Source organism: Natronomonas salinimetallica (genome assembly GCF_013839515.1).
Classification (GTDB): domain Archaea; phylum Halobacteriota; class Halobacteria; order Halobacteriales; family Haloarculaceae; genus Natronomonas.
This window is the reverse complement of sequence record NZ_JACDNQ010000004.1, coordinates 1-112,182: the sequence shown is the minus strand read 5'-3', so window position 1 is coordinate 112,182 and position 112,182 is coordinate 1. Positions and strand designations below refer to the sequence as shown.

At 65.2% G+C, this 112,182-nt stretch carries 116 protein-coding genes, 2 tRNA genes and 2 other RNA genes (1 of these 120 only partly in view); 87 read left to right on the top strand and 33 right to left on the bottom strand.

Annotated features, from left to right (window positions below; all coding sequences use genetic code 11):
- Nucleotides 1–1,159, top strand: partial view of an MFS transporter gene (locus tag HZR14_RS04400; RefSeq protein ID WP_181691656.1) — the 3' portion only. The gene continues 47 nt to the left of window position 1, outside the view; the window shows 1,159 of its 1,206 coding nt (coding positions 48–1,206); its start codon lies off the left edge, out of view; its stop codon occupies nt 1,157–1,159.
- A gap of 227 nt (nt 1,160–1,386) precedes the next feature.
- Here the strand turns inward: HZR14_RS04400 and HZR14_RS04395 are convergent, their stop codons facing one another.
- Together HZR14_RS04395 and HZR14_RS04390 are read right to left on the bottom strand one after the other, a co-directional pair.
- Nucleotides 1,387–2,220 (bottom strand): DUF7093 family protein, encoded by an 834-nt coding sequence (locus tag HZR14_RS04395; protein WP_181691655.1) that lies wholly within the window; start codon nt 2,218–2,220, stop codon nt 1,387–1,389.
- Nucleotides 2,221–2,513: 293 nt separating this feature from the next.
- Nucleotides 2,514–3,131 carry a class I SAM-dependent methyltransferase gene (locus HZR14_RS04390; RefSeq protein WP_181691654.1) on the bottom strand — a complete coding sequence of 206 codons (618 nt, stop codon included), beginning with the start codon at nt 3,129–3,131 and terminating at the stop codon, nt 2,514–2,516.
- Between the two features lie 209 nt (nt 3,132–3,340).
- Between HZR14_RS04390 and HZR14_RS04385 the strand changes: the two genes are divergently transcribed.
- The 8 genes from HZR14_RS04385 (at nt 3,341) to HZR14_RS04350 (ending at nt 11,187) form a co-directional block, all read left to right on the top strand.
- A complete protein-coding gene (locus HZR14_RS04385; RefSeq protein WP_181691653.1) occupies nt 3,341–4,909 on the top strand; it encodes a spermidine synthase in 1,569 nt (522 codons plus the stop codon).
- Between the two features lie 97 nt (nt 4,910–5,006).
- The gene (locus HZR14_RS04380; RefSeq protein WP_181691652.1) at nt 5,007–6,596 is read left to right on the top strand and encodes a hemolysin family protein; all 1,590 of its coding nucleotides are present in this window, start codon (nt 5,007–5,009) and stop codon (nt 6,594–6,596) included.
- A gap of 60 nt (nt 6,597–6,656) precedes the next feature.
- The gene (locus HZR14_RS04375; RefSeq protein ID WP_181691651.1) at nt 6,657–7,340 is read left to right on the top strand and encodes an SCO family protein; all 684 of its coding nucleotides are present in this window, start codon (nt 6,657–6,659) and stop codon (nt 7,338–7,340) included.
- 1 nt (nt 7,341) lies between these two features.
- Nucleotides 7,342–7,926 (top strand): TlpA family protein disulfide reductase, encoded by a 585-nt coding sequence (locus tag HZR14_RS04370; RefSeq protein WP_181691650.1) that lies wholly within the window; start codon nt 7,342–7,344, stop codon nt 7,924–7,926.
- A 1-nt stretch (nt 7,927) separates the two neighbouring features.
- Complete coding sequence (locus HZR14_RS04365; protein ID WP_181691649.1) at nt 7,928–8,593, top strand: cytochrome c biogenesis CcdA family protein; 666 nt, start codon at nt 7,928–7,930, stop codon at nt 8,591–8,593.
- A gap of 49 nt (nt 8,594–8,642) precedes the next feature.
- Nucleotides 8,643–10,172: an APC family permease gene (locus HZR14_RS04360; protein WP_181691648.1), complete on the top strand. Its 1,530-nt coding sequence runs from the start codon at nt 8,643–8,645 to the stop codon at nt 10,170–10,172.
- A 2-nt stretch (nt 10,173–10,174) separates the two neighbouring features.
- Nucleotides 10,175–10,909: a universal stress protein gene (locus HZR14_RS04355; RefSeq protein WP_181691647.1), complete on the top strand. Its 735-nt coding sequence runs from the start codon at nt 10,175–10,177 to the stop codon at nt 10,907–10,909.
- An 83-nt stretch (nt 10,910–10,992) separates the two neighbouring features.
- Nucleotides 10,993–11,187: a cold-shock protein gene (locus HZR14_RS04350; protein WP_181691646.1), complete on the top strand. Its 195-nt coding sequence runs from the start codon at nt 10,993–10,995 to the stop codon at nt 11,185–11,187.
- Between the two features lie 119 nt (nt 11,188–11,306).
- Here HZR14_RS04350 and HZR14_RS04345 read toward each other — a convergent pair whose 3' ends face one another.
- Nucleotides 11,307–13,217, bottom strand: coding sequence for a hybrid sensor histidine kinase/response regulator (locus tag HZR14_RS04345; protein WP_181691645.1), 1,911 nt, complete (start codon nt 13,215–13,217; stop codon nt 11,307–11,309).
- Nucleotides 13,218–13,534: 317 nt separating this feature from the next.
- Nucleotides 13,535–14,428, bottom strand: a complete 894-nt coding sequence (gene map, locus HZR14_RS04340) for a type II methionyl aminopeptidase (protein ID WP_181691644.1) — start codon at nt 14,426–14,428, stop codon at nt 13,535–13,537.
- Between the two features lie 132 nt (nt 14,429–14,560).
- On the opposite strand from map, the gene HZR14_RS04335 reads away from it, so the two are divergent.
- Both HZR14_RS04335 and HZR14_RS04330 read left to right on the top strand, forming a co-directional pair.
- On the top strand, nt 14,561–15,385 hold the full coding sequence (locus tag HZR14_RS04335; protein ID WP_181691762.1) for a DUF63 family protein: 825 nt from the start codon (nt 14,561–14,563) through the stop codon (nt 15,383–15,385).
- 60 nt (nt 15,386–15,445) lie between these two features.
- Nucleotides 15,446–16,171, top strand: a complete 726-nt coding sequence (locus HZR14_RS04330; protein WP_181691643.1) for a nucleoside phosphorylase — start codon at nt 15,446–15,448, stop codon at nt 16,169–16,171.
- Between the two features lie 9 nt (nt 16,172–16,180).
- On the opposite strand, the gene HZR14_RS04325 is transcribed toward HZR14_RS04330, so the two are convergent.
- Nucleotides 16,181–17,377 carry an NAD-binding protein gene (locus tag HZR14_RS04325; protein WP_181691642.1) on the bottom strand — a complete coding sequence of 399 codons (1,197 nt, stop codon included), beginning with the start codon at nt 17,375–17,377 and terminating at the stop codon, nt 16,181–16,183.
- Between the two features lie 91 nt (nt 17,378–17,468).
- On the opposite strand from HZR14_RS04325, the gene HZR14_RS04320 reads away from it, so the two are divergent.
- From HZR14_RS04320 to HZR14_RS04300, 5 genes are all read left to right on the top strand, one after another.
- A complete protein-coding gene (locus HZR14_RS04320; RefSeq protein ID WP_181691641.1) occupies nt 17,469–18,680 on the top strand; it encodes a potassium channel family protein in 1,212 nt (403 codons plus the stop codon).
- On the top strand, nt 18,677–19,933 hold the full coding sequence (locus HZR14_RS04315) for a DUF8167 domain-containing protein (RefSeq protein ID WP_181691640.1): 1,257 nt from the start codon (nt 18,677–18,679) through the stop codon (nt 19,931–19,933). Before HZR14_RS04320 ends, HZR14_RS04315 begins: the two co-directional genes overlap by 4 nt.
- Before the next feature lie 62 nt (nt 19,934–19,995).
- Nucleotides 19,996–20,331, top strand: a complete 336-nt coding sequence (locus HZR14_RS04310; RefSeq protein ID WP_181691639.1) for a ferredoxin — start codon at nt 19,996–19,998, stop codon at nt 20,329–20,331.
- An 83-nt stretch (nt 20,332–20,414) separates the two neighbouring features.
- Nucleotides 20,415–20,499 (top strand) — tRNA-Leu (locus HZR14_RS04305).
- A 185-nt stretch (nt 20,500–20,684) separates the two neighbouring features.
- Nucleotides 20,685–21,131 (top strand): Hsp20/alpha crystallin family protein, encoded by a 447-nt coding sequence (locus tag HZR14_RS04300; RefSeq protein ID WP_181691638.1) that lies wholly within the window; start codon nt 20,685–20,687, stop codon nt 21,129–21,131.
- 54 nt (nt 21,132–21,185) lie between these two features.
- Here HZR14_RS04300 and HZR14_RS04295 read toward each other — a convergent pair whose 3' ends face one another.
- Together HZR14_RS04295 and HZR14_RS04290 are read right to left on the bottom strand one after the other, a co-directional pair.
- A complete protein-coding gene (locus HZR14_RS04295; RefSeq protein ID WP_181691637.1) occupies nt 21,186–21,392 on the bottom strand; it encodes an HVO_2922 family protein in 207 nt (68 codons plus the stop codon).
- A 169-nt stretch (nt 21,393–21,561) separates the two neighbouring features.
- Nucleotides 21,562–21,990, bottom strand: a complete 429-nt coding sequence (locus HZR14_RS04290) for a DUF2267 domain-containing protein (RefSeq protein ID WP_181691636.1) — start codon at nt 21,988–21,990, stop codon at nt 21,562–21,564.
- A gap of 102 nt (nt 21,991–22,092) precedes the next feature.
- On the opposite strand from HZR14_RS04290, the gene HZR14_RS04285 reads away from it, so the two are divergent.
- Together HZR14_RS04285 and HZR14_RS04280 are read left to right on the top strand one after the other, a co-directional pair.
- Nucleotides 22,093–22,737, top strand: coding sequence for an HAD family hydrolase (locus HZR14_RS04285; protein ID WP_181691635.1), 645 nt, complete (start codon nt 22,093–22,095; stop codon nt 22,735–22,737).
- A 30-nt stretch (nt 22,738–22,767) separates the two neighbouring features.
- Complete coding sequence (locus tag HZR14_RS04280; RefSeq protein ID WP_181691634.1) at nt 22,768–23,439, top strand: metallophosphoesterase family protein; 672 nt, start codon at nt 22,768–22,770, stop codon at nt 23,437–23,439.
- Nucleotides 23,440–23,731: 292 nt separating this feature from the next.
- On the opposite strand, the gene sod is transcribed toward HZR14_RS04280, so the two are convergent.
- The 4 genes from sod to HZR14_RS04260 all read right to left on the bottom strand — a co-directional run bounded on the left by sod (nt 23,732) and on the right by HZR14_RS04260 (nt 28,903).
- The gene (gene sod, locus HZR14_RS04275; protein ID WP_181691633.1) at nt 23,732–24,337 is read right to left on the bottom strand and encodes a superoxide dismutase [Mn]; all 606 of its coding nucleotides are present in this window, start codon (nt 24,335–24,337) and stop codon (nt 23,732–23,734) included.
- Nucleotides 24,338–24,491: 154 nt separating this feature from the next.
- The gene (locus HZR14_RS04270; RefSeq protein WP_181691632.1) at nt 24,492–25,898 is read right to left on the bottom strand and encodes a cryptochrome/photolyase family protein; all 1,407 of its coding nucleotides are present in this window, start codon (nt 25,896–25,898) and stop codon (nt 24,492–24,494) included.
- 180 nt (nt 25,899–26,078) lie between these two features.
- Nucleotides 26,079–27,014 (bottom strand): thiamine pyrophosphate-dependent enzyme, encoded by a 936-nt coding sequence (locus HZR14_RS04265; RefSeq protein ID WP_181691631.1) that lies wholly within the window; start codon nt 27,012–27,014, stop codon nt 26,079–26,081.
- Nucleotides 27,015–27,016: 2 nt separating this feature from the next.
- Nucleotides 27,017–28,903 carry a 2-oxoacid:acceptor oxidoreductase subunit alpha gene (locus HZR14_RS04260; protein WP_181691630.1) on the bottom strand — a complete coding sequence of 629 codons (1,887 nt, stop codon included), beginning with the start codon at nt 28,901–28,903 and terminating at the stop codon, nt 27,017–27,019.
- Between the two features lie 213 nt (nt 28,904–29,116).
- Between HZR14_RS04260 and HZR14_RS04255 the strand changes: the two genes are divergently transcribed.
- The 10 genes from HZR14_RS04255 to HZR14_RS04210 all read left to right on the top strand — a co-directional run bounded on the left by HZR14_RS04255 (nt 29,117) and on the right by HZR14_RS04210 (nt 38,701).
- The gene (locus HZR14_RS04255) at nt 29,117–29,839 is read left to right on the top strand and encodes a DICT sensory domain-containing protein (RefSeq protein WP_181691629.1); all 723 of its coding nucleotides are present in this window, start codon (nt 29,117–29,119) and stop codon (nt 29,837–29,839) included.
- A 350-nt stretch (nt 29,840–30,189) separates the two neighbouring features.
- Nucleotides 30,190–30,588, top strand: a complete 399-nt coding sequence (locus HZR14_RS04250) for an ArsR/SmtB family transcription factor (protein WP_181691628.1) — start codon at nt 30,190–30,192, stop codon at nt 30,586–30,588.
- Complete coding sequence (locus HZR14_RS04245) at nt 30,585–31,568, top strand: permease (RefSeq protein WP_181691627.1); 984 nt, start codon at nt 30,585–30,587, stop codon at nt 31,566–31,568. Before HZR14_RS04250 ends, HZR14_RS04245 begins: the two co-directional genes overlap by 4 nt.
- A gap of 103 nt (nt 31,569–31,671) precedes the next feature.
- A complete protein-coding gene (gene ahbB, locus HZR14_RS04240) occupies nt 31,672–32,730 on the top strand; it encodes a siroheme decarboxylase subunit beta (RefSeq protein WP_181691626.1) in 1,059 nt (352 codons plus the stop codon).
- A 1-nt stretch (nt 32,731) separates the two neighbouring features.
- A complete protein-coding gene (locus HZR14_RS04235; RefSeq protein WP_181691625.1) occupies nt 32,732–33,379 on the top strand; it encodes a precorrin-2 dehydrogenase/sirohydrochlorin ferrochelatase family protein in 648 nt (215 codons plus the stop codon).
- Entirely contained in the window at nt 33,376–34,728 is a 1,353-nt protein-coding gene (gene hemA / locus HZR14_RS04230) for a glutamyl-tRNA reductase (protein WP_181691624.1), read from the top strand. Before HZR14_RS04235 ends, hemA begins: the two co-directional genes overlap by 4 nt.
- 190 nt (nt 34,729–34,918) lie before the next feature.
- A complete protein-coding gene (gene hemC / locus HZR14_RS04225) occupies nt 34,919–35,989 on the top strand; it encodes a hydroxymethylbilane synthase (RefSeq protein WP_181691623.1) in 1,071 nt (356 codons plus the stop codon).
- On the top strand, nt 35,986–36,759 hold the full coding sequence (gene cobA, locus HZR14_RS04220; protein WP_181691622.1) for a uroporphyrinogen-III C-methyltransferase: 774 nt from the start codon (nt 35,986–35,988) through the stop codon (nt 36,757–36,759). The genes hemC and cobA overlap by 4 nt, the downstream gene beginning before the upstream one ends.
- A gap of 145 nt (nt 36,760–36,904) precedes the next feature.
- On the top strand, nt 36,905–37,621 hold the full coding sequence (locus tag HZR14_RS04215; protein ID WP_181691621.1) for a uroporphyrinogen-III synthase: 717 nt from the start codon (nt 36,905–36,907) through the stop codon (nt 37,619–37,621).
- A gap of 81 nt (nt 37,622–37,702) precedes the next feature.
- The gene (locus HZR14_RS04210) at nt 37,703–38,701 is read left to right on the top strand and encodes an AAA family ATPase (RefSeq protein WP_181691620.1); all 999 of its coding nucleotides are present in this window, start codon (nt 37,703–37,705) and stop codon (nt 38,699–38,701) included.
- A gap of 38 nt (nt 38,702–38,739) precedes the next feature.
- Here the strand turns inward: HZR14_RS04210 and HZR14_RS04205 are convergent, their stop codons facing one another.
- Nucleotides 38,740–39,687 carry a methyltransferase domain-containing protein gene (locus HZR14_RS04205; RefSeq protein ID WP_181691761.1) on the bottom strand — a complete coding sequence of 316 codons (948 nt, stop codon included), beginning with the start codon at nt 39,685–39,687 and terminating at the stop codon, nt 38,740–38,742.
- Nucleotides 39,688–39,912: 225 nt separating this feature from the next.
- The gene (locus tag HZR14_RS04200) at nt 39,913–40,305 is read right to left on the bottom strand and encodes a DUF2237 family protein (protein ID WP_181691760.1); all 393 of its coding nucleotides are present in this window, start codon (nt 40,303–40,305) and stop codon (nt 39,913–39,915) included.
- A gap of 150 nt (nt 40,306–40,455) precedes the next feature.
- On the opposite strand from HZR14_RS04200, the gene HZR14_RS04195 reads away from it, so the two are divergent.
- The 4 genes from HZR14_RS04195 to HZR14_RS04180 all read left to right on the top strand — a co-directional run bounded on the left by HZR14_RS04195 (nt 40,456) and on the right by HZR14_RS04180 (nt 43,229).
- Complete coding sequence (locus tag HZR14_RS04195) at nt 40,456–40,704, top strand: sulfurtransferase TusA family protein (protein ID WP_181691619.1); 249 nt, start codon at nt 40,456–40,458, stop codon at nt 40,702–40,704.
- Nucleotides 40,701–41,846 carry an NAD(P)/FAD-dependent oxidoreductase gene (locus HZR14_RS04190; RefSeq protein WP_181691618.1) on the top strand — a complete coding sequence of 382 codons (1,146 nt, stop codon included), beginning with the start codon at nt 40,701–40,703 and terminating at the stop codon, nt 41,844–41,846. The genes HZR14_RS04195 and HZR14_RS04190 overlap by 4 nt, the downstream gene beginning before the upstream one ends.
- A gap of 2 nt (nt 41,847–41,848) precedes the next feature.
- Nucleotides 41,849–42,487 (top strand): helical membrane plugin domain-containing protein, encoded by a 639-nt coding sequence (locus tag HZR14_RS04185; RefSeq protein WP_181691617.1) that lies wholly within the window; start codon nt 41,849–41,851, stop codon nt 42,485–42,487.
- A gap of 220 nt (nt 42,488–42,707) precedes the next feature.
- The gene (locus HZR14_RS04180; RefSeq protein ID WP_181691616.1) at nt 42,708–43,229 is read left to right on the top strand and encodes a GNAT family N-acetyltransferase; all 522 of its coding nucleotides are present in this window, start codon (nt 42,708–42,710) and stop codon (nt 43,227–43,229) included.
- 4 nt (nt 43,230–43,233) lie between these two features.
- On the opposite strand, the gene HZR14_RS04175 is transcribed toward HZR14_RS04180, so the two are convergent.
- The 4 genes from HZR14_RS04175 to HZR14_RS04160 all read right to left on the bottom strand — a co-directional run bounded on the left by HZR14_RS04175 (nt 43,234) and on the right by HZR14_RS04160 (nt 46,583).
- Entirely contained in the window at nt 43,234–43,704 is a 471-nt protein-coding gene (locus tag HZR14_RS04175; RefSeq protein ID WP_181691615.1) for a redoxin domain-containing protein, read from the bottom strand.
- 59 nt (nt 43,705–43,763) lie between these two features.
- Nucleotides 43,764–44,981, bottom strand: a complete 1,218-nt coding sequence (locus HZR14_RS04170; RefSeq protein WP_181691614.1) for a hypothetical protein — start codon at nt 44,979–44,981, stop codon at nt 43,764–43,766.
- A gap of 269 nt (nt 44,982–45,250) precedes the next feature.
- Nucleotides 45,251–45,757: a molybdopterin-dependent oxidoreductase gene (locus HZR14_RS04165; protein WP_181691613.1), complete on the bottom strand. Its 507-nt coding sequence runs from the start codon at nt 45,755–45,757 to the stop codon at nt 45,251–45,253.
- A gap of 190 nt (nt 45,758–45,947) precedes the next feature.
- The gene (locus HZR14_RS04160) at nt 45,948–46,583 is read right to left on the bottom strand and encodes a class I SAM-dependent methyltransferase (protein WP_181691612.1); all 636 of its coding nucleotides are present in this window, start codon (nt 46,581–46,583) and stop codon (nt 45,948–45,950) included.
- Between the two features lie 197 nt (nt 46,584–46,780).
- Between HZR14_RS04160 and HZR14_RS04155 the strand changes: the two genes are divergently transcribed.
- From HZR14_RS04155 to gdhB, 4 genes are all read left to right on the top strand, one after another.
- Entirely contained in the window at nt 46,781–47,404 is a 624-nt protein-coding gene (locus HZR14_RS04155; protein WP_181691611.1) for a DUF7998 family protein, read from the top strand.
- 54 nt (nt 47,405–47,458) lie between these two features.
- Entirely contained in the window at nt 47,459–47,833 is a 375-nt protein-coding gene (locus tag HZR14_RS04150) for a putative zinc-binding protein (protein WP_181691610.1), read from the top strand.
- A gap of 103 nt (nt 47,834–47,936) precedes the next feature.
- Nucleotides 47,937–48,092 carry a rubrerythrin-like domain-containing protein gene (locus HZR14_RS04145; RefSeq protein ID WP_181691609.1) on the top strand — a complete coding sequence of 52 codons (156 nt, stop codon included), beginning with the start codon at nt 47,937–47,939 and terminating at the stop codon, nt 48,090–48,092.
- Nucleotides 48,093–48,110: 18 nt separating this feature from the next.
- On the top strand, nt 48,111–49,394 hold the full coding sequence (gene gdhB, locus HZR14_RS04140) for a glutamate dehydrogenase GdhB (RefSeq protein WP_181691608.1): 1,284 nt from the start codon (nt 48,111–48,113) through the stop codon (nt 49,392–49,394).
- 203 nt (nt 49,395–49,597) lie between these two features.
- On the opposite strand, the gene HZR14_RS04135 is transcribed toward gdhB, so the two are convergent.
- Nucleotides 49,598–49,972, bottom strand: coding sequence for a cupin domain-containing protein (locus HZR14_RS04135; RefSeq protein WP_181691607.1), 375 nt, complete (start codon nt 49,970–49,972; stop codon nt 49,598–49,600).
- 149 nt (nt 49,973–50,121) lie between these two features.
- Here HZR14_RS04135 and HZR14_RS04130 point away from each other — a divergent pair, with 149 nt between their 5' ends.
- The 4 genes from HZR14_RS04130 to HZR14_RS04115 all read left to right on the top strand — a co-directional run bounded on the left by HZR14_RS04130 (nt 50,122) and on the right by HZR14_RS04115 (nt 52,086).
- Nucleotides 50,122–50,439, top strand: a complete 318-nt coding sequence (locus HZR14_RS04130; RefSeq protein WP_181691606.1) for a CGCGG family putative rSAM-modified RiPP protein — start codon at nt 50,122–50,124, stop codon at nt 50,437–50,439.
- A gap of 108 nt (nt 50,440–50,547) precedes the next feature.
- Nucleotides 50,548–51,210, top strand: coding sequence for a helix-turn-helix domain-containing protein (locus HZR14_RS04125; RefSeq protein WP_181691605.1), 663 nt, complete (start codon nt 50,548–50,550; stop codon nt 51,208–51,210).
- A 65-nt stretch (nt 51,211–51,275) separates the two neighbouring features.
- On the top strand, nt 51,276–51,689 hold the full coding sequence (locus HZR14_RS04120; protein ID WP_181691604.1) for an SRPBCC family protein: 414 nt from the start codon (nt 51,276–51,278) through the stop codon (nt 51,687–51,689).
- Nucleotides 51,690–51,780: 91 nt separating this feature from the next.
- Nucleotides 51,781–52,086 carry a hypothetical protein gene (locus HZR14_RS04115; protein WP_181691603.1) on the top strand — a complete coding sequence of 102 codons (306 nt, stop codon included), beginning with the start codon at nt 51,781–51,783 and terminating at the stop codon, nt 52,084–52,086.
- A 96-nt stretch (nt 52,087–52,182) separates the two neighbouring features.
- On the opposite strand, the gene cysK is transcribed toward HZR14_RS04115, so the two are convergent.
- From cysK to HZR14_RS04090, 5 genes are all read right to left on the bottom strand, one after another.
- Complete coding sequence (cysK, locus tag HZR14_RS04110) at nt 52,183–53,130, bottom strand: cysteine synthase A (RefSeq protein WP_181691602.1); 948 nt, start codon at nt 53,128–53,130, stop codon at nt 52,183–52,185.
- Between the two features lie 159 nt (nt 53,131–53,289).
- A complete protein-coding gene (locus tag HZR14_RS04105) occupies nt 53,290–53,571 on the bottom strand; it encodes a DUF7521 family protein (RefSeq protein WP_181691601.1) in 282 nt (93 codons plus the stop codon).
- Nucleotides 53,572–53,742: 171 nt separating this feature from the next.
- On the bottom strand, nt 53,743–55,323 hold the full coding sequence (locus HZR14_RS04100; RefSeq protein WP_181691600.1) for an acetolactate synthase large subunit: 1,581 nt from the start codon (nt 55,321–55,323) through the stop codon (nt 53,743–53,745).
- The gene (locus tag HZR14_RS04095) at nt 55,323–56,684 is read right to left on the bottom strand and encodes an NAD-dependent succinate-semialdehyde dehydrogenase (protein WP_181691599.1); all 1,362 of its coding nucleotides are present in this window, start codon (nt 56,682–56,684) and stop codon (nt 55,323–55,325) included. Before HZR14_RS04095 ends, HZR14_RS04100 begins: the two co-directional genes overlap by 1 nt.
- A 134-nt stretch (nt 56,685–56,818) precedes the next feature.
- The gene (locus tag HZR14_RS04090; protein ID WP_181691598.1) at nt 56,819–57,997 is read right to left on the bottom strand and encodes a hypothetical protein; all 1,179 of its coding nucleotides are present in this window, start codon (nt 57,995–57,997) and stop codon (nt 56,819–56,821) included.
- 336 nt (nt 57,998–58,333) lie between these two features.
- Between HZR14_RS04090 and HZR14_RS04085 the strand changes: the two genes are divergently transcribed.
- The 7 genes from HZR14_RS04085 (at nt 58,334) to hypE (ending at nt 65,173) form a co-directional block, all read left to right on the top strand.
- Nucleotides 58,334–59,542 (top strand): hydrogenase small subunit, encoded by a 1,209-nt coding sequence (locus tag HZR14_RS04085; protein ID WP_181691597.1) that lies wholly within the window; start codon nt 58,334–58,336, stop codon nt 59,540–59,542.
- A complete protein-coding gene (locus HZR14_RS04080) occupies nt 59,542–61,104 on the top strand; it encodes a nickel-dependent hydrogenase large subunit (protein ID WP_181691596.1) in 1,563 nt (520 codons plus the stop codon). The genes HZR14_RS04085 and HZR14_RS04080 overlap by 1 nt, the downstream gene beginning before the upstream one ends.
- On the top strand, nt 61,101–61,940 hold the full coding sequence (locus HZR14_RS04075; protein WP_181691595.1) for a cytochrome b/b6 domain-containing protein: 840 nt from the start codon (nt 61,101–61,103) through the stop codon (nt 61,938–61,940). Before HZR14_RS04080 ends, HZR14_RS04075 begins: the two co-directional genes overlap by 4 nt.
- Nucleotides 61,924–62,445 (top strand): hydrogenase maturation protease, encoded by a 522-nt coding sequence (locus HZR14_RS04070; protein WP_181691594.1) that lies wholly within the window; start codon nt 61,924–61,926, stop codon nt 62,443–62,445. The genes HZR14_RS04075 and HZR14_RS04070 overlap by 17 nt, the downstream gene beginning before the upstream one ends.
- A gap of 172 nt (nt 62,446–62,617) precedes the next feature.
- The gene (locus HZR14_RS04065; protein WP_181691593.1) at nt 62,618–62,968 is read left to right on the top strand and encodes a HypC/HybG/HupF family hydrogenase formation chaperone; all 351 of its coding nucleotides are present in this window, start codon (nt 62,618–62,620) and stop codon (nt 62,966–62,968) included.
- Nucleotides 62,961–64,127: a hydrogenase formation protein HypD gene (gene hypD, locus HZR14_RS04060; protein ID WP_181691592.1), complete on the top strand. Its 1,167-nt coding sequence runs from the start codon at nt 62,961–62,963 to the stop codon at nt 64,125–64,127. Before HZR14_RS04065 ends, hypD begins: the two co-directional genes overlap by 8 nt.
- On the top strand, nt 64,124–65,173 hold the full coding sequence (gene hypE, locus HZR14_RS04055) for a hydrogenase expression/formation protein HypE (protein ID WP_181691591.1): 1,050 nt from the start codon (nt 64,124–64,126) through the stop codon (nt 65,171–65,173). Before hypD ends, hypE begins: the two co-directional genes overlap by 4 nt.
- 38 nt (nt 65,174–65,211) lie before the next feature.
- On the opposite strand, the gene HZR14_RS04050 is transcribed toward hypE, so the two are convergent.
- Nucleotides 65,212–66,045, bottom strand: a complete 834-nt coding sequence (locus HZR14_RS04050) for an enoyl-CoA hydratase/isomerase family protein (protein WP_181691590.1) — start codon at nt 66,043–66,045, stop codon at nt 65,212–65,214.
- 68 nt (nt 66,046–66,113) lie between these two features.
- On the opposite strand from HZR14_RS04050, the gene HZR14_RS04045 reads away from it, so the two are divergent.
- The 4 genes from HZR14_RS04045 to hypF are packed head-to-tail and all read left to right on the top strand — an operon-like array spanning nt 66,114 to nt 70,405.
- Entirely contained in the window at nt 66,114–66,908 is a 795-nt protein-coding gene (locus HZR14_RS04045) for a formyltransferase family protein (protein WP_181691589.1), read from the top strand.
- 2 nt (nt 66,909–66,910) lie between these two features.
- Nucleotides 66,911–67,285, top strand: coding sequence for a hydrogenase maturation nickel metallochaperone HypA/HybF (locus HZR14_RS04040; RefSeq protein WP_181691588.1), 375 nt, complete (start codon nt 66,911–66,913; stop codon nt 67,283–67,285).
- A gap of 58 nt (nt 67,286–67,343) precedes the next feature.
- Nucleotides 67,344–68,096 carry a hydrogenase nickel incorporation protein HypB gene (gene hypB / locus HZR14_RS04035; protein WP_255479166.1) on the top strand — a complete coding sequence of 251 codons (753 nt, stop codon included), beginning with the start codon at nt 67,344–67,346 and terminating at the stop codon, nt 68,094–68,096.
- Between the two features lie 2 nt (nt 68,097–68,098).
- Entirely contained in the window at nt 68,099–70,405 is a 2,307-nt protein-coding gene (gene hypF / locus HZR14_RS04030; RefSeq protein WP_181691586.1) for a carbamoyltransferase HypF, read from the top strand.
- Nucleotides 70,406–70,555: 150 nt separating this feature from the next.
- Here hypF and gatB read toward each other — a convergent pair whose 3' ends face one another.
- Together gatB and HZR14_RS04020 are read right to left on the bottom strand one after the other, a co-directional pair.
- Entirely contained in the window at nt 70,556–72,046 is a 1,491-nt protein-coding gene (gatB, locus tag HZR14_RS04025; protein WP_181691585.1) for an Asp-tRNA(Asn)/Glu-tRNA(Gln) amidotransferase subunit GatB, read from the bottom strand.
- Between the two features lie 105 nt (nt 72,047–72,151).
- Nucleotides 72,152–72,922 (bottom strand): MBL fold metallo-hydrolase, encoded by a 771-nt coding sequence (locus HZR14_RS04020; protein ID WP_181691584.1) that lies wholly within the window; start codon nt 72,920–72,922, stop codon nt 72,152–72,154.
- Nucleotides 72,923–73,055: 133 nt separating this feature from the next.
- On the opposite strand from HZR14_RS04020, the gene rnpB reads away from it, so the two are divergent.
- Nucleotides 73,056–73,496, top strand: an RNA gene (gene rnpB, locus HZR14_RS04015) — RNase P RNA component.
- A 45-nt stretch (nt 73,497–73,541) separates the two neighbouring features.
- Here the strand turns inward: rnpB and HZR14_RS04010 are convergent.
- Nucleotides 73,542–74,651, bottom strand: coding sequence for an aminopeptidase (locus HZR14_RS04010; RefSeq protein WP_181691583.1), 1,110 nt, complete (start codon nt 74,649–74,651; stop codon nt 73,542–73,544).
- Nucleotides 74,652–74,774: 123 nt separating this feature from the next.
- Here HZR14_RS04010 and eif1A point away from each other — a divergent pair, with 123 nt between their 5' ends.
- The 4 genes from eif1A (at nt 74,775) to HZR14_RS03990 (ending at nt 78,218) form a co-directional block, all read left to right on the top strand.
- Nucleotides 74,775–75,068 carry a translation initiation factor eIF-1A gene (eif1A, locus tag HZR14_RS04005; RefSeq protein ID WP_181691582.1) on the top strand — a complete coding sequence of 98 codons (294 nt, stop codon included), beginning with the start codon at nt 74,775–74,777 and terminating at the stop codon, nt 75,066–75,068.
- A 178-nt stretch (nt 75,069–75,246) separates the two neighbouring features.
- A complete protein-coding gene (gene pyrE, locus HZR14_RS04000; protein ID WP_181691581.1) occupies nt 75,247–75,780 on the top strand; it encodes an orotate phosphoribosyltransferase in 534 nt (177 codons plus the stop codon).
- Nucleotides 75,781–75,870: 90 nt separating this feature from the next.
- Complete coding sequence (locus tag HZR14_RS03995; RefSeq protein WP_181691580.1) at nt 75,871–76,587, top strand: phosphoribosyltransferase family protein; 717 nt, start codon at nt 75,871–75,873, stop codon at nt 76,585–76,587.
- A 182-nt stretch (nt 76,588–76,769) separates the two neighbouring features.
- Entirely contained in the window at nt 76,770–78,218 is a 1,449-nt protein-coding gene (locus HZR14_RS03990; protein WP_181691579.1) for an NCS2 family permease, read from the top strand.
- A 97-nt stretch (nt 78,219–78,315) separates the two neighbouring features.
- Here the strand turns inward: HZR14_RS03990 and HZR14_RS03985 are convergent, their stop codons facing one another.
- A complete protein-coding gene (locus HZR14_RS03985; protein ID WP_181691578.1) occupies nt 78,316–79,221 on the bottom strand; it encodes an acyltransferase in 906 nt (301 codons plus the stop codon).
- Nucleotides 79,222–79,414: 193 nt separating this feature from the next.
- Between HZR14_RS03985 and HZR14_RS03980 the strand changes: the two genes are divergently transcribed.
- From HZR14_RS03980 to HZR14_RS03930, 11 genes are all read left to right on the top strand, one after another.
- On the top strand, nt 79,415–80,473 hold the full coding sequence (locus tag HZR14_RS03980; protein ID WP_181691577.1) for an aldo/keto reductase: 1,059 nt from the start codon (nt 79,415–79,417) through the stop codon (nt 80,471–80,473).
- Between the two features lie 61 nt (nt 80,474–80,534).
- On the top strand, nt 80,535–81,014 hold the full coding sequence (locus tag HZR14_RS03975) for a pyruvoyl-dependent arginine decarboxylase (protein ID WP_181691576.1): 480 nt from the start codon (nt 80,535–80,537) through the stop codon (nt 81,012–81,014).
- A gap of 71 nt (nt 81,015–81,085) precedes the next feature.
- On the top strand, nt 81,086–81,424 hold the full coding sequence (locus tag HZR14_RS03970) for a DUF5811 family protein (RefSeq protein ID WP_181691575.1): 339 nt from the start codon (nt 81,086–81,088) through the stop codon (nt 81,422–81,424).
- A gap of 139 nt (nt 81,425–81,563) precedes the next feature.
- Nucleotides 81,564–81,836, top strand: a complete 273-nt coding sequence (locus HZR14_RS03965; protein WP_181691574.1) for a ribonuclease P protein component 4 — start codon at nt 81,564–81,566, stop codon at nt 81,834–81,836.
- A gap of 288 nt (nt 81,837–82,124) precedes the next feature.
- Complete coding sequence (locus tag HZR14_RS03960) at nt 82,125–82,370, top strand: YhbY family RNA-binding protein (RefSeq protein WP_181691573.1); 246 nt, start codon at nt 82,125–82,127, stop codon at nt 82,368–82,370.
- The gene (locus HZR14_RS03955; RefSeq protein WP_181691572.1) at nt 82,370–83,272 is read left to right on the top strand and encodes a mechanosensitive ion channel family protein; all 903 of its coding nucleotides are present in this window, start codon (nt 82,370–82,372) and stop codon (nt 83,270–83,272) included. The genes HZR14_RS03960 and HZR14_RS03955 overlap by 1 nt, the downstream gene beginning before the upstream one ends.
- 97 nt (nt 83,273–83,369) lie before the next feature.
- Nucleotides 83,370–83,685, top strand: an RNA gene (gene ffs, locus HZR14_RS03950) — signal recognition particle sRNA.
- 95 nt (nt 83,686–83,780) lie between these two features.
- Entirely contained in the window at nt 83,781–84,503 is a 723-nt protein-coding gene (locus HZR14_RS03945; protein ID WP_181691571.1) for an SDR family oxidoreductase, read from the top strand.
- 86 nt (nt 84,504–84,589) lie between these two features.
- Nucleotides 84,590–85,063 carry an Lrp/AsnC family transcriptional regulator gene (locus HZR14_RS03940; RefSeq protein ID WP_181691570.1) on the top strand — a complete coding sequence of 158 codons (474 nt, stop codon included), beginning with the start codon at nt 84,590–84,592 and terminating at the stop codon, nt 85,061–85,063.
- 279 nt (nt 85,064–85,342) lie between these two features.
- Nucleotides 85,343–86,839, top strand: coding sequence for a proton-conducting transporter transmembrane domain-containing protein (locus HZR14_RS03935; RefSeq protein ID WP_181691569.1), 1,497 nt, complete (start codon nt 85,343–85,345; stop codon nt 86,837–86,839).
- A complete protein-coding gene (locus HZR14_RS03930; protein ID WP_181691568.1) occupies nt 86,829–89,477 on the top strand; it encodes a DUF2309 domain-containing protein in 2,649 nt (882 codons plus the stop codon). The genes HZR14_RS03935 and HZR14_RS03930 overlap by 11 nt, the downstream gene beginning before the upstream one ends.
- A gap of 47 nt (nt 89,478–89,524) precedes the next feature.
- Here HZR14_RS03930 and HZR14_RS03925 read toward each other — a convergent pair whose 3' ends face one another.
- Nucleotides 89,525–90,547, bottom strand: a complete 1,023-nt coding sequence (locus HZR14_RS03925; RefSeq protein WP_181691567.1) for a sensor histidine kinase — start codon at nt 90,545–90,547, stop codon at nt 89,525–89,527.
- A gap of 109 nt (nt 90,548–90,656) precedes the next feature.
- On the opposite strand from HZR14_RS03925, the gene HZR14_RS03920 reads away from it, so the two are divergent.
- The gene (locus HZR14_RS03920) at nt 90,657–91,013 is read left to right on the top strand and encodes a DUF5798 family protein (protein ID WP_181691566.1); all 357 of its coding nucleotides are present in this window, start codon (nt 90,657–90,659) and stop codon (nt 91,011–91,013) included.
- A gap of 102 nt (nt 91,014–91,115) precedes the next feature.
- Here HZR14_RS03920 and HZR14_RS03915 read toward each other — a convergent pair whose 3' ends face one another.
- A complete protein-coding gene (locus HZR14_RS03915) occupies nt 91,116–91,526 on the bottom strand; it encodes a CoA-binding protein (RefSeq protein ID WP_181691565.1) in 411 nt (136 codons plus the stop codon).
- Between the two features lie 58 nt (nt 91,527–91,584).
- The gene (locus tag HZR14_RS03910; RefSeq protein WP_181691564.1) at nt 91,585–92,415 is read right to left on the bottom strand and encodes a geranylgeranylglycerol-phosphate geranylgeranyltransferase; all 831 of its coding nucleotides are present in this window, start codon (nt 92,413–92,415) and stop codon (nt 91,585–91,587) included.
- Between the two features lie 98 nt (nt 92,416–92,513).
- Between HZR14_RS03910 and HZR14_RS03905 the strand changes: the two genes are divergently transcribed.
- From HZR14_RS03905 to HZR14_RS03895, 3 genes are all read left to right on the top strand, one after another.
- Nucleotides 92,514–92,588, top strand: a tRNA-Arg gene (locus HZR14_RS03905).
- Nucleotides 92,589–92,759: 171 nt separating this feature from the next.
- Nucleotides 92,760–93,146 carry a hypothetical protein gene (locus HZR14_RS03900; protein ID WP_181691563.1) on the top strand — a complete coding sequence of 129 codons (387 nt, stop codon included), beginning with the start codon at nt 92,760–92,762 and terminating at the stop codon, nt 93,144–93,146.
- Nucleotides 93,139–95,037 (top strand): DUF7845 domain-containing protein, encoded by a 1,899-nt coding sequence (locus tag HZR14_RS03895; RefSeq protein WP_255479165.1) that lies wholly within the window; start codon nt 93,139–93,141, stop codon nt 95,035–95,037. The genes HZR14_RS03900 and HZR14_RS03895 overlap by 8 nt, the downstream gene beginning before the upstream one ends.
- 262 nt (nt 95,038–95,299) lie before the next feature.
- Here the strand turns inward: HZR14_RS03895 and HZR14_RS03890 are convergent, their stop codons facing one another.
- Together HZR14_RS03890 and HZR14_RS03885 are read right to left on the bottom strand one after the other, a co-directional pair.
- The gene (locus tag HZR14_RS03890) at nt 95,300–95,500 is read right to left on the bottom strand and encodes a hypothetical protein (RefSeq protein ID WP_181691562.1); all 201 of its coding nucleotides are present in this window, start codon (nt 95,498–95,500) and stop codon (nt 95,300–95,302) included.
- 67 nt (nt 95,501–95,567) lie between these two features.
- Nucleotides 95,568–95,744 carry a DUF8053 family protein gene (locus HZR14_RS03885; protein ID WP_181691561.1) on the bottom strand — a complete coding sequence of 59 codons (177 nt, stop codon included), beginning with the start codon at nt 95,742–95,744 and terminating at the stop codon, nt 95,568–95,570.
- A 151-nt stretch (nt 95,745–95,895) separates the two neighbouring features.
- Between HZR14_RS03885 and HZR14_RS03880 the strand changes: the two genes are divergently transcribed.
- From HZR14_RS03880 to HZR14_RS03800, 16 genes are all read left to right on the top strand, one after another.
- A complete protein-coding gene (locus tag HZR14_RS03880) occupies nt 95,896–97,722 on the top strand; it encodes a hypothetical protein (RefSeq protein ID WP_181691560.1) in 1,827 nt (608 codons plus the stop codon).
- Nucleotide 97,723: 1 nt separating this feature from the next.
- Entirely contained in the window at nt 97,724–98,137 is a 414-nt protein-coding gene (locus HZR14_RS03875; RefSeq protein WP_181691559.1) for a hypothetical protein, read from the top strand.
- A gap of 3 nt (nt 98,138–98,140) precedes the next feature.
- Nucleotides 98,141–98,470: a hypothetical protein gene (locus tag HZR14_RS03870; protein WP_181691558.1), complete on the top strand. Its 330-nt coding sequence runs from the start codon at nt 98,141–98,143 to the stop codon at nt 98,468–98,470.
- Nucleotides 98,460–98,909 (top strand): hypothetical protein, encoded by a 450-nt coding sequence (locus HZR14_RS03865; RefSeq protein WP_181691557.1) that lies wholly within the window; start codon nt 98,460–98,462, stop codon nt 98,907–98,909. Before HZR14_RS03870 ends, HZR14_RS03865 begins: the two co-directional genes overlap by 11 nt.
- On the top strand, nt 98,906–99,184 hold the full coding sequence (locus tag HZR14_RS03860) for a hypothetical protein (RefSeq protein WP_181691556.1): 279 nt from the start codon (nt 98,906–98,908) through the stop codon (nt 99,182–99,184). Before HZR14_RS03865 ends, HZR14_RS03860 begins: the two co-directional genes overlap by 4 nt.
- Nucleotides 99,185–99,247: 63 nt before the next feature.
- Nucleotides 99,248–99,589: a hypothetical protein gene (locus HZR14_RS03855; protein WP_181691555.1), complete on the top strand. Its 342-nt coding sequence runs from the start codon at nt 99,248–99,250 to the stop codon at nt 99,587–99,589.
- A 2-nt stretch (nt 99,590–99,591) separates the two neighbouring features.
- On the top strand, nt 99,592–101,307 hold the full coding sequence (locus HZR14_RS03850; protein WP_181691554.1) for a hypothetical protein: 1,716 nt from the start codon (nt 99,592–99,594) through the stop codon (nt 101,305–101,307).
- Entirely contained in the window at nt 101,304–102,113 is an 810-nt protein-coding gene (locus HZR14_RS03845) for a hypothetical protein (RefSeq protein WP_181691553.1), read from the top strand. The genes HZR14_RS03850 and HZR14_RS03845 overlap by 4 nt, the downstream gene beginning before the upstream one ends.
- 2 nt (nt 102,114–102,115) lie before the next feature.
- A complete protein-coding gene (locus tag HZR14_RS03840; protein WP_181691552.1) occupies nt 102,116–103,276 on the top strand; it encodes an ATP-binding protein in 1,161 nt (386 codons plus the stop codon).
- A gap of 1,240 nt (nt 103,277–104,516) precedes the next feature.
- Entirely contained in the window at nt 104,517–106,436 is a 1,920-nt protein-coding gene (locus HZR14_RS03835; protein ID WP_181691551.1) for a hypothetical protein, read from the top strand.
- Nucleotides 106,421–106,726 carry a hypothetical protein gene (locus HZR14_RS03830; protein ID WP_181691550.1) on the top strand — a complete coding sequence of 102 codons (306 nt, stop codon included), beginning with the start codon at nt 106,421–106,423 and terminating at the stop codon, nt 106,724–106,726. Before HZR14_RS03835 ends, HZR14_RS03830 begins: the two co-directional genes overlap by 16 nt.
- Nucleotides 106,727–106,982: 256 nt before the next feature.
- Nucleotides 106,983–107,264 (top strand): DUF7692 domain-containing protein, encoded by a 282-nt coding sequence (locus tag HZR14_RS03825; protein ID WP_181691549.1) that lies wholly within the window; start codon nt 106,983–106,985, stop codon nt 107,262–107,264.
- A gap of 195 nt (nt 107,265–107,459) precedes the next feature.
- On the top strand, nt 107,460–108,461 hold the full coding sequence (locus HZR14_RS14150; protein ID WP_220132433.1) for a DNA adenine methylase: 1,002 nt from the start codon (nt 107,460–107,462) through the stop codon (nt 108,459–108,461).
- A 56-nt stretch (nt 108,462–108,517) separates the two neighbouring features.
- The gene (locus tag HZR14_RS03810; RefSeq protein WP_181691548.1) at nt 108,518–110,698 is read left to right on the top strand and encodes an ATP-binding protein; all 2,181 of its coding nucleotides are present in this window, start codon (nt 108,518–108,520) and stop codon (nt 110,696–110,698) included.
- 2 nt (nt 110,699–110,700) lie between these two features.
- A complete protein-coding gene (locus HZR14_RS03805; RefSeq protein WP_181691547.1) occupies nt 110,701–111,489 on the top strand; it encodes a nucleotidyl cyclase domain-containing protein in 789 nt (262 codons plus the stop codon).
- The gene (locus HZR14_RS03800; protein WP_181691546.1) at nt 111,486–112,040 is read left to right on the top strand and encodes a Pycsar system effector family protein; all 555 of its coding nucleotides are present in this window, start codon (nt 111,486–111,488) and stop codon (nt 112,038–112,040) included. Before HZR14_RS03805 ends, HZR14_RS03800 begins: the two co-directional genes overlap by 4 nt.
- The last annotated feature ends 142 nt before the right edge of the window (nt 112,041–112,182 follow it).

Genomic DNA, 112,182 nt, shown 5'->3' with positions numbered 1-112,182 from the left:
CTTCTTCGTGACGTATTTCGCCCGGTTGGCGATCAGTCCCGCCGTCCCGTTCATCGTTGCGGACTTCGAGATATCGAACACGGCAATCGGGGTCGCACTCTCGGGGATGTGGCTCGCATACGGCGTCTCGCAGTTCCCAAGCGGTATCTTGGCCGATCGCTACGGCGAACGCCGGGTGATCCTCGTCGCGGTCGGGGGGACGACAGCAATGAGCGTTCTCCTCGCGGCCACCCCCGCGTTTCCGGCGTTCGTGGTGGCGGCTGTCGTCCTCGGGCTCGTCGCCGGCCTCCACTACGCCGTGGCGACGACCCTGCTCTCGCGGACGTTCGACGACCTTGGAACGGCCGTCGGGCTGCACTCGGTCGGCGGCCCCCTTGCCGGTCTGATCGCCCCCGTCGCCGCCGCCTGGGTCAGTGTCAGATACGGGTGGCGTCCGGCGGTCGCGCTGTCGACACTCGTCGGGATCCCGATCTTCGTGTTGTTCGTCCGGTACGTCGAGCCGACGGAGCCGCGACGCCCCGACCAGCCCATGCGCGAGCGTCTGCATCTCGGGGCGCTGGCCGAACTGCTCTCGCGACCCGCGATTCTCTTTTCGCTCGCCATCGCGACGGTCGGAACGTACGCCGTACAGGGGCTCATGTCGTTTTTGCCCACGTTCCTCGTCGATTTTCACGCGTACTCACCGGGCGCGGCCGGCGTCGTGTTTTCGGCGTTTTTCGTCGTTCGAACCGGCGGACAGGTCGCTGTCGGCCGGCTCTCGGATCGCTTCGGCCGTGACCCGGCGATCGGTATTGCCATGCTCGCCGGAGCGCTCGGCATGATCGGATTCGTCACCGTCTCCGGGGCGGGCCGCCTCGCCGTCTCCGTCCTGCTGGTCGGGTTCGGCTCCAGTTTCTTTTCGGCCGTCGATCCGCGGTTCATGGACGCCCTTGGCGAGGCTGAACGGGGTGCCGGATTCGGGCTCGTCAGAACGGTCTACACCGTCATCGGATCCGCCGGATCCGTCGGCGTCGGGGTCGCCGCGGACCTGTTCGGATGGGGGGCCGCCTTCGGAACGCTCGCGGTCCTGTTCGGGGGCGGATTCGTGTTGATCGCGGGCAACACACTGCTCGGGGGCTACCTTTCTGCGAGGAGAGAATCCCGCCGTTCACGGCGTTGAGGAGAGTGACGCTCTCGTTCGCACACCAGAACGCGGAGCGCTCTGGGGACGGGCGTGAATCCGGCAAATCACCCACAACCCACCGACGACACTCTGGCCGGGGATTCCACGCGACGGTGTCGAAATAGGGTCGAAGGATGAGGCGGTCAAACAATCCCTTCCTGGGAAGTACCACCCCCGAAAGAGGGGGAGACGCCGAAAGCGGCGCAACCGACAGTGTGGGTGCCTCAAGCCGTTTCTACGTAGCCGCGTCGACACTCGGGGCAGAGGTCGCCATCGCGGAGCGACGTCGCCTCCCCGGACCACGTCCGCCCGCAGGCCCGACAGCCGATCGTCTCCCCGTCGTCGGAGGCGGTGTCGCGCCCGTAATCGCTCGACGCCGCGTTCGAGTCCGCGGTGTCGGAGATGATGACGGCGTCGTCGATCGGGTCGTCATCGTCCCCCTCGGTGCTCGTTTGCTCCCGATCGTTCGTGTCAGCGTCCGGTCGTGCCCGGCTGTTTTCGCTGTCCCTGCTGTTTTCGCTGTCCCTGCTGTTTTCGCTGTCCTCGCCGTCCCCGGAATCGGCCCATCCCTCCCCGCTCGCCCCCTCCGGACCGGCGTTCACGTCCGGGGATACCGAGTCGACGTCCCCGCGGGAGTCAACCAGGTCGACGTCTTGGTTGGCGTTCACCAAGTCGGCGTCCCAGGTGGAGTCCGACGGATCGACCGCCCGAGCAGCGTCGGTCGGGGCGGACGGCTCGCGCTCGTCCCCGGGGTCGGGGCGGGCCGTCTCCCCGGCGGTCCGCCCCCGCGTCACGTCCTCGCTCGTCCCCGAGGTGTCCGCGTCGGACGGGGCGGAATCGGCCGTCTGATCGCGTTGCTCGCCCGATCCGTCCCCGTCCCCGGAATCGCGGGGCGTCAACAGCCGTTCGTTGCGGTACAGTTCCTCGCGGCTGCCACAGCGACTACAGACCTGGTACTCCCGGCAGATCAACACCACCCCCTCGGGGCGCTCCTTGCGGTGTTCTTCGAACTCCGTCGTCTCGTAGACGTGCCCCAACGCCGTACATCGGACTCCCATCGAGTACGGCTTCGTGCCTGGGGTAAAATAAACATACACATACCGTCGTGCGTGTGTCTGACACAATCCGGGCTCCGCGAAAGGGGATCCCCGCGGACGGTTTCGAACTGGTCGATCGGCGTCCCGAACCGGTCGATCGGCGTCTCGAACCGGTCGATCGGCGTCCCGAACCGGTCACCGAGTGTCCGTCGCTACAGGCGGGTCAAGCCGAGTGCCTCGGGGTCGTTCGGAAGACGGAGTCTTCCATGATGACGAGAGACGAGGTCTCTCGAACCACTTGCGTCGGGGTGGGTTCACGTCGAACGGAACGTTCGGACGGTATCGCGCGCGCCGACCGTGGTCTCGATCCCGACGAACCCTAACTCGCCGAAGACGTGCTCCCAGTTGCGATAGTACAGGGGGACGTCCTCGGTAACGTAGTTCACCTCCGGAGGCTCCGACCGGGAGACGTCACCGTCGCCCTCGTTTTCGACCGTAACGATAATATCGTCGGCGATCCGGGCGGTCTCCTCGAAGACCCACTCGGCGTCCGGGTGGACGTGCTGAAGCGTCTCGACGGAGTAGACGGCGTCGAACCGGTCGTCGGCGAACTCCCCGACGACGTCCTCGATCGCGTCGTGATAGAACGTCCCGTCGGCGGCCAATTCGGGGTACGTCTCCGCCATGACGTCGAAGGCGTCGCCGTTGAGTTCGATCCCCGCGAGGGTGTCGAACCCGCTCTCTTTGAGGTGTGCGAGATGCCGCCCCGAACTGCAGCCGAGTTCGAGGATCCGTGCGTCCCGCCCGAGGAACCGATCGAATATCTCCCGGAGCGTCTCGCTCGTCTCGTCCGGGCCGTAGTGTGCGTAATACGCCGGCGAATATTCCCCGGAGCGGGTTTCCCACTGGTGTCGGACCTCGTTTGAATCCACGTTGAAGATCCGTGGCCGCGACCTAAAGTCCCTTGGACTCGGCCGCCGGCGGTGTTCGGTCGGGGGATGCTGTGTCGGGTGGTACCGTGTCGGATGTACGGGACCCTCCCGACACCGGACGGGAGCGAGCGGGGACGTGGCCGATCGCTCCGCGCGCTCCCCGACCGTACGTCCGTGGGGCTTATCTTCGGACCGACGTACTGTCGGATATGTCCCCCGTCTCGGAGTGGTCCTACGACAGGGTGAGCGCCCCCGAACTCGCGGTGTTCGTCTCCGGGGTCGCGAGCATGGGCCTCGAGATCCTCGCCGGCCGGATCGTCGCCCCCGAGTTCGGCAGCAGCATCTACACCTGGGGGAGCATCATCGGCGTCTTTCTCGCGGCGTTGAGCCTCGGGTACCACTACGGCGGCAAGCGGGCAGCTCGGCGAGCGAGCGTCAGCCGCCTGTCGTGGATCCTCCTCGGGACGGCCGCCTACGTTGCGTTGGTGGTCTTCGCGAACGACCTGCTGTTGGCCGCGGGATCGGGGTTCGCGCTGCCGAGTCGGTTCGCGTCGTTGCCCGCGGTCACGCTGCTTTTCGGCCCGCCGACCTACCTGCTCGGGTTTATCAGCCCGTACGCGGCCGAACTCTCCGCCACGGAGGGTATCGGGGAGGCCTCCGGTCGGGTCTACGCTCTCGGTACGATCGGCAGCATCGTCGGTGTCTTCGGCACCACGTTCGGGCTCATTCCGGTCTTCGAAATCGAGACGATCGGTTTCGTGTTCGGCGTGTTGCTCGTCGTGACGGCGGTCTCGATCACGCTGCCGTCGATGGACCGCCAGTCGCTCCTCGCGACGGCCGGCGTCACGGTGTTGCTCGTCGCGGCCGTCACCAGCGGGGCCATCGGCGTCTCGACCGGCGGGCAGATCGTCCACCAGACCCAGACGCCGTATCAAGAACTCGAGGTGGCCGACCTCGGCGATACGCGGACGCTGTATCTCGACGGCCAACGACACAGCGCGATGGATCTACGCGATCCCGACCGCCACGTCTTCGGCTATACCCGATATTTCCACATGCCCTATCTGTTCGCCGAGGACCCGGCGGAGATCGACCGGGTGCTGTTCGTCGGCGGCGGGGGGTTCACCGGCCCGAAGCGGTTCGTCTCGGAGTACGACGCCACCGTCGACGTTGTGGAGATCGATCCCGAAGTGATACGGACCGCAAAGGAGTACTTCGGTGTCGAGGCGTCCGATCGGCTCAACGTCTACAACGCCGATGGCCGACGGTTCCTCCGGGAGACCGACGAGACGTACGACCTCATCGTACTCGATGCGTATAAAAAGGACAAGGTACCGTTCCAGTTGACGACGCTCGATTTCATGCGGCTGACGAACGATCGGCTCTCGGAGGACGGCATGCTGTTCGCGAACGTCATCTCCGCGCCGACCGGCCCGGCTTCGGAGTTCTACCGCGCCGAATACCGGACGATGGAGCAGGTCTATCCCCAGGTGTATGGCTTCTCGACCGCCGGGCCGGGCGTCGTCCAGAACATCGAGATCGTCGCGACGAAGAACCCCGACCAGGTGACGCAGTCACAACTCGAAACCAGAAACCGCGAGCGCGACATCGGTATCGACCTCGAAGCCGAGATCGAGAACTACCGACACGAGGAGCCGACCGACGACGTGCCGATCCTTCGGGACGACTACGCGCCGGTCGACAGCCTGCTTGATCCGATGGTCGGCCAGCGGTACGTCATCGAGCAGGCCCCGCCCGAAAACGGGACGTCCGGATAGCAGGTCGGTCGGCTTCGGCCAACGTTTTATAACGGGCGGCGGAAACGGTCCGCATGGACAGGGTTCGAACGCTGACCGCCCCGGCGGAGGCATACCGATGGTAGACGTCGCGCTCTCGGCGACGCGGCTGGTCGGAGCGTTGGTCCTCGTCGTGTTGAACGGCTTCTTCGTCGCCTCGGAGTTCGCCTTCGTCCGGATCCGATCGACGTCGGTCGAACAGCTTGTCGCGGAGGGCCGCGCCGGCGCAGACGTCCTGGAGGGTGTGATGACGAGCCTCGACGACTACCTCGCGGTCACCCAACTCGGCATCACCATCGCCTCGCTCGGACTGGGATGGGTCGGCGAGCCGGCGGTGGCGGCGCTCATCGAGCCGGTGCTCTCGCCGATCCTCCCGGGGAGTCTCGTCCACCTCGTCGCCTTCGCGGTCGGGTTCGGCTTCATCACGTTCCTCCACGTCGTCTTCGGCGAACTCGCACCGAAGACGCTCGCCATCGCGGAGGCCGAGCGGATCTCGCTGCTCGTCGCCCCGCCGATGAAGCTGTTTTATTACGTCTTCTATCCCGGACTCGTCGTCTTCAACGGGACGGCGAACGCCTTCACCAGGCTGCTCGGCGTCCCGCCGGCCTCCGAGACCGACGAGACGCTCGGCGAACGGGAGATCCGACGGGTGCTCGTACGCTCCGGCGAGGCGGGCCACGTCGACCCGGCGGAGATCGACATGATCGAGGGGATCTTCGAGCTCGACGACACCGACGTCAGGGCGGTCATGGTGCCACGGCCCGACGTGGTGAGCGTCCCGGCGGACGCGTCGCTGTCGGAACTCCGGCACACCGTCCTCGAGGCCGGGCACACGCGCTACCCCGTCGTCGCGGCCGACGACGCGGACCAGGTCGTCGGCTTCGTCGACGTCAAGGACGTCCTCAGAGCGATCGAGACCGGAGCGGGGAGCGACACGACGGCCGAGGGGCGGAACGGAGGCGATACGACGGCCGGGGACCTCGCACGCGAGATCGCAATCGTCCCGGAGACGACCGCCATCAGCGACCTCCTGTTGCAGTTCCGCGACGAGCGAAGCCAGATGGCTGCCGTGATCGACGAGTGGGGAACGCTGGAGGGGATCGCGACCGTCGAGGACGTCGTCGAGGCGGTCGTTGGCGACCTCCGAGACGAGTTCGACGCCGACGCCCGGGAGCCCTCGATTCACAGACGCCCCGACGGCTCCTACGAGATCGATGGGGGGGTCCCGCTGTCGGTCGTCAACGAGACGCTCGAGGCGACCTTCGAGAGCCCGGGCTTCGAGACGATCGGCGGGCTGGTGTTGGATCGCCTCGGCCGGGCACCCGAGACGGACGATCGGATCGGGGTCGACGGCTACGTCATCGACGTGACGGGCGTGGAGGGCACGCGCATTGAAACGCTCGAGATCTCCGACGCCGGAGGCGGTGGCGGGGACAGAGACGAGGGCGGAGGCGGTGGCGGTGACGGGGACGGAGGCGGTGGCGGTGACGGGGACGGAGGCGGTGGCGGTGACGGAGGCGACGAAGCCGACACCCACGGCGACGAAGCCGACACCCACGGCGACGAAGCCGACACCCACGGCGACGAAGCCGACACCCACGGCGACGAAGCCGACACCCACGGCGACGAGAGCGACGACGGGGGCGACGAGGACCCGGCGAAGTGCTGACCTGATACCCGCCTGCCTGATCACCAGGCTTCATTTATACGAGGACGCGTAATCTACGACATGGACCGCCGTCGGTACGTACAATCGATCGGGACGGTAGGGGTGGCCGCCACGGCCGGATGTCTGGGTGCGATTCCCGGAGTGGGCGACAGCCGGACGGTGCTCGATCCACCCGAGATAGATTTGAGCGCCGCGGACCACCCAAGCTACGGCGACGACCTCCCATCCGTTAGCCTCCCGGACCCGCTGCTCGGCGAGGAGATATCGACCGAACAGTTCGAGGGCGAGCGCGCCATCCTCATGACGTTCATATACACGAACTGCCCGAACGGGATGTGCCCGGCGCTCACGCTCCGATTGCGGCGGGCGCAGGCGGTCGCGGCCGAGAAGGGCTACGGCGACGAGTCGGCGTTTTTGGCGACGACGTTCGACCCCGAACGTGACACGGCGGACGTCCTGGAGGACTACGCGGACCGACAGGGCGTGGACGTCGACGCCGGCAACTGGCACTTCCTGCGGCCGGAGAGCTACGAGGCCGGCACGGAACTCATCGAAGAGAACTTCGGGCTGGTGATCGAGAAGGTCGACAGCGACGACTACGAAACCCTCGAGTACGCCTTCCCGCACTACAATCTCATCCTCCTCGCCAACAGGGACGGCGTCGTCGAGCGCGCGTATCCCAACGGGGCGACCGTCGACGTCGATCGCGTCGTCGAGGACTTCGAAACCGTGGTGACCGCCTGAGATGCGCAGACGAGAGGCACTCGCCGGGGTCGGGAGCGTGGTGGCGCTCGGTGCCGCGGGCGCGATCGCGGTCGGTGGATTCCCGTCCGTCGGCGACGACCCGACGGCGGTGGGAGACGCCCCGGTCGGAACCGAAAGCGGGGGGGACGACCCCGGAGGGAAAGAGCCGATACCGGTCGAGACGATCGACGCTCCCGGAAGCGAGGCCGGCGAGGTCTCGATTCCCGCCGCGGAACAACCGGCGTTCGTCGACTTCTTCGGGACGTGGTGTCCACCCTGCATCGAGCAGATGCCCGCGCTCGCGGAGGCGAACGAACGGATCGGTGAGGAGGTCCTGTTCGTCTCCGTGACGACGGAGAACGTCGGGGGGTCGGTCACCGAAGCGGAGGTCGCCGAGTGGTGGGAAACCCACGGCGGCGAGTGGACGCTCGGGATCGACCCGACCGCGGAGTTGGCGGCCAGGTACAACCCGCCCGGCTACCCTTCCGCCTTCGCGATCGGTACCTCCGGGGCGGTACAGTGGTCCGACTCGGGCGTCAAGACCGCCGACGAGCTCGTCGCCGGGATCGAGCAGGCGATCGAGTGAGATGACCGACGTCACGCTCGCGACGAACCTGCCGTTCGCGATCACCGCCGGCGTCGCGACGTTCTTTTCGCCGTGTGCGTACCCGCTGTTGCCGGGATACGTCGGCTTCTATCTGAACCAGACGAACGCGAACGAAGCCTCCCTCGGCGGGGCGGGCGCGAGAGGGATCGTCGCGGGGATCGGCGTGCTCGCCACCTTCGGCGCGCTCACGTGGGCGACGCTTCTGGTCGGGCAGTCGACGCTCTCGGATATCACGCTCTTCGAGTCGCTCGTCGGTGCGCTGTTGGTGCTCTTCGGGGCGCTCGTCGTCACGGGGCGTGCACCGTCGATTTCGGTACCGTTGCCGAAACGGCGGGCGAGCGTGCTCGGATTCGGGGTCTTCGGGGCGGGATACGCGCTGGCGGGTGCCGGCTGTGTCGCGCCGATCTTCCTCGCGGTCGTCGCTCGCTCGGCCTCGCTGCCGACCGAGATGGCGACGGTCGTACTCGCGGCGTACGCGGGGACCGTCGCCGTGTTGATGGTCTCGGTGACCGTCGCGACCGGCATGGGGCTGGTGTCGAACGCGAGCCGTCTCACGGCGTACGCCGGGCTGATCGAACGGATCGCGGGCGTCGTGATGATCCTGGCCGGTCTCGGACAGCTGTATCTCGCGCTCGTCGTCTACTGATGGCCCGGACCGCCGGCAGCTTTATATAGCCGTTCTCGCAGGTTCCGGTATGGCCGACGAGACGGTCGGGGGAAACGACGAGGGGGCAAGCGACGGGAAAGCCCCTCCGGGGAGCGAGTCCCCACCCGCCGTGGATGCGGGAGAGAACGTCGGCGGGGAGTCCCCACCCGCCGTGGATGTGGGGGAGAACGTCGGTGGGGAGTCCCCCGAGGACGCTCCCAAATCGATCAGTGAGGGGGCGACGGTCCACGACGACGACACCGAACTCGAGCGGACGATCGGCCTCACCGGTGGGTTGGCCATCGGTATCGGGACGATGATCGGCGCGGGAATCTTCGTCTTCCCGGGGCTCGCGGCCGGCAACGCCGGGCCCGCGGCCGCCCTCTCGTTTGCCATCGGCGGCGTGATCGCCCTCCTCGTCGCGCTGCCGGCCTCGGAACTCGCAACGGCCATGCCGCGGAGCGGCGGCGGCTACTTTTTCGTCTCCCGGAGCATGGGAACCGCCCCCGGTGCGGTCGTCGGCCTCGGGCTGTGGCTCGGACTCGTCTTCGCCTCGGCGTTCTACCTCGTCGGGCTGGGCCACTACGCGGCGGCCGTCCTCGCCGAGATCGGGCTCGTGGTTTCGATCAGCCCGGTGATCCCGCTCGGTCTGTTCTTCGGCGTCGTGTTGACCGCCTCGAGTATCGGCGGTACGGAAAACACCGCGAGGATTCAAAACGCGGTCGTCGGGGTCTTGCTCGTCATTCTGACGCTGTTTTTGTCCTACGGCTCGCTGGATGCCCTCGGCGTCTTCGGCCGCGAGGCGGTCCCCGAGGCGTTCTTTTCGCAGGGCGTCTTTCCCGTGTTTAGCACCGCCGCGCTCGTCTTTACCTCGTATCTCGGCTTCGCACAGGTCGCGACGGTCGCCGGCGACATCGAGCGCCCGAGCCGAAACCTCCCGCTCGCGATGGTCGGCTCCGTCCTCGTCGTCACCGTCTTTTATATCGTGACCGTCTTCGTCGCCACGAGCGCGTTCGGCGCTGCCCGGCTCTCGACGCTCGGAGAGACGGCGATGGTCGAGGTCGCCCGGGCGTTCCTCGGCCGTCCCGGTGCGGTGGCGATCCTCCTCGCCGGCCTCCTGGCGACGTTCTCGAGCGCGAACGCATCGATACTCAGCGCCTCCCGGACCGTCTACGCGTTGAGCCGCGACGCGCTCTTGCCGAGGCGGGCCAGCGAGATCAACCGCAGATACGGGACGCCACACGTCGCGTTGCTCGCCGCGGGTGGCCCGATACTGGTCCTCGTCGCCACGGGGGACGTCGAGGTTCTCGCCGAGGTCGCCTCCTTTCTGCACCTGATCATGTACGGGCTGATCTGCGTCGCCGTGATCGTACTTCGACGGCGCGATCCACCGTGGTACAGCCCGAGTTACCGGATGCCCGGCATGCCGGCCCTGCCGGCGCTCGGCGCGGCCGCGAGCTTCGGGTTGGTCGCGTTCATGCGGCCCGCCTCGATCGTCATCGGGATCGGAGTCATGTCGGTCTCGTATCTGTGGTATCGCTACTACGCGGGAACGGTCGAACTCAAAGGAGTGTTCTAAGTATGTACACGAAACCCAACGTGCTCGTACCGATCCGAGTCCTCGATGGCGAGTCGATCCCGGAGGGGATCGCCGGACTGGTAAAAAACGCACACGTCGTCCTGCTCGGGTACCACATAGTCCCCGAACAGACCGCAACGGGACAGATGCGCATGCAGTTCGAGACGGAAGCGAACAACCGCCTCGACGAACTCGAAGACCTGCTCGAATCGGAGGGAGCGACCGTCGAGACGCGGCTCGTGTTCACCCGCGACGGCCAGAAGACCATCGATCGGATGATCTACGAACACGACTGTCTGGCGGTGTTGGATCCGGACGCCGTCGGAACGGTCGAGAGCGTGCTGGTCCCGATCCGCGGCACCGTCGGTCTCGACCGTATCGCCCGCGTCGTGGCCGGGCTGTTCGCCGACACCGACGCCGACGTGACGCTGTATCACGTCGCCGAGTCCGGCGAAACGAACGAGGACGCGCGGACGTTGCTCGACGGCCTCGTTACCCGGCTCACCGAGGGGGGGATCGATCGAACGCGGATAACCCTCATGATCCGACACGGCGACGAGGCTGTCGACGCGATCACCGACGAGGCCGGCTCGTTCGACGTCGTCGTGATAGGCGAATCCGATCCCTCGATCGCAACGTTCGTCTTCGGAATGCCGGCGGAGACGGTCGCGGATCAGTTCCTCGGTCCGGTCTTCGTCGTTCAGCGCGAGCGCCCCGATGACGACGCGTCCGGGTGAGAGGGAGCGATGGGATCGCTCCGAGGGGTCGAGCCCGGACATTCGAAGGTCTTATACGCGTCTCCGACGTCCGTCTACGTGAAATGGCAGACGGAAAGGTTGATTTCTTCAACGACACTGGCGGCTACGGCTTTATCGAGACCGAGGATTCCGACGAGGACGTGTTCTTCCACATGGAGGACGTTGGCGGTGAGGACCTTACGGAAGGAACGGAGATCGAATTCGAGATCGAGGACGCCCCCAAGGGCCCGCGCGCGACGAACGTCGTCCGCACGTAATCGATCCGCAACACCGCCTTCGGCGGCACAGCTGAACATCGTTATTTTATATACCGGCGAGCGAAGCGACCCGCAGTCCACGGTCCGTACGGACCGATCACGCGAGTGAACGGCTCCGGTCAGTCGGCGATACGCTCGACGCCGACGATCTCGAACCGCGCGCCGCCGTCGTTGCTCTCCCCCAGGCGGACGTCCCACCCGTGGGCGTCGGCCACCTGCTCGACGATACGTAATCCGAATCCCGTCCCGTCCTCGTCGGTGGAGTAGCCGGCCTCGAAGACGCTGTCGCGCTCGGTAGCCACGATTCCCGGCCCGTCGTCCTCGATGTAAAAACCGTCGTCCAGGACGCCGGCGGTAACGGTCACGTCCTTTCCGGCGTGTTCGAGCGCGTTGCGGAACAGGTTCTCGAGGAGCTGGCGCAGCCGGTCGACGTCGGCCTCGACCGTCGGGAGGCCCTCCGACCTCGACGGTGAGAGACGCAGTTCGGCATCGTCGCGGCCGTCGGCGGCGATCGTCCAGGCCGACTCGATCGCCTCCTCGAGGTCGACGGGGCCGGTCTCGCCGATGTTTCGGCCCTCGCGGGCGAGCCAGAGGACGTCCTGGATGATCCGTTTCATCCGGTCGAGCGCGTTCTCGATCGGCTCTATCTCCTCGCTGTTGCACTCCTCACGGAGAAGCGTCAGCCGTCCGCTAGCCACGTTGAGGGGGTTTCTGAGGTCGTGGCTGACGACACCCGCGAACTCCTCGAGGCGCTCGTTTTGCCGTTCGAGCTCTCGTTCACGGTCGCGGAGCAGCCCCTCGCGCGTTACGCGATCGAGCGCGACGGCGGCGTTCTCACACAGCACGGTCAACAGCCGGCGGTCGTACTCCTCGAAGGCGTCACGTTCCGTCGAGTCGGCGATCACGACGCCGTAGGTATCGAGCGGTGCGATGAGTTCGCTCCCGGCCGGCGTCGGCTCGTTTCGGACGTCGGGCTGTTCATCGAGATCGCTGTAGGCCCTCTGTGTACCGTCCTCGAAGCACTTCCAGGCGAGGCTGTCTCTGTCTAATACCGGTGGCTCGCCGATCGCCTCGTCGATCGTGTCGGTCCAAGCCACGGGCACCAACGCGTCCTGGTCGTCGTCGTAAAAATGAACGGTCGTGTTCGAAAGCCCGAGGAGGTCGGTCGCCGCGTCGGCGATGATGTCGGCGATGTCCTCGGCCGAATCGGCCGCGATCAGTTCCCGGGTCGTACGGTGGAGTGCGTTGATGGCGCGTTTGCGTCGTTTTCGCTCCGAGACGTCGCGAAGGACGCCGAGGGACCCTCGGAACTCGTCCCCGTCGTAGGGAAGCAGGCCCATGTGGTCCTCACAGACGATCGTCTCCCCGTCCTTCCGTCGGATCTGGATTTCGAACGTGACGCTGTCGGGACCGTCCGCGGAGAGCAGCCGGCGGAGTTGCTCCTCGCCGGTCTCGACGCCGGTCCCGTCCTTTATGATCTGGGGCCGTTCGCCGAGGATCTCCTCGCGTTCGTAGCCGACGAGATCGACCAACGCGTCGTTGACGTACGTAAACTGGCCCTCCTCGTCGAGGACGTAGACGGGGTCGTTGATCGCGCCGACGAAGGCGTCGAACCGCTTTCTGTCCCGTCGGTTCCGGGCCGCCCGCAGGTCGTGATCGATGCGCTTTGCGACGTACTCGTATACCTCCGAGTTGCCCTTTCGGACGTAACTCGACGCCCCGGCGTTGAGCGCGTCCGCCGCGATCTCCTCGCTGCCCGTCCCGGTCAGCAGGACGAACGGCGTCGGGGAATCGGGGAACCGATCCTGTATCGTCCGGAGGAGTTCGATCCCGTTCAGTCCGGGCAGTTCGTAGTCGCTCACGACGCAGTCGATGGCGCCGGGATCGCCCTGGAGGCGCTCGAGCGCGTCGTGGGCGTTCCGTTCGGTCAGGACCCGAAATCGGGGGTTCTCCCGTTCGAGGGACGCCGCCGTCGTTTGCAAAAACGACGGATCGTTGTCGACGCAGAGAACGCTGATGGAGTCGCTCATGATCCGCCAGTGCGGGTGTGGCGTCTACGACGCCGGTTACAGTCCATGTCGGTCACAGTCCGGATAGGCCCCCGTCACGATCGGTGATGAACGTACGGCCATATACGTCGTCCTATCGCTGGATCCAGTTGATTCTGTCGGTTCACGCCGATACCGGACGTGCTGTCCGATCGGGGTCACGCCGATACCGGACGTGCTGTCCGATCGGACGGGGACGCCCGCGGGGAGACGTGCCGGACGTGGAGACGTGTCGAACGGGGAGACGTGCCGGACGTGGAGACCTGTCGCGAGACCGGGTGATCAACGCGAGGACGGATTCACGGCGATCGTGTCGTCACTTCACAGCCGTCCTCGGTGACGATGATCGTGTGTTCTTTTTGGCTGACGAGACACCCGTCGTCCTCCTTTAGGACGGGGTAGCCGTGAACGACGTTCTGTCTGGTGAGCCGACGAAGCGCCATCTCCGCTCTGCGGGTGTCGATCCACCGCCGTGCGAAGGGCAGCGTCTTGAACTCCTCGACGATCTGCTCGAGTGCCTGTCTCGCATCACGGTTTCGGACGCTCGCCTCCTGTTCGAGCGCGAAGATCTCCTCGTCGGCCCCCTCGGTCACCTTGCCGCCGCCGTCGGTGGCGAAGGGTTCGATAGCGACCACGTCGCCGGCTTCGAGTTCGACGCCGGTCTCGACGGCCCGGTTCGGGATGTTCGGGTCGGTGTGTTGTTTCCAGTGGCCCAGACCGTGTCCCGAGAGATTGACGACGGGGTTGTAGCCGTACCCGTCGATGACGGCCTCGATCTCCGCACCGATCTCGCCGGTGTGAACGCCGGGTTCGACCACGTCGAGGGCGGCATCCAGCGCCTCGGCGGGCGCTTCGGCCAGTTCGGTGTGTCCGGAGAGATCGACGGTCACGGCCGTGTCGGCGAGCCAGCCGTCGACGTGGACGCCGATATCGAGGTTGATCATCTCCTCGCCGAACGTCGAGTCGTCGTCGGGGGCGGGGGTCGCGTGGGCGGCCTCCTCGTCGATGCTGATGTTGACGGGAAAGGCGGGTTCGCCGCCGAGTTCGCGGATCCGGTCTTCGGCGTACTCGGCGATTTCGAGGTGGCTTACGCCGACGTCGACGCGGTCGGCCGTCTCCTCGCGGACCTGCGCCAGGATGTCGCCGGCCTCGCGGTGTTTCTCGAACGCCTCGTCGGTGAGATCGACGCTCATGGGCCGACGTTCGGGGGGTCGAACAAAAGGAGTTGTGTTCGGCGGCGTCCGTTGGAGCCCCCTCGTGGGCGAGACGGCCACCCGACCTCGGGCGGACCGCAACGCTTTCGACCGCGCGGCTACCGGGTCGATATAGTGATACTCCCCGCCGACTTCGCGTTGCCCCCCGCCCCCTACCTCGTGGCGCTGGTGGTCGGGATGGCCACCGTTCTCGCGGCGCTGTATCGCCGCCGACCGCCGGTGACCGCGGCGACGGTGACCGCGCTCGCCCCGTGGATCGCCGGCGGCGGGGCGCTGTACGCCCTCTATCAGGCGCGGATCACCCCCGTTCGGTTCGCCCCTCTGTTCGGTTCGCCCGCGGTGTACGTCACCGTCGGGATCCTCGCCGGCGGGGTCTGGGCCGCCGTCAGCGGCCGTCCGGGCGACTCCTGGGAGCCGTCGGGAGCCCCGGCGATCCTCGCGGGATGTGGGAGCGCGCTCTTGCTCGCCGCCGTCTCGGCCGCGGCGCTCGGGGAAGCCTCCACGGCGGGCGGGGGATCGCCGTCCGTTTCGGCCGCTATCGCCGTCGTCTCCGTCGTCGTCACGGCGGGGGCGTGGGGCGCGTTACGATCGGTCCGGGACGTCCACGCGACCGGTACCGTGGGACTCCTCGCCGTCTTCGGACACACCCTCGACGGCGTCTCGACCGCGGTCGGCTACGACCTGCTCGGGTTCGGCGAACAGACCCCGCTCTCTCGGCTCATCATCGATGCCGGCGCGGCGTTGCCGACGGCCGACCTGATCGGTGCCGCGTGGCTCTTCGCCGCGGTGAAAGTCGCCCTCGGCGTCGCGGTCGTCGCCCTCTTCGAGGAGTACGTCCGCGCCGATCCGACGGAGGGATACGCGCTGCTCGGCCTGATCGTCGCCGTCGGACTCGGCCCCGGCTTTCACAACCTCGTGCTCTTTGCGATCGTCTAGGGCCGGGGGTTCCGAGCACCGACCCGACCGACTTTTTGTGTCCCCGGACGAGCGTCCAGCATGGTAAAACAGCCGCACCTGCTGGTCGAACCGGGCGATCTGGCGGACGTTGCGCTCGTGCCCGGTGATCCGGGGCGCGTCGATCGGATCGCAGACCGCTGTGAGGACGCCACGACCGTCGCCCAGAACCGCGAGTACAAGGTGGTCGCCGCGACCTACGGGGGCCGCGAGTTGACGATCTGTTCGACGGGGATCGGCTCGCCGTCGGCCGCCATCGCCGCCGAGGAACTGGCCGCCGTCGGCGTGGAGACGTTCGTTCGAGTCGGGACGACCGGGGCGCTCCAGCCCGACATCGAGATCGGCGACACCGTCGTCGCGACGGGCGCGGCGAAAGACGAGGGAACGACGAAGCGCTACGAGTCGACGGCCGTTCCGGCCGTCCCCGACTACGGGACCCTCTCGGCGCTCGTCGAATCGGCACAAACGCGTGACGCGCCGGTCCACGTCGGCCCGATCGCTACCGACGATGCCTTTTACGCCGAGAGTCCCGACTACGTCGAGGCGTGGTCCGAGGCCGGATTGCTCTGCGTGGAGATGGAGGCCGCCGCGCTGTTCACGCTGGCCCGCCGGAAGGGCCTCGCCGCGGGCGCGATCTGCACCGTCGACGGGAACCTCGTCGAGGGGACACAGAAAGGCGAAACCGACGGCGAGGAGCTCCCCGGGAAGGCGAAAAACAACGTCGAACGGGCGATCGACATCGCGCTCGACGCCACGACGAAGCTGTGACCGGCCGCGTCAGCCCCCGGCGTCACCCTCCCCGAGCAACTCGTTGAGAACGCGTTCGGGGTCGTCGTCGCCGAAGACGGACTCGACGAGGAGGTGCCCGCCCAGGACGGCCGGGCTCAACACGGCGTCCGCGCCGGCCCGCTTGAGCTTTCGGACGTTTTCGCGGTCGGTCGCGGCCGCAACGATCCGAAGGCCGGGGTTCAGCTCTCGGGCCGTCAGGGTCACCATCGCGTCCTCGGCGTCGTTGTTCGTTGCGACGATGAGCCCGCGGGCGCGTTCGATGTGAAGCCGCTGTAGTGGCTCCTCGTCGCTCGGGTCGGCGGTGACGACTTCGTGGCCGTGATCGCGGAGCCGCTTTGCGTCCTCGGGGTCGTCGACGACGACGACGGCGTCGTTGCCGCCCAGGCTCTCGAGGATCGGTTCGGTCAGGTCGCCATACCCGGTGACGATGTAGTGATTCTCCAACAGGTCGAGTTGTTTGTCGGTCATGTTTCCGAGTGCGGTCGCGAGACGGGCTTCGATCAGCGGGCCGAGCAGGGTCCCGAGGGCGACGCCGAAGCTGGCGACGCCGGTCAGGAGGACGGACATAGAAAAGAGGCGGCCGATCTGTGAGCTCGCGGTGATGTCGCCGTAGCCGACCGTCGAGGCGGTGACGAGCGTGAAATAGAACGCGTCGAGGACGGTATCGACCCGATCGAACTCCTCGCGGAGCGCGTACGTCCCGACGGTTCCATAGAGGTGGACGCCGAGGACCGCCGCGAGGGAGGCGAGTTGGGCCAACGACAGCTCGACGGCCCGGTCGAAATACTGTCGGTTCAAGACGACGACCGGCATCGCGAGCGCCGAAAGGACGACGAGCGGGAACGAAAGCAGACTCGACTGGGCGAGTCCCTGTAGGCCGGTAAGCGGGAGCAAAAGCGCCGCCGAGTACCACGCAACGTGGTATCCGCGACGGAGGCCGTAGACGCTTAGAAGCATCAAAAACCCCGTCATTGCGCCGGTGAACCCGGCCGTCCGGGCGACGACCTCGGGGACGAACGGTGCCAGCGGCCCGGACATCCCGGTCGCGCCGATGTTCACGATGCCGGTGACGACCGAGAGTACGGCGACGATCCCGGTCAACACGACGGCGACGCGGACCCGGAGCAGAGCCGAAGTACCGCCATCGGGTGGCGTGGGTCCGTCCGAGTCAGTCCTCGACAGCATCACGGCCGTCGGTTCCCGACCGAGCGATAATAAGCCATCGCTCGCCCGCAGCGCCGGTACTGGTATATAAACGGCCACCGAGAGGGGAGCTATGACGCAGGCGCTTCCCGTCGAGATCCTGTTCGGCATCTATCTCGGCGTCCTGACCGGGATGTTTCCCGCGCTCGTCTCCTGGGGGCTCGGGTTCATCTTCAAATACGTCACCGGCGTTTCGATTCCCGCCTTCGGTGTCGTCGTCCTCGCGCTGGCGCTCGCCGGGGTCAACGGTGGGTTGCTCGCGCTGAACGACCCCGACGTCGTCCGGTCGGGATACCGGATCATCGTCGCGTTGATCGTCGTGTTGATGATCTCGTTGTACGCCCACGCCAAGGGCGACGCCATGGGGGCGTCGGTGCCGAAGCGGTTCTCGTGGCACGAACTCCGCGATCGGACCCTCTCGAGCGACGTCGTCGAACGCGTCGGCTCCCGCGGCGAGGTCAAAATCGAGGTCGTCGGCGAGGTGGTCGACATGGAGGGGTATCCGCCGCTATCGGCGGATACGCGCACGGAGATCAAGACCGGCGAGTGGCGGCTGCCGGCTGACCTGCCGATCTCGGAGCTCGAAACCCGGTTTGCGGACCGACTCCGAACCGAACTCGACCTCGCCGACGTCTCGGTCACGATCGACGAGCGGGGACGGGCGGCCGTGATCGCGGCCCCGCCGCTGTCGGGGATCTCGAAGCGCGTCCCCGGCGGGAAACGCGCCGTCTCGGTCGAGGCGCTCGTCCCGACCGGGCTTGCCCGCGGCGACGAGGTCGCGGTGATCGCCGGCGACACGGAGGTACGGGGGACGGTCATCGCGGCGACATCGTCGCTAACGTGCGAGGGGTCGATCGAAACGGACGGCGGGACCGCGGAGAGCGTGGCCCCGTCGTCGACCGCCGCGCCGACGGCGACCGGCGGCGACGGCCGGGTCACCGTCGCCGTCGACCGCTCGAACGCCACCGCGCTGTTGGGCGTCACGCGGGCGGACGTCGTCGTCACGGCCCGCGGGACGCGCCGGGAGTTCGAGTTGATCTCGATGCTCCACCGCGCGGGCAAGCGCTTCCGGACGATGACGGTGAAGCCGTCGGGCGAACTCGCCGGCGAAACGATCGGTGGATCGAACGCCCGGGAGGCCTACGGCGTCGCGGTATTGGCCATCAAACGCCCCGACGGATGGCTCGTCGCCCCACGCGGCGGGACCGAGTTGCGCGCCGGCGACGAGCTGTTCGTCGCCGGTGAGCGTGCCGCGCTCGACGCCTTCGAGGGGGCGTTCGCGTGAGCCTCCTCACCTGGGGGGCCGCGATCGGCGGCGGCCTCGTCGTCGATATCGCCCGGACGGTCGTCCTCACGGCCACGGCCGTGATGACCGGCGTCCTCGTCGGTCTCGTCTACCGGTGGTACGCCGGCGAGCGCGTTTCCGACGGGCTGTCCCTCCTCGTCGGGCTGAGCGTCGTCGCGATCTATCTCAATACCGCCGGCGCGCTGGGGGAGGTGATCGGCGGCGAACTCGAACTGCTGGCACCCGAGGCGGTCGTGTTCAACACGATCACGTTCCTCGTCGCCGGCCTGGCGGCGGTCGGCGGCGGGCGAACCGGAGACCGGATCGGCGTCGGCCTCTTCGCCATCGCCGGACACGAGACTCTCGATCGGGACGTCAACCGGATCGTTCGGACCGTCGGCCGGGTAACGACGGTCCAGCTCCCGGACGAGATCGACGATATCGACGGTTACGACGCCGTCGGTGCCGCGACGAAGGGGAAGCTCTCCGGGCACGTGCTCGTGTTCCCCCGTCGGCTGACCGTCGACGAGCTCCGGACGCGGTTCGTCGAGCGGCTCCAAACCGACTACGGCGTCGGCCACGTCGACGTCGATGTCGCCGATGACGGGACGATCGAGTACCTGGCCTTGGGCGGCCGGGAGTCCGGTATCGGACCGACGCTCCCGCCGGGCAGCGCCGCGGTAGCCGTCAGGGCCGATCCGCCGAACAACGCCAGCCCCGGCGACTCAGTCCAGGTGTGGACCGGTCCCCCCGGACCGGACGCGGACCCGGAGACGGGGGCGTCCCCCCAGCGCGTGACGAACGCCGAGATCCGGGGGACTGCGGACGATATCGTGACGCTCGCGGTGGACGAGTCCGACGCGAAGCGCCTCGATGCGGATCGCCGATACCGGCTCGTGACGCTGCCGGTCGAACCGCGGGCCGACCGGGCCTTCGCCGCCCAACTCCGGACCGCCGCGGAGACGATGGGGGTCGTTTCGGTGGGCGAGGATAGCGTCCTCGTCGGGAATTCCGTCGGGGCACTCGACGTCGCGGTCGTCGCCATCGAGGCGGTCGACGGCGACATCGTGGCGATCCCGACACGGAACCGAGAGATCGGTGCCGGCGAGACGCTCTACGTGATCGCCAGGCCGGACCGAATGCGGAAACTGGAGGCCGCGGCGGTCGCGACGCCGGCCGGATCCGGGACCGACGCCGGCACTGGAGGCGACCCCGAGTCCGAGTCCGAGTCGGCGGACGCCACGAGGGGCTGAGCGCCGCGGGGTCCGTTTCGGTCATCCGTCAGAGCCAAATCCGACGCCCCCCGAAAGCCGGTATGGCCGAGGAACCCATCGATCCGAGCGAGATCGGCGAGGGGGACGCCCCGCCGGTCGAGGAGGCACCCTACAAGATCATCTTCGAGGCGAACAAGTGTATCGCGGCCGGCAAGTGTGCCGAGGTCTCGACCAACTGGGAGATGGACATCATGACCGAGATCGCAAAGCCGGACGTCTACTTCTTCGGCGAACCGGATCTCGAACACAACATCGCCGCCGCCGACGCGTGTCCGGCGAAGAAGGATCGCGGCGTGATCCACGTCGTCGACCGGCGGACGAGCGAGGAGATCGCGCCGGATCCGAACGGCGACGGGACCCTTTCGGTCGACTGGTGACCCAGCGAGCCCGCTTCGAGGCCGAGGACGTGCCGACCACCGACCGAAACACACATTCATCGCCACGCCGCAGTTCCGACCGCGCGAGGGTGGCCGAGCTTGGACAAAGGCGGCGGACTTAAGATCCGCTCCCGTAGGGGTCCGTGGGTTCGAATCCCTCCCCTCGCATGAGCGAAACGCCGCTCACCGCGTCGCGAGCGAATTCCTTTCGACACCGCAAACGGGGAGCAACACGATCCGTGAGCGGCGAACACGCATGTAGGCCGATCGAGCGATTCACCGTGACGGGTTTTCCAGCGCAGTGAAAACGAGAGAACGTTTCTTTGGGGACCGCACTGTAGGGGGAATCACAGATGAAAGAACCGACGAATCCGTTCAAGGACGTGACGCAGGTGTTCGAGCAGATGCAGAACGTGTTCGAAGAGATGGCAGAGAACGTTCAGGGCGGAGCGTTCGAGATGGAACCGTCGGTGGCGTCGATCAACGTCGATCTCGAGGACAGAGACGAGACGTTCGTGTTGACCGCGGAGCTTCCGGGGTTCGAAACGGACGACATCGACGTTCGGGTCGCCGATCGGACGCTCCGGCTGGAGGCCGAACACGAGGATGAATCCGAAGCGGAGTCCGAGGGGGAGTACCTCCGGCGCGAGCGCCGTCGGGCGGCCGTCGCCCGCTCGGTCCGGCTCCCGGGGGCCGTCGAGACGGACGACATCTCGGCCACGTACAACAACGGCATCCTGACGGTCGAGATGCCCAAAAGCGAACCGACCGAGCGGGGAAGCGAAATCGAGATCAACTGATGCGAACGGCTAGACCGGAATAACGGGGACCGACCCCACGGCGGAAGGTGGATCTCAATCCGACCCGTCGTTCGGATCTTCGACTGTTCTCACGTCGGCGTCCGGAGCGTTCTGTCGGACGCTCTCGAGACCCTGTTCACATTTTTGCCGGCTGGCGTACCCCTCCCCGCTGTCGGCGATGATGTTGCCGTTGTCGTGTACGAGCCGCCAGCGCCATTGTCCAGCCCGGTCCTCGTAGACCTCGAACGTCGCTTTCGACATAGCTCGACGGTTGACCCGGCAGATACTTTGATGTACCGGCGGGGCGGGCCAGTGTGGTTCGTTCCACGTTGCCGTTCGTCCGCTCTGTCATCCCACCGGACGTACATCCGTGGCGTCGGGACGGCTGACAGCGGAGCGACACCGACCCCACGTTGGGACCCGCGCCGATCTATTCGGCTCCGCGTTCCTCCCAGCCGCCGGCATCGACGACTTCGAAGAGCTGACCCCAGTCCTCCTCGTCCTCGCTTTCGGGAAGCAGGTCCCGCAGTTGCTCGAAGTCGGACTCCGGGACCAGTTCGCATACGAGGTCGACGATGACGCGGGCGTGGTAGGCCGCCGTCGCCGGGTCGGTCTTCTCGATCTCGCTGACCCGGTCGACGAACTCCGCCCAACCGAAGCGCTGGCCGTGTTCGTGGACCGCTCCGCTCGGGTACCACTTGATCTCCATCGGGAGCGAGGCGGCGAGATCCTCGGCGTTCCCCTCCGGGATGCGTTGGCCAAGCGTCAGTAGCGTCGCACGGATCGCCCGCACCGCCTCGCCGGTTCCGGGCAGTTCGAGTCGGTGTTGTACCTGGCCGGTACATTCGTCGAAGTTCATACGGGAGCGACATCGAAGCACGCGACGTTAACGGGGGTGGGGGTTTCCCATGCCATGATAACGAGCGACAAGCTGACTCTATCGAATGAACAACCGGTATATATGACGCTCGTCGCATTCGGCTTCGACGGGACGCTTATCGGGTCGGACCTCGCAGTCCTTCTGGGACGGGAGCACGGCGTGGAAAACGAGATCCAGGGGCTTGCAGAACAGGGGCCTCGAGGCGAAGTATCGCTCGATACGACGCTCTGCCAGCGGGGTTCGCTTCTCGAAGGGATGCCGAAAGCGCGGGTCGACGCCGCCTTCGATCGGTGTGCGCTGCGGGACGGTGTCGCCGATCTGATCGCCGACCTGCGTCGGTCGGACGTATCGGTCGCAATCGTCACCGGAAGTTTCGAGCGAGGCGTCGAGGCGGTGCTCGAACGGGCGGGTGTGGCGGCCGATCACGTGGTCGCAAACCGTCTCGTGATGGAACGGGGAGCGCTGACCGGCGACGTCGAGGGGGCGCTGTTCAACCGGGGAAGGGGTCAGGTACTCGAGGAACTCGCCGCAATCGAAGGGGTAGCCCTCGGAGGGACGTTCGCGGTCGGAAGCGGAGCCACGGATCTCCCGATGTTCTACGTCGCCGGGACGGCCATCGGCTTCGATCCGGATCCGGTCGTCGAGGACTGCTGTGACGTCGTCGTACCGTCCATCCGCAAGCTACGGCTGCATTTCGAACAACGCGGTGTCGCTTCTGGCCCGTAATTTAATGCTCCGAGCGCCTAACGGGCGGCCATGAAGGTCGGTCTCATATCGGACGTCCACGCGAACCTCCCGGCGCTGGAGGCCGTGCTCGCGGACCTCCCCGACGTCGACCGGACCGTCTGTGCCGGCGACGTCGTCGGGTACAACCCGTGGCCGGCCGCCTGTGTCGATCGGATCCGCTCCGTGGCGTCGGTGACCGTGCGGGGGAATCACGATCGGATGGTCGATACCCCACACCGATACGTACACAACGAGATGGCCCACGCCGGACTCGAGTACGCCGAGGAGACCCTCTCCACCGAACAGCGCGAGTGGCTCCGAACGCGTCCCGAGCGGGTCACCGTCGCCGACGGCGCATACCTGTTAACACACAGCCATCCGGATCCGAAACGCAGGGATTCCTACGTATACCCCGAGGGGTTCGCGGACCTACGCCCCCATCTGGAGGAGTACGACGGACTGATCCTCGGACACACACACATCCAACACGGAACGACGGTGGACGGCCGGGTCGTCGTCAATCCCGGTAGCGTCGGCCAGCCCCGTGATGGCGATCCCGAGGCGGCCTATGCGGTCCTCGATACGGCGGAGCACACGGTCGAACTCCGCCGAACCGCGTACGATATCGATCGCGTGAAGCGGAAGATCGCTACCGAAGGGCTCCCAACGGAGACCGGGGAGCGACTCGCTCAGGGTCGCTGACGGATCTCGGGTCGTTGCTGACGGATCTCGGGTCGTGATCGAACGGCCGGAAACGTCCCGAGTCGTGACCCGGTGTATCCCGAGTCGTGACCCGGCGTGTCCCGAGTCGTGACCCGGCGTGTCCCGAGTCGTGACCCGGCGTGTCCCGAGTCGTGACCCGGTGTATCCCGAGTCGTGACCCGGCGTGTCCCGAGTCGTGACCCGGTGTATCCCGAGTCGTGACCCGGCCTACGGGGACGCCCACGCGGAGCTATGTCGATATCGCAAAAAACGTCGATGGTCGGACTACGGTCTATTGTTGAATCGCGTGTTCGTACTGTTCGGCGACGTTGTCCCAGTCGACGACATCGAAGAAGGCGTCGATGAAACTCCCGCGGTCGGGACCGTAATCGTAGTAATAGGAGTGCTCCCACACGTCGAGCGCGAGGATGGGATGGCTGCCCCAGAGTGCGCCCTGGTCGTGTTTGTCGACGACGAGGTTGCGCAGTTGGTCGGAGACCGGATCGTACACGAGCAGCGCCCAGCCGCCCGCTTCGCCGGCGGCGGCCTCGAACTCGCCCTTCCAGCCCTCGTAGGAGCCGAAGTCCTCCTCGATGCGGTCGGCGAGGTCACCGTCCGGCTCGCCGCCACCGTTGGGGTCCATGTTCTCCCAAAACAGCGTATGGAGGTAGTGTCCGGAGCCGTTGTGGGTTACGTTCCGGATCGCGGCACCGGAGCCACCGAACTCGCCGGCTTCGCGGTTCTCGGCGAGGGTCTCCTCGGCGGCCGAGAGCCCGTTGACGTAGCCCTGATGGTGGGTGTCGTGATGCCACGTCAGGACCTGCTCGGAGATGGACGGTTCGAGGGCGTCGTAGTCGTACGGGAGCGGCGGCAGTTCTGGGTTGGAGTGTTCGGGCATTTATATCGACCTCTCATACAAGTACACTCCCGCGACCACATTAAAGCTTCATACAGGTATGATATCATACCACTATATGGTGGGTGGCGGTGGCCGTGGCGGCGCGGGAGTAACGGGGCGTCAAGGGGAAGGCCTCGCGAGGGCGGGGAGGACGTCAATCCGATTCGCCGCGTGCCCGTTCGAACATCGACAACGCCTCCTCGCGGCGCTCTCCGTGCTCGACGACGGGCTCGGGGTACTCGGGGGCGGCGTTTGCGCGTTCGGTCGGCGTCAGTTCCTGCCACGAGTGGATCACGTCGGGGGCGACTCCGCGCAGTTCGGGCACGTAGGCGCGTACGTACTCGGCGTCGGGATCGTAGCGTTCGCCCTGGGTCATCGGGTTGAAGATCCGGAAGTACGGCTGTGCGTCGGTCCCGGTCGACGCCGCCCACTGCCACCCGCCGTTGTCGTTGGCGGTGTCGTGGTCGACGAGGCGTTCACGGAAGTGGTCGTAGCCGTATCGCCAATCGATACGCAGGTCCTTTGTCAGGAACGAGGCGACGATCATCCGAACGCGGTTGTGCATGTACGCCTCCGCGAGCAGCTGTCGCATCCCGGCGTCGACGATCGGATAGCCGGTCTCGCCGCGCTTCCAGGCCGAAAGCAGGTCGTCGTCGTTCTCCCACTCGATCGGGTTCTCGTACTGTTTGTAGTTCGACGTCACGACCTCGGGATTGAAATAGAGGACGTGGGTGTAGAACGCCCGCCAGGCGAGTTGGGACCGGAACTCGGCGACCGACTCGCGGCGTTCGCCGGCCGCCCCCTCGAGGGCCGCTCTGACCCGCCCGTCGACCTCGCGGATCCCGATCGTTCCGAACTTCAGATGCGCCGAGAGCCGGGAGGTAGCCTCCTCGGCGGGGTAATCGCGTGCCTCCGCGTATCGGTAGACGTCCGCGTCCAGAAACGACGCCAGGAGGCGTCTCGCGGCCTCGGTTCCCGCGGGGGGCACGTCGGCGTCGGGCGGCTCGAACCCGAGTGCCGACAGCGTCGGGATCGACTCCCGGTCGCCCTCCCCGCCGACACCGTCGGCCGCGGCCACGGGCGGAACGTCGCGGGGCTCGTCCTTCTCGCGATCGCGCCACTTCCGCCCGAAGTACGTAAACACCGAGTAGGGATCGCCCGCGTTCGTCGTGATCGAGCCGGGCTCGTGACAGACCGCATCGTGGAACGTCTGGGGGGTCGCCTCGACGTCTTCGAGCGCCGTCTTCACCGCCCCGTCCCGTTCTCTCGCGAGCCCGGAGTAATCGCGGTTCCACGAGACGAACTCGACGTCGAGGGCCGCCGCGAGCTCGGGGACGGCCGTGGCCGGATCGCCGTGCCGGACGAGCAACTCGGAGCCGCGTTCGCGGTAGGATTCGCGGAGCTTTCCGAGCGCGTCGAGCATGAACGCCACCCGAGGTGCGCCCGCGTGCTTCAGTATCGCCCTGTCGAAGACGAACAGTCCGATCGGCCGGTCCGGGGCGTCCGCCAGGCCGCGGTTGTCCGCGAGTCGGAGGTCCCGCCGGTGCCAGTGGAGTCGCATTACGCCCCCAGTCGCCGGGCGGGTGCCTAAAGCTCCGGGTGGCCGCCGTGTTCTGCTGGTTCGACGGCGGCCGGGCGCGGGCGCTCGGCCCGGAAGCGCATCAAAAACGAACGCGTGGGACTGATGTCGAACGAACGCGTGGGACTGATGTCGAACGAACGCGTGGGACTGATGTCGACGTTACCTGTGGGCGTCCAGCATATCGTAGCAGCGTTCCCACTCGTAATCGTCGTCGTGGTACCGTTCGGCGAGCGGCTCCTCCGGCATCTCGCCGATCTCCTGTTTCTCCTGGGTGTAGGAGAGACGGCCCTCCTGTTGGTAGTACCGACCGGTCAGCACCTCGCCGTCGTGGAGTGCCAACTCGGTATCGTAGATTACCTCCGCGGCTTCTTGACGGTTCGAGATGTCGAACTCGTAGTCCTCGTTTTGCTGGATGTCGATGTAGGGGACGTACTGTTTGGCGTCCTTGTTCCAGGTCGGACACTGCGTGAGGAAATCGATGTGTGAGAACCCGTCGTGTTGGATGGCCTCGACGAGGATCTCCTGGGCCTGGTTGGGGTTGACCGCGGCGGTCCGAGCGACGTAGGAGGACCCAGCGGTGAGCGACATCGACAGCGGTCGGACGGGGTCCTTCGCGGAGCCGTGCGGTTGGGTCTTCGATTTGTGACCCTTGGGGCTCGTCGGCGACGTCTGGCCCTTCGTGAGCCCGAAGATCTCGTTGTTGAACACGATGTACGTGATGTCGTGGTTCTCGCGGGCCGTATGGGTGAAGTGGTTGCCGCCGATCCCGTAGCCGTCGCCGTCGCCGCCCGCCGCGACGACCTCGAGTTCGGGGTTTGCGAGCTTCGCCGCCCGCGCGACCGGTAACGCCCGGCCGTGTAGCGTATGGAAGCCGTAGCTGTCGAAGTAGCTGTTGAGCTTCCCCGAACAGCCGATTCCGGTCACGAGCAGGATCTCCTCGGGATCCTTGCCGAGTTCGGACATCGCGCCCTTCAGCGCCTTCAGAACGCTGAAGTCACCACAGCCGGGACACCACGTCGCCTGTGGCTCGATGCCCGGCGTGTACTCCTCTCGGTCAACCTCCCGATCCGCGTCGATTGCGTTGAATGCACTCATGATTAATCACCTGCCGCGGGGACGAATCGCGTCGTCGCCGCCGGCTCGTCCCCTTCGAGGATCGATCTAAACCCGTCGACGACCTCCTGCGGCTCGAACGGGTTGCCGTTGTACTTCAGAAGGCTGTGCATCTTCGGGCCGAAGCGGCCCAACTCCCGCTGGACGAGTCCTCGGAACTGACCGCTCGCGGTCATCTCGACCACGAGACACTCCTCGACGGACTCGAGGAACTCGGTCACTTCCGACTCGGGGAACGGCATCAGATCGGAGACACCCATCGCCTTCACGCTGTAGCCGGCGTCGTTCAGTTCGTCGACCGCCTCCTCGACGGTGCCCTGTTGACTGCCGAACGTCATGATTCCGTAGGTCGCGTCCTCGGGGCCGCGAACGGTCTGGTGGCTGTCTTCGGACTCGTTGAACTCGGAACGGATCGAGTCGTGTTTGCCGAGCCGTCGATTCACCTGGGCGATCCGGTTGTCGGGATCCTCGTTGATGTGTCCCTGCGGGGTGTGCTCGTTGCTCTCCGCGAGGAAGCGACCGCCCTTCTGGCCCGGAATCGACCGCGGCGAGACGCCTTTCTCGCCGGGGTCGTGCTGGTACCGGTTGAACTTCCCGGAGGAGTGGTGGGCGGCTTCGGCGAGTTCCTCCTCGGTGAGCGTCGCGCCGAGATCCGGTGCGGGTTCGCGGTCGAAGAAGGACTCGTCGACGTTTCTGAGCTCCCCTCCGATCTTCTGATCGTAGAGGACGATCGCCGGTACGTGGTAGTCGTAGGCGATCTCGAAGGCGGCCCTCGTCTGTTCGTACGCCTCCTCGACGTTACCGGGGGCGAAGACCACTCGGGTCGAGTCGCCCTGGCTCGCATAGAGGACGTGCTCGAGGTCGCTTTGTTCGGGCTTCGTCGGCATCCCGGTCGCGGGGCCTGCCCGCATCGCCTCGACGAAGACGACCGGCGTCTCGGTCATCTCGGCCAGCCCGAGCGGTTCGGTCATGAGCGAGAAGCCGCCGCCGGACGAACCGGACATCGACTTCACGCCGGCGTGTGACGCGCCGAGCGCGAGCGCGGCCGCGGCGATCTCGTCTTCGACCTGCTCTGAGATCCCCCCGAGCTCCGGGAGGTAGTTGCTCATGAGGCTGAACACTTCCGTCCACGGCGTCATCGGGTATCCGGAGATGAACCGACAGCCCGCGTCGATCGCGCCGTAGGCGATGGCGTTGCTCCCGGAGAGCAACACCTGATCCTCGTCGTGTTCGCCCGTCGGCATCCGGAGATCGTGGGTAAACTCCGTCTCCTTGACGTCCTCGTAGGCGTCCTCGAGGATTTCGAGGTTCGTCTCCAGGACGTCCCCCGACATCGCATCCGACATCAGGTCCTGGATGTGATCGAGATCGTACTCCAAGAGCGCGGCGGTCGCGCCGACGCCGGCGGTGTTGCGCATCACCTCCCGGCCCTTCTCGCGGGCACGGGCGCGGAGGTCGAGGGGATAGACGTGCCAGTCGTTCTCCTCGACGCGCTCCTCGAAGTCCGGAATCTCGTCGATGTCGATGAGTCCCTCGTCGTAGACGATGACGCCGCCTTCGCGGAGCTCGTCGAGGTTCTCGCGGATCGGCTTCATCTCCTCGTCCCCGTAGTAGGCGTCCTCCTGGGGGTTTCTGGCGAAGGAGTCACCCAGCGCGAGGAGGCAGTTATAGCCGTCGCCTCTGGATTTCACCGGCTCCGGCGACGCTCTGACCTCGACGTAGGTGTGGCCGCCGCGGATGCGGGACGGATAGTGTCTGTGTGTGAAAACGTACAGCCCCGATCGCATCAGGGCCTTCGCGAAATTCTGGCTCGTCGAGTCGATTCCGTCGCCGGAACCGCCCGCGATTCGCCAGATGATTTCATCGGTCATTGGGTATCACTGCGCCCACCGAGGGCGTTACACTCCCTTCAGACGCCCACGATAAAAGTATTTGCTACACGTTGTCACACATTATTCATGATATAAGTGTATTAATAAGGTCCCATTATATGACTCCCGAATACGCGATCGTTTCGGTAGCCGTCGGAGTCCGACGGAGGCCACAGGCTTATTAGGGACAGTGTCATGGGTTTCCCTGAAGCGATGTCCCTCACCGAACTCATCGCGGGGGTCGAAGACCACGAAAAAACGCTCACGGTCTTCAACGCCGGCGAGGAGACCATCGAGACCCTCCGAGAGCAGTTCCACGATCGGAACGTCTCGGTCTCCGGCGAGCACACGCCGAGCGGGAGGCCGGCGGCGTTCACCGTTTTGGCCGACGGAGACGAGTTCGTCGCCGCCGCCGACATCGAGAGCGTCCTCGCCGACGACGAGGAAGTCGAACCGAACTTCGAGGGCGAGGCGTACCGCCCGATCCTCGATCACCTCGACGAGACGATGTTCACCTCCTACGACATCGAACAGATGGTCGCGGCCTCGAGGGAGATCGAGGACCGCGCCTGGCGGATCGGGAAGGGAACGCTCCGGTCGGGCTTTCAGCGGCTCTCGATCCTCTCCGGACAGATGGACATCTACGAGCAACTGGCCCAGAAGGGTAGCCTCGACGTCCACGCCTACGCCGTGCCCGACGCCGACGTCCCCGAACACGAAACCGACCTCACGATCCACGTCGAACGGAGCGACGAGATCGAGCGGTCGTGGTTCGTCGCCTACGACGGGGCCGGCGTCGATGTCAACAAGTGTGCGCTCCTAGCGGAGGAGCGCGAACCCCGGTCGTTCTACGGCTTCTGGACGTACGATCCCTCGACGGTCGATTGGATCCTCGACCACCTCGAATCGACGTACGGTCTCCTCGAGCCCCAGTGACGTTGTCGGATAGACGTTCGCAGTGATCTACAGGTTGAGTGGGGCGAGTGCCTCGGGGCTTGATGTGACGCGTACCGCAGAACGGGAATGCGGACATTTTCGACGGATACGTCGACGGTGTGAGCGGCCGGATCGAACGGACCCACCGTTCGTACGTAGCCCGCCGCGGTCACGTGTCAACCCGGCCGGTGGGTACCGTCGACAGGTTCAAGTGATATCGAAATATATCGATATGTATGTCACTGCTCAGACGGCTGTTCGGGTCGGATACCGAGGAAAAAGGCGACGGAAGCGACTGTTGCTGTGATGTGCAGATCGAGGACGTCGAATCCGACGAGGGCTGATCGAGGATGTCCGATTCATCCGCGGACGGCGTTGACGGTCGCACGGAGTCGGCCAGCGGGACACTCCGGCGACTCGGGGGCGAGGGCCACTGCGAGGAGGCGTTCCCGGCGAGCCGTCGGACCGACGAGGCGGCTATCGCCGAGGAGCTGTCGGTGTTCAAGGCGTTGGCGAACGAAAAGCGTCTCCGGATCGTCGAGGCGCTCCGGGACGGTGAGCTGTGTGCCTGTGAGCTGGAGACGGTCCTCGACGCCCCCCAGTCGACGGTCGCCTCGCACCTCTCGCGGCTGCGGGAGGTCGGGATCGTCAGTACCCGAAAGGAGGGAAAGTGGACGTATTACCGGATCGCGGATACGGCGAGCCTCCAGTTGCTCGCGCTGGCCGCGGCGCTGGGTGATTCACCGTGATTCCGCCGGGATACGAGGCCGCGTTGCTCGATTCGTGGGACTACTTTCTGCACCTGGCGATAGTCCTCACGCCGCTTTTCATCGGGGCCTCTTTCCTCGTCGGCCTCGCCCAGGAGTATCTTCCACCCGAACGCGTCGAGGCGATGTTGCGCACGCGGGACCACGGAAGCGGGAACGTCCTCGCGGCCGGACTCGGGGCTGTGACGCCGTTTTGTTCGTGTTCGACGGTTCCCGTCCTCGCCGGGCTGCTGGGCGCTGGCGCACCCATCGGGATGTCGTTTTCGTTCCTGCTCGCCTCGCCGATCGTCAACTGGATCGCCGTGTTCTTGCTGTTCGGGCTCTTCGGCGCGAACGTGACGGTCGCGTACGTCCTCACGGCGCTCACCGCGGCGGTCGTCGGTGGGCTCGTCATCGGCACGCTCGACCTCGACGGGTACGTCAAGGACGTCCGGATCACCGCCGGCGGACGCGAAATCACCACTGACGGCGGGGCGGCGGTCGAGGGCGGGGCGGCGGCCGCCTGTGGTTGTGACGACACGACCCAGTCGAAGACACACCGCGAACGGGTCGCCGACGCGGGCGGGGGCGCGCTCTCTTTTTTCCGGGACACGCTGCCGTACATCGCCGTCGGCATCGCCATCGGCGCGCTGATCCACGGGGCGGTGCCCGCGTCGTTCCTCCAGCGGATCGCCGGCCCCGAGAACCCGCTTGCGACCCCGCTCGCGGCGCTCGCCGGCGCGCCGATCTACGTGAGCATCAGCGGAATGCTCCCGATCGCCCACTCGCTGACCGAACAGGGTATTCCGATCGGGACGGTCATCGCGTTCGTGATCGGCGGTGCGGGAATCAGCATCCCGAACCTGATTCTGTTGAACAAACTCTTCGAACGGCGGCTGCTCGCCATCTACGCGACGACCGTCGTCGTGACCGGGATCGCTGTCGGCGTCCTGTTCAACACCGTCCTCGCCGGCGTGGTGTGAGCCGAGAAAGCGACGTACTTCCCTCGCCGACTGTCGGGGGCGGGCCGTCCCCGCGTCGGGAGCGAGCGAGGGGCTTATTTCGGGGACGCCCTATTGACGGATAATGAGCGAAACCGCCGGATTGGACCGGATCGACCGCGCCGTCGTCAACGCCTATCAGGGCGGCTTTCCGGTCGTCGAACGCCCCTTCGAGCCGGCTGCGGCGGCTCTCCGTGACCGTGGCGTGGACGTGACCGCAGCGGAGCTCCTCGATCGGATCCGGTCGCTCGACGAGGAGGGCGTGCTGACGCGGTTTGGGGCCTTGATAAACGCCGCCGAGATCGGCGGGGCCGCGACGCTCGTCGCGATGCACGCCCCCGAGGACCGCTTCGAGGAGGTCGCAAATCTGGTCAACGCCCACCGCGAGGTCGCCCACAACTACCGGCGCGAGCACCCGCATTTGAACATGTGGTTCGTCGTCTCGGTCGCCGACGCCGACGCCGTCGGCCGGGTGCTCGGGGAGATCGAAGCCGAGACCGGACAGGAGACGTACAACCTCCCGAAACGACGGGAGTTCCGCGTCGAAGCGAAGTTCCTGCTCGACGGGCCGATCCCCGAGGGGGATCTCGATCTCTCGGGACTCGGTCCGGACGTCGATCCGGCCGCGGACGGAGCATTAACGCCCGACGAACGGGATCTCGTCGTCGAGATACAGGGCGGGCTGCCGGTCACCGAGACCCCCTACGCCGACGTCGCCGGGACGCTCGGGGTCGATGTCGAGTGGGTGCTCCGGACGATACAGCGGTTCGACGGGGAGGGGAAGATCCGACGCGTCGGCGTCGTCCCGAACCATTACGCGCTCGGCTACACGGAAAACGGGATGACCGTCTGGGACGTCCCCGACGAGAAACTCGACGTCGTGGGCCCCGAGGTCGCGGCTCTCGATTTCGTCACTCACTGTTATGAACGCCCGAGACACGAGGGAGTGTGGCCGTACAACTTCTTTGCGATGACGCACGGCCGAAGCGAGGCCGAGAGCGAGCGACGGATCCGGGAGGTCAAAGCCACGATGGACGACCACTGGGACGTCGGTGCGGACGAGTGGGACTCGCTGTTCTCGACTGAGATCCTCAAGAAAACGGGCATCCGACTCGACGAGCGCGCCGACGCCAACACACGATAGCATGATCCCATTGTATCACGACTTCACGGACGAGACGGTAGTCGTCTTCGGCGGCGGTCCCGTCGGGGCCCGGAAAGCGCGGCGTTTCGCCCGCGAGGCGACCGTCGTCGTCGTCAGCCCCGAGTTCCCCGAGGTCGACTACGGGGGCGCGGAACTCGTCCGGGCCGCCCCCGACGCCGATGGCATCGCGACGTGGTTCGAGCGGACGGATCCCGCACTCGCCGTCGCCGCGACGGACGCCGACTCGGTGAACGAGGCCGCAGAGCGCGAGGCACGCCGCCGCGGCGTGTTGATAAACAGGGCGGACCACTCCGGGGAGCGCGGCCCGGGCGGCGTCGTCGTGCCCGCGACCGTCCGGGAGGGTGACGTCGCCGTCTCGATATCGACCGGCGGAGCGAGTCCGGCCCTCGCAAAGGAGCTCCGCCGACGCATCGAACGCGAGATCGACGGCGCGGGCGAGCTCGCCGAGATAACCGCCGACGTCCGCGAGGAGCTGAAAGCCCGTGAGGTCGACCCGGCGCGCCGCAGGCGTGCCGTCCGGGAGGTCGTGCGGGCGTCGAGGGTTTGGAAGGATTTAGGTACGGGTGACTCCAACCCCCGACAAACAGTAGACGCCGTCGTCGATTCGGCGTTGGGTGAGAAGCCGTGACCACGGGAACAGAAACCGAAGTCGTCGCCGGCGTCAGCGTCTCTCACAGCAACGCTGACATCGAACAGATCGAGACCGTCGCCGCCGACTCCGGCCGGGCGGCCCTCGAGTCGCTCCTCGGGATCCCCGACGTCCTGGAGGCGTTCGTCCTCCAGACGTGCAACCGGGCCGAAGCGTACGTCGTCTGTGAGACCGCCGAAACGGCCCGAGAGGCCCTCTCGACGTATCTGGGGGACATCGACCGCGATGCCGTCGACGAGTTCGACCACGAGGAGAGCCTCAGACATCTCATGTCGGTCGCCTGCGGGCTCGAATCGCTCGTGTTGGGCGAAGACCAGATCCTCGGACAGTTCCGTGACGCCTACGAGGACGCCCGCGATGTGGGATCGATCGGCCCGACGCTCGACGACGCGGTATTGAAAGCCCTCCACGTCGGCGAACGGGCGCGGAGCGAGACGGCGATCAACGAGGGGGCGATCTCGCTCGGCTCCGCTGCGGTCCGGTTTGCGGAGGACGAACACGGCCTCGACGGGGTCACCGCGCTCGTGGTCGGTGCCGGCGAGATCGCGGCGTTGGCCGCGAAGGCGCTCGACGACCCCGTCGATCGGGTCGTGGTCGCCAACCGGACGCTTTCGCACGCCGAACACCTCGTCCGTCAGCTCGAAACGGAGACGTCCGCCGTCGGCCTGGACGCGCTCGCGGTCGCCGCAGCCGAGTCCGACGTCGTCGTCTCGGCCACCGGGAGTCCGGACCACGTCATCGGCGCTCCCGATCTCGAAACGGCCGGCGAGACGTGTATCGTTGACATCGCACAGCCGCGCGACGTCGCACCCGGAGCCGCCGCCGTCGACGACGTCTCCGTGTACGACCTCGACGCCATCGAGGCGGTGACCGACGAAACCGAAACGAAGCGGCGCGAGGCCGCCGAGACCGTCGAGGCGATGATCGATGACGAACTCGAACGCCTCCTCGGCCAGTACAAACGGAAACGCGCGGACCAGGTCATTGCCGCGATGTACGAGGGTGCAGAACGAATCAAATCCCGCGAGCTCCGGACCGCCGTCTCGAAGCTCGAGGGCGAATCCGAAGAGGGGGTTTCCGACGCGGAGCGGGAGATCCTCGAATCGATGGCAGACGCACTCGTCGGACAGCTCCTCTCGGCTCCGACACAGAGCATCCGCGACGCCGCCGAGAACGACGACTGGTCGACGATCAGCACGGCGTTGCGCCTCTTCGGGCCGGGGCTCGAATTCGAGTCCGCCGAACCGCCGATGGTGCCCGAGGACCCAGTGACCGTCTCCGATGAGATTCCCTTACGTGTCATAGAACAGTTGACCGAGGACGATTGATACTGCCGGACGTACCGACCCGAATCGCGGGCCACTCGACACGCACGTTCGACCGGCGGTTTGGACATGGACCGAGTCGAACGTTCACGAACGTACGTCTGGCAGTATGATACTGACGGCCCGCCACCCGTACACACCGTCGCCCCCCGAAGCCGAAGGGCGTTTCAACCGCCGTGACCCAAACACCGGTATGACGGAGACCATACGGCTGGCGACCAGGGGGTCGGATCTCGCCCTACGGCAGGCCCGGCGGGTAGCCGACGCCCTCGGAACCCGCCGGCGCAACGTCGAGCTACTCGAAGTCGAAACCACGGGTGATGCCATCCGCGACGAACTGATCCACCGGCTGGGCAAGACGGGCGCGTTCGTCAGGAGCCTCGACGAGAAGGTGATCGACGGCGAGGCCGACGCCGCCGTCCACTCGATGAAGGACATGCCGACGGAGTTCCCGTCCGAGCTCGTCGTCGCGGGCGTCCCCGAGCGGGCCGCCCCGGGCGACGTCCTCGTGACACCGGAGGGGTCGACGCTGTCGGCGCTGCCTGACGGCGCGACCGTCGGGACCGCGAGCCTCCGTCGGAAGGCGCAACTGCTCGCCGAGCGGCCGGATCTCGAGGTCCGCCCGCTCCGGGGGAACGTCGACACGCGGGTCGAAAAGCTTCTCGCGCCGACGGTGCGGGCCGAGTGGGACCGCCGGGTCGAGGCCGACGACCGCGAGGACCACGAGGGCGGTCCGGACTACGATCGCCCGCCCGAGGCGTGGCGCGAGGGCCTCCCCGAACTCGAACGGCGGGCGCTCGACCGGGACCCCGACACCGAGTTCGACGCGATCGTCCTCGCGGAGGCCGGGCTGGATCGGATCGGGCTGCTCGAGGACGTCGCCTATCGTCGGCTGCCGAAGCCGTTCGTCTCCGCGCCGGGACAGGGCGCGCTGGCCGTGACCGCACGCGACGACGGGGCGGCGGCGTCGATCCAGGAAGCGCTCGACCACCCGCGGACGCGGGTCGAAACCACGGTCGAACGGACGGTCTTGGGAACGCTTGGCGGCGGCTGTGTCGCCCCGATCGGGATCTACGCGATCGTCCAGGGCGAGCACGTCCAGACGACGGTCCGGGTGCTCTCACAGGACGGAACCGAAGAGATCGAAGCGAGCCGGGAGCTACCGGCCGAACACCACCCCGAAGCGGCCCGGTCGTTCGCGGAGGAGCTCGCGGAGCGGGGAGCGAAAGACCTCATCGCCCGCGCACGGAGGGAGACGGAGTGACGGGGTGCGTGTATCTCGTCGGCAGCGGTCCGGGTAACCCGGAGCTGTTGACGGTGAAAGCGAGGCGGCTCATCGAGGAGTCGGATGTCGTCCTCCACGATACGCTGCCGGGCCCGGAGATCCTCGATTCCATCCCCGAGACCAAACGCGAGGACGTCGGCAAGCGGGCGGGCGGGGAGTGGACGCCCCAGGAGTACACGAACAGACGGCTCGTCGAACTCGCCGAAGAGGGCAAAACCGTCGTCCGGCTCAAGGGCGGCGATCCGTTCGTCTTCGGCCGCGGCGGCGAGGAGGCCGAACACCTCGCAGAACACGGGATCGACGTCGAGTACGTCCCCGGCGTGACGAGTGCGATCGCGGGTCCCGGCGTCGCCGGAATCCCGGTCACCCACCGCGATCACGCCTCCTCGGTGTCGTTCGTTACGGGCCACGAGGATCCGACCAAAGACGAGTCGGCGATCGACTGGGCGGCGCTCGCGGCGACGGGCGGAACGATCGTCGTATTGATGGGCGTCGGGAAGTTGCCGATGTACACCGACGAGTTGGTCTCGGCCGGGATGGCCCCCGAAACGCCCGTCGCGCTCGTCGAGCGGGCGACGTGGCCGAACCAGCGGGTCGCGCTCGGAACGCTCGGGACGATCGTCGACGTACGCGACGAACGGGGGATCGAACCGCCCGCCGTCACCGTCATCGGCGACGTTGCGGCGACGAGAGCCGAGGTCGCGGAGTTCCTACGGAACGACGCCGAATCGGAGGAGACGGAGACATGAACGATACGACGCGATATCGAATCGGAGGAGACGGAGACATGAACGATACGACGCGATATCGAATCGGAGGAGACGGAGACATGAACGATACGACGCGATATCGAATCGACGCGGAGACGGAGGTCACGGCGAACGGGGGCAACAGATGAGCCGGGTCGCGTTCTTCCGGCCCGACGACGAGCGCGCCGCGTCGGCCGCCGAGTTCGTTCGAGGACTGGGGGCGGAGCCGCTCTCGGATCCGATGTTGGCGATCGAGCCGACCGGCGAGACGCCGCGATCGGACGCCGACTACACGGTCCTCACGAGCAAGACCGGCGCGGAACTCGTCGACGGGGGCGGGTGGCACCCGAGCGGGGCGATCGTCGCGATCGGGACGCCGACCGCCGACGCGCTCGAGGCGGCCGGCTATGCGGTCGAGCGACGTCCCTCGGAGTTCTCCTCGTCGGGGCTGGTCGCCGAACTCGCCGCGGACGCCCCCGGGGCGACGATCGAGGTCGCCCGCTCGGATCACGGCTCTCAGGTCCTCCTCGATGGGTTGAACGACGCGGGCGCGTACGTCCACGAAACGGTGTTGTACCGGCTCGTCCGACCCGACGGGGCCGGCGAGTCGGCCGAAGCGGCCGCGGACGGCGAGCTGGCGGGTGCCTGTTTCACCTCCTCGTTGACCGTCGAGCACTTCCTCGGAGCCGCCGCCGAGCGCGGGATCCGTACGGAAGCGATCGATGGGCTGAACGCGGCGACGGTCGGTGCCATCGGCGAGCCGACCCGAGAGACCGCCGAGGCGGCCGGCATCGACGTCGACGTCGTCCCCAAGACGGCCGAGTTCGAGGCGCTGGCCGAGGCCGTCGTCGAGCGGCGCTAATTTCGGCCACACCGCGGCGGGGGCTTTCGTCGAGAGGCGCCGGAGAGGAGGGCTTTTTGCGGGGCGGAACGACCTGACCGTATGGACGCGCCGCTTTGGACGGACGAACACGCCCCGGAGCGCTCCGAGCTCCCACAGCCCGCGGTCCGAGAGCACATAGAGCGTGTGGCCGCCGAGCCCATGAACCTCGTCGTGTTCGGCCCCCGCGGGGTCGGCAAGACGGCCGCGGTCCGGGCGCTCGCCCGCGAGACCCACACGGACCCCGACAACGACTTCGTCGTCATCAACGTCGCGGACTTCTTCGGGCGGACGAAAAAGGAGATCCGGAACGACGAGCGCTTCGAGGGGTTTCTCGAGGGGCGTTCGAGCCTCTCGAAGCGGGACATGATCAGCCACGTGCTGAAAGAGCAGGCCTCCTACCAGCCCGTCTCCGGCGACTTCCGGACGATCCTGCTCGACAACGCCGAGGCGATTCGGGAAGACTTCCAGCAGGCGCTGCGGCGGGTGATGGAGAAGCACTACGAGGCGACACAGTTCGTCATCGCCACCCGTCAGCCCTCGAAGCTCATCCCGCCGATCGAGTCGCGGTGTTTCCCGATCCCCATGCGGGCGCCGACCCACGCCGAGACGGTCGAGGTGCTCGAAGGTATCGTCACCCGGGAAGGCATCGAGTACGACACCGACGGCCTCGAGTACGTCGCGGGCTACGGCGACGGGAACCTCCGAAAGGCGATACTGGGCGCACAGACCGCCGCCGAGGAGGAGGGGGCGGTGACGATGGAGGCCGCCTACGAGGCGTTGGGGGGCATCGGACTCCGGGAGGAGCTCGAATCGATCCTCGCGGCCGCCGACGGAGGAGCCTTCGAGGACGCAAGAGGCGACCTCGACGACCTGCTATACGACGAGGGCTACGACGGCGGGGAGGTCCTCGAGGCGTTGCTCGGGGCCGCCCGGAGCCGATACAGCGCGAAGACGCTCGCGCGGGTCCACGAACTCGCCGGCGAGGTCGAGTTCGAGATGGCCGACGGGACGTCCGATCGCGTCCATCTGGGACGGCTGCTCGCCGAATTGGGCCGCTAGCCCGCCTACCGGCGACCGGAGCGGATCACCCGAGGCGATCACCCGAGCACGTGGACGTACCGGGTCAAAGAGGCGTGGACCCGGCGATCGAACCGGTCCGTGACGGTCCAGCCGGCCGCCTCGGCGGCGTCGTTCCAGATGCGGTCGCCGACGACGACCGCCCGCGAGGCCACCCGGCGGATCTCCGAGAGCGTTCCGCCGACGAGGCCCTCGAGGGAGTCGCCGGCGACCTTCGATTGGCGGCCGTAGGGGACGTCGAGAACCGCGCCGTCGAAGCTCCCGTCGGCGACCGGAAGCCGCGTGGCGTCGCCGCGGAGGACCGTCCCGCCGTCGAGGTAGGCGTCGAGGTTGCGCCGAGTCCCGCGGACCATCTTCGCCTGTGCGTCGACGCCGACGACGGTCGCGCCCGCGAGGCCGGCCTCGACGAGGATGCCGCCGGTGCCGCACATCGGATCGAGGAGTCGGCGTCCCGGGGCCGCTCCGGCGATGTTCGCGAGCGCGCGGGCGTCCATCGGGGCCATGCTCCCCGGCTGGAAGAAGGGCTTTTCCGTCGGCTTTCGGGCGGCGAAGTCGCGGACGGTCTCGGTTTCGAGCCACCCCAATGCCGCGATCCCCGAGGAAAAAAGCGCAACGAACGTGTGGTCGGGATCGTCGAGGTCGACGTCGAAGCCCCGCTCGACGAGGTGCCGCCCGAGGCGGCGCTCGACGGCCTGAGTGTCGATCCCCGTGAGCCCCCTGACGTCGCGGGCCCTGACGGCGACGGTGCCGTCACGGTCGGTCGAGGCGGCCCTTGCGACCGCGCCCGCGGCGTCGACGTCTGGCTCGCAGGTGCCCACCAGCCGGCAGACCCGCCGGGTGTAGGCGAGCGTCTCGGGGGCCTCGACCCCGCGGGCGGTGGCGACTCCCGGTGCGACGAGGTCGACGGCCGAGCAGCGGCTCTCCGCCTCCCTGACCGCGAATGCGTCGTCGTCGCCGGCCAACTCCAGCAGGTACACGCCCGGACGTGGCCGCCGCGGGAAATAAACGACGCGGTCGGGTCCCGATACTGACGGCCGTACCGACGCGTGGAGAGCCGACCCTACGGGGCTATCATCCGCTTTTTTCGATATTCGGGGGCCCCTCGGACGAGAAACATCGACGGCTTGTCTACGAACGCTCGTCCGTATCGGACATCGAGCACACAGAACGGACGGCCGTCCGTCCGGAATCGCCTAGAGGTTCCCGTAGGCGTGGGCCTCCAGCGTCTCCAACTCGACCGCGCCCAGGACGGCTTCGTTCGTCGCCTCGAGGACGACGGGCGGGACGGTCGTCTCGGGAAGGCGCTGCTCGCGCGTCGCCTCGAGGGCCTCGACCCAGCGGCCGAGACAGAGACACCACCGGTCGCCCGCCTCCAGTCCGGGGAACTGCAGGTCCGGCCGCGGCGTCACGAGGTCGTTGCCGCGCTCCCTGCTGAACGACAGGAACGCCGCCGTCATCACCGCACAGAGCTCGTGCCGCCCGCGGTCGTCCGGATGGGTGTGACAGCAGCCGTCGCGTTCGAAGCCGGTGGTCGGGTCGGTACCGCAGGGCTCGAGTTCCCCGCCGAGGACGTTGGTCTCGGGGATGGATTCGGACATACCGACGGAAGGCACTGCGGGGACAAAAGCATCGGCTTCCCGGCGGTTCTCCCCCGAGACGTCCGTCCGTCGTGGGGGTCTTCGCCTGTATTGAGAAATACACACAATATTAATATGTCGCGGGGCGAAGTGTCACGTATGACCGTGATAGAAACCGACATCGACGCCGATGCGACGGTCGATGCCCGCGGGTCGTCGTGTCCCGGGCCGTTGATGGATCTCATCGGGAAGATCCGCGACCTGGAGACGGGTGACGTGGTCGTGTTATTGAGCGACGGCGAGGAGTCACTCACCGACGTCCCCGAATGGGCCGAGGAGTCCGGCAACCGCGTCCTCGAGATCGTCGAGGGCGACGAACACAACGAGATCTACGTGGAGAAGTCATGACGGAACACGTCGTTATCGTCGGTGGCGGCGTCGGCGGGTCGGTACTGGCCAACGACCTCGCCGACCGACTCGCCCCGGAACTGGAAGACGGCGACGTCAGGGTGACGCTTCTCAACGACAGCCCGGAGCACGTCTACAAGCCGGTGTGGCTCTACGTCCCCTTCGGGCAGAGCGAAGTCGATGACGGCCGCCGGCCGCTTGCGGATCTCATCGACAGCCGCATCGAGATCCGCATCGACCGCGTGACCGACATCGATACGGACGCCAAGACGCTCGGGTGTCGGGACAGCGACCGGCCCATCGAGTACGACCACCTCGTGCTCGCAACCGGGGTGACGCTCGCACCCGAGGTAGTGCCCGGCCTCGAGGAAGGGGGACACAACTATTACAGCGAGGCCGGCGCCGAAGCGCTCCGCGAGGAGCTGTTGTCGTTCACCGAGGGCCACCTCGTGTTGAGCGTCGTCGGATCGCCACACATGTGTCCGGTCGCGCCGCTGGAGTTCACGTTCATGGCCGACGACTGGCTCCGGGAGCGCGGGCTTCGGGAGGACGTCGAGATCACCTACACCTACCCGGTCGGACGCGTTCACGGGACCCCTCCCATCGCCGAGTGGGCCCGTCCGGTCCTCGACGACCGCGACATCAACGTCGAGACGTTCTTCAACGCCGAGTCGGTCGATCCCGAGGCGAAGACGATGACCTCGATGGAAGGGACGGAACTCGACTACGATCTCCTCGTTTCGATCCCGCCACACCGCGGCATCGACGTCATCGAGGAGGCCGGCCTCGGCGAGAAGGGCTGGGTCGACGTCGACAACCACACCCTCGAAGCCGAGACGGCCGAGGACGTCTACGCCCTCGGCGATACGGCCGATACGGGCGCACCGAAGTCCGGCAGCGTCGCCCACTACCAGGTTAGCACCGTCGGACAGCGGCTCACCAGCCGGATCCGTGGGCGGCCCCCAACGGCGACCTACGACGGGAAGACGTTGTGTTTCATCGAGACGGGGATGGACGAGGCGACGTTCGTCGCCTTCGACTACGAGAACGCGCCGTCGCCGCCGCCGCCGTCAGAGAAGATCCACTGGTCGAAGCTGGCGTACAACGAGTCCTACTGGCTCACCGCGCGGGGACTGCTCTAGAGATGTCCGAAGAGCTCACCGACGAGCGGGCCGAACTCGAGGCGGCCATCGCCGAGAACCCCGAGGAAGTCGCCGAGTTCGTCCGTCGGCTCGACGCGGTCAACGAGTTGCTCGACGTACTCGCGCTCGGGGAGGGCGCGCTCACCGACGAGATGGTGCGCGACGTCGCCGGGACGACCGCGACGCTGGCGGAGTCCGCGGACGGGATCGCAACCGAGGAGACGGTCGGACTGGCCGAGACCGTCGGCGAAAACGGCGCGGAACTCGAAGACGCCCTCGAGTCGCTTCTCACCCTCCAGCGGACGGGTGCCCTCGACGAACTCGTCGAACTCGGGGGGGTCGCATCACTCTTGACCTCCGCCCTCGACGACGAGATGGTCACCTCGCTGGCGGGGACGGGGACGTCGCTCGGCGAACTCGCCGATACCGCCACCGAGGAGGATACCCACGACGGACTCGAGACGATGCTCGAGGGGGTCGCCGCGGCCGAGGCGGAGACGCCCGAGCAGGTCGGCCCCCTCGGCCTGTTGGGGGCCGCACGGGATCCCGACGTCCAGTACGGTCTCGGATATCTGCTCTCGATCGCTCGAGCGATCGGACGGGAACGGACGGAAACGGGAGCGGCGGAAACCACCCAGTAGCGACGTGGATATTCGGATGCGTGAGCCGCGTGCTCGCGACCCGAAGGGGGTCGGCGTTACCGACGTCCGTCCCCGACGCCTCCGGTTTCCGTCCGGCCCGAGACCGAGGATTCTTTCCCCCGCACCGTCTACGGGCGGGCATGACAGTCGGCGTCGGTTCCGAGACATACGACAACGTCGCGACGGCCGGGCCCACGATGGGCGTCGGCGGGGCGGGGCGATGACGGGGTCCGTGACCGTTCGCGAGGCGAGCGCCGCCGACGCCGAGGCGGTCCGCGAGGTGGCCGAGGCCGCGTGGTACGCCGCGTTGGGGGGGGCGCTCGACCCCTCGACGGTCGCGGCCGCGATCGAGGAGTACTACGACCCCGAGATCGTCGCCGCGGGGATCGAGGCCGACGCGGTCGAGTTCTACGTCGCGGAGGTCGATACCGAACCGGACGCCGAGGGGGGCGAGACGGTCGGCTTCGCGAGCGCCGAGCGGACCTGGGCCGACGAGGTCGAACTCCACACGGTGTACGTCCACCCCGATCGGTGGGGTGGAGGGATCGCCTCGGCACTGCTCGATCGGGTCGAAACCTGGGCCCGAGGACAGGGCGTCGATCGGATCGCCTGCGGCGTCCTCGCCGGAAACGCCGTCGGAATCGGCTTCTTCGAAGCCGCCGGGTTCGAACGGCACGGAACGTCCCAAGCCGAGATCGTCGGGACGGTGTGCGAAGAGTACGAGTACGAGTTTCAGGTGTAAGAACTCAGATCGCTTCGAGGAGCTCGGTATACTCCGGTTCGTTCGTCGGATCGTCGGCGACCCACTGGTACGTGACCGTACCGCTGTCATCGAGGACGAACACCGCCCGGTTCGCGATTCCGTGGAGACCGAGGTCCGGAAGGTCGATTTCGAGGTCGTAGGCCCGGATCGCTTCGCGTGCCATATCGCTCACGAGGTCGAATTCGAGACCGTGCTCCTCGCGGAAGGTTCCCTGTGAGAACGGAGAATCCGCGCTAATGCCGAAGACCGTCGCGTCCGCGTCGCCGAACGCGTCGAGTTCGTTCTGGAGTGCGATCATCTCGTTCGTACACGGCGGGGTGAACACTCCGGGGAAGAACGCGAGGACGACGGGGCCGTCGCCGAGGTGATCCCCGAGATCGAACGACTCGTGATCACTGGTACCGAGCGTTGCCGTGAATGTCGGGGCGGTGTCACCAACTTCGGGATGAGACATGGACGAGGGTTGCGTCCGCAGTATCATAAAGGCTGCCGAAAATGTGACTCGCCACCGAGTTATATGCTCGCGAAACGGCGTCCGAGGAGGTAGCTGTATCCGATCGCCCCGAGTACGGATGCCGCCGTCCCGGTACTGGCCAACAGTTCGTAAGGGGTGAGAATACCGGCGACCTGGAGTGTGACACCGACCCCGAGCAGTCCGATCGTCGCTCTCGCCGACCGTGGGTGGGCCCCGGTGAACTGCCCCTCCGACACCGGGAAAAAGAGGTACGCGTACCCGACGATCGTGAGCGGGAAGAATCCGGCGAGCACGAGCGTCCGATGGGCGGCTATGAGCCCCATCTCACCGAGCCCGAACGCGACTGGAAGCGAGGATCCGACGGCGATTCCCCCGGCGACCGCACCGAGGACGATCCCCGAGAGGCCGACCCGAACGCGGCTCGTTTCCCGGGCGACGAACAGCACGAGGCCCACGTATCCGGTCATCGAGGCCGCCGCGGCCACGGCACCGATCCGGAACCAGGGGCCGATCCAGAGGTACGTTCCGAGGGGAATCGGCGCGATGAGACCGGTCACGAGGACGGCCCGGACGATGGCCCGTGGCGGTGAGACGTGAAAGAATCCGAGCAGCAGACGGGCCCCGAGCGAGTAGATCAAAAGCGTCCCGAATCCGATCAGATAGTAGTGAGTGACCTGCGAAAGCGTGGCTGAACCGATCGAAGTCGGGAGCACGGCCACGACGAGGACGGCCGTTCCGACGACGAGATAGCCGATCGCGGCCGGCATCGTCGCCGTGGCGAGTCGGGTCGAGCGTTGGGGCGTATCGCCCCCCCGGAAGACCTCGGTGGGGGAGCGAACGAGCACGGGAGCGACGCTTGCGAGCAACGAACCGACGAAGACGACGACGCCGAGCGTCCAGGACGCTGTACCGACGTATACCAGTACGTCGGTGTCTCCGACGAGTCGGAATAGGCCGACGTCCCCCACGAGTCGGTCCCCCACGAGTCGGTCCCCCACGAGAGAACCGGCCCCGAGGTAGGTCGCGACGAAGTGGACGCCCGCAAGCCGCTGGTCGACGAGGGTCGTACCCACGTACGGCGGGAGAAGGAGATACGCCATGCCGAAGATCATCGGACAGATGAACCCGAAGACGGCGATCAAGAGAGGGATCGGACGGCCGACCCCAGAGCGGGTCGCGAGGAGAAAGAGGACGAACGATCCAGCACTCGCGATCGTGAACCGCTGCGTCCACTTCCGTAGCCCGGCCGAACCCATTGTTTATGTACCGTCGGGGAACGGTATCCGTCGGTATCGCTCGCCCGCCGGAACGGGTTCACGGACCCAACCGAGTGTCAGGGCACGTCCGAGTGAGTACCGAACCGCCGAGCAGCGGCGGCGACGTGCCCGAGAAAGCCCACGAACGGCGGATCGAAACCCTCCGAAACGACAGATCCGGCACCCTCCGAAACGGCGAAGCGGGTCGCCTCCGAAACGGCGAAGCGGATCGCCTCCGAAAGGGCACTCGGAAAGCGGGGTCACGGAGCTCACGCCCCGTCGATCCGTCCCAGAGCCGTCCCCCTGGCGGTCGACTCCGCGGCCAGCGACGACGTCCCGAGTTCGATCTCGGATACCCACTTGATGCTCTCCCAGCAGTCGCTGTCGGAATCGGTCGGAACCAACCGTGCCGGGCCGCCGTGTTCCGGCGGGAGCGGATCGCCGTCGAGTTCGACGGCGAGAAGCGACTCGGCGAGGCGATCGATCGTGAACGAACACGCGTACTCGCCGTCCGATGCGCGAACGAGCGCGCACTCGCTTCCGGCCGCGGGGGCGGCGCAGTCGAGTAGCTCTCCGAGACGGATCCCACGCCAGGAGAGCCCCTCCGCGACCCACCCCTCGGTGCAGGCGAAGTCCTCGGTGAACGTTTCGACCGGAAACGCCGTGAGATCGCGTCGCTCCAGTTGCAGTGGCCGTCCGACGCTCCCGGACACGTCCAGCGTCCACCCCTCCGTTTCGACGCCCTCGGGGATGGCGTGACGTTTGAGTTCGCTCATTGATCAGAACCAGACGCCGCCCTGTCAAAAAGGCTGGTTCGAACACGTCCGAACGCGTCGGTCGTCGTGGCCGTCCGTTTCGTCGATTCGGGGACACGAGTGTCTGTGCGCGGTCGGACGAGCGCTTGCATCCTGTCGAACGAGTGCTTGCGCCCGATCGGACGAGCGTTCTCGCCCGGTCGACACCACATCAGTGCTGTGGACGGAGCGGATACGGCTGTCTCGTTCCCGTGGACTTTCGCGCGAGCAGCCGTGCGGTCGCGCGCCCCTTCCCCTCGGACGGCCGTTCGATCGCCTCGTCGTAGTGGAGGACGGTCAAATCGAGACACGAGTGCAGGAGTTCGTTGGCGGCGTACCGGTACCGGTCGTCGCTCGCCCCGCCCGGCGTCGGATCCGACGACCGGAGATGGTGTTCGACGAACACGCATCCGCCGGGGGCGAGCGCTTCTTTGACGTCGGCAAACCGGTCGAGACACCGGTAGAAACTGACCGTGATCAGCGCATACCGGTCTGTGGGGAAGGCGTGTGCCGAGACGTCGGCCCGTATCCAGTTGATCCGGGACTCGACGCCCCGGCGGGACGCGTTCTCGCGGGCGATTTTGAGCCCCTCGTACGACTGGTCGATCGCGTCGACGGTATATCCCGACGCGGCGAGAAACACCGCGTTCCGACCCGTGCCGGTGGCGATATCGAGGGCGCGACCGTCGGGGAGTTCGCCGACGTATCGTCGAAGGAGCGGGGACGGGTCCGGATCCTGTGGGTACGATCCGCTCCGAAACCGTTCGTCCCACTGCTTCAGTTCCTGGCGTCGGGTGGTTCGTTCCATGGATCGCTACGCCGCTGTCCGGGCCGGCGGTCGGCCGGTCGGTGCATCGGCTCCTCTCCCGTCGGAGCCGATGCTGGCGACGTTTCCACGTCGGGGCCGGAAAAATAAGCTGTTGTGCCGAACGTGTTCCCGGCGAAAAGGGGAGTTCGAACATCTCCGGGGATGATCGTATGTATGTCCGTCCCGAAGACGTGTCCATGCCGGGCTTTCCCTCACCGTTCGGGTCCGACGACAGCGGCCTGTTCGACAGCTACGACGAGTTCGTCCCGGAGGACGTTCCGACGCCGGGGCGGTTTCTCACGGGACACGACGTACTCACGGGGCGTGATCACGTCGCCTTCCATCGGCTGACGAGAGAGCTCTTCGAGGAGCGGAAGGTGTACGACATGACGTTCAACTACAACCTGGCGCGGCTCAATCTGGATACCCGACACACGAACGCCGGATACCGGTACGCAGAGGAGCGACCGGACGCCGACGATGCCGTAGGGGACGACGGCGCAGACCGGGTCCTGCGCGCGGCGTTCACGCCGACGACCCCGTTTTGTCCGCAGACGCACACGCTGACGTTCGGATCGTTCCGCGCCTGGAACGGGCTCTCCGAGCGCCACGAGTACGACCTCGTCCGGGTCCGTGCCGCGCCGATGCATCACCAAAGCGAGGCGATCAACGACCAGCTCGCGGAGCTGGAGACGACGTACCTGGAAACCGGAGACCTGACCGCCGGCCCCGAGGCCAGCGCCGGGGTCGGGTCCACCCCCATGGAGCGCACCGGGGAACGAGAAGAACCGAGCAGGGGCTCGCCGGACGCCCCGTTCTGAACGCGAACGTATTCGGGAATTCCTTCTCGTGTTCGACCGCCGAAGTTTTCGGCGATGGCTACTGACTACGACGAGCTCCCGTTGGTGTATTCGTGTTCGGGGTGTTCGAGCGCGGCACAGATGGCGAACGACCTCGCTGTCAAACTCGACCGCGAGCGCGTCGCGGAGATGTCCTGTATCGCGGGCGTCGGCGGGGACGTCGGCCCGCTCGTGAACACCGCGACCTCCGGCCGTCCGACGCTCGTGATAGACGGCTGTCCGCTGGAATGTGCGCGAAAGAGCCTCGAACAACACGACGTCACGCCCGAGTGCCACGTCAACCTCGCAGAACGGGGCGTCCCGAAGGGATACCACACGGGGTACGACGACGAGCGGGCCGACCGCCTGTTCGACGAACTCGTCGAAGCGGCCGAGCGCCTCGAACAGTGAGTTCGTCTACCGGTCCGGATGGGTGATCCGTCCACCCGACCGCCGGCGGAATTAATACTCATTATACAATATATATTTAACCAAGGAGCCCCGAGTATCGGGTATGCCCGAAGGACACGATATCGAGCACGATACGGCGGACATCTCCTCCGAGTATGAGTGTCTCCAATGCGGGATGATCGTCGAGGCCGAAACACATCCCGGGGAGTGTTCGGACTGTGGCGGCGAGTTCCAGAACCGCGCGAAATCGGTCGAATAACCGTTTTCCGGGACCCCGATGTCAGACAGCCTCCAATCCACCGACGAACAGGCCGAACAGCCGCCCGAAACGCCGCTCGATACCGCCCGATACCAACTCGACAAGGCCGCATCCCTCATCGAGGTCGACGAAAACATCATCGAGCGACTTAGCCACCCGACGTCGGTCCACGAGGTCACGGTCCCGCTCAAACGCGATGACGGGACCGTGGACGTGTTCAGCGGATACAGGGCCCAACACGACAGCGTCCGCGGACCATACAAAGGCGGCCTCCGGTATCATCCACACGTCGACCGCGAGGAGGTCATCGGACTCTCGATGTGGATGACCTGGAAGTGTGCCGTCGTCGACCTCCCCTTCGGCGGCGCGAAAGGGGGGATCAACGTCGATCCGAAGGCCCTCAGTGACGGGGAGATCGAACGGCTAACGCGCCGTTTCACCAACGAACTCCGGAACGTCATCGGGCCGCAAACGGACATCCCCGCGCCGGATATGGGGACGAACGCCCAGACGATGGCCTGGATCATGGACACCTACAGCATCCAGGAGGCCGAAACGGCCCCGGCCGTGGTGACCGGCAAGCCGATCGCCGTCGGCGGGAGTGAGGGCCGCCAGGAAGCCCCCGGTCGGAGCGTCGCGATCATCAGCCGCGAGCTACTGGAGTACTACGATCGCCCGCTTTCCGAGACGACCGTCGCCGTGCAGGGCTTCGGGAGCGTCGGCGCGAACGCCGCCCGGCTACTCGAGGAGTGGGGCGCGACCGTCGTCGCGGTCAGCGACGTAAACGGGGCGGCCTACGACCTGACCGGCCTCGATACGTCCGGGATCCCCTCCCACGATCAAGAGCCCGAGGCGGTCACGGAGTACGCCGAGGACACGATCAGCAACGCGGCGTTGCTCGAACTCGACGTCGACCTCCTCGTTCCGGCAGCGCTCGGGAACGTGATCACCGAGGGGAACGCGGACGATATCCGGGCGGATTTCGTCGTCGAGGGCGCAAACGGCCCGACGACGTTCACCGCCGATTCGATCCTCACCGACCGTGGGATCCATGTCGTGCCCGACATCCTCGCGAACGCGGGCGGGGTGACGGTCAGTTACTTCGAGTGGGTCCAAGACATCAACCATCGCACGTGGTCCCTGGATCGGGTAAACGAGGAGCTCGAAGCCGTGATGATCGACGCGTGGGATGCGGTCCGCCGCGAGGTCGAAAACAGGGGCGTGACCTGGCGGGAGGCCGCCTATATCGTCGGGGTATCCCGGATCGCGGCCGCCCACGAGAGTCGGGGGCTGTGGCCGTGAGGCGATTGTCAGTTGCTGTGGCCGTGAGGCGATTGTCAGTTGCTGTGGCCGTGAGATAACCGTCGATCGAAGGCCGACGGCGGACGGGACCTCTCATACTGACGGGCAAAAGAATGTACACACGACGCAGAGGATCACGCCGTTCGACGGAGCGAACGGCGGATCACTCGTGAGTCGGTTTCATTTGATTTCGTCCACCAGTATCAGTTCGACGGATCGAACTCGTCGTTTCGCAGTCCCTGACGGACCGGTTCGTGTTCGGCGTCGGTCGGTGGGGGGGAAGTCACGAGTACCGCTTCGAGACGGCCGTCGTCGGCGCGGACGCCCCGCTCGCGGCCGGCCGGAACCGTGACTACGGAGCCGGGGGCTACCTCGTGTTCCTCCTGGCCGTCACGCACGATGCCCGTCCCGTCTTGGACGACGATCGTGACGTCGCTATCGGCGGCATGTACCGGGATGAACTGACCGGGCTCAAAGTATCCGCAGACGGTTTTCGATCGTTCCGTCCGGAACACCCCGTGTGCGGCGAATCGTTCGGGGTCGTACTCGCGTTCCGCGTCGACGGTAGTTGCCGGCATACGTATCGGATTGTGGCCCGGTATTCCCCTATATTGTGCCGAACATCTTCCGACGGCCGAGCGGACGGGTGCGGTCTCGACGGGCACGCCGGCCCCGATGATCGAACACACCCCCGATATATATCGTAGTGGAGCACCTAGACCCGCGTATGAGTTCGACGGATCACGATCACGACCACGAGTCGGACGCGGAGCCAGTTACCGAGGAGGTTCACGACAACTCGTGGTCGGTAAACCTCGAGAAGCCCCGCTACGCCGACGACGTCGGTCTCGCCGTCCACGACGCGATCGACGCGGTCGAACACACCGCCCCCGGCAATCACGTGAATCTCGTCACCCACGCCGCGCTCGGCCATCCGGAGGCGTTCCTGTATGAGGTCCTGCTCGAGGAGTACCCGGAGTTCGAATGGGAGTATATCAAGCAGTGTGGATGTGGCGGCCACGTTACCCGCGTCCACGTGGAGTGACTGTCGCGGTATTTGAATCGACGCCGAACATATTCGTCCCAACACCCTTTTAGGCTGGCCTAAAACGAACCGGTGGGAACAGATCACACCAATCAATACCCACCAATTATGCCCTACGCCAAGCTCACGATCACCGTCCCGGAACCGGTCTGGATAGGAGAGATATCGAGAAGCTACTCGGAGGCCCGGTTTCGAGTCCTCGCCGCGACAGCCAACGATTCGACCGGCGTCGCCAGAATCGAACTCATCGCCTCGGACCCGGAAGCCGTCTGCGAGGAGATGCGCGAATACGACGCCGTCACCGACCTCACGGTGTTCGAGACGGGGGCGAACCGAAATCGGATCCAGGTCGAAACGACGATGCCGCTGTTGTTGACCTCCATCCAAACGTCGGGCGTTCCGATAGAGACGCCCTTCGAGGTCAGCGATGGTGAGATGATTCTGGAAACGACGATCCCACAACACCGGCTGTCGAAACTCGGTGAACAGCTGGACGAGTTCGGTATCCCCTACTCCGTCGAACAGATCAAACAGGAGATCGAATCGGACGAGCTGTTGACCGACCGCCAACAGTGGCTGCTTCACGAGGCGATCGATCAGGGCTACTACGATACGCCCCGCCGGATCACCCTGACGGAACTCGCGAACGAACTGGACATCGCCGCCTCGACCTGTTGTGAGGTCCTCCATCGGGCCGAAGAGCGGGTGCTCAAAGAACACGTCCGGGAGGCGCGTAAGACCCAACACAACGTGCCAGCACGTGCCGACTGATGCGGATCGGCGTCGCCGTGTCCCGACGAGCGGGGACGGGATGACGCCACAGCCACCGGAAAACGATGAATACCATCACCCTCACACGGACGATCGATGCGCCGCCCGAGGTCGTTCGAGAGTCGATAGGGCGGACCGAACCGTTCATGAAAGCATCCGGGTTCGACGAGGTGACCGTCGACGACGGCACGCTTCACGTCGCAAACCGCGTGGGGATCGCGAGCATCGAGTTGACGCTTGCGGTCGTCGACCGTCCGGGGACCGTTCTCGCCTACGAACAGCGCGAAGGGCTCTTCGAGACGATGCGGACGGCCTACGCCGTTCGGCCGACGGCCGGCGGCACCGAAATAACGGCGACGACCGAGTTCGCACTAGACGTCGCCGTGGTCGGGGACGTCCTCGATTCGACGATCATCGAACGACAGCGCCGAAAGGAACTCACCGCCCAGTTCGAGTGGCTCGAGAGAGCGTGTGAATGACGGGCGACGTATCGCCCGGCGGCTCTTTCGGCCCCGTCGGCGAAGATGTTCGTAACAGCGCTTTCGTCGGCCAGAACCGTTGTATCGACGTATGACCGACCGGGAGGCCGAACTCCGCCGTCTCGCGACGACGCTCCGTGAACACGACGCCGTTGCCGACGCGTTCATCGCGAAGAGTTTCACCGATCGTCTCTTGATCGTCGATATTCAGCGCGGCGACTCGATCCCACGGCGTCTCGTCGAATCGATCAGCGACCACGACCTCGTCGGTGCCAACGAGGTGTACGACGACGACGGTGCCGACGTCTCGTTTGCGGGCGCCGTGGGTGATGAAACGCGACACCAGTTCGTCGACGTGCGGACCCGCGGCGATCACCAGTCGTACGTCGTGGAGTGATACCGCCGGCGACGCGTTCGCGGCGATATCGTGTCACCGGAGCGTGAAAAGGCGGGATTCTCGCCCTGAAAACATAGGTGCCCTCGGCAGTCTGAGCTACGCCGAGTCCGTCTCGTACAGATCCGTCGAGAGATAGCGCTCGCCCGGATCGGGCAACACGACGCCCACCAGTTCGTCCGGGTGCTCGCCGGCGTATTCGGCCGCGACGGCGAGCGCAGCGCCGGACGAGATCCCGACCAACAGCCCTTCGGTACGGCCCAGTTTGCGGGTCGCCGCCTTCGCGTCGTCGGCGCTGACCGCCCGAACCTCGTCGATCAACTCGGTCCGGAGGATATCCGGGAGGAACCCGGGGCCGATCCCCTGGAGCTCGTGGCCGTCCGAACTCTGTCGTGAGATCGTCGGCGACTCGACCGGTTCGACCGCGACGGCGCTAAACGTCGTCTTGCCGCGGTCCTCCTTGATGTGTTCTGTGACGCCGGTGATCGTTCCGCCCGTTCCGACGCCCGCGACGACCGCATCGATCCCCCCGTCCGTCGCCTGCCAGAGTTCCGGACCCGTCGTCCGACGGTGGGCCGCCGGGTTCGCCTCGTTTTCGAACTGCCGGGCCAGTATCGCGTTCTCGTACTCGGTGACGATCTCCTCGGATCGCCGGTTCGCGCCACCCATGCCGTCCGCCGCGGGCGTAAGCTCTAGATCCGCGCCGAGCGCGCGGAGCATATCGCGCCGCTCTTCGGACATCGAGGACGGCATCGTCAGGACGCACTCGTAGCCCCGAGACGCACAGACCGCCGCAAGGCCGATACCGGTGTTACCGCTGGTGGACTCGACGACCGTTCCGCCGGGCTCGAGTTCGCCGTTCCGTTCGGCGGTATCGATGATTTCGCGGGCGATGCGGTCCTTGACCGAGTACGGGTTTTGGCTTTCTATCTTCCCGAGAAGGTTGTCGGCAAACGCGTCCAGACGGAGTAGCGGTGTCCCCCCGATCATCTCGTCGATCGACGCTACGACCTCCGTTCCCGGGTGCCCTGTTTCACGTGACGCCATCACTGCCGCTACCGGGTGTCCACGCAAAGAGTGTCCCCTCGAATCCCAGCGGCCGGGAACTACCGATGCACCGGCCACCCGCCCGCCGTTCGTCGCGTCGAGCTTCCGGATCCGGTTCGGTGCGGTCGCTCCCGGCGGCCTCGGCCCCGGGCAAGGGCGTCACCCGCTCATCCAGAGAGACCGGAGAATAGCTCCGAAGCCGACGAGCGTAAAGAGGCTCTCGACGACGAGTGCAACGGTGGAATCGATCGGCAGGAGCTGATCGACGATCCCGGCGAGGAGCGAACCGACGGTGATGAGGCCGAAGCCGATGGCCAACATCCGCAGGGAGGACGAACCGGTGCGTCGGGCCGCTCTGTACGCGTAGAGGGAAATAAGCCCCCCCAGTACGAGCGTGATCGTCTTGAGCGCGACTACGACCGTCGGGAGCAGTGGATTCATGTGTTTCGGGGATTCGTTGGCGTGACACGGATGGCTGTCGTCCGGGAGCGATCACCGCCGGCACGGTGGGGCGGTGACCGGTGCATCGGGACGATGGTCTGTATGCATCGGTGATCGGCCGCGCCCGTTGAAAGCGTTATGGGAGGAAGCAAGTCGAGGCGATACATCCGTTCACGTGACCTGAACCTCGACGAGGGACATCCCGCCGTCGACGGCGGCCTCGAGAGCCGCCCGGAGTTCGTCGGCCGATTCCGGCCGATACCGTTCGATGCCGAAGCTCTCGGCCAACGCGAGGAAATCGGGGTTCGATAGCTCGGTCCCGAACGACTCGCCCGTGTGGTCTCTCTGTTTCTTCGAGATGAGCCCGTAGTCGTCGTCGGTAAACAACAGGACGGTGAACTCACAGCCGAGCCTGGTCGCGGTTTCGATCTCGGCCGCGTTCATCAAGAACCCGCCGTCGCCGGTCGCCGCGACGACGTTCGCATCGACGGCGAGGTCGGCGGCGACCCCACCGGGGACCGAGATACCCATCGAGGCGAGACCGTTCGAGATGATGCAGGTGTTGGGCTCGTACGTCGGGAAGTTCTGTGCGATGGCCATCTTGTGATCACCGACGTCGGAGATGAGCACGTCATCGGCCGCCATCACGTCTCGGAGGACCGGCAGTACCGCCCGGACGGTAAACGGGGCCTCGTCCACCGGATCGACGTCGACGTCCGAGACGACCCGACTTCGGGACTCGGCGTACCACCCGGAATCGATCGACAGGTTCGCCTCCCGACACCAATCGGACAGAGACTGGAGCGTCCGGCCGACGTCCGCGATGACCTCGATGTCCGGCTCGTACGCTTCGTACACCTCGGCGGGTTGGCTGTCGAGGTGGACGAGCGGGGCGTCGCCGGGGTTCCAGTCACCGGGGTCGTGCTCGGCGATGTCGTAACCGACGGTGATGACGAGATCCGAGCCCGCGATGACCGCCGCCGGCTCGCCACCCGACCCCGAATCGAGCGTCATAAGCGAGTGTTCGTCGGCGTCGGAGACCGCGCCCTTGCCCATGTACGTCGAAATCACCGGGACGTCGGTCACGTCGACAAACTCCCGTAGCTGCGTCGCGGCATGCGTGCGGACGGCGCCGTTCCCGGCCACGATCACCGGCCGTTCGACCTCCCGTAACGTCGCTTTCACCCGATCGAGGATATCCGGGTTGGGTGCGGCGAACGGTACCCGTTCGTTTGGCTCCAGCGGCCTGGCTGCCGTCCCCTCGGCCGCGACGTCCTCGGGGAGTTCGAGATGCGTCGCGCCGGGCTTTTCGTACTCCGCGATCTTGAACGCCTTTCGGACCGACTCGTGGACGATGTCCGGGCTATCCAGTCGGGTGTTCCACTTCGTCACGGGCTCGAACATCCGGAGCACGTCGATCGCCTGGTGGCTCTCCTGGTGGAGGCGTTCGAGACCCCCCTGTGCTGTGATCGCCACCAGCGGGCTCTTGTCGAGGTGGGCGTCCGCGACGCCCGTCAGAAGGTTCGTCGCACCGGGGCCGAGGGTGGCGAGACAGACGCCGGCGTCGCCGGTGAGACGGCCATGGACGTCCGCCATGAACGCCGCACCGAGTTCGTGTCTGACCGGAACGAACGTCACCGAGGAGTCACGCAGCGAGAACAGCAACTCCTCCATCTCCTCGCCGGGCAGCCCGAAGACGTGTTCGACACCCTCGCGTTCGAGACAGGCGACGAGCAGGTCGGAGGCCCTCATTACTCCACCCAGACCGTCTTCGGATTGACGAACTCCTTGATACCGGCCTCCGAGAGTTCGCGGCCGTGACCCGAGTCGCCGATGCCGCCGAACGGAACCCGCGGATCGGATTTGACGAGTTGGTTGACGTAGACACATCCCGCCTCGATCCGTCCCGCGACACGCTCGCCACGCTCGCGGTCTTCGGTCCAGACGCTGCCGCCGAGGCCGAACTCGGTGTCGTTTGCGAGCTCGATGGCCGCCTCTACGTCGGTAACCTCATAGACTGCGGCGACGGGTCCGAACGTCTCCTCGCTGTCGACCGGACAGCCGTCGGGGACGTCGGTCAGTACCGTCGGCGGATAGAAGGCCCCCTCGCGGTCGAGCGGTTCGCCACCGGCGGCGAGCGTGGCTCCGGCCTCGACGCTCGCTTCGACTTGCTCGTGAAGTTCACCCATGAGGTCCGGCCGGGCCTGCGGTCCGACGTCCGTCCCGTCGTCCATCGGGTCGCCGACGACGAGTGACTCGACCCCTTCGAGGAACCGATCGAGGAACTCGTCGTACGCGTCCGTATGGACGACGAACCGCTTGGCGGCGATACACGACTGTCCGCCGTTCTGATTGCGCGCCCACACACCGGTTTCCGCCGCCGACTCGACGTCGGCGTCCCCGAGGACGACGAACGGGTCGCTGCCGCCGAGTTCGAGGACGGTCTTTTTCAGGTGGTTGCCGGCCGTCTCGGCGACGGCACTCCCCGCCGGACCGCTCCCGGTCAGGGTCGCTGCTCGGACGCGGTCGTCGGCGAGAATCCCGTCGACGCGATCCGAGGACACCAAAAGCGTCTGGAAGACCCCCTCCGGGTAGCCGGCCTCGCGGAACACGTCCTCGATGGCGACGGCACAGCCCGGCACGTTCGAGGCGTGTTTGAGCAATCCGACGTTGCCGGCCGTGATATAGGGCGCGGCGAACCGGAAGACCTGCCAGAAGGGGAAGTTCCAGGGCATGACCGCCAGGACGGGACCCAGCGGCTGATGGACCGTCTTGGCAGTCACGCCCGGCGGACTGGGGTGGTGTTCGTCTTCGAGATACGCGCTGGCGTGTTCGGCGTAGTGATCACAGATCCACGCGCACTTTTCGACTTCGGCGGTCGCCTGCCCGATGGGCTTTCCCATCTCCTCGGTCATCGTCTCGGCGTACGCCCGTTTGTTCCGCCGGAGTACGTCGCCCGCGGCTTCGAGGAGCCGCTCCCGTTCGCGGATCGGCCTCTCACGCCACCCCGAGAAGGCGTTGTTCGCCTCATCGAGCGCGGTATCGACGTCACCCCGTGCGTGTTCGTCGTAGGTGGCGATTCGCTCGCCGGTTGCGGGATTGATCGCGTTCATGGATATCTACGCATGTTCTACCGACGGATGAACGTGTGTCCGAACATACTCCCCTCGTCGGTCAAGGGAGGCGTTGCTCCCGGCCGTGTGGCCGTCGGGAATCCACGCCGTCGGCCGTGCGGACACCTCGACGGTCACATCCGCGTAAAAAACGCGCTGACAAGGAGATACGCGTAGAGGACCGATCCCCCGAACGCCGGTAGGTATCCGACCGTGGTGAGCGCGTCGAGGCCGATACGGAGGGAGATGGCGTGGGTCAACAGCCCAGCACAGATCCCGAGTATCGACAGGGCCGCGGTTCGCTCCGAGGATCCGGGAAACTCGCCGACCGATGGCGGATAGAACTGATAGGCGAGGCCGACGACGGTGAGGCCCAAAAAGCCGAGCACGTTGAGACGGAAATGAAGCGTCGTCAACGGGGCCGTCGTGCCGTCGAACGCGAACACGAGGCCGAGAAGCACACCACCGACACCGCTGCCCGCGCCGGCCAGGACGCCGTACAACCCGACTCGCCGACGGTCCGAACGGACGAACATCCGGGCAAGCGCGGCCGCGAAGAGACAGACGGCGACGGCTTCGAGCGCCGCGCCCACGATCTGTAACCGGGGTATCTCGAGCCCGGCGGCGATCAGGACCGGCCCCGCCGCCGCCGCCGGAAGCACGATACGCACTACCCAAAGCGGGGGAGATACGACCAGAAACCGCGGTAACAGCCTGAATCCGAGCGCAAACACGAGAACGGCGGCCGTCCCCGCGGCGAGGAGGTGTGAGGCCTGTGCCGGCGCGCCGCCGAACAGCGCGGGAAGCGGGCCGTACAGCGCCGCGATCTCGTAGGAGCCGACGAGAAGATACGAAAGCGCAACCGGGACGAACCCGTTCGCGAGACGGTCGACCGGAAGCCGTTCGGCGTTGTGCTCGCCGGTCCCCGTCTCCCCCCGTATGAGAGCGCGGCCGATCGTCGATACCAACGTCCCGACGAACACGGCGACGCCGAGGAACCAGAGAGCCGCGCTCCCCGCGGTAAGCCACCCCGTCTCGATCCCGAGCGACGAGACGACGAGACCGGCCGTCCCGACGACGACGAGCGGGAACTGCGTCTTGGGAGCCCACGGAAACGCGAGTTCGCTGTCGAAGTACGATGGAACGAGCGCGTACGCCTTCCCGAACACCATATGAAAGACGAAACCGAAGAGCCCCAGCGCGATCTCGGTCCGCCGCGGTACCTCGAATACGATCCCCACCTGCCAGCAGACGAGGGCGAACGCGCTGATGAGCGCGTACCGGCGCGACCACGCCGAGACAGTTACCGACATACGCTACCACGCGAAAACGGTCACTCGGTGGTCACGCCAGCGCGTCCGATCGGCCGCGTTTTTTGGCTCGAATCCGGACACGAGTGGTGCCGTCACGCATACGTTTCGGGGGGATCGTCACTTAAATATTCCACTATACTTTGTCTTCCGTTTAATAAGGGTTGACACACCATAGAAACGTGTGTTACAAGTAATCCTACATACCGGCATCGAACATCCGGATCTGTTCTGGATTCTCGTATCCAGCGCGCTGGCGTTCGGAGCAGGGGTCGCCGTCGAAAAGTACACGAGTAGGGCGACGCCGAGGGGCGACAGTGTCGCCGAGACGGAATAATCATGAAGCTGGCTGATACTGGACGGACCGCGGATGGGGGGCCGACGACGCGTCGGAACTTCCTCAAACTGGTCGGTGCGACCACGGCAGGATCGGTGATTACGGAGTACAGCACCGAAGTCGCTTCCGCACTCGAACAGGCTACGGACGGCCGGAAGGAAGTCGTCTGGATACAGGGACAGACCTGCTCGGCCTGTACGATGTCGACGCTGCAGGGGACCTCGCCGAGTCTCGAAGAGGCCATCTCGCAGTTCAAACTCGACGTTACGTTCCATCCGGAACTGATGGCCGAGACGGGCGAGTCGGCTATCGACGCCATGAGCAAGTCGCCGGATATCCTGATGATCGAGGGGGCGATCCCGACGAAGATTCCCTCGGCGGCGACGCTCGGCCGCGACGAAAACGGCCATCACAAACCGGTTCTCGACTGGGTGATGGAACTGGCTCCCGACGCCGAGTACGTCATGGGTATCGGTACCTGTGCCTGCTACGGAGGGTGGCAGTCGGCGGAGAACGGCGCGCCGGCCGTCGAGGACTTCGAAGAGAAGGGCGTATGGATGGACGCCAACGTCACTGGTGCGAAGGGGCTCCAGTACACGCACCGCGCGGACGACGCGGGCGTACTGGGACCGGATTTCACCGCGAACTCAGGGCTCCCGGTCATCAACGTTCCGGGCTGTATGACCCATCCCGATTACGTGCTCCTGACCGTCGCGACGCTGTTGAACGGCCACGAGCCTGACCTCGACGAATTCAGCCGCCCGAAGGCGTTCTACGGGCCGCTCGTCCACGACGAGTGTTCGCGTCGGGGATACTTCGACCGCGGCGAGTTCGTCGACCACGTCGGCGACGGGTCGGGGAAGTGTCTGTACTCTGTCGGCTGTAAGGGACCGTACTGTCACTGCGACGACTCGGTCCGTCTCTGGAACGACGGGACGAGCGTCTGTCGGAACGTCGGCGCACCGTGTATCGGCTGTATGGAGCCGAACTTCTGGGACCGGATGACACCGTTCTACGAACCCGCCGAGAAGCAGGGTCTCATACTGACGGACGTCGGCACTGCCGGCAAGGTCGCCGTTGGGGCGACGGCCGCGGGTATTGCTGGTCACGCCGCTCGGAAGGCGATGGGCTACGGCGAAGACGAGGAGGACGAGACGGACGAACGGGTCGAAACGGACGGCTGTGGGTGTACATCTGGAGAGGACACATAATGCCGGAGATCGAAATCGATCCGACGACACGGATTGAGGGCCATCACAGTACGACGCTGCAGGTCGAAGACGGCGTCGTCACTGAAGCCAAGAGTCACATGGACATGTTCCGCGGGATGGAGATGGTCGTTCTCGATCGACCACCGTCAGACGCTCCCGTGTTCACCCAGCGGGTCTGTGGGGTCTGTTTTTCCGTTCATCGGATGTGCTCCCTACTGGCCATCGAGGACGCCGCACGCGGGGCCGGTACCTTCGAAGGCGTTCCCGAAACCGCACGGCAGATGCGAAATCTGCTCGAGAAGATGGCAAACCTGTGGAACCACGCGGTCCACATGTTCGCGCTGGTGGGGCCGGACTACAGCGATGCCGTCGCTGACACCGGGCTGGAACGCATCAACCCCATGGAAGGGGAGGGCTACAAACGGGCGCTTCAGGCCCAGAGAAAGCTACTTCAGGGGTTTGCCGAGTTCGGTGGCAAGGCCCCGCATCCGCTCACCTACGCGCCGGGCGGGATGTCCGCGACGCCCACCGCAGGCAAAATAGAAAACATCCGGGATCAGGTGGAGTTCGTCAGCGAGTGGCTCGGTCCGACGGATGCGGTTCCCGAGGTCATCGAAAACGTCCGTAACGACGAGTTTGACGCGTCGCTGGGTGAAGGACTCCACGACATCGTCTCGATCCTGTTCGCCGCGAAAGCGGCCGGCGCGGACGACTTCGGCGTCGGTCCGGGAAGGTACTACTGCAACGGCGTCTATCCCGACGGCAAGGGGGGCCGAGAAATCCCATCAGGGCTCTACGTCGACGGTGAACGTTCACACCCCGACAAAGAAGCGATCACGTCGGCGATCACCGAGAGCACGGCTCGGTCGTGGTACACCGACGATTCGGGCGGTCACCCGATGGAGGAGTCGCCGCCGAAACCCGATCCCGAAAAGGAGGATGCCTACTCCTGGGGGAAGGCCCCACGGTATAACGGGATGAACATGGAGGTGGGGTCACTCGCGCGTCTCATCGTGACCGAGCAGGACCCGTTTGATTTGCGGGCGACCCTCGGCGGTGACCCCACGAAGAGCAGCACACTGAACCGCCTCATCGCGCGCGCCCAAGAGTCCGTCGTCCTCCGGGACCAGATCGTAGACCTCCTCGACGACATCGAGCCTGATTCGACGGTCAACCACGGCTGGACGGACGACTTCAGTGGCGAGGGCGTCGGCCTCTGGGAGGCCTCCCGGGGGGCGCTCTCGCATTGGGTCAAAATCGAGGACGGCACCATCACGAACTATCAAATTATCACGCCGACCCTCTGGAACCTCGGGCCACGCGACGAGAACGGGACGCCGAGCATCTTCGAAGGGGCTGTCGAGGGGATGGAGGTCACCGACTACGAGAACCCCATCAACGTCATGCGGACAGTCCGGTCGTTCGACCCCTGTCTTGCCTGTTCGGTCCACGTCGAAAGTCCTGATGGAACCTACTCCGAGAAGGTCACGCCCGCCTCGCCCGGCACAGCGGCGAAAGGTAACAACACTCCGTTCGCCGGACAGGAGGTCGACGAGCCGTGAGTGGTACGGACGCGAAATCCGGTTCGGGGTCGTCCGGCAGTCTCCGCGGTCGGATGCATAAATACGTCACCGAGATGCTGGCTCCGCCCGAGGAGGCCGACGACCGGTACGACCGCATCCGTGCGATGACCGGAAAAGTCACGATCGAGCGCCACAGCCTCGGTGCCCGCATCTCCCACTGGATGCAAGCGTTTTTGATGTTCGTGCTGATCGGCACTGGCTACGCCATCTGGACGGGGAACTACGGTCCGCTTTCGGTCCCACCGTGGGATGGCTACTACGTCGCGTTCGGACTCCACATGTGGGCCGGTATCCTGTTGTTGTCTTTTCTGTTCGTGCTCTTTCCGTTGTATCACGTCTACGTCGACGGGCACCGACAGCTGGCCGAACTCGAAGACGTGCGGGTCACCGCCCGGATCGCACAGGCATTCGTCGGGCTGAAATCCTATATTCCGGGCTATCACCGGGCCCGCGAAACCTACGACGAGGAGGAGAGCGACTGGGTCGCCTACCACCCGATGCAGAAGACGTTTTTCTGGTGGGTATCGATCTTTTTCGGCCTGCTCGCGTTGACTGGCTTCGGCATGTACGCCGAGATACGAACCGACCCGGCCCGGTGGGTCGAGTTGCTCGGCTTTCTGTCCCCGATACTGCCGTTCGAACTCATGCTCCAGATTCATCTCCTGCTTGCGTTTGTCGTCGTGGCGATGGTACTGGGGCACGTCTACTTTGCGGTTTTACCGAGCAACCACGACGCACTCAAGTCTATGATATTCGGCGACATGGAGGCGTACGTACTCCCAGCCGAGGAGGACGAAGATGACGACACACACTGACAGCACCGTATCGACAAACGACTCGCCTACGATACAGGCCGTCGTCGGCGTCGGCAGCATGGTGATGGGTGACGATGGCGTCGGCTACCACGCCATCGAGACGCTCCGCAAACGGGACGGAGAGCTCCCCGAAAAGACGGGGCTGTCACACGCGGGGACGACGTCGTTTCTGGCTCTCGAGGCCATGAGCGGTGCCGACCGGGCGATCGTGGTCGACGCACTCGACGTCGACGAGCCGCCGGGAACAGTCCGGGAGTACCGACTCGACCGACCGGACGCAGGCACGCCGGAAGTGACGATGCACGACTATAGTTTCACGGATGCGCTCGCCGCCGGCGACGCTGCGTACGACGTTCCCGAGAGGATCTATTTGATCGGGGTGGTCCCGCAACGCCTCGAGCCGTCTGTCGATCTATCCGAGCCAGTCGCGGCCGCGCTACCCGATCTAATCTCGCGTATCGAAGGACGGCTCGAAGCCGAAGCATCCCAGCAGCTACAATCATGAAAGGACACTGGTATTGTACGGACTGTAGCGAACGAATCGAACGTGAAGACATAGACGAACACGAATCCGATGGACACCACGTCAGGGGGCGGTTTCGACCGGACCGACTGCTGGCCGGCGACCCGGAAATGATCGGCTCACAGATCGACGACGGCGATAGAGGTGGTGTCTGATGTGCCTCGGCGTCCCCGGCGAGATACGTGAAATCGAGGGGAACGAGGCCGTTGTGGACTTCTGGGGCGTCGAACGGCGGGTTCGGCTCGACATCGTCGGCAGCGCGGTCGATGAGGGGGATTACATCCTCAACCACGTCGGCTACGCGATCCGGAAAATACCGGAATCGGAGGTGGAAGAGACCATGGAGCTGTTCGAAACGATGCTCGACGCCGACCCAGCGGACATGCTGACCGACGACGTCATGGACGAACTGGAGGCGAACGCCGGAGCCCCCACCCCCGCAACGTCGGGTGGGGACGAACAGGACGAGGAGGACTTGCTCGACGAGCTGGGTATCGATGTCTGAACGCAATCCACCGATCGACGGCCCCACCGGTTCGATTTCCGGAAGTGAGGGTGACGACGAACTGCGGTTCCGCGACCCGGAGAAAGCGGATGCGCTCGCCGACAGGCTGGCGGAAATCGGCGACGAACTGGACGACCCGCCGGCGACAGTGATGCACGTCTGTGGCAGCCACGAGCAGTCGATTGCAAAATTCGGGTTACGGAGCCTGCTCCCGGACACGGTGAACCTGGTCATGGGACCGGGCTGTCCCGTCTGCGTGACGAACATGCCGGAGGTCGACGAGGCGGTGGCGCTGGCGGAGAAAGGTGTGACCATCGCGACGTACGGCGATATGCTGAAGGTGTCGGGAACCGCGAAATCACTCGACGACGTCCGCTCCGAGGGGGCCGACGTCCGCGTCGTCTACGGCACACAGGACGCGGTCGAACTCGCCGAAGACCTCGACGGCGAAGTGGTCTTCTTCGCGACGGGGTTCGAGACGACGGCCGCGCCGACAGCGGCGGTCATCCGGGACGATCCCCCGGAGAACTTCTCGGTGCTATCGGCTCACAAGTACATCCCCCCGGCGATGGAGATCGTTGCCGAGATGCCCGACACGGAAATCGATGGCTACCTCGCGGCGGGTAACGCCGCGATCATCACCGGTCACGGCATCTTCGATGGGCTGGTCGATCGACATGGCCTCCCGGTAGTCGTCGGCGGATTCGAGCCGCTCGACATTCTGGCGGGACTGGTCAAGCTCGTCGAACACGTCCGTGACGGCGATCAGACCGTCGAGAACGCGTACCCTCGATGTGTCACCCGCGATGGGAATCGCGTCGCCAAAGAACAGCTCTGGGACGTGTTCGAGGCCGTCGGCGGCGAGTGGCGAGGTATCGCCCACATCCCGAACGCCAACCTCCAGTTGCGTGACGAGTACGCCGAGTACGACGCGAGCAAGCGCTTCGATGTCGACGCCTCCTACCTGCGCGAGCAGTCCGGCTCCCGGCTCCTGCACGACTGTATCTGTGGGGACATCATGGCCGGTGCGGCCGATCCCACCGACTGTCGGCTGTTCGGCGAGGCGTGTACCCCCGCCGATCCGGTGGGGGCCTGTATGGTCAGCAGCGAAGGGACCTGCAAGATCTGGCACGAGTACGGGGGGAGACCCGATCTATGAGCGAGCGAGCCAGGGACTCGGAGGACAACGACGAACGCGTCACGTTGACCCACGGATCGGGCGGCCAGGCGACGCGTGACCTCGTCTCCGGAACACTCGCTGCCGGGTTCGAGGACGCTCCGGACTCCCTCGTCGGCCTGCAAGATTGGGACGACGGTGCTGTCCTCCCGTTCGGCGGTGAACGCCTCGTCGTGACCACCGATACCCACGTCATCCAGCCACCCTTCTTTCCGGGCGGGGACATCGGACGGCTCGCAGTCTCGGGGACGGTCAACGACCTGGCCGTCATGGGGGCAACGGAGGTGCGTGGACTGACCAGCGCCGTCGTCGTCGAGGCGAACTACCCCCGCCGGAATCTCGAACGCATCGCGGAGTCGATGAGCGAAACCTGTCGGGAAGCGTCGGCACCGGTGGTCTCCGGCGACACGAAAGTCATGGGAAACGGCGAACTCGACGGGGTCACCATCAACACGACCGGTGTTGGCATCGCAGAGCACGTTACGCCGGATTCGGGTCTCTCCCCGGACGACGTCGTGCTCGTCACCGGTACCATCGGCGAACACGGGATTTCGCTGCTAGCCGAGCGGGAGGGCATCGACTTCGAGGCGGAGTTGGCCTCCGACGTCCAGCCGCTGAACGGCCTGCTCGGGACGGCACTGGCGGTCGGGGGCGAGTCGATAACGGCGATGAAAGACCCCACGCGGACGGGGCTCGCTGGCGCGCTCAACGAGATGGCACGGAAAAGCGATGTGGGAATCGAGATCTCGGATGAGCGTGTCCCCGTGACCGACGACGTGACCGGTGCAGGAGAACTGCTCGGGCTGGACCCCTACCAGATAGCCAACGAGGGGGTTGCCATCATGGGCGTCGAACCGACGGCGGCCGAGCGGGTCCTCGCCGCACTACGGGACCATCCGAAAGGGGAGAACGCCGCCGCAATCGGGAAAGCCATCGGCGACTATCGGGGTCGGGTTGTCCTCGACACCGGGATTGGGAACCGCTACATGCGCGAACCGAGCAAGGAGGTCGTCCCGCGAATATGCTGACGGTTGCCGGAATCCCCCCGGCCCAGGCGGGTGAACGCTCACTCGAAGTCGGGATCGCGGTTCTCGAAGAACGCCTCGAGGCCTTCCTCGAAGTCGCGACCGTCGGCGATGCGAGTGAGATTGTCCCGCTCGGCGGAGAGATGCCGATCGAGCCGGTCCATGTCCGCCGCCCGGTTGATGAGACCCTTGGCGGTGCCGTAGGCACCGGTCGGACCGTCGGCTATTTCGGTAGCGATTTTTGCGACCTCGTCGTCGAACGTCTCGGCGTCGAATACGTCGTTGACGAGGCCGCGCCCCTTGGCCTCGGTAGCGCTCAGTCGCGGGGACCGGAGCATCAACTCCATCGCCTCGCGGAATCCGACCAGGCGCGGGAGAAAAAACGTCGAGGACTCCGCGCCGGTGAGTCCGGTATCGTGGTAGGCCCACTCGAAGGCCGCGTCGGTGGAGGCGTACACCAGATCACAACACATAGCAATACCGAAACCGCCTGCGGCTGCGATGCCGTCGACGGCCGCGACGAACGGCCGGTCGGCTGTTCGGATCTCGGTGATCGCGCTGTGGATATACTCGAGACACTGCTTGAACGTCTTGCCGTAGGCTTCGGCCTGCGTCGCGTCGGCATCACCTGGCAGCAGATACGAGAGGTCGTCATCGTCGCCGTGGTCGTAGACGTATTTCAGGTCGACGCCGCTGCAGAATGCCTTCCCGGTGGCACGGATGACGGCACACTGCACGTCGTCGTCGCGGGCGAGTTTCAGGCCGGCCTCACGGAACTCCTGGGCCATCGCGACGTCCATGGCGTTGAACCGGTCGGGGCGGTCGATGGTCATCCAGCCAATGCCGTCGGCGACTTCGACGTCAACGTACTCCATGGGTGCAGCTGTCACCGGTCAAACGTTAAAACTGCCGGCTCGGCGTCCGAAATAGAGGTGACTGCGGCGTGAAGCCCCTCGTAGACGCCCCGTCACCGCTCTCGGTCGCAGTCCTCGTCTCGGAGAGCGACGTCCGTCTTCGGTCGCTCCTGTCGGGCGACCCGAACGGCCGGTACGAACTCGTCGGCGCCGTCGCGAGCCATCCGGACTGTGACGCCGTCGATACGCTTCGGGGCGACGGCGTTCCGGTCGCAGTCGAGGACATCGAGGCGTTCTATGCGGCACGGGATCTGCCCCTCTCCGAGCGTGAAGTCCGGCCGGCGTACGACGAACGGGTCTCGGCCGCACTGGATCGTTTCGACCCGGACGTGGTGGTCTGTTCGGGATATCGGTTCGTCCTGACCGACCCGGTACTCGAGCAGTACGCACCCCGGATCATCAGCGCCCACCACGCCGACCTGACGGTTCGAGAAAACGGCGAGCCGAAGTACCCGGGACTTCATGCGACGCGAGACGCCATCCTCGACGGGCAGTCCGTCACGCGGGAGACGACACACCTCGTGACACCGGCGGTAGACCGGGGGCCGCCACTGGTCTGTTCTCGGCCGTTTCCCATCCATGGAGACCTTGTTGCGAGTGCGCGCGAGAGCGGCGACGAGAACGTTCTCGATGCCTACGTCTATGCCCACCGCGAGTGGATGCTGCGGGCCGGTGGCGGCCCGACGCTGGAGACGGCAGTCGAACTGATAGCGGACGGTCGCGTGCAGCTCGGGGACGACTGCGTGTACATCGACGGGGAGCCCGGTCCCCTCCGACGTGGCGAGCAGCCGCGAAAGCGGCCGGCACGTCTCGGGGTGTCCTGACCGTGCACGAACTCTCGATAGCACAGTCGCTGGTCGATCAGGCCGTCGACACAGCGTCGGACCACGGTGCGGACCGTATCGACCGGCTCGAACTGGCGGTCGGCGAGGCGACCCACCTCAACCCCGACCAGCTCGTCTTCTGTCTCGAGAACGTCGTGGCCGGTACGCCCGCAGCGGATGCCGACGTCGTCGTCGACCCGGTTCCACCGGAGGGAACCTGCACCTGCGGGTGGTCAGGCGAGCCCGATACGCTCCCGGAACTGCCGATCGCGGCTCCGGACCTTCGCTGTCCGGAGTGTGGCGAGCGCATCGAACTCACCGCCGGGACGGAGTGTCGACTCGTTCGCATCTCGGTGCCCGAAGCCGTCGAGGCGTAACCGACAGACACGAATCATGTATTATCATTCATATCGGTTCGAACGAACGGCGAATCGGATGTTGACTGACCTGTTCGGCCCCCTCTCGATGCATCGGTTCGGTCACGACCGCGGCGATACTGATGGGGGCAGCGGGGATCACGACCACAACGATACTGGCGGGACCGACGTCCTCGCCCGCTACCGTGAGCGGGCGAGCGAGGTGCACGAACGGGTCGTTCACGACCACGGCGTCTCCTGTATCGAGTTTCTCGGCAGTACCGGCAGCGGGAAGACGACACTCCTCGAACGGCTGGTCGAACGCCGGCCGGCCGACGAACGGGTCGGTGCAATCGTTGGCGACGTCGCCGGAGACGACGACGCTCGCCGGCTCGAGGCCTGCGGCGTCGACGTCGTCAACGTCAACACCGGCAAGGAGTGTCACCTCGACGCGTCGCTGGTGGCCGATGCGGTCGACGAACTCGACCTGGAGACGCTCGACCGGCTTTATATCGAGAACGTCGGCAACATGGTCTGTCCCGCGGACTTCCCGCTGGGTGCGGAGGCACGCGTCCTGGTCGTGAGCACCACCGAGGGGGACGACGTGGTCCGGAAACATCCACTGCTCTTCCAGTCGTGTGATGCCGCCGTCGTAAACAAAACCGACATCGCAGATGCCGTTGGGGCCGATACGGACCGGATGCGTACCGACATAACGGAGGTCGCTCCCGACATGGAGGTGTTCGAAACCAACGCCCGTGACGGAAGCGGAACCGACAGACTCACGGAGTACCTCGCCGCGTCGGGCCGCGGGCACGCACACACCGATTGACAATGGGGGAGCGCCGCCGAGCGTCCGTCCGGATAGACGGCGTGGTACAGGGCGTCGGGTTCCGCCCGTTCGTCTACCGGACGGCACACGAAGCGGGCGTTGGCGGCTACGTTCGAAACGCCGGTGGCTACGTGGACGCCGAGTTCGAGGGGGACGACGAGACGGTGGAGGCTGTCCTCACGGCCCTTCGTTCGGAGAGTCCACCGCTGTCTGTCGTCAGGGACGTCGACGTGACGTGGACCGGAACGGAGGGGGTCGACGAGTTCGAGATTCGCGATTCGCGATCCGGCGAAGCGAGCGCCGACGGTAAGGAAGTTCCGGTGCCACCGGACACGGGCATCTGTGAGCAGTGTCTTGCGGACGTCCGGGACCCGGAGTCCCGGTATCACGACTACTGGGCGACCAGTTGTGTCGACTGCGGCCCCCGGTATACGGTCGTTCGCGACGTACCATACGATCGGAGCCGGACCTCGATGGCCGGGTTTCCCCTATGTGAGGGCTGCCGAGACCGATATGGGGACCCATCCGACCGACGCTATCACGCGCAGGCCGTCGCCTGTTCTGAGTGTGGCCCGGAGTTGCGATACGAGAGAGACGAACACGTAGTCGATTCCGGCCACGACGCGCTCGAGACGGCCAGCCAGGCCATATCGAACGGGCGAATTCTCGGAGTCAAGGGGGCCGGCGGAATCCATCTGGTCTGTGATGCGACCGACACGGCAGCCGTCAACGAACTGCGTGAGCGAACCGGCCGCAACTCGAAACCCTTCGCACTCATGGCCCCGTCGCTCTCCGCGGTCGAGTCCTTTGCGAGTGTCGGGGCGACCGAGCGTGAGGAGCTGACCGACGTTCGCCGCCCTATCACAGTCCTCGAAACGACCGCCGACGGGAAGTGGCTCGAATCGGTCGCACCGGGGCTGCACACGGTCGGTGTGATGCTGCCGTATTCGGGGCTTCATCACCTGCTTTTCGGCCGCGTCGACGGCCCACTGGTGATGACGAGTGCGAACCGACCGGGCGAGCCGATGGCAACGACCGGGGCCGCGCTGTGGAACGGTCTAGCAGACGTCGTCGACGGGGCGCTCTTACACGGCCGGGAGATCCTCGCCCGGTGTGACGACAGCGTCGTCAGGGTTGTGGACGGCGACAGCCGGTTTCTGCGCCGCTCCCGTGGGTGGACACCGCGGGCGCTTCCGAATCCTGCCGGCGGGAACGGGACGCCGACGGTACTGGCCCTCGGCCCGGGCCGAGACGTGACGGTTGCTGTCGCCGACAGTCAGCGAGTCGTCCTCTCACAGCACGTCGGCAACGTCGACGGTCCCCGCGGGGTTTCTTTCCACCGCGAAACTGTCGGCCGGATTACCGGCCTCTCGGGGACGGCCCCCGACGTCGTCGCCTGTGACCGGCACCCCGAATTCACGACGACAGCAGAGGCCGGTCGTCATGCCGATGGGGGACGCGACGGTCCCGAGAGGGTTGGCCATCACCATGCCCACGCGGCGGCGCTCTGTGCGGAACACGACGTGGAACGGGCGGTCGTGGTAACCGCCGACGGTACGGGGTACGGGCCGGACGGGACTATCTGGGGTGGTGAGGTACTGGATACGCGGTACGTGGAGGCAAAGCGCGTCGGCGGACTCGCCCCGTTCTCGCTGCCAGGTGGGGATACAGCAGTCACGTATCCGGCGCGCATCCTGGCGGATCTGCTCGACGATTCAGGTGTTATCGAGGAACGTCTGGTCGAGACAGGGGCTGTCGAGACGCCGGATGACGCCAGAGTCGTCGTCCAGCAGGCCGAACAAGGAATCAATGCACCGACGACGACCAGTGCCGGGCGCTTTCTCGACGCGGTCAGCGTACTTTTGGGTGTCGCTGACCGGCGGGGGTACCAGGGTGAGCCGGCGCTCCGCCTCGAAGCGGCCGCGAGCGAGGGCACGGCCCGTAAGATCGAGCTTCCGTTCACGACCGAAGGGGATCGGCGTGTTCTTGATACCCAGGCCCTCGTCTCGAAGCTGGCGAACACGGTCGGGGAATCGCCGACGGCTGACGTGGCCGCCACCGCGCAGGATGCACTCGCACGCGGACTGGCCGAACTCGCCATCGATGCCGCGAGCGAGCGCGACATCGCCACTGTGGGATTTACAGGCGGCGTCGCGTACAACGACGCGATCTTCACCAGGCTCCGTGAAACGGTAACTGACAGCGGTCTCGCCTTCATCGGACCGGATCGTGTCCCGCCGGGCGACGGCGGTATCGCGTATGGTCAAGCGGTCGTGGCGGCCGCTCGCCACCAGCCAGCCGACCGGTGAACCGACCATTCGCGTTCACCGCTCCCGGCTTTGGCGTAATTGACTGGTAGCCCGTCCAACCTGAGCCGGTTCTGGACAGGACGCCACGCGATATTCCGAGCCACGTTGTCACCTGCATCCATCCCCGGGTCGCTCGCCCCCGGAGGCTCATCATCCCTCGAGTCGCTCCCGAAGCAGTTCGTTGACCGTCCCCGGATCCGCGGAGCCGCCGGTCTCCGCCATCACCTGGCCGACCAGGAAGTTCAACGCGCCGTCCTCGCCCGCGTGGTAGTCCTCGACCGCGTCGGGATTCTCCTCGATCGCGTCGCTGACGGCCGCGGCGACGGCGTCGTCGTCGGTCTTGCCGAGCCCCTCGGACTCGACGACCGTCTCCGGATCGAGTCTGTCGTCGAGCATCCGCCGGAGGACGACCTCCTCGGCGTTTTTGACGGTGATCTCCCCGGTATCGACCAACTCGACGAGTCGGGTGAACTCCCCGAGACGGTCCGTGACGTCGGTGATCGCCATGTCACGGTAGTGGAGTTCGCCGAGGAGGTTGTCGGCGACCCACGTCGCGGCGAGGCCCGAATCGAACTTCTCGGCGATCCGCTCGTAGAAGTCGGCGACCTGCTTCGTCGAGGTGAGCTTCGAGGCCGACTCCGCATCGAGACCGTACTCCTCGCGGAAGCGCTCCCGGCGGGCGTCCGGGAGCTCCGGGATCTCGATCTCCTCTTTCCACCCCGAGACCCGAAGCGGCGGGAGATCGGCCTCCCGAAAGTACCGGTAGTCCTTTTCTTCCTCCTTCGAGCGCATCGAGACCGTGATCCCTCGGGACTCGTCCCAGTGTCGCGTCTCCTGTTCGACCTCCCGACCGCGTTGGATCGCGTTCTTCTGTCGCGTCTCCTCGTAGGCGAGCGCCTTCTCGGCACCCTTGTGGCTGGAGATGTTCTTGACCTCGGTTCGGTTGGCGGATTCGAGCGTCTCCTCGTCGATCCCGCCGCCCTCGTCGACCTCGGCGGCATCGACGATCGAGAGGTTCGCGTCGACCCGGAGACTGCCGTTTCGTGTGACGTCGAAGACGCCGAGATACTCGAGCACTTCGGTCAGCTTCGCGAGGAACGCCCGCGCCTCGGCGGCGCTTCGGAAGTCCGGCGCGGTGACGATCTCCATGAGCGGCGTCCCGGCGCGGTTGTAGTCGATAAGCGTGTACTCCGCGGTGTCGATCGATCCGCCGGCGTGCGAGAGGCTGCCGGGGTCCTCCTCCAGGTGGGCGCGCTCGATCTCGACCGTCCGGCGGTCGCCGTCGACGCCGAACTCGATCTCGCCGCTGTCGCAGATCGGCGCGTCGTACTGGGTGATCTGGAAGTTCTTCGGCAGGTCGGGGTAGTAGTAGTTCTTCCGGTGAAAGCGGGTCTCCTCGGGGATCTCCGATCCGAGCGCTTTGCCGACCTTGACGGCCGCCTCGACGGCACCCTCGTTGAGCACCGGCAGCGCGCCCGGCAGCCCGAGGCAGACGGGGCAGGTCCGGGTGTTCGGCTCCTCATCGTCGTCGGGTTGCGTCGAACAGCCACAGAAGATCTTCGTCTCCGTTTCGAGTTGGACGTGGACCTCGAGCCCGATGACGGCCGTGAGGTCCCGTTGCTCGGCGGTCTGGGCAGTCATTATTACGCCCTTTTCGCGCGGCGGCTTAGGCCTACCCCTTCGGCGGGGTCGAGACGACCCCTCGTCGTCGGAGGCCGGCGGGCAGTCGTCGGAGGCCGGCGGGCATCAGGCGGGGTCCGCACGCGAGCCGTCCCACTCGATCCGGCCCTCGTAGTGGAGTTTATCGAGGTGTGCTCGAACGGTCATCCCGGCCAGATCCCGGACGCCGGTGAGGTCCTTCCCGTAGGCCACATCGAGGATCTCCGCGACGTCCCTGTTGCCCGTCTCGACGGCCGCCAGCACGCGCGCTTCACGGCCGAGCCGATGTCGGAGCAGCCGTTCACAGACCGAAGGCGGGTCCTCGACGACCGGGCCGTGGCCGGGCGAGAGCCGCTCGGGAGCCATCGCCCGGACCCGACGGAGCGAGGTGAGATACGAGCGCATGTCGCCCTCCGGGGCCCCGACCACGACGCTGCCGTCCGCGACAGCGAGGTCACCGACGAGGAGCGTGCCGCCGGCGGCGAAGGCGACGTGTTCGGGGGCGTGCCCCGGCGTCTCATGGACCGAAACCGTTCCGCCGTCGACGAGGATCTCGGTTCCCTCCCGAAACGTCCGGTCGGGGGTGACGCCGGTCGCGTCGGTGAACGCCGCCTCCCGGCCGTACCGACACCACACTGTCGCGTCGGCGGCCTCAGCGTACGCCTGGACGCCGCCGACGTGATCCGGATGGTGGTGTGTGACGGCGAGGTGGGCGATACGGCCGAGTTCGGCCTCGAGGCGACCGTCGGGAGCGGCCGGATCGACGAGGAGGGCGTCCGATCGCCCCACGACGTAGGCCGCCGTTCGGCCGGTCGCCCCCCGAGTGGACACCGCGATCGGGACGCGTTCGATCCGCATACCCGTGGATCGGTGCTCCGGGGGCTTAAACGTGGGGCGGGGGGCTTCGGAGACGTACGTAGTCGGCGAGGCGGCCGACCGGCGACCCGTCCTCACCGAACGGCTTAAACCGCCGACCGGCGTACCGATAGCCGGCAGAGGAAGCCCGGTTCCCGTGGGCGGGGCGACGCCGTCGCGCCCATGAGGAAAGTCCCCCCACCCTCCGGGCAGGTGACCGGGCGCAAGCCCGGGGCGGGAGACCGCCGGCGCTGGAACAGAAACGAGACCACCCGCTCCGACCGATGAGGCGCGCTCGGCCATCGAAACGGCCGGCGGCGTTCGCGGGACCCCCGCGAACGGGCGAACCGACCCGTGAGGGAAGGGAGTTAACCCGCCGAGGGTCGGGCGGTCGCGGTTGCCTTCGGGCGATCGTGAACGCCACTTGCGAGCGGCGTTAGCCGCGAGCCGACGAGCGGGAACGGATGGAACGGCGAATCCTCACCGGTGCAAGTCCGCCGCGATTGGTAGCCCGGAGACGCGGCGGACGCTTAGCCGAATGCCGGGCCGAACAGAAGGGGGCTTACTCTCCTCAGCCGTTTTCGCTCGCCGAGCGGTGCTGCCGGTTTGCCGACGTCGTCCGCTACGGCTCGAAGCCCTCCTCGAACCGAAACGTCCCGTTCCGCTGGATCACGTCGCCGTCGATTTCGATCCGCGACGCCTCGGAGAGATCGGTTATCAGATCGACGTGGACCGCGGACTCGTTTCCCGACTCGTTGTCCGGCAGCGTCGCGTCGTAGGCGCGTCCGAGCGCGAGGTGGACCGTATCCCCCATCTTCTCGTCGAAGAGGATGTTGTCCGTGAATCGGTCGATACGCCGGTTCATCCCGACCCCCAACTCGCCGAGCCGGCTCGCCCCCGGGTCGGTTTCGAGCACCGCCTCGAGGGCGTCTTCGCCCCGTTCGGCGTCGAATTCGACGACCTCGCCGCCCTCGAAGACGAGCCGGACACCCTCGACCCGGCGGCCGTCGACCGTCATCGGGACGTCGAAAAAGACCTGCCCGTCCGTGTCGTAGGGGGCCGTAAAGACCTCCCCGGACGGGAGGTTGTGTGAGTCGTAGGCGACCGACGCCGCGGAGTTGATCGCCGTCCGGCCGGCGATCGACATCCGAACGTCGGTCCGGGGCTGATCGTCGCGCCCTTTGAGAATCCGGACGGTCTCGCCGTCGTCGAGGAGCGTCTGCACCTCCGACATCGTTTCGGCCAGCCTCTCCCAGTCGCGCAATACCGCCTCGTACACGAACTCCCGGTAGGCCGCATAGGACATCCCGGCCCGCTGTGCGAGGCTTCTGGTCGGGTGGACCGTCGAAACCCAGTCGGTGTCCATCCGGGCTTCTCTGACCTCGGTACGGGCGCTCCGGTAGGCCTGTCTGGTTTCGGCGTCGACGTCGGCCATCGCGGCGGTGTTTCGGCCCCCGCCGAGCCGGAGGTAGGCGTCGGCGCTCTCGAACAGTGCGAGGTCTGTCGCTCCGGCGTCGAACTCGCCTTCGTTGGCCCGTAGGTACGCCCGCCTCACCTCTTCGGAGCCGTAGGTGACCGTAGCGTTCGCGCCGACCTCGCCGAGGCGCTCTGCGACCGCGACCGCGAGGTCGTGCGCCCCTTCGGCGACGTCGACGACGACGTCGTCACCCGGCTCGATCCGCGCGCTCCAATCGACCAACACCTCGGCGTGTTCGCGTACTCGTTCGTCCATACCGGCGGTTCGGACCGGAGCGATTTATAAACCCGCCCAGCGGGCGTGATCGGATGGTAGAGCGGCGAGACTGACCTCTCAAATCGATAAAGGATTAAAGGGCTCCCTATCCAATCGGCGTGTATGAGCGACAACGAGGGACGAAAGAACCTCAGAATGCCTGACGACGACGAGGTCTTCGCCGTCGTTACGAACATGCTCGGGGCGAACCGGGTGAAGGTCCGGTGTATGGACGGCACCGAACGGACGGCCCGGATCCCGGGCCGGATGCAAAAGCGCATCTGGATCCGCGAGGACGACGTCGTACTGGTCGAACCGTGGGATTGGCAGGACGAGAAAGCCGACATCACCTGGCGCTACGAGAAACAGGAGGCCGACCAGTTGCGCGAGGAAGGGCACATCACCGATTCCGTCTAGTTCTTCGCGGTCCGTCCGGTTCGACGCTGTCCGTCCGTCCGGTTCGACGCTGTCCGTCCGTCCGGTTCGACGCTGTCCGTCCGTCCGGTTCGACGCTGTCCGTCCGTCCGGTTCGACGCTGTCCGTCCGTCCGGTTCGATTCCGCGCGGTTTTTGCCACCCACGGGCGAGGGGAACGTATGGTCAACCGAGAACTCATCGACGCGCTCCGAGACGCCGAGGCCGTCAAGTTCGGCGAATTCGAGCTCTCACACGGCGGCACATCGGAGTACTACGTCGACAAGTACGTCTTCGAGACCGATCCCCGCTGTCTCGGGCTCATCGCGTCGGCGTTCGCCGATCGGATCGACGGTGAGGAGGGGCGTCTCGCGGGCGTCGCACTGGGTGCGGTGCCGCTCGCCGCGGCGACGGCTGTCGAGACCGGCGACCCCTACGTCATCGTCAGAAAACAAGCCAAGGAGTACGGCACGGGCAACCGGATCGAGGGGGAACTCGAAGACGGCGAGTCCGTGGTCGTCTTAGAGGATATCGCGACGACGGGCCAAAGCGCCATCGACGCCGTCGATGCCCTCCGAGCGGCCGGGGCGGTCGTCGAGCGCGTCCTCGTCGTCGTCGACCGGGAGGAGGGTGCCGAGGCGACCCTCGCCGAGCACGGTATCGAGTTGGAATCGCTCCTGACGGCCTCCGACCTCCTGGCCGGCCACGACCGGTAGTGTCGCAGTGGAAGATATCCACTTTGCTGTCTATCATCGCGGAATTCGACACCGAAGTATTCAAACGCGTGCGGTATCCCTGGTGAACGTATGAACCGTTCGGAGAAGGCGGCCCTCCAGTTGCGAGCCGTCGACGTGTTGCGGACGCTGAAGGAGACGCGCACCTACGAGGAGCTTGCGGCGGAGACGGGGCTGCCCGCGGGGGATCTAAACCGGTACGTGAACGGCCACGTTCTCCCCGGCGAGCGCCGCGCCCGGCAGGTCGTCTCCGACGTCGGCGCTGATCTGTTGGCCGGGGCGCTCGATGCCCGCATCGACGTCGACGAGGAGGGGTACGTAGACAACTCGCGGCTCGTCTTCGATCAGGCGCTGTTGTCGCTCGTCCCGCCCGTCGCCGCCGAGTTGCTGGCGATCGACCCGCCGGACACGGTGTTGACGGCGGCGACCGACGGGATCACGCTGGCGGCGGCGATGGCGCGCCACTTCGGGGCACGATGTGCGTACGCGAAACAATCACGCGAGACCGCAGTCGAGGAGTTCATCGAGGCCCGACAGCGGCTCTCCTCGGGGATCGAGATCGATTATTACCTCCCGGCGAACGCGATCTCGGCGAACGACTCCGTGCTCGTCGTCGACGATCTCATCCGATCGGGAGAGACCCAAGAGCTCCTCTTGGAGATCGCCGGCGAAGCCGGCGCGGAGGTGGCCGGCGTATTCGCGCTCATCGCGGTGGGTACCGAAGGGGTCGACCGGGCTCGCTCACACACCGACGCACCCGTCGACGCGCTTCTCAAGCGCGATCAATGAGCGGCGACGTCCGCGCTCGTGTGCCCGGACGCGGATGGACGTCCACCGTCCAGTCGCAATGGATATCCACGCTCGTGTATTACCGTCCAGTCGCAATGGATATCCACGCTCGTGTATTGCTTTTCGCGGAGCGTGACGAAAACGTTTATCGCCTGATCCGACGGCATGCTCGAACGTGAACGATGGGCGTAACTGACTCACTCGCGGACTACTTCGATTTCGAGGCGCACGGGACGGATTTCCGCACGGAGACGGTCGCCGGCGCGACGACGTTTCTCGCGATGGCGTACATCATCGTCGTCAATCCGGTGATCCTCTCGGAGGCGATCATGACCGATCCCCCCACGGGGATGAACCAAAGCGAGGTCATCCAGATGCTCGCGGTGGTGACGATCCTGGCCTCGGTCGCGGGGATCGCCGTGATGGCTTTCTACGCCAAGCGGCCGTTCGCGCTGGCTCCGGGGATGGGGCTGAACGCGTTCTTCGCGTTTACCGTCGTGCTCGGACTTGGCGTCCCCTGGCAGGTCGCTTTGGCCGCGGTGTTCGTCGAGGGCGTTCTGTTCATCGCGTTGACCGCCGTCGGCGCACGCCGGTACGTCATCGAGTTGTTCCCCCAACCGGTCAAATTCGCCGTCGGGGCCGGCATCGGTATCTTCCTCCTGTTTCTCGGACTCCAGGAGATGAACGTCGTCGTCGAGTACCCCGGCGGGACACTCGTCCAGTTGGGAAATTTCTTCCTCGAACCGACGGCCATCGTCGCCGTTGTCGGTCTCGCGCTGACGCTGTTTCTCTACGCGCGCGGGTTCAAAGGCTCGATCATCGTCGGCATCCTCACGACGGCGCTCGCCGGCTGGCTCGTCGCGCTCTTCGTCCCCGGCCAGGAGGAGGCGTTCGCGCCGCCGAACACGATCGAAGTCATCCGTGAGGTCGGGCTTACGACCTATCTGCTCGACGTCCAGTACAATTTCATGCCGCTCGTCGAGGGGTTTCTCCAGGGACTCGGCGGGATCACCGAGGACCCGCTCGTCTTCGCCCTCGTCGTCTTCACCTTCTTCGTCGTCGACTTCTTCGATACCGCCGGGACGCTCATCGGCGTCTCGGGGATCGCCGGCTTTCTCGACGACGAGGGGAACCTCCCCGAGATGGACAAGCCGCTCATGGCCGATGCAGTCGGGACGACCGTCGGTTCGATGATCGGTACCTCGACGGTGACGACGTACGTCGAGTCGTCGACGGGGATCGAGGAGGGCGGCCGGACGGGCTTTACGGCGTTGGTCGTCGGGCTCTTTTTCATCGCGGCGCTCGCGGTGGTCCCGCTCGTCAGTCTGCTTCCGCTGTATGCGACCTACATCGCGTTGGTCGTCGTCGGAATCATCATGCTGCAGGGAGTCTCCGAGATCGACTGGGATGACCCGGTCTGGGCGATCTCGGCGGGGCTTACCATCACCGTGATGCCGCTGACGGCGTCGATCGCCGACGGCCTGGCAGCCGGAATCCTCAGCTACCCGATCGTCAAACTCGCCGTCGGGGAGGGTCGCGACGTCACCCCCGGACAGTGGCTCTTGGCGCTCGCGCTCGTGATCTATTACGTCCTGTTTTTCCTCGCCGACGGGGCGTTCGTCGCGTTCTGATTGAGTGGCAACGCGGTGGACGAGAGGGCGTTTGGGGGATCCTCCTCGGCTCCCGACGGTACAGCGACTGGGCCTGACCGAGCGGTTGCAGAACGCCCTATCGGCCCGCTGGTGGACGCAGGTCCCGTTGGAACTCGTCGAACTGTTCGAGGTCCTCGGGGAGGTCGTACTCGAGTCGCCGGCCGGCCCGCCCGTCCGGGTGATCACCGTCCAGCGGTTCGGCGGCGTCCTCCCAGCCGGGTTTGATCCGGACGCTCGTGGCGGGCTGGCCCACGACGACGTGGTGGGCGGGCACGTCCGATTGGACGACGCTGCGAGCGCCGACGATCGAGTTCTCGCCGACCCGACAGCCGGCTCTGATCATCGCATCGAAGGTGATACGGACGTCGTCCTCGACGATCGTGCGATAGTTGTCGACTTCGGTCTGATCGACGATGTCGTGGTCGTGGCTGTAGACGTGGACGCCGTCCGATACGGAGACGCGGTCGCCGATCGACAGCGTCCCGCGGTCGTCGAGGTGGACCTCGTCGTGGACGACGACGTTGTCGCCGACGGAGATGTTGTGGCCGTAGGTGAAGGTGATTCCTTTGAAGAACCGACAGCCGTCGCCACACTCCGCAAAGAGGTGATCGGCGAGCATCCGGCGAAACCGCAGCGCGAACTCGACGTTGTCGGCCATCGGCGTGGCGTCGAACTGCCGCCAGAGCCACTGGAGGTGTTTCGAGCGCTCGAAGGCTTCCTCGTCCTTCTCGGCGTAGTACTCGCTTTCGAGCGTCGCGTTACAGGGATCGTATCCCTGGAGTCGGACCCGCTCGGCGGCGGAGACGTCCGCCCCGGCCTGCCATCGTTCGTACGCGCGACGGTCGCCGTGGAGGTCGACGAGAACGTCCTCGACGACCGCACAGGTGTCCTCCTCGCCCGAAAGCCGGCTGTCGACCTCCTCGATGAAGGCACCGAGGCCGTCCTCGGCGTCGGCCGGCAACGAGACGTGACGCTTCGTCATACCAGCGTTCAGGGCGGCGTGGTTGTTAGGGGTTGCTGTTGTGAGCGGCGCACACGACCGATGCGGGGTCGTATATACGTTTCTGGATCCCCGTGCAAACGGTAATACTGGCCGCGGTCCGGCTCCGTCCACGCCGGTGTCGCAGAACGGACCGCGAGGGATAAGTGGATCAAAACACAAACGAGGATACATAATGAACTACCGAACGCTCGGGACCTCTGGCGTCGAGGTTTCGGAGATCGGCTTCGGCGCGTGGGTCGTCGGCAGCGACTGGTGGGTCGACAGAAGCGACGAGGAGGCCGTCGACATGGTCCGGTATGCGATCGATCAGGGGATCACCTACTTCGATACGGGCGACGTATACGGCCACGGCGCGTCCGAGAAGCTCATCGGCCGGGCCCTGGAGGGCGTCCGCGACGAGGTCACCGTCGCGACGAAGATCGGGTACGACTTCTATAACAACCCCCAGGCGGGCCACGGCGAGTTGCCGAAGGAGATGAACCGGGCGTATCTCGAGGAGGCCTTCGAGCGGTCGCTCGACCGGCTCGGCCTCGACCGGATCGACGTCCTCCAGTTACACAACGCGAACGTCGAGGAAGTCGACAATGACGTCTTGGCGTTTCTCGACGAACTGAAAGAGGAGGGTCGTATCGACGCCGTCGGCTGGGCGCTCGGCCCCTCGATCGGCTGGCTCGCCGAGGGCGATATGGCGATCGAAGAGGAGTTCGATGCCGTCCAACTCGTCTGGAACGCCTTCGAACAGGAGGTCGGCGGCCACTTCCTCGAAACGATCGAACGGACCGGCTCCACGACGAGTCTCATTCCCCGCGTTCCGCACTCCTCGGGGCTGTTGAACGAGCAGGTGCGCCCGGAGACGGAACTCGGCGAGGGCGACCACCGCGCGTACCGCCCCGACGAGTGGTACGAGACGGGCTGGGAAAAACTCGAGACACTCCGGTTTCTGGAGGCGGACGGCGAACGGACGATGTCCCAGGCGGCCCTCCAGTGGCTTCTGTATCACGACGCCGTTGGGACGGTCACGCCGACGTTTCGGACCCGCGAGGACATCGACGAGTGGGCCGCCGCGAGCGACGTGGCCGCGCTCTCGGATGCGGAGTACGAACGCGTCCAGGAGCTGTACGCCGGCGACTTCGGCATCGACGGCGACGACGGGATGGACGCGCTGCGCTCGTCGGTCGGCGGCGAGGACATCGACTCGGCGGGGCTCGACAAGGAGTCGGCCGGGAGCTAACCCGGCTCTCGCCCCGGCGGTATCCCGGCGTTTTTATTCGTCGATCACCCATCTCCGAGCGATGGGTACCATCCGAATCGTCCGTGGAACCGGGAGCGGCCCGACCGCGATGGCCGCGTACGACGCCGCGCTCGCGGACGGGAACGTCCACAACTACAACCTCGTGTCAGTCTCGTCGGTCGTGCCGGCGAACGCGACCATCGAGGTCGTCGGCGACGCGCCGGATCTCGGTCCCGCCGGCGAGCGACTGACCGTCGTCGAGGGGCGGGCGACCGTCGGTCCCGACCGCCCCGACCGGGCCGTTGCGAGCATCGGATGGGACAGGGTGCCCGAGGGACCGGGGATCTTTTATGAGTCCTCCGGGACCGATCCCGAGGGGGTGTCCGAGCGGGTCGAACGCGGACTCGCCGCCGGCCGGGAGCTCCGCGAGTGGGCCTTCGGTGAGACTGGCCGGGAGGTGGTCATCGCCAACCCGGACCCGGACCGGTACACGGCGGCCGTCGTTCTCGCGGTCTACGGGGAGAGCACCCCGCTGTTGTAGCCCGGCTCGATGTCGCCTCTCACAGTGGCCGACGGCTTTTTATTCGCGTACGCTGTATCCGGACCCGTTCAATGCACGGAAACACGCCATACGCCGGCTCGCCGACCCCCGACGCCGAGGTGACGCCCGAGCACCGACGCCTCCTCCGTCAGGACCTGATACGCGTGGCGGCGTCGACCCGGGAACTGCTCTCGGACGAGTTCGTCGTCGGCGGCGAAATCTCCGACGACGACGGCGCGCTCCAGGCGACGGTCGCGGTCCAGCCGCCGGCCGGGTCGGTCGTGTCCACGGGGCTCGACGCCGAGGCCGACGGGGACGCCGACGTCGAGACGCTGGCCCGTGATCTCGCCGCCGGGGCCGTCCTCGAGGCCAAACACGCCGCCCGCGACACTCACAGCTCCGCGAGCTGATACTGCTGGCTGTCCGTTGCGACCGAATGGCGTCCCCGGGGTCGCGGCTCGCGTGCGATGGGGACAGCCAGCAGTACGAGGCGGGACGTCCCGCCCCGTTACAGAACGCCTTTGTGCGCTGCCCGGAAATCCACGTAGCGTGACCGTCGCCGAGGAGCGCATCGTCCGGTTGGAAGAACTAGCGCGGCGAGCGGCCCGCTCCGGCGAGCCGGATCTTGCCCGCCGGTACGTCCGTCGGGCACGCCGAATCGCGGAACGAAACCGGCTCCCGTTGCCGAAACGGTTCAAGCGGTTCACCTGTGACCGTTGTGATCGATATCTCGTCCCGGGACGGACGGCCCGCGTCCGAACCAGGTCGGGACACGTCGTCGTGACCTGCGATTGTGGGGAGCAGGCGCGGTATCCGTACTGATACTGTCGGACGTACCGACTCGAATCGCGGGGTACTCGACACGCACGTTCGACCGGCGGTTTGGACATGGACCGAGCCGGACGTTCACGAACGGACGTCCGACAGTATTATACTGACGAACAAAAGAATGTACACACGACGCACGAGGATCACGCCGTTCGACGGAGCGAACGGCGGATCACTCGTGAGTCGGTTTCATTTGATTTCGTCCACCAGTATGAGTCCCCCGCCCGGAGTCGGGGGCCGCTCGTGTGTCAGCTTTTTATAATCTGCGGCTGAATGAGGGGTATGCCGAACGAAGACACAATGTCCCGGATACACGACCTCGAAGTAACTGTCTGGGTCGGTAAGTCCGGTCTCGACCCGGTCGTCGACGAACTGTCGGATCAACTGGCCGACCGAGGCCTCGTGAAGGTGAAATTCCTCCGGGCGGCGCGTGGCGACACCTCGACGGACGCGTTGGCCGAGGCCCTCGCCGAGCGGACCGGTGCGGACCTCGTGGACACCCGCGGACACACGGCCGTCTACAAATAATGACGCCGCTACAGAACGGCATCGGTGTGTGGCTCGGTGAGACGCTCGAATCGGTCGGTCTCCCACCCGAAGTAGCGGGGCCGCTGGGCGAAACGGCCATCGGCGTGGCGATGTTCGCGGCCGCGTTCGTGATCCTCTACACCGTCGGCAAACAGGGCGTCCTCCCGATCGTCGAGCGGATACTGAACGCCCGGGACCTCGATCGGCACGCGAAGGCGCCGATCCGGAAGATGGTCTGGATCCTGTACCTGTTCGTCGGTATCACGATCGCGTTCGGAGTCGCGGGCTACGACGATTTTCTCAGATCGCTCGCGACGGTCGCCGCCGCCGCGACGCTCGCGATCGGCTTCGCGATGCAGGACGTCCTGAAGAACTTCGTCGCCGGCGTGTTTATCTTCACGGAGAAGCCGTTCAAGATCGGCGACTGGATCGAGTGGGACGGCAACTCCGGCGTCGTCGAGGATATCAGCCTCCGGATCACCCGGCTCCGGACCTTCGACAACGAGCTTCTGACGGTTCCGAACTCCCAGCTCACCGACAGCGTCGTCAAGAACCCCGTCGACGCCGACACGCTCAGAATCAAGTTCGTCTTCGGCATCGGCTACGACGACGACGTCGAGGCCGCGACGGAGATCATCCTCGAGGAGGCCCGCGCCCACGAGGAAATCATGGACGACCCCGATCCGTCGGTCCGGCTGACGGAGCTCGGTGACTCCTCCGTCGGCCTCCAGTCGCGGATCTGGATCGAGAATCCCTCGCGGGCCGACTTCGTAAAGACCCGCGGGGAGTACGTCGAACGCGTCAAGGCCCGCTTCGGCGAGGAGGGGATCGACATCCCCTACCCGCACCGGACGCTCACCGGCGGCCTCGAGGTCGCGGACGGCCCCGTCGCCGACGAGTAACGCGTTCGGTATCTTTCGGCGTTCAGACCTCGCCCCCCGATCGCCCGACTGTGGGGGATAGAGACGAAAGACCCTTATGTATCAGCCGTGTATTCCCGAATGGACTAGGTCGGGCGGTTAGGCCCCGCTCACAACCCGCGCTATGGTCTTTAGCGGGGACCGAAGCCGGGGTACGTCCGGGCCAACCGGTACGGGCCCCGCAAGCTAACGTCGAAGCCTCGTCCTGCGAGGGCAGCGGTCCGCGTGCCGACGTCTGCAGGGACGTTCGGGCGCGGTTAACCACGGGGAATCCGCCAGGCACGGAAGTGAGCAGCGGGCCCGTGGACAGCTGTCGCCCGCGGGGTCGCGGGGTGGAGGAGGCACGCGGGACTCCCCGTATCGAGCGGCCCGGGCACCCCCCGGGTCCACCATTCATCGGCTACTCGTCTCCCGTCCGCCAGCGCCCGGTCTCTCCGGCCGCCCGAGCGCATCGGAACCGTTTATCACCGTGACCGCCGTGTCTACGGATATGTCCGAGACGCTCGAAGACGAGACGGTGATCGTCACGGGAGCGAGCAGCGGGATCGGGGCGGCGACCGCCGAGGCGCTGGCGGCGGCGGGGGCCAACCTCGCATTGGGGGCGCGCAGCGAGGGGCGAATCGCCGCCCTGGCTGACCGACTCGACACCGACGCGCTCGCCGTCGAAACCGACGTCCGTGAGGAGGACGCCGCGACGGCGCTGATCGAGGAGACGGTCGAGCGCTTCGGCGGGATCGACGTCCTCGTGAACAACGCCGGGGTCGGTCGCGGGAGCGCGGTCGAGGACCTCTCGACCGACAAGTACCGCCAGATGATGGAGACGAACGCCGACGGAATGTTCTTCACCAGCCGCGCCGCCCTGCCGCACCTCCGCGAGTCGGGTGGGACGGCGATCTTCCTCGGCAGTTTCGCCGGACAGTACCCCCGATCGTTCAACCCCGTCTATGCGGCGACGAAGTGGTGGACTCGCGGCTTCGCAAAGAGCCTCTCCGCGCAGGCCGGTGAGGACGTCGCGGTAACCGTGATAAATCCCTCGGAGGTCCGCACCGAGTTCGGGGCCGAGGACGGCGAGAGTTTCAACGAGCGGTTCGAACCGGGGTCGGTCACCGAACCCGAGGAGATCGCCGAGGCGATCGTCTTCGCGGCCACCCGGTCGCCGTCGATGGTGAGCGAACTGGATCTGTTCCGACAGGACAAACTCACGGACTTTTGAACGGACCGCGGCCCGCGAGGGCCACCGCTCCCCGGGGCGACCCCCGGAGGGGAAGCACCTTTGTCGGCGACGTGTGAGATACCGGCATGGCCGAGACGGACATCGACGACGTCGACAGGGCGATCCTACACGCGCTACAGGAGGATGCCCGGAAGACGTCGTCGGGTGACATCGCCGAACGGACCGATACGTCCGACAGCACCGTCCGCAAGCGCATCCAGCGGCTCGAATCCGCGGACGTAATAAAGGGATACAGCGCCGAGGTCGACTACCAGCAATCGGGATACCCGCTCCGGATGCTGTTGTTCTGTACCGCCTCGATCCCGGAACGGGGTGGGCTCGTCCCGGAGATCCTGGACATCGACGGCGTCGTCTCGGTCCAAGAACTCGTGACGGGCGAACAGAACCTCCTCGTGACTGCCGTCGGGGAATCCGACGACGACATCACCCCGGTCGCACAGGAGCTGCTTGATATGGGACTGGCCGTCGCCGACGAGGTCCTCGTCCGGGGCCACGAGACGACGCCGTTCGGCGGGTTCGCTACCGAGACGGAGGAGTGATGCGGATCGATGTGATGCGTTCTCGGTGAGCGTCAGTCCGGTCGGCCTCGGGGCGGAGAGGTGCTCTTTCGACGCCGACGGCTGTCCTCGAGCGTGTGCCCGGCGGCCGTTTTGACGGTCCGGACACGTCCGCCAGCCGTGGGTACTGGAAACCGTGACGGCCACGCGCGATAAAAACCGTACTGTTCTATAATGCACTATTTTAGACCAATCTGGTAATATAGAAGAGTTTAATACTCATTCTGTTCGTAGAGGGTGGTACAGACGACCGATCAAACGATGACAGGACAGGAACGGCCCACGACGGTTGGACGGATCGAGAACGCGCGGACGCCATCGTCCGCTGTGCCGAGGGCGTTGACCCGGCTCGTGTGGGCGCTGTGGCTCGTGAGCCTCGGTGTGCTCGCGTTCCGGATCCGGAACGGTGGAACGTGGGAGGTCGCCGGCCTGTTCAGAATCGACGGGCTGACCGTCGTGATGTGGGTGGCCGTGACGTTCTTTAGCGGGGTCGTCCACAGCTACTCGCGACGCTATATGGCCGGGAGCCGACATCGAACCCGGTTCTTTTCGCGCGTGTTCGCGTTCACCGCCGTCGTCGCGCTGTTGGTCGCGGCCGACAGCGTCGTGTTGTTTGCGGCCGCGTGGCTGGCGATGGGGCTCGTGATGGCCGATCTTATTGGGCTCGTCCGTGGGTGGCCCCAGGCGCGGGCCGCCGCCAGCGTCGCACGCCGGTACTTTCTGGCGGGGAGTGCGTTTCTCACCGTCTCGCTCGCGACGCTGTGGTGGCACACCGGCGAGACGACCGTCTCCGGGATCACGTCGGCACTCGGGACCGTCCCCTCGACGGGCGTGCTGTTCGCGGCCGGTACGCTGTTGGCGGCGGCGATGGTACAATCCGCCCTGATCCCGTTTCACACGTGGCTCCTCTCGTCGATGACGGCTCCGACGCCGGCGTCGGCGCTGATGCACGCCGGGTTCGTCAACGCGGGCGGCGTCCTTTTGACGCGGTTCGCTCCCGTGGTCGGGGCCGACCCCGGATTCATGCTCGTGGTCGTACTCGTCGGCGCGGGCAGCGCCCTGCTCGGCAAGCTGTTGAAGTCGGTCCAATCGGACGTCAAGCGCCGGCTCGGCTGTTCGACGACCGGCCAGATGGGGTTCATGATCATGCAGGTCGGACTCGGGTTCTTCGCCGCCGCCATCGCACACCTCCTCATCCACGGGTGTTATAAGGCGTACCTGTTCCTCTCGGCGGGGGGGCGCGTCGAGCACACCAGCCCGGCGACGCTCGAAAAGAACGTGAGGGCCGGCTCCCCCGGCGTCGTCGGTGCCGCCGTGATCGGCTCGAGCGCACTCGCGGGCGGCGCACTGTTCGCCGTTCTGACGGGGAAGGGGACGAGCCTCGACGGCGGACTCCTGTTGACGGGGCTCGTCGCCCTGACGACGCTCCACGCCGCCTGGACCGCCGTGGGGTCGACCGCCCTCTCGCCAGCCATCAGGTACGGCCTCGTTCCGCTCGTCTTTCTGCCCGCGATCGCGGTCTATGCAGCCGTCTACGTGACCATCGACGGGCTCTTGGTGGACGTCCCGCTCGGCACGTCGCCGGCCGAACTGACGCCCGTCCACGGCGTGGTCGCGGCCGCGTTCCTCGTCGCCTACGTCGCGATCGAAACCGGCGTTTACAGGCGCAGCGAGCGCCTGTACGTGGCGTTTTTGAACGCCACTCGGTCGCCGCCCGGAACCGTCTTGACGTCCAGAGAGGAGTACAATGAGTACTGAGACCACAATCCACGACAGCATCGAACAGGCAGCGACCGCGGTCGCTCCCGTCTGGCCGCTTCACTCCTTCGTGACGGCGAACCCACTCGCAGGGTTCGAAGACCGGCCGTTCTACGAGGCGGTCCGCCGCGCCGAAGGCCGCTTCGGCGGCGCGGGCTATCCGAGCGCCGAGACGTTCCGTCGGGCCTACGAGGAGGGGCGGATCGATCCCGACATCCTGGCGGCCGAACTCGACGAGCGAGGCGACGACCACGGCCGGGACGGCGATGACGATCACGAGACGCTCTTGACACACATGGCCGCAGACGACGGGTCGTCGGGGGGCAACGGGACAGCGGACGACGGGTCGTCGGGGGGCAACGGGACAGCGGACGACGGGTCGTCGGGGGGCAACGGGACAGCGGACGAACGGGTCGATGCGCTGTTGACGAAGTGGCTATCGGCCTTTCTCGACCAGGGCCAAGCCGAGTGGCCGATGCCGAACCGCGAGGCGGGATTCTATGCCGCGTTCCGCGCGGCGGCGCGCCACGACGGCGCGATCCCGAACCGCGAGGCCATCGCGGCCCTCCCCGAAACCCCCGTCCGGGCGATCGAGCAGGTCCTCTCCGGACGTCCGAAGGACCGCTGGGTGTCCATCCTCGAAGACCACCTGACGGCCCTGCCGGGATGGACCGGGCTGATCAAGCGACGTGCCGCCGAGGGATCCGCCTGGCAGTCGGCGTATCCCATCACGCTCGTCGAGTACCTGGCGGTGCGGTTGACGCTCGTCGACCTGTTCGATGCGGCCGTAGATCCGTCTCGGGCGACGGCCGATACACGCGGTGGGAGTGCCGACAGACCGGGCGGAGCCGACGCCGTAGACGCCGAGGGCGGGCCACCACTCGAGGAGGGCTGGCTGACCGCCTGGGAGGCGACCTATCGCGAGCGACTGGCCGACGCCGTCGCCGACGAGTCCGCGTCGCTCTCCGAGCGTGGCGACGCCCGGCCGGACGCGCAGTTCGTGTTCTGTATCGACACACGCTCGGAGATCATCCGCCGCCACATCGAGGCCGCGGGCGAGTACGAAACCCACGGCTACGCCGGGTTCTTCGGCGTCCCGATGCGGTATGAGGGGTACGATGCCGACGCGGCCGTCGACGCCTGTCCGCCGATCCTCGATGCCCGACATCGCATCACGGAGCGTCCGCGTACGCATTCGGACGGACCGAGTGGTCGTGGGTGTGCGGACGAGCGGAAAGGCCGCGCCGACGGCGGGTACGCACACGGCCCTCGCGGTCGCCACGGCCGGTACGACCGCTGGTCCGACGCCCTCGAGACGGGAGCGACGCTCCTGAAATCGCTCAAATCGAACGCCGCGACCGCGTTCAGCTTCGTCGAGGCCGCCGGCAGCGGGTACGGCCTCGCGCTGGCCGCCCGGACGCTCTCACCCGCTCGCGCGTTCGACCTCGTCGAGGCCATCGAGGGGCGTCTCCCGGATGCCCACGAGGTCCGTGTGCCGGCAGTCGATCGCGATCCGAGCGACGACGGCGACCTCCCGCTTGGGCTGACGCTCGCGGAGAAAGTCGAGTACGCCGAGACCGCCTTCGGCTTGATGGGCTGGGAGACGTTCGCCCGCGTCGTCGTCTTCGCCGGCCACGCCAGCCGGACGGCGAACAACCCCTTCGATTCGGGCCTCGATTGTGGGGCCTGTGCCGGCAACCCCGGCGGGCCGAGCGCCCGCGTCCTCGCGAACATCTGTAACGACGAGGCGGTCAAAAATGAACTCCGTGAGCGTGGCTTCGACGTCCCGGCCGATACCGTCTTTCTCGCCGGCGAACACAATACGACGACCGACGAGGTGACGCTGTACGCCGGGGACGTACCGGCGAGCCACGAGGACGACGTCGAACGTCTCCGTTCGGACCTCGCGGCCGCCCGCGCCGACGCGGCCGCGGAACGCGTCGAATCCATGCGGTCGGAGGGCGATACCGGCTCCGAGGCGGCCGCCGTTTCGAACCGGACTGCCGTCCGCGAGACGGAGCGCCGCGCCGCCGACTGGGCGGAGCCCCGCCCGGAGTGGGGACTGGCCGGCAACGCCGGGTTCGTCGTCGGCCCGCGCGAACTCACCGCCGACCTCGACCTCGCGGGCCGGTCGTTTCTCCACTCCTACGACTGGCGGACCGACGAGACGGGCGAGGCACTCGAAGCCATCCTGACGGGGCCGATGGTCGTCACCCAGTGGATCAACGCCCAGTATTACTTTGCGACCGTCGACAACGCCGCCTACGGGGCCGGTTCGAAGGTCACCCACAACCCCGTCGGGAACGTCGGCGTCTATCAGGGCAACGGCGGCGACCTGCTGACCGGTCTCCCGCTCCAATCGGTCATGGCCGCCGGCGGCCAGCCGTACCACCAGCCGCTGCGCCTCTCGACCGTCGTCCATACCCCCAGAGACCGCGTGACGGACGTCCTCTCTACACACCCGGATATCGCCGAACTGCTCGATAACGGCTGGCTCTCGCTGACCGTCGTCGATCCCACACGGAACGACGGCGTATTCCACTACGACGGCGATCTGTGTTGGAACACCACGCGCGACGACGGTGGAGCGACCGCGTCCCCCGAACCGACGCAAGCGCCCCCGGCCGCGGACGACTGACCGGCCCGCCTCCCGAACTAATTCGTCCCCCGAACCGGCGCTGGCCCCTAGGTATCGTCGGGAACGTCGACGCCCCTGAATTCGAAGCGTGCCCCACCGTCGGCGCTGTCGGTCACCGAGACGGACCACCCGTGGGCGGCCGCGACCTCGTCGACGATCGCCAGCCCGAATCCGGTTCCCCCCTCGTCCGTCGAGTAGGTCGGCTCGAAGACCTGATCGCGCTCCGGTTCGGGGATGCCGGGGCCGTCGTCGGCGACGAAAAAGCCCTCGCCGTCTCCGAGGAAGCCGACCCGGACGGTCGCCGGAGCGTCGGCGTGTTCGACGGTGTTCCGAAAGAGGTTCTCCAACAACTGTTGGAGTCGCCCCCGATCGGCGAGGAGCGACCCGTCGCACTCCCCCTCGAGGACGGCCTCCCGCGTTTGGATCTGCCGCCAGGCATCGTCTACGACAGCCGAGAGCGATACCGATTCGGTATCGCTTACCGAACGCCCCTCGCGGGCCAGCGTCAACAGGTCGTCGATGAGGACCTCCATGCGCCCGAGCGCCCGCCCGATCGGCTCGACCGCGTCGTGGTCGACGTCGCTCCGGAGTAAGTCGAGATAGCCCTTTGCGACGTTCAAAGGGTTCCGGAGGTCGTGGGAGACGGTCCCCGCGAACGCCTCCAGTCGCTCGTTTTTCTCCCTCAGTTCTCGCTCGCGACGCTGTCGCTCGGTTCGGTCGCGGATCGTCCCGAAGTTGTACGGCCGCCCGCCGATCCGCCGACGCGTGGTGAGCGTACTCACCGGCGTCAGGACGCCGTCGGCGATGTGTTCGGTGTCGGCGACGCGTGTCTCGCCCTCCTCGAAGGAGTCCCAGTAGTCCTCGAAGCGATCGCGCTCGAACGCCGGAATGACCTCCCAGATCGCCATACCGAGAAGGGACGACCGGTCCGTTCCGAGGATATCCGCGTATGCCTCGTTCACGTAGCGATACCGCCCGCTCTCGCCGTAGATCGCAACGCCGACACCGACTGTTTCGACCATCTCCGACAGTAGCGCCGATTCGAGGTCGGTGTGGTCCGTGTCGTCCATCACCCAGCCGTTCGTCACCAACTGTTATTAAACACGACCATCGAACGTCGAGGATACAGCGTCCCGTCCGACCGCAAGGCACACAACCGGCCCTCCCGAACCAGACGGTATGGGACTCGGAGGCGCGACCAGAAAGCTTCAGAAGGTCGCTGACATGGGCGAAGAGCTGTACAGCCGGATCAACGAGCTCCGCGAGCAGACCCTCGAGATGCGCGAAACCGTCACGGAGACGAACCGGCGTGTCGCCGCCCTCGAACACAGGATGGACGGCCAGGCCGCGATACTGGAGGCGCTCGCCGAAAAGGAGGGTATCGACGTCGACGAACTCCTCACCGAGGTCGCGATCGAGGAGGCCGAGACGCCGAACCAAGACGGTGAGGAGCTCGTCGACGGCGGGGGGAACGTGGACGTGATTCCGGACGCGGAAGCGGACGAAGACGGAGACGGGACCGACCATCGCGAGTGAACGGGGACGGAGGCGCTTTCGAAGCGGGCGGGTGCCGAACCGAAACCGAGGGGTGCCGAACCGAAACCGAGGGGTGCCGAGCGGTCTCCCCCACTCCGTCTCTCACCCCATCAGCCGCCGGTACTCGACTTTGAGACACCGGTCCTCGACGTAGCGTTTGTCGGCCGCCTCGATCCGCTCGCCGGCCTCCGGATCGGTGATGCCGAGTTGGGTCCAGACGACGTCGACGTCGTCGCGTTCGATCGCCTCGTCGGCGATCTCGGACACCTCCTCGCTCGGCCGGAAGACGTCGACGATGTCTATGTCCTCTTCGACCTCCGAGAGCGAATCGTAGGGCTCGACGCCGAAGATCTCGTCGGCGTAGGGATTGACCGGGATGATTTCATAGCCCTGTTTTCGCATGAACTTCGGGACCGTGTGGGCCTGTTTGTGCGGCGTCGCCGAACAGCCGACGACGGCGATCGTCTCGAGTTCGAGGATCTCACGCAGTTCGTTGTCGTCTTGGACTGGCATGGACGACACTACGTGGCGGGATGATAAAAAAGCCGAACCCGCCGTGGACCGTGTCGCGTCACACCACCGCGGCCCGACCGACGACGAAGGCGAGCGCCGCGAGAAACATCGAGGCTTTCAGCCACGTCTGTCCGGTCGTTGGATCCGACAGGGATCGATACGCCCCGGCGACGAGTCCGACGAGCGTGGGCGCTAACACGACGAGATACGCGGCACCGAACGTTCCGCGGAGGTACGGCACCGGGCTCACGAGGACTGCCACACCGACGAACGCCACCGCGACGGCGAGGGCGGTTCGTTCGCCGACGGCGATCGGGAGGGTGTTCAACCCCTCTTTGCGGTCGCCCTCGACGTCCTCGACGTCCTTGACGATCTCTCTGGCCATCGTTGCGGTGGCAGCGAGGACGAACAAAACCGAGACCGTGGCGAGATCACCGCCCACAGCGGCCCCGCCGTAGAGGAACGTACTCCCCGTGAGATACGCGACGAGGGCGTTTCCGACCCCCGGAAGCCCTTTGAATAGTTCGGTGTAGGCTACCAGCGCGGTGAAGTTTACGACCGCGATGACGATCGCGATCATCGGCAACAAAAGCGTCAGCCCGACCGCGCCGGCGAACAGCGCAAGACTGAACCAGAGCCCGGCGCGAGGGGAGACAGCACCGCGAGGGATCGGCCGATCCGGCTGGTTGATCGCGTCGATCCCCCGATCGAAATAGTCGTTGATCGCGTTCCCGCCGCCGGTCGCGAGGACCGTTGCGAGGACGGCGAAGAGGGCCGACGCCGGTGTACCTAACCCTCCTGCGACGAACGATCCGATAAACGTCAACACGCCGGCTGCGACCGCGTTCCCCGGTCGCATTAGCTCGATCGCCCCACGAACCTGCTCCATATGCCGCGGTTCTCTCCCTTCAGTATAAACGCCGTGGGTCGGAGTCCAAAGAGAAAATCGCGGGACTTAAACGGCGGTAGTGGATACTGTTGCGATACGGGCGCTTAGCTCAGTTTGGACAGAGTGCTTGGCTTCGGACCAAGTTGCCGCGGGTTCAAATCCTGCAGCGCCCACTCACAAACCACCCGCTTTTGCGCTAAACCGAATCACCGAATAGAGGCTTCGAAAGCCGCTAATTCGGACGAATCGGTTGATCCGGGAAGGCAGCCAAATCCCGATATAAACCCGTCCCCTAACGCGGGTATCCGCCCTCTTGCGGTTTCGTTCACAAACCGGAGGAGCACATGAGCCGCCGAGAGCAGCGGTCAGGTCTCGGTCGGTTCGACGTCATGCCGGCCCCGGTCGTCCGAGCGCCGGCTCGAAACCCCGACGGCTCCGTGATCTGTCCCGAGTGCGGACAGGCCGTCACTGGGTCGAAAGGTACCCCCCGCATCCGGGATCCCGATCTCGACAACCGCGAACTCGGCGAGCAGATCGACGAACTGCTCACGTACGGCTGGCTCTGTACCCGTCACGAGTACGACGTCGTCATCCCCGTCGAGTGCCAGGGACGGGACGCCTCGAACCTCCAGGATGGCTGGATCGGCGTCCGTCTCGTCTTCGCTGACGACACTGTTCGGTGGGTCCCGACGCCTCGGAGAGAACTCCAGACGGGACAGGCCGATGACTGAGGCCGTCGACGAGGAGTTCGCTGCCCTCGAAGCCGCCGAACCCGCCCGCCGTTTCGAGAGCGACGACGAGAGCGAAGAGAAAGACATCGAGCCGTACGATCCCGATGACGAGGACGACTCGACGATCCTCGTCGACGTGATCAAGCCGCAGATCCACGAGTTCAGCGGGAAGATCCTCTTCGCTCCCTTCGAGTCGGAGCCCGACGTCGACGGGATGCGGCCGTACTTCGCGATCGTCTCCGCGTTCGAACCCGACCTCGAGGCCGAGGTCGACGTCGACGACACAACCTGGGCGATCGATCACGGTCCCGAGGACGACGACGAGTACAAGAAGTCGACCATCCGCTACTGGGACGGCGCGATTGCGACTCGCGAGCAGGACAGCGGCGAGAACTTCCTCGAGTATCAGATCCCCGTCTTCGACACGAGTGATCCGAAGCGAAACCGCCGGATCAACTTCCAGTTCCGCCCGTCGCTGCCGAACGCCGAGCACTCCGAGACCGGCGAGCGGATCCAGTCGCTCCCCGAAACGCTGCCCGAGGGCGTCCGCGTCGAGATCCAGGCGTCGAACGTCGAGCCCGACGAGATCGTCGATATCCTGCAGGCCCTTGCCGGCGAGATCGGCGTCAACTCGCAGTACTTCGATCGCGACGCGGTCCATCCCTGGAGCCGGACGCTCGGCATGGGCGTCTACGTCCGCTGTCAGCGCGACGTCGTCAACGAGCAGGTGATCGGTCCCGGCGGCATCTTCGACCGGCTCTCGCAGTTCGAGCGGCAGCGTGAGGGCCGCGGCGAACTGAAATGGGACAACCAGGATGCCTTTGGGAAGCGCCACGCGGTCGCGCTCGATCCGACGCAGTTGAACCACCTGTATCGCGAGCACTCCGTCGGGAAGCTCCTGAAGAGCTACCTGACGAAGAACCCCTGCGAGGCCGGGAACACGTCGACGGCCACCGATCATCCGAAGATCGAAGTCCAGTACAACCGCGAGTACACGCCGTTCGGCGACCATCTCCCCTGGTTCGACGAGCACGCCGACGACGCCGAGGGCGAGGCCGTCCAGAAGTTCGGCTACGAGACGCTGCAGCGGCGTCTCGAGGAGTACCTGCTCAACGCCCTCGAGTGGGCGGAGATGCCGCGGACGTCCGGCCATCCGGTCTTCGTCTCCGACGACCACTTCGACGCCGAGCAGCGGCTCAGCCAGGCCGCTGCTGACGCGATGGACTTCGTCCCCGATCCTGTCGAGGACGTCGTCGACGCCGAGCGCGATACCGTGACGCGGGAGATCGTCGAGAAACAGCCGACCGATGGCGAGAAGGATGTCCTCGAGGCCGCGGCGGACGGCGGGGCGTTCGAGACGCTCCAGGAGCTCGCCGAGGACGCGGACGTCTCCTCGAGCACAGCGTCACGGTGCGTCCGAAAGTTCGAGCGGCTGTTCTCGAAGTTCAGCGGGATCCAGGTGGCGGACGACATCGTTCGCGAGCGTCTCCAGGAGCTGCTCGGCGCGCTCGACGATCGCCTCGACCAGCTGCATCGCGGGATGGATCGACTCGCCTCCGGATCCACGACCGTCGACGAGGACTCAGCGCTCGGGCAGTGGGTGCAGCGCTGGGGCGTGAAGATCTCCGAGTCGGGATATCGACACTCCGACCAGCTCCAGCTCGCGATCGCTGGCGGGAACCTCACGCAGCGAGAGCTTCTGGAGGTCCTGCGGGCCGGCTACAACGCTGCCGATCTGACCGAGCAGATCGATGTCGGTCGCTTCGCGAGCGCTGAGGTCTCCTACTACGACCGTGACGGCGAGCGCGTCGACGTCGGCGACGTGGTTGGCGTTAATCAGGGCGGTCGCACGAGGCTGCTCGGGAAGCTCGAGGTCGACGCCCTCCACTGACGCGGCCCTGGCGAGAGGCATCACTATCCTGCGACCTGTTTCTTTATAAGTGGCTCCGCGCGCCAGCCGGGGCGTCGCGTCGATCGCCGGCTTCGAGCGCGCGGTCGCGGTCGCGACCGCCGCTGGCTCGCCGCCCCGATTTCGCTTTCCGGGCAGGAGGGCCTACGGGAGTGTCCCTAACGGGACAAAGACCTGCTCAGGCCTCCGGCCTTCGCAGGAAAAACTACCGCACTTGTTCCACCCGAAACAGTCGAAACGAAGGTCAGACCTTCGTCGCCAGTAACATCACACCCAGCGCTGCGAAGATGACGAGCAGCTCCCCCTGAATAAATCGCACATCGATTGAGGCGACAAAAAGAACGTCGAGTATTTGAGCAACCATCATCACGACGACGGCGAGCGCACCGACGAATATCCCAAGTCGGCCGATCGTCCGGAGCCGGGGCCATACGGTCTCAAACACGCGAGAACGATCTACCGCATTTCTCAAAAATTCATCGACGAATCGTTGAAACAGATCCGTTCGTCGCTCAGTCAACGACCGTGACTAAGAACTCGGAGTCGGAGTCCTCAACGCGCTCGACGCGAGCGTACCTTTCGGCGAGTTCACCGTCCTCGAAGAGCCCGAGGTCCCGAAGATCGTCCTTCGGGAGCGTGACGCCTGCCGATTCGCCGCCACCCATCGACCGCAGTTTTCTGAAGTCCATATGTGATCGAGCCAGTTCCCGTATATAGAATTATGGAAACGTGGTAAAAGTGATATATGTAGTAATGTCTGCTATTTGATAATCAGTCATCTCTCCTGTCGAATCGTAGCATGACCGCTACACCCCTACTCGGGACGCGGAGGCCACCGCCGTGAGCGATCGACGGCCGATCGATCTCGACGGCAGCGACGCCTTTTTCGAGTACGTGATCGACCTCCGCCGGATTGCATCGTTCGACCCGAACAACGTCTCTCGCGACGAAAACGCGAACTCAGATTTTAGCACTATGGCAACAAGCAGCGACAGCAACGGCGAATCGACTCTCGGTAGCAACGACGACAGCGAGCAGCCGGACTACGGCGCCGCGCTCGAGGCGCTCGATCGCAACGCGATCCTGTGGCTCGAGTACGGCGCTCCGATCCTGACGCTCCCGGACGATCTGATCCCGGACGACGTGACGACGATGACGCGGCGCGGGGCGCTCGCGGCGGGCGCGGCGGGGATCGCGACGGCGGCGGGCGTCGGGACGGTCGGCGCACAGGAGGCGAACGACGGCTCGGCGCTGAACTTCGACGTCGACGTGACGCCGAACCCGCGGGCGGCGGCCGGGCTGTCGATCGCCGAGGCGGGCGTCGAGGGATCGGCGCTCGAGTACGTCGACGACAACGGCGACGAAGTCAGTCTGTCGGCGGTCGGCGGGCGAATCGAGGAGCGTCCGACGGAGGGGGATCCGCACAACCCAATTTCGTTCTCGGCGAACGAACTCACGGCCCCGGAGTTCGAAGCGTTCCCGCGCGGGGAGACCTACGACGAGTCGGGCGACGGGGACGCGGAGACCGACGTCTCGGCACTCGACGCGACTCACTGGTCGACGACGGCCGCGGAAGCGTCGGTGTCGAACTACACCCCCGCATCCGGGGGGAAGGGGATCAACTTCTCGACGTCGGGTGTTGCGAGCGGTTCGGAGGCCGGCATCCGATTCGAGGACGTCGAGACGTCCTCCGGGGAGCTACGGAAGTGGCTGCAGGTCGGCATGACGGTCGTGTCGAACGCCGGGACGATGGAGTTCCGGGTCGAAGACGCGACGGGATCGACGACGACGGTCGTCGTCGGCGGGTCGTCTCCGGACTGGGATCCGGCGACGGGCGAGCCGTCGGTCTTCCAGGTGCAGCTGGGCGACGTCGCGTCGTCGATCGACACGATTGCGGCGCTCGAGGTCGTCGCGGTCGACGGGGACGCGGAGGCGGACATCTTCGCGTTGAACCTCGATCGGGAATCGGCGTGGACGTTCGGGGAGCGGGAGGTGACGAACTCGGACGACGAACTCGAGACGGAGCAGATCGAGGAGCCGACGGGTTCGATCTCGATCACGTCGACGGAGACGATCGGCGAGGAGTTCTCGGACGGCATGATCGACGGGCTGTCGGTCGACGCGGAGATCACGGCGGGCGGCGGGCCGGCCTCCGACATCGAGTACGAACTCACGGAGCCGGGGAACCCGGCGTACGACCAGCGGTTGACGATGATCGCGTCGATCGAGATCCCGACGGCGTTCGCGTTATCCTACGAGTCGCTGTCGCTCGAGGTCGAGAATCGGCTCCCGGACCAGTATTCGACGGTCGAGGTCGGAGACGGCTACGCGGATCCGCAAGGTCTCGACGACTACTCGGATCTGTCGCTGTCGGACGTGACGACGGACGTCGACGGCGTCGAGGAGGGCTCGGCGGCGACGGTCATGTCGGACCCGTCGGTCGGGAACTACGCCGTCGTGTACATCGAGGCGGACGTCACGCAGGGGCAGCTCGAGGAGATCGAGTCGGGCGCTGTCGTCGGGTGGCTCGGTGGTAGCGGCGGGAGCGGCGGCGGTATGTGGTCGTTCCTGTCGGGTCCGCGCGCGATTATCGGGGGCGCGGTCGTGGGCGCGGTCGGGTACATCTCGTCGAAAGCTGGACTGATCTCGAGTCTCCTGGGGCGGTAACATGGCGGACGACCCCAGTAGCGTGATCGACACGGCTCGGGAGGGGATCCAGAACGCGGATACCTTCGGGCAGTGGGTCCGAGACGTCCTGATCGGCGGGCCGATCCGGGCGCTGGCGATCTCACTGGTCGGCGGGATCATGGCCTTCGGGGATGCGGTCCGAGCGCCGTTCGTCGCGTTGTTCGGCGGGCTCTCCGATACCCTCGGGGCGACGTTCTTCAACCTGGTCGACATCCTCGATGCGGGAGGGACGACGTCGGCGGCGTCGTTCACGGACGGCGCGGCCGCTTCGCTCGGTCCCTTCGCGTTTCTCGCGGCGATGGTCGTCGTGATCGCGGCGTTGTGGCTGGTGAGCTTCGCGTGGGATCAAGTGGATTTCTCCCTCGGGGGGTTATTCGGGAGGATCCGGAGGTAGCGCATGGTCGGGCCGAACCGATCGGACTGGAGTCAACTCGGGGAGACCCTGGCGGCGTCGGCAGTGCTGGCGATCGGGACGGCTATCGTGTGGACGTGGCAGACGATCGCTGGCGGGATCGTCGCTGGCTTCGAGGCGCTCGAGGCGTGGACGAACGGCGTCGTGTCTGAGGCGTTCGGCGGCGTCTCGTCGAGCTTCGGAACCGCGGCGGAGACGGCCTCAGCGTCGACGTCGACGGCGGGGCCGGCGGCGTTCTTAGTCGCGGCGATCGCGACGGTGCTGTCGCTGCTGGCAGTCTCCTGGATGTTCGGGGTGGTCGTCCGTGGTTCTTGATACGATCCGGTCGACGCTGTCGGGGGCGCTCGGCGGCGTCGGCGAGCGAATCTCGGGGCTGTTGACCGGGACGATCTCGCTCGGCGAGGAGGCGTCGATCAAGCGAGAGACGATCGCGGGGATCGTCGCGGCGTGGTTCTTCGGGGCGATCCTGTCGGCGGCGGAGACGGCGATCGGCTTCTATTTCAGTGCGATCGAGGCGATCAACGACGCGATCGTCGACGTCGGCGGCGCGCTGCAGGCGGGGCTGGCCCCGATCGGGTCGGCTCCGCTGGCGCTCGTCGGGGTCCTCTCGGGATCGATCGAGTCGATCGCGTCGGTCGGCGGGCCGTTCGCGCCGGCACTAGTCGTCGTCTCCTGGGGGCTGGTCGTGATCGGGCTGTTGGTGTTGATCGAGCGATCGATCGGGCTGGTAATTCGGGTGATCCCGGTTCTATGAACCTGCGTGAAATCCCGATTCTCGGCGCAAGTGCCGGGATTCTCCTCGATGTGTTGCTGTACGGCGGGGAGTTCCTGGCGGCGTTGTTGTCGGTGCTCGCGACGGACGTCGGGAGTCTCCTGACGACGGTGTCGATCATGTCGACGTACGTCGCTCCGGCGGTCGAATGGCTCCCCGAAGGGGCGCTGAACACCCTGTTAGTGGTGCTCGCGGCGGTCCTCGTCGGGGTGAACGTGGCGCGGTTTCTGGTTAGTGCTCGTGAAAATGTGTCATAACAGTAAACGGACGGTTGATCGGCAGTTGTATCGAACCCCCCGGATGCGGGTGGGGGTGATCGAATGATCGAGATGGGGACGCTCTCGACGGTGGTCGGCGTCCTGCTGGCGATCTTCGGGATCGCGGTGTTCGTGCAGTACCTTCGGGAGGGCGATCTCTCGGACGCTGCTGAGTCGGTGTTTGACGGCGCTGTCGGCATGGTGCTCGGGTTCGCAACGCTGGCGGTGATCTCGATCTCGGCCGTGGGATCGGTCGTCGCTGAGGCTCCGGGCGCGGTGACGTCGATCGCGGCGGCCGGGCTCGGCTGGCTCGCGATCGAGGAGCGGCTCGGGATCTCCGGCGGGATGTTCGCGCTCGCGGTGATCGCGCTCCTGGTCGTTGCGATCGCACTGAGGGAGGCGTAACCATGTCGGCCGGGAGAGGCGCGCTGTGGTCGGTTGTCGTCCTTGTGGTGTGTACTGCGGCGCTCGCGGGCGCGGTGGGTCCTGTGGCGGCACAGGACAGCGAAGCGGCGAACACGACGGCGTCGGATCCGTTCATCGACGATCCGGAGGTCCCGCTGTCGGAGCTTCGTGACTCGGGCTCGAATCTCCCGGACGCTCCCGCGGGTGTGCGGACGGACAACGAACGGATCTGGTATCTCGAGCACTGGCCGGCGAACTCGATGTTCGCGGACGAGGGCTCGAGGGACTCGGCACAGTCGGATTACGTCGACGCTTCGACGACAGTGCAGCGGCAATCGGTGTGGCTGCGGACGGTGAAGGTCGAACCGGGGACCCAGTCGGAGACGATGCACGTCGCGTACTGGCAGACGGAGTCCCGCAACAACGAAACGGGGCTCGTGGCACTCGAGACGGAGACGCACGACGTCGAGTATCAGGCGGGGCTGCCGATCATGGAAGTCCCGCTGCGGTCCTACGACCGCGAGGAGCCGACGCAGGTGACGATGTGGCTCGAGTCGGATCCGTCGGTGCGGTGGTCGTTCGAGTACCAGCCGCTCGCGACGTCGGAGCCGATCGCGATCTCGACGATCGGTGATTTCTGGTCGCAAGCGATCTGGTGGATCCTGGTGCCGGTCGTCGGCGGGATCGCGGTCGCGAAGCCGGCCGGCGAAAAGGCGATTGAGCGGACGGGGAAGGGTCCCGGCTACCCGCTGTGGGTGTGGCTGCTGTTGATCGGGATCCTCCTCATGCTCGTGATCTGGTGGCGCTTCGACGAACTCGCGGAGCTGGTCGCGGCCGCGCCGTACGTGATCGCGGCGCTGGTGGTCTCGATCACGTTCCTGGCGATCGTCGAAAGCCAGGCGATTCGGGAGCGACAAGTCGAGTTCATCCGGCCGCACGTCGAGGGGATCGACGGGCCGCACGGGTCGGACGCGACGGAGATCCTCGAGGCGGATCGCGCCGAGGAGACGGTCGTCGATATGCCGTCGGGCGACCCGGCGATCGTTCGAAAAGGCGTGATCGCGTGGCTCTCGCGGGCGTTCGGGAAGGCGGCGCACGTCCCACAGGTCGCGCTGAAGACGCGGATCTCGGCGAACACGCCCGAGGACGACGGTGGGAAAAGCGATGTCGACGAGATCGTGCTGGTCGATCCGGACGCGGCCGACGTCCTCGAGTACGAGCCCGAGTCCTTCGAGTCGCACATCCCGAGCGATCGCTCTGACCAGATCACACTGCTGGCCTACGCGGGGCTGGCGGTGGCGGTCTCGGCGGCGATCGGGATGCGCGTCGGCTGGCTGTGGGGGACGTCGACGGCGGTCGTCGGGATCACGGCGCTGATCCTCTCGCCGACGCCGGGGAAGGCGTACGTCGAGGCGGCGTCGGTGCACGTCCGGTCGGCGTGGATCTCGTCGATGCTGCTCTCGGGGAACGTCTCGGACGCGCGGTCGCTCGAGGAGGCGCGGAGTCGGCTGATCGAGGAGCAGAGCCGCACGGAGATCGAGGTGCAGCAGGCCCTCGAGCAGCAGGATCGGACGCTCGTCGAGGAGATGTTCGGCTCGGAGGTCGACCGCTCGATGCACGGGTCGGATCTCCCCGACGACATCGCCGCGGAGAACCCCGACGAGGAGGACGACGAGGAACAAGAGGACAACCCGGATGCGGGTGGGGTGGCCGGATGAGTTCCGGATCGATCGCAACGTCGATCGACGATCTCGACGAGTCGGTGCCGACGTCGCGACGGCCGGCGCTGCGGAAGCTGTCGAACGACGTCGACGCGCTGCTGTCGGAACTCGAGGACGGCCTCGAGTCGGAGCGGGCGGTCCTGCGGTGGCTTCGGGAGTCGATCCCGGCGCTGCTGGGGGAGACGGAGACGTCGTTCTACCTCCGGTTCGCGCGACAGTGGCGTTCGGAGGACGGCGTCCTCCTGGACGCGGTCCTCGACGAGAGCGCACGTCGGCAGTTCCTCGAGGAGTCGGTCGTCGACGAGGTCCGGCGGCGGATCGCGGTCGGCGTGATCGAGCCGGCGTTCGACCGGGCGTTCCGAACCCTCCGGGACGATTCGACGACGTACGTCGGGACGCCCGACGAGTCGACGACGTCGAGTGCAGAACACGAACCCGGCAAACAGGAGCACACGGCGATGCGGCCGGAGATCGACGAGTTCGCGACGTACCAGGAGGCGGCGACTCGGCAGCTCCTGGCTGGGCTCGAGGCGGACGACGAGATCCGGCGCTGGGGACAGCTGGTCGAGATCGCGTCGTTCGGCGAGATCCGGGACGGGTTCGTCCGCCGGATCGTCGAGGAGCGCTCGACCCGGCGGCTTGTGACGTCGACGGATCCGTCGCGATCGACGCGGCGGGCGCGGGAGATGTTCGCGAGCTACTACCTGCTGCCGGCGTTCAACGACGGGATCGACGAACTGCGTCGACGGACGAAAGAGGAACCGGCCGCCGAGCGAGCGGAGCGAACAGTGTCGAGTATCTAACCATGAGCCTCACGATATCAGACTTTCAGGAAACAGCAGACGACAAGACGAAACGGCAGGTCCTGGATCGGTTCCCGGACCCGAGACGGAAGACGCGGCAGTGCTTCGAAAACGATCGCTGGCACACGGACGCGGACTCGATCCGGCGCTTCTACGGCTTCCCGGCGTTCGATCCGAGCGGGTTCGACTACCCGATCGTCCCGAACGTCCTGTTGAAGTCGTGGGACCCGGCTCCCGGTCGACAGAAGGGCGGCAAAGAGTTCCTGGCCCGCGGGAAGCCGGGGTCCGGCAAATCGACGCTGGCGAACCACGTCGCGACGACGTCGATCGAGCAGGGGTCGACAGTCGTGTGGCGTGGCTCTCCCTCGAGGTCGGAGTGGCTCCCGCTCGCGCCGTGGGCGCGGGTGTGTCTCCCGCGCGGCGCTGACGTCGAGATCGTCCTCGAGCCGCAGGACAAAACGAAGAACGTGGTCGAACTCTCCGTCGACGATCTCGAGGAGGTCGTCCGGGAGGTCGTCCGGTACGACGACCCGTTGCAACTGAACCACGACGTCCTCACGGAGCCGCATCTCGATCGGGAGCGGCCGCTGTCGAACGACGTCGGGACGTTCAACGTAGTCTACCCGGATCCGAAGATGCGGCGCTGCCAAGAGATCTACGAGGAGTCGGACGTCAAACAGGAGGGCGTCGAGTTCTGCGAGGAGAGCCCGCTGAACCACTGGTGGTTCGCGTGGTTCATCGCGCGGATCGACTACGGGCCGCACTCGTTCATGGACTGGATCGCGGACGAGTTCGGAGAGATCGCGTCGGACGACGTCGAGAAGGACGAGTTCGGCAGCTACCAGCTGGTGAACATCATGCGCGACAAGTGGATCGACGCCCGGAAGAACGGGCTCTCGATCTATATGTTCGTTCACGACGAGTCGGAGTGCAACGAGAAGATCGTCAAGAAGGTGCGCTGGCGCGTGCAGATGCCGACGACGTCGAACCCGACGTCGAAGGCGGGCGTCCTCGGCTTCGAGGGCGTCCCGATGAACCGTGATCTAACCTCTCGAGAGGATCCCGGAACGGCGTTGATGTACGACGAGTCGCATTTCGAGAAGTTCGGCTGGGCGGATCTGTCGCTGGGGATCCCGTGGAAGCTGAAAGTGAGAGTCAAATAAAATGAAAATTTTTCAAAAAATCTTCGAGTTGATCGGTGGATCGAGTCGATTCGATCCAGGGTCGAGAGCCGGCGAGCCGGCCGCTCGCGATCGTGAGTCGTCCGAAACGCGCGCGCGTAGCTCAGAACACGGGGACGGGTCCGGGGGCGGGCGTGTGCGCGGCCTCGAGGGCGAGCAGGCGGCCGCGGTACTGTGGGCGCTCGTGCTCGCGTGCTCGCTGCCGATCGCGGGCGTGGCCGCGGTCGGGAGTGTGGGCGCACAAGAGCAATTCGAGGGCGAGATCGCGCTCGACGGAAACCAGGCGACGTCGTCGACATCGTGGAGCTACGATATCAACGACGTCGAGGCAGCGGAGAATCTCTCGGTCGAGTTGACGGGTCGGGAGGTCCTCGAGCAGCGGTCGCGATCGACGACGACGGAGTCGGAGACGCTCGAGTTGGATCCGCGCGGGACCGCCGCGCCGCGGAACGCGACGATGCGGTTGACGGGGGTCAAATCGACCGAATCGGGATCGGCGTCGGGATCGCTCTCGGACGGAGTGAGTGATTCGATCTCCGTTGGGGGCAACAACGCTCCGGAAAATGCGGAGGTTACTCTCTCCGCGACAAAAACAAGCTCAACACAGAGCGAGAGCGGGACAGTCGATGGGTCCGAAACCGTGCCGTTATCTCCGGGGTCGCTTGGAGCGACAGATGCCTCTCTCTCACTTAGCCCGGTTGCGCCCCCAACAACAACAGTTTCTGCAACCGGAGACACGGCACTATACGGTTACGACAATATTGCAGTCTTTGATGTTCCGGGGGGGGAGCTTCAGAGCTTCGAGCTATCCTACGATGATAACGATGCTAGTAGCGGAGGGGATTTTGAGGTCCGAGTCGGGGGGACTGTTGTTGACACAATTACTGATAGCGGGTCCGATAATATCGAAACGAAAACATATAACGGTCCGTGGACAATCAACAGCGGCGATACCATCGAGGTCGAGGATGTTGATTCGAAGGGTTATATTATTATGGACGGACTTACAGCCAATTATAAAGACCCCTTCCCAGTCGAAACATCCGGGGCCGACTCGGGTTCATATTCAAACGGCGGTACATATAATATCGATATAGGATCATCCAACAGCATTAGTCTGTCATCAAATGAGGCTGTCTCGTATGATATAAGTTATACAAAAAATGATGGGATTAAAGACCCAACAGTTAACATCGGCTCCTCGACCGTCTCACACTCCGGCGTGCTGGATGGCTCAGTCACTAAATCGGTCGATCTATCTGCGGGGAGCAACTCGATCGATGCGACTTACGCGGGGGACTCAACCGGACTCGATTATTCGGCGTCGTGGACTGAGGTCACGACCCCCCAAAACCCCTCAATCGAGTTAGATGGCGGGACGACGACGCTCGCGGAGGCGGGGGAGCTATCCGACGGACAAACGATCGAGCAACCGATCGACCTAACAACGGGCTCACACTCGGCGACGGTCTCCTCGGACGGTCCAGTTAAAACGTCGGTCGAGTGGGAGGACGTCTCGACGACGGACGATCCGACGGTCTCGATCAACGGGGAGACGACGAGCTACTCGGGGACGCTCGCGGAGGGGCAGACGACGAGTCTCGACGTCTCGGATAACTGGATCCAGGAGGGGACCAACACGGTCGAGATCGACATGGCCGATCCAGGGGGCGGGCCGAGCCCCCAGGTCGGGGTGTCATACCAGCATGACGCGGCGACATCGGCGAGCGCATCGATCCAATCGTCGACATGGCAGGAGGACGTCGATATCACGCGATCGTTCGCGAGCGACCAGCAGAACGTCGAGGCGACGATCCCGTTGCCGGACAACGTCGTCGACGTCGGTAGCGTCGAGATGGCCCGCGACGGCGGCGGCTGGACGTCCGTTCCTGAATCGGACTATTCGCACGACGGCGATCTTCAGGTTTCGGTCGGCGACGTCGCAGTGAACGAATCGGTGTCGGTTCGGACGACGGCCTCGAAGGTGCGGATGCAGTCGGGCGAGGTTCGCGTCCTCGATCCGACGACGGAGGGGAACGATCTGTCGACGACAGTCGAGATCGTCGACGATGCGGGCTCGGATCCGGTCGTCGTGGACGTCTCCGAGACCGTCTCGTCGGATCGGTCTCACGTCGTGACGTCCTCCGAGTGGACGGCGTCGGATTCCGTTCGCTATCAGTCGGACGGCACTCAGGAGCTACGGCTCCCGGATGCGGTGGGGGGTTCGAACGCGACGATCGCGACGGCTCCCTTCGACGTCGAACCGCGGACGGGGGATGCGGTCCTCCGGGTCGAGAATCAGACGGAGCCACGGGTGACGATCGAGCCGGGATCGACGACGGGCGACGAACTGTCGTTGACGTGGTTCGGCGGGGAGTCCTCGGAGTACTACGAGCTGTACGACGTCGACAACAACCGGCAGATCGACACGGGACAGGCGAACTCGCCCGTGACGTTCGATCTCTCGGACGGCTCGACGACGTACACGATCCAGGGCTGGGAACCGCCGAGCAGTGTGGTCGGAATCGCGGGCGGCGACGGCGGAAGCGGAGCCGGGCCGCCGCTGTTGCTCCTGGTGTCGCTGCTCGGCGTCGTCGGCTCGGTCGTGATCGGGCGGCGGCTCGGCATCGGCTGGCTGCCGGTGCCGGCGGTCGTCGTGATCGTGCTGATCGGCGGCGAACTCACGACGTCGCGATCGCTGCTCGCGACGATCTCGGGTGATCTGCTCCGGGGCTCCTCGGGGCCGCTGCTGGCGATCGTGGCGGCGGTCCTCGGGGTCGGGCTGTTGTGGATCGTCGACAGCCGAACGCGGCGTGACATCCCGACAGCGGCCTTCGCGATCCCAGCGGTCGCGGGGCTCGGGTGGCTCGTGTCAGAGGTCGTCTCGGGCGTTCCCGAGCCGTTGATCGCGCTGGGTGGCGGCGTCGGCGTGGTGATCGGCGTGCTCGCGATCGATCGTGGGACGTCGATTTCGGTGCCGCGGTCGGTGCTCGCGGGGGCCGGACTGCTGTCGGCCGGATGGACGATCGAGACGATCGCGCCGGGAACGTTGACCCGGCCGCTCGAGGCAGGGATCGCCGAGGTCGCGCCGCTGCTGGCGCTCGCGGCGGTCGCGGTCGTGATTCTATGGATCCGACGATGATCGGGATTCTCGTCGAGGTCCTGGGCGGGCTGGGGCTCGGAGGGCAGCTGGTGACGGCGGGCGGTATCGCGGCGGGCGGGTGGTACCTGTGGCGTGTGGGCTCGATCGCGGGCATGATCGCGTCCGTGCTGTCGTCCGCGCGGTTGGTGGGGATCTCGCTCGCGGTCGTGCTGGCGGCCGCGGTGGCGCTCGGGTGGATCGACGTCTCGATCGGGGCGTTCGTCGACGACGTCCTCTCGGCGGCCTCGAGGCTGCCGTCGGCAGTACGCGATGCGCTGGCGTTCTTCTGAAGGCCGTCGATCGGCGTTTCTACGTTCAGGCGTGGGGTCAGACGTCTCGATCATCGCTCCTCCGAATATGCACACAGATCCAAATCCTTCGATCGTCAGCGTGTGCATATTGAGCCATCGCGAGGAACTGCTCCCTGCACACGGGTGGGGTCTCCGGCGCGATCGAGACGGGTACCCGGGTGGTTTTTATATACTCGGTCGGTTTTCATCGCTCGCTCAGCGGCACCTATACAGGGCCGTACACACGAGCGAGCGTATGCGCATCCGAACTGATGGGGACAAAGCATGGAGAACCGACGAAATCGAGGCCGCTGCTGATGTCGTCGGTCGGAACAAGACCGATTCAGTCGTTCGAGCGTGCTCGCATCTTGTTGCCGACCAGGAGCAGAAAGCAGAACTCGCGGACAATCTCGCTGGTCAGGTCTCGGAGGGAGCGATCGATCCCGAGGTGGCAACCGAGATCTGTGACATCCTCGGTGATCATCGAAACCTCCTCTTTTCGCCGTCCATCGATATTTGTGTAGAGAGTGAGATCTGATTAAACCGGAGTTAAGTACAAAACGTGGAGTTCTGGATATTTTATAGAATGCAAACCAACGCATTCAATTCTCGTTCATCTTACTGTTGAAGAAACTGTCAGATAGGACCAGATTTCATTCGTGGCAATCCCAACAAGGAATCCGATGAGTCAGTTTTTGATAACGCTTTTCTATCAGAGCCGATACCGATATACATGGCTCGTTGTCTTCCTTTCCGCTGGTATGGTGGTAAATATAGCCACCTCAAATGGCTCCTTCCGCAACTCCCTGAAGCCCACCGCTATATCGAACCATTTGGTGGATCTGGCTCGGTCCTCCTTAACCGTGAACCTTCGCCGGTTGAGGTGTATAACGATCGGGATAGTGATGTCACAAATTTCTTCAAAGTACTACGTGACCACCGTGATGAGCTTTTAGAGAAGATTGCATTAACTCCGTTTTCACGAGAAGAATTCGAATGCGCTATCAAGAATCAGGGTGACGAGACTCTAAGTGATATTGAGAAGGCACGGTTGTTCTTTGTTCGTGCCGGACAGGTTAGGAGTGGGCTTGCACAAGATGCAACACCTGGTCGCTGGGCTTATTGTAAAAATTCCAGCCGCCGGGATATGGCAGCAGCAATCTCTCGCTGGCACTCACGACTTGATAATTTGGATCAGGCCGCTAATCGTATTGGAGGATACAGCGAAGTAGATGCGGTAGTAGAGGAGTTAGAACAGGAGGGAAAAGAAAAGATTGCTGATGAACTAAAGGGTATGAGCAATCAGGAGGCAGTGAAAGCGCTCCAAGAGGCAAAGATGGAAGATATGGCTGACCGATTTCGGCGTGTACAAATCGAGAATCGGGATGCTATTGACGTTATCCAAACATATGGTGATTCAGATAATAGCCTGATTTATTGTGATCCACCATATCCACACGAATCCCGAACGGATGGTGCAACCACAGCGTACCGTTACGAGATGACCGACGAAGAACATACTGAACTGGCAGACGCACTCCATGATAGCAAAGCAAAAGTAGCAATATCCTCCTATTTGTGTGATTTGACCGAGGAGCTTTACGGTGACTGGAACCGGATCGATGTCAAAAAAACGTCACACACTTCGAAAGAGTCTCGTGAGGAGTCGCTCTGGATGAATTATCCAGTTCCGAGCCCAGATCTCGAGAGTGTACAGACAACTATCCGTCTGTAGTCCATGTTTCTCGACCTTGTGATAAGATTGAATATGGTTGCAGAAAACGGTTAACCATGTCCTCCGAACAGGAGTATTACGACTTGAGTCCGGATAAACGGACACTCAGGTCGATACGCTCGGACGTTACCCCTATTACTGCAGTTGAGGAGCTGGTTGACAATGTTCTCGACAACTGGCGGCGCGTCGACTCGTCACAGTCTGATATCACGATCGACATAGACTTCGATTTTGAGAAGGAGGTATTCCGAATTGAAGACGATAGTGGTGGCCTCAATGAAGAAGACGTTAAGAAGATCTTCGCACTCGGGGGATCGACCAAGGAGGAAATCCCAAATTCGATCGGATCCTACGGGATGGGTGCAAAGAAGGCGATTCTTCGGTTAGGTAACCGGGCTGTCATCAAAAGTCGAGTCTCTGATGCTGACACTGCCTATGGATTCGTGATCGATGAGGAGTGGTTGTATTCCGATAACTGGCAGGTGACAAAGCAGCAGTTCGATGATGTGGATCCCGGGTCGACAGTTATCCGAATTGAAGGCCTCGATATCGAACTGCAGGAAGAAACCGATCTTGAGGAGGATATGGACGATGAAGAAGCATCAAATTTCGACACTCCTGAAGAGTATCTGGAATCATTACGGACTGATCTATCGGAGACATACGATGAGTTTCTGAAAGGGCGTGCTGGGCCAGAGGACAGTACTGTATCAATCACGGTTAATGCAGTTCGTGTCCAGGAGCAGCCGGAGATCGACTGGGCATACACGCCGTTTGATGGTTATCATCCACGATTCTACCAGCAATATGAGATTGATCCGGAGGAGATCCCCGGACGAGATGAGCCGATCACCGTCGATATTAAAGCTGGGCTGATGCGCACCGGTAAGTCCGAGAACGCTGGGACGGATGTAATCATCCAAAATCGTCGTGTACTCACGAGTGATAAGACCGAAATGGGAGGTTGGGGAACCCATCTGCCTAGTTTCAGGCCAAACCTACGTCGGACGCGATTCATTGTGAAAATCACCGCTGAAAGCCATCCCGAAACGCTACCCTGGGATACACAGAAAGATAAAATAGAACCGAACAGCGTCATCACGGATCGTGTCTTCAACGTGTTGCGTCGCGCCGCCTCAGACTACACGAAGGTCACCTACGATAACTTCACAACGGCCTACACTGCCCCGTATGATTTCCAGGAGGGTATTAAGGATGAAGACCGGGAGCCGTGGCAAAAAGTACAGCCATTAAACTATAACGACCGCCACCAGTTCATCGCGGATCACAAGCCAGACAGCCAGTTACCAGAAACAGAACAAATCGAAGCACTCGTTGACTATCACCAGACGGAGTTGGAGATATTTGCTCCCCATATCATTGCTGATGAGTATGCCAATGGGTACCGAGCTGCCTTTGACCCAGACAACGACTCTAATGGTATATACACACCAGACGAGGACAGTTTCTGGATTTTACCAGATGAGGCTAAGCGCTTCCCAGAGCAGGAACTACACATGATTATAGAGGCCGTGAAGGACACTGCAGAGCGGCATGCGCGGGCGGGTATCACGTTTGATTTCGAGGAAGATGATCTGTGGTGGCGCGACTACTATGAGCGAGTGCTTAGCAACAACGACTCATCGGTGAATACGCTGGATGTAACTGAAGATTTAGACGGATTGCATCGCCGAATCAAAGCTAAGGGGGAAGAGCAAGACTTAGTGGATCCAATTCTAACGAGTCATCACCTGCGTGCGCCAGATCTATCACGGGCATTCTCGGATGATGATATGACTGAGGGAGCTGAGGAGACTCAGTCCGAACTTCCCGAACATACCGACGAGAATTCAGATGAGGAAACAACGGATGAGTCTGCCGATGACTCTTCTGAAGATGATTCAGCCGAAGACGAAACTGAAACAACAACAACAACAAGAACGGTTGACGATCCTTTAGGTACTGAATCCGATGGGGAAGATAGCGAAGATGATGGAAACAGTGTAGATGAGGAAGATATCGATTTTGGCACGACGACGGGCAGACAAATTGTTCAAGAGAGAATTACTGACATGCGGTCAGTCATCCTACGAATAAGAGAATCAGCCTACCAGAGTGTTTGTGAGGATGTTGGATTAGACCCCGAAGAGGCGCAGCCACGGGATGTCGGTCAAGCTATCGTTAATAAGAATCTCGACATATATGAATATATTGAGTCAGGTGACAACGGAGATTGATCGTGGCTCGAAAGACTCTAACATATTCGCAAAAGCGGGATGTCCACCAGAGTCTTAATCGTCGGGAAGACGAGCTTGCCGAACGGCTTCAAGATATCTCTACGGGGCGAGGACACCCGCTTAATTGGAACAAACGGTTGAATGAGCCAAAGCGGTACGAAATTGCGACTGTTTTCATCGATATTGATCACTTCACGCAGTATCTCATCCGCAATGGCCCGAGAGCCACTCTGTATATGATAGGACTGTTTATTCCTGAAGCAATGCGGGTTATTAACGAATATGATGGTCACTTTGAAAAAAATACAGGTGATGGGCTACTGGCATACTTTGGATTCGGAAAATCCGCTCAAGAGTCTGTTGCAGATGTTCTTCAGTACATCACGACGATCCGCTGGGTGCTTTCCCATGAGGTGAATCCCCGGTTGGAACAACTGGACATTGAACCAGTTACCGTTAGCTCTGGAGCAACATACGGCGAAGCATATCTCGCAGAAATCGGGACACCCTCAGAAGATTCGTCACTCAAACGCCTTACCGCCGTCTCTACCCAGGTGAATACGGCTTTTGGCTTGGAGACACAAGCCGAGGTTGATGAACACTTAGTCGGCCCTGCGATTGAACATCATGCAGATGAAGATGATCATGAATATCTCCGTCTTGAGGATGTTTATGATCCTTATGAATGGGAAAATCCTGAAACGGGTGCGCTTGAACCATATACAATCTATCAATATATTGGGGAGTGGATAGAAGACACAGTTCCGCTAGAGGGGGAAGCAAAAGGATGACTGATGAAGAGACTGCCGATGCTGAGAAGACGACCACAGGCACAGACGCACACAAGGGAAACGAGGCGGATATAACGGCAGTACAGTTCAGCCAACTGGTTCGAGATCATCAGAATTCATATATACGTGTGGCAGACAACAAAGCCTCAATCCTGCTTTCAGGTCTTGTCGCATATCTCGGACTATCTTTGAGCGTAATCGGGACGAATTTCGGATGTGAAGGAGTGCTATTTCTCGGTGCCGCTGGTGTAAGTGTCTCTTCAGCTGTTATCGGGATTTACTTCGCTGCATCCGCTGTGTATCCAAGTACTCCATCCACACCTCAAGGGCTGATTATGTGGGAATCGATCGTCAAAAAAGGGGAGAAAGGCTACCGGGAGACAATCCGATCGAAGAGCTCGGATGAACTTCTCAACGAGCTCATTGATGAGAATTACAAGTTAGCTACAGTAAATAACACGAAATATCAGCAGGTTCGACGAGCGCTGCAGGCGACAATCCCAACGGTTGGTTTCGGGATTATCGCAATGATCCTTCTTGTCATTTCATGAGTCTTGATACAGGTCGGCGGAAGATAAGTTATCGAAACGGACTCATCGGCTGTGTTGAATCGCCATACTGCGGTGGAATTCACGGTTTCACAGCTCGCTTGATGTTATAGACGACACACATCAACGCGATTTCTCGGAACTC

Excerpts from the sequence above, each read along its gene's own strand:
- HZR14_RS04395 (WP_181691655.1), bottom strand. The coding sequence starts at position 2,220 with ATGGGAGTCCGATGTACGGCGTTGGGGCACGTCTACGAGACGACGGAG.
- HZR14_RS04385 (WP_181691653.1), top strand. The coding sequence starts at position 3,341 with ATGTCCCCCGTCTCGGAGTGGTCCTACGACAGGGTGAGCGCCCCCGAA.
- HZR14_RS04380 (WP_181691652.1), top strand. The coding sequence starts at position 5,007 with ATGGTAGACGTCGCGCTCTCGGCGACGCGGCTGGTCGGAGCGTTGGTC.
- HZR14_RS04375 (WP_181691651.1), top strand. The coding sequence starts at position 6,657 with ATGGACCGCCGTCGGTACGTACAATCGATCGGGACGGTAGGGGTGGCC.
- HZR14_RS04370 (WP_181691650.1), top strand. The coding sequence starts at position 7,342 with ATGCGCAGACGAGAGGCACTCGCCGGGGTCGGGAGCGTGGTGGCGCTC.
- HZR14_RS04365 (WP_181691649.1), top strand. The coding sequence starts at position 7,928 with ATGACCGACGTCACGCTCGCGACGAACCTGCCGTTCGCGATCACCGCC.
- HZR14_RS04360 (WP_181691648.1), top strand. The coding sequence starts at position 8,643 with ATGGCCGACGAGACGGTCGGGGGAAACGACGAGGGGGCAAGCGACGGG.
- HZR14_RS04355 (WP_181691647.1), top strand. The coding sequence starts at position 10,175 with ATGTACACGAAACCCAACGTGCTCGTACCGATCCGAGTCCTCGATGGC.
- HZR14_RS04350 (WP_181691646.1), top strand. The coding sequence starts at position 10,993 with ATGGCAGACGGAAAGGTTGATTTCTTCAACGACACTGGCGGCTACGGC.
- HZR14_RS04345 (WP_181691645.1), bottom strand. The coding sequence starts at position 13,217 with ATGAGCGACTCCATCAGCGTTCTCTGCGTCGACAACGATCCGTCGTTT.
- map (WP_181691644.1), bottom strand. The coding sequence starts at position 14,428 with ATGAGCGTCGATCTCACCGACGAGGCGTTCGAGAAACACCGCGAGGCC.
- HZR14_RS04330 (WP_181691643.1), top strand. The coding sequence starts at position 15,446 with ATGGTAAAACAGCCGCACCTGCTGGTCGAACCGGGCGATCTGGCGGAC.
- HZR14_RS04325 (WP_181691642.1), bottom strand. The coding sequence starts at position 17,377 with ATGCTGTCGAGGACTGACTCGGACGGACCCACGCCACCCGATGGCGGT.
- HZR14_RS04320 (WP_181691641.1), top strand. The coding sequence starts at position 17,469 with ATGACGCAGGCGCTTCCCGTCGAGATCCTGTTCGGCATCTATCTCGGC.
- HZR14_RS04310 (WP_181691639.1), top strand. The coding sequence starts at position 19,996 with ATGGCCGAGGAACCCATCGATCCGAGCGAGATCGGCGAGGGGGACGCC.
- HZR14_RS04300 (WP_181691638.1), top strand. The coding sequence starts at position 20,685 with ATGAAAGAACCGACGAATCCGTTCAAGGACGTGACGCAGGTGTTCGAG.
- HZR14_RS04295 (WP_181691637.1), bottom strand. The coding sequence starts at position 21,392 with ATGTCGAAAGCGACGTTCGAGGTCTACGAGGACCGGGCTGGACAATGG.
- HZR14_RS04290 (WP_181691636.1), bottom strand. The coding sequence starts at position 21,990 with ATGAACTTCGACGAATGTACCGGCCAGGTACAACACCGACTCGAACTG.
- HZR14_RS04285 (WP_181691635.1), top strand. The coding sequence starts at position 22,093 with ATGACGCTCGTCGCATTCGGCTTCGACGGGACGCTTATCGGGTCGGAC.
- HZR14_RS04280 (WP_181691634.1), top strand. The coding sequence starts at position 22,768 with ATGAAGGTCGGTCTCATATCGGACGTCCACGCGAACCTCCCGGCGCTG.
- sod (WP_181691633.1), bottom strand. The coding sequence starts at position 24,337 with ATGCCCGAACACTCCAACCCAGAACTGCCGCCGCTCCCGTACGACTAC.
- HZR14_RS04270 (WP_181691632.1), bottom strand. The coding sequence starts at position 25,898 with ATGCGACTCCACTGGCACCGGCGGGACCTCCGACTCGCGGACAACCGC.
- HZR14_RS04265 (WP_181691631.1), bottom strand. The coding sequence starts at position 27,014 with ATGAGTGCATTCAACGCAATCGACGCGGATCGGGAGGTTGACCGAGAG.
- HZR14_RS04260 (WP_181691630.1), bottom strand. The coding sequence starts at position 28,903 with ATGACCGATGAAATCATCTGGCGAATCGCGGGCGGTTCCGGCGACGGA.
- HZR14_RS04255 (WP_181691629.1), top strand. The coding sequence starts at position 29,117 with ATGTCCCTCACCGAACTCATCGCGGGGGTCGAAGACCACGAAAAAACG.
- HZR14_RS04250 (WP_181691628.1), top strand. The coding sequence starts at position 30,190 with ATGTCCGATTCATCCGCGGACGGCGTTGACGGTCGCACGGAGTCGGCC.
- ahbB (WP_181691626.1), top strand. The coding sequence starts at position 31,672 with ATGAGCGAAACCGCCGGATTGGACCGGATCGACCGCGCCGTCGTCAAC.
- HZR14_RS04235 (WP_181691625.1), top strand. The coding sequence starts at position 32,732 with ATGATCCCATTGTATCACGACTTCACGGACGAGACGGTAGTCGTCTTC.
- hemC (WP_181691623.1), top strand. The coding sequence starts at position 34,919 with ATGACGGAGACCATACGGCTGGCGACCAGGGGGTCGGATCTCGCCCTA.
- HZR14_RS04215 (WP_181691621.1), top strand. The coding sequence starts at position 36,905 with ATGAGCCGGGTCGCGTTCTTCCGGCCCGACGACGAGCGCGCCGCGTCG.
- HZR14_RS04210 (WP_181691620.1), top strand. The coding sequence starts at position 37,703 with ATGGACGCGCCGCTTTGGACGGACGAACACGCCCCGGAGCGCTCCGAG.
- HZR14_RS04195 (WP_181691619.1), top strand. The coding sequence starts at position 40,456 with ATGACCGTGATAGAAACCGACATCGACGCCGATGCGACGGTCGATGCC.
- HZR14_RS04190 (WP_181691618.1), top strand. The coding sequence starts at position 40,701 with ATGACGGAACACGTCGTTATCGTCGGTGGCGGCGTCGGCGGGTCGGTA.
- HZR14_RS04185 (WP_181691617.1), top strand. The coding sequence starts at position 41,849 with ATGTCCGAAGAGCTCACCGACGAGCGGGCCGAACTCGAGGCGGCCATC.
- HZR14_RS04180 (WP_181691616.1), top strand. The coding sequence starts at position 42,708 with ATGACGGGGTCCGTGACCGTTCGCGAGGCGAGCGCCGCCGACGCCGAG.
- HZR14_RS04175 (WP_181691615.1), bottom strand. The coding sequence starts at position 43,704 with ATGTCTCATCCCGAAGTTGGTGACACCGCCCCGACATTCACGGCAACG.
- HZR14_RS04170 (WP_181691614.1), bottom strand. The coding sequence starts at position 44,981 with ATGGGTTCGGCCGGGCTACGGAAGTGGACGCAGCGGTTCACGATCGCG.
- HZR14_RS04165 (WP_181691613.1), bottom strand. The coding sequence starts at position 45,757 with ATGAGCGAACTCAAACGTCACGCCATCCCCGAGGGCGTCGAAACGGAG.
- HZR14_RS04160 (WP_181691612.1), bottom strand. The coding sequence starts at position 46,583 with ATGGAACGAACCACCCGACGCCAGGAACTGAAGCAGTGGGACGAACGG.
- HZR14_RS04155 (WP_181691611.1), top strand. The coding sequence starts at position 46,781 with ATGCCGGGCTTTCCCTCACCGTTCGGGTCCGACGACAGCGGCCTGTTC.
- HZR14_RS04150 (WP_181691610.1), top strand. The coding sequence starts at position 47,459 with ATGGCTACTGACTACGACGAGCTCCCGTTGGTGTATTCGTGTTCGGGG.
- HZR14_RS04145 (WP_181691609.1), top strand. The coding sequence starts at position 47,937 with ATGCCCGAAGGACACGATATCGAGCACGATACGGCGGACATCTCCTCC.
- gdhB (WP_181691608.1), top strand. The coding sequence starts at position 48,111 with ATGTCAGACAGCCTCCAATCCACCGACGAACAGGCCGAACAGCCGCCC.
- HZR14_RS04135 (WP_181691607.1), bottom strand. The coding sequence starts at position 49,972 with ATGCCGGCAACTACCGTCGACGCGGAACGCGAGTACGACCCCGAACGA.
- HZR14_RS04130 (WP_181691606.1), top strand. The coding sequence starts at position 50,122 with ATGAGTTCGACGGATCACGATCACGACCACGAGTCGGACGCGGAGCCA.
- HZR14_RS04125 (WP_181691605.1), top strand. The coding sequence starts at position 50,548 with ATGCCCTACGCCAAGCTCACGATCACCGTCCCGGAACCGGTCTGGATA.
- HZR14_RS04120 (WP_181691604.1), top strand. The coding sequence starts at position 51,276 with ATGAATACCATCACCCTCACACGGACGATCGATGCGCCGCCCGAGGTC.
- HZR14_RS04115 (WP_181691603.1), top strand. The coding sequence starts at position 51,781 with ATGACCGACCGGGAGGCCGAACTCCGCCGTCTCGCGACGACGCTCCGT.
- cysK (WP_181691602.1), bottom strand. The coding sequence starts at position 53,130 with ATGGCGTCACGTGAAACAGGGCACCCGGGAACGGAGGTCGTAGCGTCG.
- HZR14_RS04105 (WP_181691601.1), bottom strand. The coding sequence starts at position 53,571 with ATGAATCCACTGCTCCCGACGGTCGTAGTCGCGCTCAAGACGATCACG.
- HZR14_RS04100 (WP_181691600.1), bottom strand. The coding sequence starts at position 55,323 with ATGAGGGCCTCCGACCTGCTCGTCGCCTGTCTCGAACGCGAGGGTGTC.
- HZR14_RS04095 (WP_181691599.1), bottom strand. The coding sequence starts at position 56,684 with ATGAACGCGATCAATCCCGCAACCGGCGAGCGAATCGCCACCTACGAC.
- HZR14_RS04090 (WP_181691598.1), bottom strand. The coding sequence starts at position 57,997 with ATGTCGGTAACTGTCTCGGCGTGGTCGCGCCGGTACGCGCTCATCAGC.
- HZR14_RS04085 (WP_181691597.1), top strand. The coding sequence starts at position 58,334 with ATGAAGCTGGCTGATACTGGACGGACCGCGGATGGGGGGCCGACGACG.
- HZR14_RS04080 (WP_181691596.1), top strand. The coding sequence starts at position 59,542 with ATGCCGGAGATCGAAATCGATCCGACGACACGGATTGAGGGCCATCAC.
- HZR14_RS04070 (WP_181691594.1), top strand. The coding sequence starts at position 61,924 with ATGACGACACACACTGACAGCACCGTATCGACAAACGACTCGCCTACG.
- HZR14_RS04065 (WP_181691593.1), top strand. The coding sequence starts at position 62,618 with ATGTGCCTCGGCGTCCCCGGCGAGATACGTGAAATCGAGGGGAACGAG.
- hypD (WP_181691592.1), top strand. The coding sequence starts at position 62,961 with ATGTCTGAACGCAATCCACCGATCGACGGCCCCACCGGTTCGATTTCC.
- hypE (WP_181691591.1), top strand. The coding sequence starts at position 64,124 with ATGAGCGAGCGAGCCAGGGACTCGGAGGACAACGACGAACGCGTCACG.
- HZR14_RS04050 (WP_181691590.1), bottom strand. The coding sequence starts at position 66,045 with ATGGAGTACGTTGACGTCGAAGTCGCCGACGGCATTGGCTGGATGACC.
- hypB (WP_255479166.1), top strand. The coding sequence starts at position 67,344 with ATGTTGACTGACCTGTTCGGCCCCCTCTCGATGCATCGGTTCGGTCAC.
- hypF (WP_181691586.1), top strand. The coding sequence starts at position 68,099 with ATGGGGGAGCGCCGCCGAGCGTCCGTCCGGATAGACGGCGTGGTACAG.
- gatB (WP_181691585.1), bottom strand. The coding sequence starts at position 72,046 with ATGACTGCCCAGACCGCCGAGCAACGGGACCTCACGGCCGTCATCGGG.
- HZR14_RS04020 (WP_181691584.1), bottom strand. The coding sequence starts at position 72,922 with ATGCGGATCGAACGCGTCCCGATCGCGGTGTCCACTCGGGGGGCGACC.
- HZR14_RS04010 (WP_181691583.1), bottom strand. The coding sequence starts at position 74,651 with ATGGACGAACGAGTACGCGAACACGCCGAGGTGTTGGTCGATTGGAGC.
- eif1A (WP_181691582.1), top strand. The coding sequence starts at position 74,775 with ATGAGCGACAACGAGGGACGAAAGAACCTCAGAATGCCTGACGACGAC.
- pyrE (WP_181691581.1), top strand. The coding sequence starts at position 75,247 with ATGGTCAACCGAGAACTCATCGACGCGCTCCGAGACGCCGAGGCCGTC.
- HZR14_RS03995 (WP_181691580.1), top strand. The coding sequence starts at position 75,871 with ATGAACCGTTCGGAGAAGGCGGCCCTCCAGTTGCGAGCCGTCGACGTG.
- HZR14_RS03990 (WP_181691579.1), top strand. The coding sequence starts at position 76,770 with ATGGGCGTAACTGACTCACTCGCGGACTACTTCGATTTCGAGGCGCAC.
- HZR14_RS03985 (WP_181691578.1), bottom strand. The coding sequence starts at position 79,221 with ATGACGAAGCGTCACGTCTCGTTGCCGGCCGACGCCGAGGACGGCCTC.
- HZR14_RS03980 (WP_181691577.1), top strand. The coding sequence starts at position 79,415 with ATGAACTACCGAACGCTCGGGACCTCTGGCGTCGAGGTTTCGGAGATC.
- HZR14_RS03975 (WP_181691576.1), top strand. The coding sequence starts at position 80,535 with ATGGGTACCATCCGAATCGTCCGTGGAACCGGGAGCGGCCCGACCGCG.
- HZR14_RS03970 (WP_181691575.1), top strand. The coding sequence starts at position 81,086 with ATGCACGGAAACACGCCATACGCCGGCTCGCCGACCCCCGACGCCGAG.
- HZR14_RS03960 (WP_181691573.1), top strand. The coding sequence starts at position 82,125 with ATGCCGAACGAAGACACAATGTCCCGGATACACGACCTCGAAGTAACT.
- HZR14_RS03955 (WP_181691572.1), top strand. The coding sequence starts at position 82,370 with ATGACGCCGCTACAGAACGGCATCGGTGTGTGGCTCGGTGAGACGCTC.
- HZR14_RS03945 (WP_181691571.1), top strand. The coding sequence starts at position 83,781 with ATGTCCGAGACGCTCGAAGACGAGACGGTGATCGTCACGGGAGCGAGC.
- HZR14_RS03940 (WP_181691570.1), top strand. The coding sequence starts at position 84,590 with ATGGCCGAGACGGACATCGACGACGTCGACAGGGCGATCCTACACGCG.
- HZR14_RS03935 (WP_181691569.1), top strand. The coding sequence starts at position 85,343 with ATGACAGGACAGGAACGGCCCACGACGGTTGGACGGATCGAGAACGCG.
- HZR14_RS03930 (WP_181691568.1), top strand. The coding sequence starts at position 86,829 with ATGAGTACTGAGACCACAATCCACGACAGCATCGAACAGGCAGCGACC.
- HZR14_RS03925 (WP_181691567.1), bottom strand. The coding sequence starts at position 90,547 with ATGGACGACACGGACCACACCGACCTCGAATCGGCGCTACTGTCGGAG.
- HZR14_RS03920 (WP_181691566.1), top strand. The coding sequence starts at position 90,657 with ATGGGACTCGGAGGCGCGACCAGAAAGCTTCAGAAGGTCGCTGACATG.
- HZR14_RS03915 (WP_181691565.1), bottom strand. The coding sequence starts at position 91,526 with ATGCCAGTCCAAGACGACAACGAACTGCGTGAGATCCTCGAACTCGAG.
- HZR14_RS03910 (WP_181691564.1), bottom strand. The coding sequence starts at position 92,415 with ATGGAGCAGGTTCGTGGGGCGATCGAGCTAATGCGACCGGGGAACGCG.
- HZR14_RS03900 (WP_181691563.1), top strand. The coding sequence starts at position 92,760 with ATGAGCCGCCGAGAGCAGCGGTCAGGTCTCGGTCGGTTCGACGTCATG.
- HZR14_RS03895 (WP_255479165.1), top strand. The coding sequence starts at position 93,139 with ATGACTGAGGCCGTCGACGAGGAGTTCGCTGCCCTCGAAGCCGCCGAA.
- HZR14_RS03885 (WP_181691561.1), bottom strand. The coding sequence starts at position 95,744 with ATGGACTTCAGAAAACTGCGGTCGATGGGTGGCGGCGAATCGGCAGGC.
- HZR14_RS03875 (WP_181691559.1), top strand. The coding sequence starts at position 97,724 with ATGGCGGACGACCCCAGTAGCGTGATCGACACGGCTCGGGAGGGGATC.
- HZR14_RS03870 (WP_181691558.1), top strand. The coding sequence starts at position 98,141 with ATGGTCGGGCCGAACCGATCGGACTGGAGTCAACTCGGGGAGACCCTG.
- HZR14_RS03860 (WP_181691556.1), top strand. The coding sequence starts at position 98,906 with ATGAACCTGCGTGAAATCCCGATTCTCGGCGCAAGTGCCGGGATTCTC.
- HZR14_RS03855 (WP_181691555.1), top strand. The coding sequence starts at position 99,248 with ATGATCGAGATGGGGACGCTCTCGACGGTGGTCGGCGTCCTGCTGGCG.
- HZR14_RS03850 (WP_181691554.1), top strand. The coding sequence starts at position 99,592 with ATGTCGGCCGGGAGAGGCGCGCTGTGGTCGGTTGTCGTCCTTGTGGTG.
- HZR14_RS03845 (WP_181691553.1), top strand. The coding sequence starts at position 101,304 with ATGAGTTCCGGATCGATCGCAACGTCGATCGACGATCTCGACGAGTCG.
- HZR14_RS03840 (WP_181691552.1), top strand. The coding sequence starts at position 102,116 with ATGAGCCTCACGATATCAGACTTTCAGGAAACAGCAGACGACAAGACG.
- HZR14_RS03830 (WP_181691550.1), top strand. The coding sequence starts at position 106,421 with ATGGATCCGACGATGATCGGGATTCTCGTCGAGGTCCTGGGCGGGCTG.
- HZR14_RS03825 (WP_181691549.1), top strand. The coding sequence starts at position 106,983 with ATGCGCATCCGAACTGATGGGGACAAAGCATGGAGAACCGACGAAATC.
- HZR14_RS14150 (WP_220132433.1), top strand. The coding sequence starts at position 107,460 with ATGGCTCGTTGTCTTCCTTTCCGCTGGTATGGTGGTAAATATAGCCAC.
- HZR14_RS03810 (WP_181691548.1), top strand. The coding sequence starts at position 108,518 with ATGTCCTCCGAACAGGAGTATTACGACTTGAGTCCGGATAAACGGACA.
- HZR14_RS03800 (WP_181691546.1), top strand. The coding sequence starts at position 111,486 with ATGACTGATGAAGAGACTGCCGATGCTGAGAAGACGACCACAGGCACA.